This window comes from Amycolatopsis sp. NPDC003676 (assembly GCF_053587275.1).
In genome coordinates this window covers 1-114,138 of record NZ_JBSFNS010000007.1, presented here as the reverse complement: position 1 = coordinate 114,138, position 114,138 = coordinate 1, and the positions used below count along the sequence as shown (strand labels likewise).

Sequence of the window (114,138 nt, the reverse complement as noted above, 5' to 3'; positions counted from 1 at the left end):
CCCTGTCCGGCAGTCGCGTAGGCACCACCACCGTGCTGGTGATCAGCGGCCTCCTGCCGCAGCACGAATACGGTGCACACGCGCACGTGAACTCCTGCGGCGCCACCGGTGACGCCGCGGGCGGACACTTCCAGCACGTGCCGGACCCGGTGAAGCCTTCGGTGGATCCGGCCTACGCCAACCCGCGCAACGAGATCTGGCTCGACTTCACCACCGACCGCTCAGGCATCGGTCATGCAACCTCCATTGTGGACTGGAAATTCGGTGGACGACGGGCGAAGTCCGTGGTGATCCACGAAACCCACACCCACACCAACCCCGGGCACGCCGGAACCGCGGGTGGACGGCTGGCCTGCCTGGACGTCGGCTTCTGAATCCGGAGCGGCGTCAGAATCCCCAGGACTTCTCGGGCACGATCCGGATCCGAACCGAGTAGTCGGCGTCGAAGGCAGCCGGATCGGCGAAGCCGATACCCGCGTAATGCCGCTGGTACTTCGCCAGGTAGCCGGGCGCTTCAGAGGCCTTGGCCTCGTCGATGTGCGCACGCCCGTTGACGACGATGATGCTCCCGCCGTGGTCGTCGCTGTTCAGGTGGAAACTCACCTCCGGATTAGCGGCGAGATGCCGGAGTTTGGCCGTACCAGGCCGGCTGAAGACCACGATGTCTTCGCCGTCCAGGACAAACCAGACTGGCCTTGGCGCGGGGCGGCCGCTCGGAGTCACGGTGGTGAGCCATGCGACGGATTCGCCCGCGCGTTCAATGAGTTTCGGGTCGTGGGTGTAGGCCATGGTCGGATACCTCCTCGGTAGGTTTCCCAGGTAACCACGAGCCACCGACAGTTCCGTGCCAGCAGCCCGCACCGAGGACGTCTCGAGCCGTTTCCAGCCACTGCCCCTGAAACCAATTTTTCTTGCTGCAAAAGGGAAATCCCCCGATCCGAGATCAATCTTGATTCCCCGGATCGGGGGACTTCTCGCAAGTTCAGCGCGACGCGACGACCCGCGCGTACCGCGCCCCCGCCACGAGCAGGATCACACCAGCGCCGAGGAACGCGCCCACGCGCGCCAACCCGTCCAGCGCGGAAAGGTCGAACAACACGAGCTTGGCCACCGCAGCGGCCACCAGCACCAACCCGGTGATCCGCAGCGCGACCACCTCGATCCCGCGCAGGAGAAGGACGAACGCCACAACCGTCCAGGAAACCGTGACGAGCGTGTGCCCGACCAGGAATCCGACGCGCCCAGGGGCCACGAGCATGGACGCGGAGAGCACCAGCCCAGCAGCGCCGTAGAGCGCGAACCATCCCGCGGGCAGCCAAGGCGCAAGGCTGGCCGATTTTACCACGTTGAGCCGAATTGCCGCCCACGGCAACGCGATCGCGGCAGCGAGGAGAAGCACGGCCGAGACCAATGCGGCGAAAAGAAGATCCCGCGGGTGCCAATGCGGGACGATCAGCAGCGCCGGCGTCAGCTCCGTCCCGAGCACAGACAGCGCGCCGATCACCGCGAAGACGAGAGAACCGCCTAGCGCGAACCGATTTCGAGTGAACTTCGCCGCGAACGCGAGCACGATCGATTCGCCAAGCAGGACGGCTCCGCCATCGAACTGCGTGACAGTCGCTTGCATCGCGGCTACCAGACCAGCGATTCCAGCGACAGTACCGGAATTCCCCCGCACGATGGGCCAGGTCGCAAGGAGCACGACCGCCGTTCCGCCCGCCAGAAGCACCGATTCCGGCCTGTGCAGCAGCAGCGCGGCGACGAGGACAGGCAGCGGAGCAACAGCGAGCACGGACAGTGAGTAAGGCTCGTTGTCGTTACGCCGCAATGTGATCAGCGCCGTCGCCGCACTGACGACACCGGCGGCGATCACTGCCCACACCGGCAAAGTGCGCAGCCCGATACCGATCAGCGCCGTTGTCAAGGGCGGAATGGCCGCAGTAAACGAAAGGGGCGACCATGACCGTCGAAGCTGGACAGGGACGGTCGCGATCTGGATCATGAGAAGGAACGTCACGAGTTCATAGGTGAAGCCCCAGGTGATCAGGGGCGCACACACTCCGCACCCTCCCACCACGGCAATCGCCAGGAGAGAGGAATCCCATTTGACCGCAAGCAAAAGCCCGCCCACCGCGATCGCCAAGCCGACCGCGAGCCCGGCGGGAACCGGCAGGAAATCGTACAAGGAGGTGGCAGCGACAGTGTCGAGATAGAGCGTCGCGATCCCAGTGGCGACAAGGGCGAACGCACCGGTGCGCGCGTTCGGCTTGCGGTGCAGCCAAGCACCCGCGCCGACCAGGATCCCGCCGAACGCAGCACCGACCGCCACCCGCGGCAACGGGGCGAGCCAGCCGCGCTGAATGGCCAGGATCAGCAGCAGGACGACCCCAAGCAGTGTCACCGCACCGCCGATCCATGCCAGCAGTCGCGAACCGGCACCTTCGCGGCCGAGTCGCTCACGGAGCGTCGGAGATGGGGTGTAGCGGTGGTAGCCGAAAGGCGGCTGAGCGAAAAGCGTCTGGCCGTACGGCGTCTGCTGGGCGCTTGCCTGCGGGTGTTCTTGGGCTGACTGCCCGGCTGCGAGATCGTCCGGGGCCTGCCGTTCGGTGCCGGGTTGCGGTGCTGCCGGGTAGGGCGCGCCGGCCGTGGATTGGGCGGAATACGAAGCTGCGTAAGGGTTGTGCGGATAGTAGCCCGGGTGGGGGTGGTACGGCACACCGTGCGCGGCCGAGTAGGCCGGGTACAGGTACGGACCGCCCTGCGCAGCTGGGTGGCCCGGGGCGGGCGAGTGGCCTGGAGCAGCCGGGTAGCCCTGCGCGGCAGGGTGACCAGGTGCAGGAGGCTGGGCTGGCCCGGCGGAGCGGCTTGGCCCGGCGGCCTGGCGCTGTTCGGCGGGGCGGTCTGACTGGGCCGGCGCGCCTGGCTCGGCAGCCTGATCGAGCGCGGCCTCCTGGCCCTGCCCGGCCGCCTGGCCCTGTCCGGCGGGGCGGCCCTGCTCGGCAGCCTGGCCCTGTGCGGCAGTGCGGCCTGACTCGGACGGGTCGCCCGGCGCGGCAGCCTGACCCGGCGCGGCAACCTCGCCCTGCCCGGCGGGGCGGCCCTGCTCGGCAGCCTGGCCATGTGCGGCAGTGCGGCCTGACTCGGACGGGTCGCCCTGCGCAGCGGCCTCACCCGGCGCAGCGGAAGCGCCTGCCGCGGCGGCAGAGCCCTCCGCGGCGTAGGCAGAGCTGACCGGCTGCGTGACGCCGGGCGGGTAGGCCGACTGCGCCGACTCCCCGGTCGACGCGGCTGGCTCGGCGTGGCCGGATGGCTGGCCCGGCGTCGGCTGGGGGGCCGCTGCGGCGCCCGGAGCGGGTGCCTCGGCGGGCTGATCGGTGGCCGGCTCGGGCTGGAGGTGCACTGTGCGGAGTTCGGCGCCTACGTGGGTCAGGCGGCGGCCGAGGTCGTCCAGTTCGCCGGCCAGGCGGTGGAGCGTTTCAGCTTCCATGGTCATACCGGACAGCGTGGTCGAAACGGCGCGATGATCGGATCCGTAGCACTACTCAAACGCTGGACACGAGATGGTCTCGTCACCATGGAGCTGCCCGGATGCGTGTGCCGTACGTCACCGGCGACAATGGAAGCGTGACTGCCACGTTGAGCGCGCCCACGTTGAAGATCGGCCCCTACCAGGTCGATCCTCCCGTCGTGCTCGCTCCGATGGCCGGGATCACCAACGTGGCGTTCCGGCAGCTCTGCCAGGAGTACGGCGCGGGCATCTACGTGTGCGAGATGATCACCGCCCGCGCGGTCGTCGAGCGGCACCCCGGCACGATGCACATGATGACCTTCGGCGAGCACGAAAAGCCGAGGTCCATGCAGCTCTACGGGGTCGACCCGAAGACGATGGCCGAGGCGGTCCGGATCATCGTCGGCGAAGGCCTCGCCGACCACGTGGACAGCAACTTCGGGTGCCCTGTCGCGAAGGTTACGCGGAAGGGCGGCGGCGCGGCGCTGCCGTTCAAGCGGCGGCTGTTCGCGGACATCGTGCGCGAGTCGGCGAAGGCGGCGGCTGAGGGCGGCGTTCCGTTCACCGTGAAGTTCCGTGTCGGCATCGACGACGACCACCAGACGTTCCTCGACGCCGGACGCATCGCCGAAGCCGAGGGCGCGGCTGCCGTCAGCTTGCACGCGCGCACGGCCGCGCAGCGCTACTCCGGCCAGGCCGACTGGACCAAGATCGCTGCTCTCAAGGAGGCCGTCACCAGCATTCCGGTGCTGGGCAACGGCGACATCTTCTCCGCCGACGACGCCCTGCGCATGGTCAGCGAAACCGGCTGCGACGGCGTCGTCGTCGGACGCGGCTGTCTGGGCCGGCCATGGCTGTTCGGCGAGCTGGAAGCCGCGTTCGCCGGGCGGCCGCTGCCGACTCCGCCGAACCTCGGCGAGGTCGCGAAGGTGCTCCGCCGCCATACCGAACTGCTCATCGAGCACGACGGCCACGACAAGGCGATGCGCGACATCCGCAAGCACATGGCCTGGTACCTGATGGGCTTCCCGGTCGGCTCCGAACTTCGCCGCGGTTTCGCCATGGTGACGAGCATGAACCAGCTCGACGACCTGATCGCCCAACTGGACCACGACGCCCCGTTCCCGTCCGCCGCCACCGGGCCGCGCGGGCGGCAAGGCTCCCCGGGCAAGGTCACGCTGCCGCACGGCTGGCTCGACGACCCCGACGACGACTGCGTCCCCGAAGCCGAAGACATGCACTCCGGCGGCTGACGCTCGTCGGGTACCGGTCCCGTCGGCGCGCGACCAATGATTGTGCCGTCAGCCTGGCGCAGTTGCCGATTTAGGCTAGAGCGTCAGCGGCGACGATGGTTCCGTTGGGATAGGGGTTCCTTCGGGCCTGGTGACCAGGCCGTCCGTTTGCACCGGGACCAAGGCGGTGCGTTTGACGTGGCTGCTGGCGTACGGCGTCGCGGCCACGAGCCGATCGAGACCGCGAAGCTCTCCGGATCCTGATGAGCACACGAGCCGGCGCGGTCAGCGCGCGCACGGCCGCGATCTACCGCCTCAAGGGCCTGATCGTTTCCGCTCCAGACGAGCCGCGGGCAGAGCGGGGCGACCACACCAGCGACTCCCAGATCGACTACTGCGCGAAGTTGCGTGACCGGCCCGCCCACGCAGCGCGGGTGAGCACTTCCGCTGGCGAGGGCAGGTCCCGTCCAGCCGCAGTCGGCGAGCAGCAAACCGCTCCGGCGAAAGGGGGATCCTGCCGCGAAGGCGAGCGCGTCCAAGCAGATCCGAGCCTGGGGCGCGAAAGCAAGCACTCGTCCGCCGAGCGGGGACGTTCGATCATTCGCCCAGTCCGATGCGTTCCCGCTCGGACAGCACGATCTCGAACAGCCTGCGGACCACGACGCGACATTGCAACACCTACCCGCATTTTCAGACGCGACACACTAGCTCGGAATAGACATGATTCGATACGCTGCGGCCGAGGTGTTCGCCATCTCGCCAACCACGGTGCCCACATAATTCGAGCACTGGTTGTCGGAGAAGAGTTCGAGCACTTTGCTGTCACCGTACCCGCGCGCCGCGGACCGCGCGGTCGTGATTCCGAGATACGCCACTGAACGACAGCCGCTGCCAGTCGGGACACTCACCTTTTCCCCAGCGAACCCGGTGGCGGAAAACAAGCAGTACCCGTCTTGCTGGCAGTGCGCGCTGACGTCGGCGAGAGCCGGAGATCCAGCCGATATGCTCACAAGAAAGATCCCGGAAAGCATGGTGGCGACGGACGCCGACTTGAGCAGCATGAAATTTCTCCAATGCTAGAACGTGCGGACACGAAGAGTCTTGCCGGTTGGCTTTGGCGAGCATTGAGTCAACAGGCGTCGCGCGGGTGAATAATTTCAGCGCGGCCACCGTGAGGAATTCTCCGCATGTCACGGGCACATTAGTTCGACTCCGCCGCGAAGACCTGGTGCAAGCGTGCCATGCTGAGACCGGTGTTCGCAATCGAACTGTTTACTCGGAAGGACGGCTGAGTACACGTGCACACGAAAACGGCCGGTCCCCATCTGTTCGGAACCGGCCGTTTTGTCGCGGTCACCCGGAGAGGGCACCGCGGAGGCAGGGCTACTTCACCGGAAGGTCACGGCGGACTGAAGCGAGCAGTCCGACCGCGGGAAGCATGTTTCCGGCGATGCGGCGCTCCTCGGCTTCGCGCATGGTGTTCAGGGCACCGGGGACTCGAGTGGCCGGCTCGGTCCAGACACCGCCGCGGCCATCGACGAGGCGCCACAGGATGCTCGTGTCCACCACGGTCAAGTCGGAACCGACGCGGCTCAGCGCTTCCAGCATCGCGGAGCCGCGCTGGAGGCGGTGGTGACCGCTGACCCAGGCGTCGAGCAGGTTGTCGGCCGGGACGTCAGCCTCCATCAAGCCGGTGGCGACCAGCATCGCGCGATTGTCGTAGATGAAGTGCGCGGCGGCGGTGTCCACCCGCTCCCAGGCGAATTCCTCGATGATGATCCGGCCGCCCGGAGCCAGCAATGTGCCCGCGTGGGCCAGCAGGGCGTCGAGGTTCTCGGCGTGGTGCAGGGATCGGGTGAACAACACGACGTCGTATTCACCGGAGACGTCGCTGAGGTCCGAATGGAGGACGTTCACTCCGAGTTCTTTCGCCGCGGCAGCGGCATCGGCATCGCGGTCGACACCGGTGACCTCGTAGCCCAGGTCAGCCAAGGCTGCGGCCAAGGCGCCGCGGCCGCAACCTGCCTCAAGGATCCGTGCCGGAGCCGGCGGCAGCAGTGGCTTCAGATGAGTGAGCGTGTGGGGCACCGCGACAGTGGACAAATTCATTTGTCCAACTTTACAATGCGCCGGTCAGGTTCGGAAGATCGGCACGCAGGTGTTTCGACGGTGATTTGACAGAATTCGGAAGACACTGGCGTCGCCGTGGAAATTCAGGCATTCCGTGGCCTGAATTCATTTCGAATGCCGCTCCCGCGGCTCAGCCGAGCTCAGGAACTGTCGTGCACTGGGCAGATCCAGTGCGCCCTGTGCCCATTCCGCGAGGACGGCAAGATCCGCTTCAACCATTGTGCCCGCCCGCGCGGCCGGAAGCGCTCCCGCATACACGAGGCCCGACGAGCCGTCCACGGTCACCACCTGGCCACTCAACGCGGTCAGCGTGCCGGATCCGCAGCCGACCACGCACGGCACGCCCAGTTCCCGGCAGACCACGGCCGCGTGCGACGTGCTGCCGCCGGATTCGGTGATCACCGCGCGCGCGAGGGACATGGCTGCGACATCGTCCGGCGCCGTCGTCCGGCGCGCCAGCACGACACTGACGCCGTCCTGGGATTTCCGTTGTGCGGCATCGGGATCGGAGACGACCACACCGACGCCGACGCCAGGACCAGCCGGTTTGCCCCGGGCCAGCACTTTCCCGTCAGTCGCCGAATCCGCACTGATGACCGGCCGCAGCAGCGCGTCGAGCTGCTCCGGCCGCACTCGCTCCAGCGCTTCGGCCCGGCTGATCATCCCCTCCCGCGCCATCGCCACCGCATGGCGGACCACCGCCTCCGGAGAACGTTTGGCCACCCGCGACTGCAGCAACCACAACGTGCCCGATTCGACGGTGAACTCGATATCCTGCACATCGCGGGAGTCCCGCTCCAGGACCCCGGCCCAGGCACGGAGTTCCTGGTACACCTCGGGCAGTTCGTCGCGCAGCTCACTGAGCGGGCGGGCGTCGACCCGGCCCGCCACGAGATCCTCCCCCTGTCCGCCGCGCAGCCACTCGCCGTAGAGGCCGGCATCGCCCGCGACCGGATCGCGGCTGAACACGACGCCGGTTCCCGAACGGCCGTCCCGGTTGCCGAACACCATCGCCTGCACGGTCACCGCGGTGCCGCCGTTGTCGCCAAGTCCGTGGTGGGCACGGTAGGCGACCGCACGTGGCGACATCCACGACTCCAGCACGGAGGTGATCGCGAGCCGCAGTTGCGCCCACGGGTCGGCCGGCGGTCGTTCGCCGACGACTTCCGCGAACTGTCCGGAGAATCTGCGCCGGGTGTCCGCGGCGTGCCGGCCGAGGGCCCGTTCCGCGTCCGCGGTCAAGCCGACATTGAGGACGGTGTCCATCATCCCGGGCATGCTGACCGCCGCCCCGGATCGCACCGAGACCAGCAACGGACGCGGTCCGCGGCCGAACGTCCGCCCCGTCGCCCGTTCCAGCCCGCGCACAAATTCCGGCAGCCCTTCCCAGACTCCCGCCGGCACCCGCCGCGAGTCCTGGTAGTACCGCCGGCAGACCTCGGTGGTGACCACGAATGCCGGTGGCGTCGGCACGCCGAGGGCGACGAACCGGTCGATGCCTGCGGCCTTGGCGCCGAGCACGTCGCGGTCGCCGCCGGCGGACCCGTTCAGCGACCGGAGGCCGTTCACTCCGCTCGTCCCGCGAGCGCCTCGTCCGCGCGGGCCAGTCCGGTCAGCCCGAGCAGTTCTTCGTGCAGTTCGAACCAGATCGTGTGGTAACTGTCGACCAGCGGGCTGGTCAGCCAAGCCCGCTCGTTGCCTCGTACCTTGGCCAGCGCATGGGCGAGCCGATGCGGATAGGGCGCCAGCCGGGGCGCGAGACCGACGATCGCCGCCAGGTCAACGCGGGCGGCCTCGTGCAGGCCGGCCAGCCTTTCGATGACCTGTGCGTCATAGTCCGCGTCACCGTGGTCGTTGACCGTGGTGTCGTCGATCAGCTGCCAGTCGGTGAAAATCCGCTTGACGACGGCATTGTGCTCGACGAAACGGCCGTAGGCCGCGACGATGCCCGAGCGGTCCACTCGCTCCCGCTCCACGGCGAGCTGCCGGTCCAGCCGGTCGCGTCCAGCCGGGGTCAGGCGGAACCGTCCTTGTTCTTCGACGCACCACTCGCCCGCCGTCATGCTCCGCAAAATCTGCCGCAGCGCTTCGCCGCGGACGCCAGTCGCCGCGGCTATGTCCCGCTCCGCCGGACGGCCTTTGAGCTGCAGCACCCGCAGCACTCCCGTTTCCTCTGACATCGGCGTTCTCCACAGTCGTGCGGTCGGCGGCGGTCCACTCGTCGCCCGCGAACCCGCCGGCGACGAGTGGACCGCACAACAGCCAAAGCCATCACGAACACGGTGCGGGAAAACGCCACGCGCCCGTGCGACTTATCGGCAACAAATTAGTTTTCAGTAAGGGCAGCTCATGTTTTACTCCTTAATAGTTGGGAGATGCCGGCTCAATGACTCCCCGCCGACAAAGAAAAGGCTAACAGGATCCGATAATCGCGGCAAGGTTTCGCGTCATTCGGGAACGGCTGATTTTGCCGATGCCGGTTTTGACGACATCTTCCTTGGCCACTGGGCAAACCCGGCTCACCTTGAGGCCGAGCCGGTTCGCGACGTGGTCGACGACGCGCCAGTTCTCCACATCCGAAGAATTCCCGGAACGGGGATGGAAAAAGACCGCCAGCCCATTTCCGGAACTGTCGGCTCCAGCGACCGTGAAGGATGGTTCGACAAAGTCGAGCTCCTCGACGGCGGCCTCGATCTCATGTCCGTAGCAGGCGGTGCCCGCGATTTCGATGACGTCGTCGGCCCGCCCGGTCACCGTGAGCGCTCCGGCCGAGACGAAGCCAAGGTCGCCGGTCTTGAACCAGCCGTCCTCGGTGAACGACTGACGGTTTTGTCTTTCGTTGCCGCGGTACCCCGGCGTCACCGGCGAGCCGGCGACTTGCACCCACCCCACCTCGCCGGTCTTTCTCAGCCTGCCGACATCGTCGACCACGCGCACGGAAACCCCTGGATGCGGTGTGCCGACGCTGACGAACCGATCGTCGTCGCCGCTTTCCCCGGCGGAAAACACGCAGTCGACCACGCCCGAAGACGTCTCCGACATGCCCCATCCAGGATGCATCGCGGTGGACGGCAGGCCGAAGGGCGCGAGCAGGTCGAGAAAACGCCGCGCCACCTTCGGCTTCACCGCCTCGCCGCCGTTCATGAGGTAGTCCAGCCCGCTGAGGTCCCAGTTCCGTCCCGCGATCCGTTCCGGCTGAGCGGCGACCAGGCCGAAGGCGTAGTTGGGCGCCCAGGTCGTATCGCAGCGGTGCTCGCTGATCAGGTCCAGCCAGCGCAGCGGATCCTCGAGCACCCAGGAAGTCCTGGCGTGCACCTGGTGACACCCGAGCAGGACGTCCCTGGCGTGGAACATGATCAGGCCTCCCACGTGGTCGAGAGGCATCCAGTTGAAAGTCCGGTTGCGGTGGGACAGGTTCCGCGCGATGGCGGTCGCCCAAGACCTGCTCAGGATATTGCGCTGGGTCAGCATGACCGCCTTGGGCAGTCCGGTACTGCCGGAGGTGAGCAGCAACGCGGCCAGGTCCTCGGGACCCGCGGCGTGGAAGTCGCGCGCCGGAGCACCGGCACGGAGCCGAGCCGCCCCGCCGAGCCACCGCGGCGCCCCGGGATCCGCCGCGGAGACCAGCCACGGTTCGCCGCCGATCACGCGGATTCCGTCCCGCATCGCCGCCGCGGGAGACGAGCCGCCCGCAGGCGCGTCCGCGGCCAGCGGAACCGGGACGAATCCGCCGAGCTGACAGGCCCAGAACACCGCAAGCAGGTCGGGCTCGTCCCTGAGCTGGACGAGCACCCGGTCTCCCGCCGCGACGCCCTCGTCCCGCATTCCGCGCAAAATCCGCGCGGCGTCGAGCAACAAGTCCGCATAGGACAGAACACGATGCGGAACCGCGCCGTGCCGGAAAACGATTTCGCCCGCGTCGGCCCTCCGCGCGGCCCGGATGAGCGTCTCCGCCAGGTTCCGCGCCGGCAGGTCCGGAAGCGGATCGCCGTGCAGCACGGCGAGGTCGCCGGCCATCAGTTCACGATCCCGAGCGCGAGCGGGAACCGCGGCGTGCCCCCGAGCAGGAAGGCACCCGCGGACTGCACGATCTGGTCCTGTGCCATGACGTGCTGGCACATCGTCTCCAGGTCCCGCAGCCAGCGATCCATCGGCGACGACCGGTAGATCGATCCGGTGGCCAGCAGGTCGTAGAGCTTTCGCACGACCGTGCGGGCCTGCCGCATCGCGGCCAGCCTGGTCAGCATCGTCTCGACTCGCTCGTCGGGAGTGAACTCGTCCAGCGTCGCGCCCGCTTCCATCCGCTCCCAGCGGTACGCGAGGCTCCGGTACACCCCGCGCCGGACGGCGGCGAGGTCCATCTCGCACTCGGCGATGGCGCACTGGACGCGATAGTCGTCCGCCCAGCGCTCACCGGTCATCCGGTTCTCTTTGCCGCGCACGACATCCCGTGCGTAATCCAGCGCGGCCCTGGCCACGCCCAGCGCCACCGCGGGCATCTTCCGCATGAGCGCGTCCGGCGCGGCCAGCGGTCCGGTCCGGGTCGGCTCGCCGAGGCTGAAGGTGTGTTCCTCCGGCACGAACACATCGCTGATGGTGTAGTCGACGCTGCCGCTGCCGGCCAGTCCGGTGGCGTGCCAGTTGTCGATCAGCTCGACCTCGCCGGGGCGCACCATCATGACGCGCCAGTACGGTTTTCCGCTCGCGGAACGCTCCAGCTCGCCGTCGGCGTGCACGAAAGCGCCCGCGGAGACCCAGTCGGCGTGCGCGATCCCGCTCGCGAAGGACCACCGGCCGCTGACCCGGTACCCGCCCGGCACCCGGTCCGCCCGGCCCATCGGCGGCAACATGCCCGCGGCGATCACGTCCAGTGCCGGGAACATCTCCCGGACCGCCGCGTCCGACAGCGCGTACAGCCCCGCGTCCATGCCGATCATCGCGCACCAGCCGGCGGACGTGTCCCCGGACGAAAGCACCTCGATCACTTCGACCTGCTGAGCGGACGTCAATCCGGGACCACCGAATTCCTTCGGGAAGCCCATCCGGAACACGCCGGTGCCCCGCAGGAGTTCCACCACCTCCGCCGGCAGTCGCCGGTGTTCTTCGATCTCCGCCGAATACGCGCGCAACCGCGGCACCACCGCCTTGGCCGCGGCGAAAATCTCTTGTGGAGTGTTCGGCACTTCGACCGTTGTCATTCGCCTGGACCTTTCCGTTCGCCTGCCGTGACCGGCTCGGCCCGGTTGAGCACCTCGACCGCCCCGGTGTTGCCGTCCACCCGGACCCGGTCACCGGTGCGCAGCGTCGTGGTCCCGTCTCCCGTGCCGACGACGCAGGGAACGCCGACCTCGCGAGCGACCACCGCGGCGTGGCTGAGCAGCCCGCCGACATCCACGACCAAGGCGCCGGACAGGAACAGCACCGATGCCCAGCTCGGGTCCGTGGAGCGGCAGACCAGCACCTCGCCCTTCCGGACCTCGGCGAACGCGGCACTGTCCAGGACGCGGACCGTGCCTTCGGCGACGCCCCCGCTGGCTCCGATCCCGCGCACCGAGTCGCGTCCGGCCTCGGGCCGCCGCACCGCGACCGCCTCGACCGGTGCCGGGTTTCCGCGCCAGCACGCCGGAAGCACCGCGGCCTGGAACGCCTCTCGCTGTGCACGCCGCTCATCGACGATGTCGGCGGCTCCACGCGACGGCAGCTCGGCCAGTTCGTCCGCGGTGAAGTAGAAAACGTCCTCGGGGTCCGCCAGCATCCCGGCGTCCGCGAGGTGCGAACCCATCCGGCGGGCCGCGCCGCGCGCGACGTCCAGTGCCTGGAGAAAGGCCGCCTTGGCAACGCCGCGCAGCGGTATCCGGGACGCTGCCAGCGCGAGCACGAACCGCGCCGGAGCGCGCCGCAGCGGCGGCAGCGAGGCGATCAGTGCTCGTTCGGCTTCCCGCCGCTCCTCGGCACGCCGCACGGCGGCCGCCGCCGGGTCCGCGTGCTCGTCGAGGGTCGCGTACTGCTCGGCCAGCTGGCGAACCGGAGCCGGGTCCTCCCGCCACGTCCGGCTGGACACCTCGCCCTCGTCGGGACCGTGGTAGCCGTGGCAGGCCAGGAACTCCGGCATCGTGATCTGGTCTCGCCCCAGCTTCCACAGGTCGTGGATCAGCTCCGTCTCGGCGTGGTCGCCCTGTCCGCCCACAACGGCGTTGGCCTGTTCCGCGGTCAGCTCCGCCCGGTCGATCAATGCGTTCAGCCGGTCGTAGACGGGCTGCACGCCGACAAACAGGCCGGCGGCCTGAACCCGGAGCATCTCTGTGAAAACGGCCCGCGCGTCGAGCAGCGAGGCCTGGGCAGCCGCCAGGTCGAGCGTGTCCAGCCGCCGCGTCCAGTGCTGCCACCAGCCCTTGACCGGCGCGGCACGGCTGAGCACATCGTTGCGGATCGTGGCTTGGGCGTAGGGCATCTTCACCGCGACCGCCGGCCAGCGGCGCCGGGTGCTGCGTGCCGGAATGCTCGCGGGCAGCTCGCCGAGGAACTGGCGGGCGATCGCGTCCGGCGCGCTGCCGGGCAGGCTCGCGCCCATCTGGCAAAAGAAGTTCACGTTCAGCGCGCCACGCCCGTAGAACACCGAAATGAGCCGGTCTTCGACGCGATCGGGCACGCGGACCTCGGCGCGGGGCAACGCGCCTACGCGCGCATAGCAGTCGCGGATGCCGACCTCCACTCCCGGCGCGCACAACGACCAGCTCAGCGGAGTGACGACACCGGGGAACGCTTCGCCGACGTTGGTCGTGCTCCAGAACGTGTCCGGATCGGAGTGGGAGTGCAGCGGACCTTGCGGCGGATCAAAAGGGGCCATCCGGGCACCAACTCCTAGTCGAGAATTCCGAGCACCAGCGGGTTCTGCGGGACGCCGCCGAGCAGAAACGCGCCGGCGGACTGGATAATCTGGTCCTGTGCCATGAAGTGCTGGCACATCGTTTCCGTGTCCCGCAGCCAGCGGTCCATCGGCGACGACCGGTAGATCGATCCGGTGGCCAGCAGGTCGTAGAGCTTTCGCACGATCGCCCGGCAGCTGCGGAAGGCGTTCGCCCTCGCCAGCATCGTGTCGATCCGTTCCCCGCTGTCCAGGTCGGCCTGGGCCGCCCCGTCCGCCAGGCGGGCCCAACGGTGGTCGAGGCTGCGGTAGACGGCCCGCCGCGCGGCCGCGAACTCCATTTCGCACTCGCCGATCGCGACCTGGACGCGGTAGTCGTCCGCCCATGGCTTCCCGGTCGCCCGGTTCACCGCGCTGGAGACCCGTTCCCGAACATGGTCGAGGGCGGCCCGAGCCGCGCCGAGCGGCACCCCTGGCATTTTGCGCATCTGCAGGTCGGGGGTCGAAAGCGGCCCGGTCCGCACGCGCGGTTCCCGGAAACTGAACGAGTGCGCGGCGGGCACGAAGACGTCGTGCGCGGTGTAGTCCATGCTGCCGGTGCCGGCCAGGCCGGTGGTCCGCCAGTTGTCGATCAGCGTCACTTCATGGGGCCGCACCAGCATGACGCGCCAGTCCGGCCCGCCGGCGGCGGTGCCGTCGCGCTCGCCGTTCGTGTACGTGTGCGCCCCGGCGAACACCCAGTCGGCGTGGGCGATCCCGCTGCCGAATCCCCAGCGGCCGCTCAGCCGGTAGCCGCCGGGGACGCGGTCCGCGCGACCGGCCGGGGCCAGCATGCCCGCGGTGCTCATGTCCAAGACCGGGAACATCTCGCGGACCGCGGACTCGGACAGGTAGTTGGCGAAAAGACCGCTGTCCATGCCGACCATGGCGCACCACCCGGCCGAAGTGTCCCCATAGGACAGTTCTTCCAGCACCCTCGTCTGCTCGGCCGCGGTCAGCTCCGGCCCGCCGAACTCCGCGGTGAAACCCATCCGGAAAACACCCGTGCCCCGCACCAGTTCCACGACGTCCGGGGGAAGCCGCCGGTCCTGCTCGATCCTCGCCGAACGCTCCCGCAGGTCCGGCACGATCGCCCGGACCGCGGCCAGGATGCCTTCCGCCGTGTGCGGCACGGGTTCCGCGGTGTTCACTGTGGTCATGGCAGGCCGTCCCGGTTATTCGGTGATGCCCACGGCGAACGGGAACCGCGGCGTGCCGCCCAGCAGGTAAGCCCCCGCCGACTGCACGATCACGTCCTGGGCCATCACGTGCTGGCACATCGTGTTCAGGTCCCGCAGCCAGCGATCCATCGGCGACGGCTTGTAGATCGACGTGGTGGCCAGCAGGTCGTACAGCCTGCGGACGATGTCCAGCGCACCCCGGAACGCCTTGAGCGCCAGCAGCACCGTCTCGACCCGTTCCTCCGGGGTGAGATCGGCGTACGCGACGCCCGACTCGAGCCGGTCCCACTTGTGTTCGATGCTGCCGTACACCCCGTGCCGCATGGTGAGGAAGTCCGCCTCGCACGAGCCGAGTTCGAACTGGACGCGATAGTCGTCCGCCCACCGCTGGCCGGTCATCCGGTTCACCTTGGCGGCGGCCAGTTCTCGCACATAGTCCAGCGCGGCTCGCGCGGCGCCCAGCGGCACTCCCGGCATCTTGCGCATCAGCGCGTCCGGCGCGGACAGCGGGCCGCCGCGGCTCAACGGCTTGCCGAAGCTGAACGTGTGGTCCTCCGGCACGAACACATCGTCGATCTCGTAGTCGACGCTGCCGCTGCCCGCCAAGCCCGTCGCGTGCCAGGTGTCGATCACCTTGACGTTTTCGGGCCGGACGAGCATCACCCGCCAGTTCGGGTTTCCGTGCTCATTGCGGTCCTGCTCCCCTTCGGTGTAAGTGAAAGCGCCCGCGGAAACCCAGTCCGCGTGCGTGACGCCGCTGCCGAGATTCCAGTGCCCGCTGAGCCGGTAACCCCCGGGAACCCGCTCGGCACGGCCGTTCGGATTGATCAGGCCCCCGGTGATCATGTCCGGCGAGGGAAACATTTCGCGGACCGCGGCCGGCGAAAGATAAGCGGAGTACAGCCCGCTGTCCATTCCGATCATGCCGCACCAGCCCGCGGCGGTGTCCCCATAGGACAGTGCCTCGATGACCCTGGTCTGCTCGGCGGAAGTGAGGCCGGCGCCGCCGAACTCACTTCCGAACCCCATCCGGAACACGCCCGCGCCGCGCATCAACTCCACGACATCCGCGGGCAGCCGCCGGTTCTGCTCGATCTCCACCGAACGGTCCCGCAATTCGGGGGCTATCGCCCGCACCGCGGCGAGGATCTCCTCGGCGGTGTTCGGCACCGCGCCGTTCGGCACGGCGGTATTCGGTTGCGGGGATTCGAGAATGGTCATCGATCGCGTCCTTGGTCTCGGTTGTGCGAATCAGGGGTTGAACGGAGAGCCCTCCCCGCGCTGCCAGCGCAGGGTGGTGGCGTTGTCGACCTGGACGACTCGCCGCACCGCGAAATGAATGGTCCGTCTCGCGCCGGGCCTCGACCGGTCGTGCCAATCGACGTGGCTTTCCCCGGTGATATGCAGCGTATTTCCCCGATGCCAATCCAGGAAGAGCAATCCGCACCGGGAATCGAGTTCCAGATTGCCCAGCGTCATGTAGAACGAGTTGCCCCGGTAGTCCGGCCAGCTGAGCCGCCGGCTCCCGTCGACCGTGACGAAACCGGGTCGCCCGCCCCGGTGGCTGAGGTCGGCCCCGTGTCCCGCGGCCTGGCTCGCGACGAAGAAGGTGTCCGCCGAGGCGATCCAATCCTGTTGCCGCGCGGTGAGTTCCGCCCCGGTGACCGCACGAGCGAGGGCGGGTTCCGCGTCGGCGGCGAATTCGCGTTTCTGGATGTACTTGGGACAGTTGCGCAATACCTGCTCGGTGCGCATCACCAAACCGGCTCCATCGCGGTGGACCCGGCCGTTCGCCCGCACCCGCCGGCACCGGGACTGGTCGAGGGCGAGCATCCCGCAGTCTCGCGGCTCCTCGAACGCCGCGCGCAACGGGTCGCCGTCCGCGGGGAGGCCGGAGATCCGGATCGTCCGCTCGTCGGCCGGCGTCGCGAATCCCTTGGCACCGGACACAATCGTGGCCCAGACCAGGTCGTCGGCCACCGCGCCCAGCACGATCATCCGCCGGTCGGCGATGACCTCGGCGGGCCCGTCCCCGATCTCCGGGCCGAACATCGGCGAGCCGCGCCCGGGCCCGCCCTCGCCGACCCGCCTCTGCACTGCCTGCTCGCCCGCGTGCGCGCGGCCGGCGGCCAGCTCATTCATCGAGCAGATCCGGTTGCTCGTGAACGATTTCGTCCCACATCGGCTGGAAGCTGAACCAGGCGAGCTGCGGGTCGCCGAACCCGTCGCGGGCGAGCCGGGCCTGCCGCTCGGTCATCGTCTTCACCGGGCCCGCCGCGTTGGCGAGCAGTTGCACCTGGGCACAGCTGTCGTAGGTGAAGAACCAGTGCATCGCCTCCTCCAGCGAGCCGCCGACGGTGATCAGCCCGTGGTGGCGCAACAACATCGCCCGCTTGCCCGCGATCCGGTCGGCGATGTCCCGGCCCTGCTCCACGCTGATCGCCGGCCCGTCGTAATCGTCGTAGAGCACCTGATTGTCGTGGAAGGCGGCGGCTTCCTGGTCGATCGGCTCCAGCAGCCTGCCCAGCGCGCCGAGTGCGCGGCTGTGCGCGGTGTGGCCGTGCGCGATCCCGTCGGCGCCGGGGCACCGCTGGTGGATCTGCGCGTGGATGGCGAACGCACTCGGGTTGACCCGGTGCTTGCCCGCGACGACGACGCCCTTGGCATCCACACAGATCAGGTCAGCCACCGTGACCCGCTTGAACGAAACGCCGAACGGGTTCACCCAGAACAGATCCGGGTCTTCCGGGTCGCGCACCGAGATGTGCCCGGAGATCCCTTCGCCGAAGCCGTGCTTGCCGAACAGCCGGATCGCCGCGGCCAGCCGTTGCTTGCGGTAGCGGCGCTCGTCGTCGGCCGAGCCGAACACCGGCGGAGCGGGGATGGGCAGGCCGGTCTTGGTGTCGGCGAGGTGCGCCGACAGAGCCGCGTATTGCTCAAGCACAGTTTCCTTCTCTCCGCCGGGACTGCTCGGCGAGAACATCGGTGACGATGTCGTGGCAGCGGTCGACCAGTGACGGGACTCCGAAAGTGAAGAAGAACGTCCCGCCCGCGAGGTCGCCGATCGCGTAGATGCCGGGGTTGGCGAGGCTGGTCCCGACCAGCCTGCTGGTAGCGGTGTCGACGCACAGACCGCCGTCGGGATGCGGGATGGCAAGGCGTTCCTCGAACAGCGAGTTGATCAGCCGGCGCGCGCCCGTCCCGATGCGGTGCGCCGGTGCGTTGACGCCGTTGACTACGTGGCGGACCCCGAATTCGGCGCTGTCGGTGGTGATGGCGAACCCGCCCGCCGCCGGTGCGGCGACGTTCCGGACCCCGCCGGACACCGTGAGCTGACCGGCGTCGATCAGCCGCAGGAGGGTCTTCGCGCTGCGCGGCGGCATCGGGCAGCACAGGCTCATCATCGTCCGGAAATGCGGCCCGAGCACATGCTGCCGGACGCCTTCGGGCAGCAACGGCCACAGGTCCGGACCACACACGTGCACTGCCTGCTGCAGCACCCGCAGCCCGACCCGGCGGCAGCCGACATCGGCCAACTGCCGGCGCAGCCGCACCGCCGGCAGCTCCTCGCGGATCCCCGAAATCTCCTGCCAGACCTCGTCGAGGTCGGCACCCGCCTCGGCCAGCTCGATCCGGAGCAACTCGATCGCCGCGGACAGCTCGAGCCGCTGATGCCGCCCGGCCAGCTCGTGCAGCTTCGCGGGCACGAAGTGCTTTAACTCGTAGGAGATCGGTTTCTGCCGCACGGCGGGCAGCACTCCGCGGCGGGACAGCAGGGTGAGCCGCCCTCGGTGCCCGCGCGCCTCGAGCGCGGCCAAGACGTCCACCGCGGTCAAGCCGGTTCCGATGACGCCGACGCTGTCGTCCGGGTCGATCGCGGACAGGCTCGACGAGACCGGATACGGCTCGCCGACGAAGTTCTCTTTGCCCGCCAATCCGTACGTGTCCCTCGGCTTGCCGCCGCCGACCGCGAGCACCGCGTGATCGCACCGGACGTGCGGGCCTTTCCTGGTCCGCAGGACGACTTGGCCGCCATGACAACGCGCGCCCACCACCGCGTCGCGGACGACGGCCACCCGCCACCCCCGTGCCCGGAGCCGTGCGATCCCGTCGCGCGCGGTGGCCTCGAGATACTCGCCGTACACCGTGCGCGGCGCGAACTCGGCGGTATGGCCCCCTGCCGCCATCCACCGCGCGTAGTGGCCCGGATCCCGGTGCCGCACCGACATGTCCTCGGCCGGCGAATTGACCCGGATCACCTCGGCGTCGCGCTGGTACGCCCGCCCTCGCCACAGTTGCGGCGAAGGGTCGAACACAGTCAGTTCGCCAGCGGGGTGAGCGGACTGCGCGAGCGCGTCGACGATGCACACTGAGGACGCGCCCGCGCCGACAATCGCGATCTTCACCGTCCACCCCCTCCTGCCGCCGCTGCGCGGCCGGCCCGGTCAGCTGTGCTGTTCACACGCCTTCTTGATCTCGGCCAGCGTCGACTCCATCGAGTGCTGCAGGTGGTTCCTGCGGTTCCGCACGTTGTCCAGTCGCTCGTTCTCGGCGACCTCCTCGAGCAACATGCGGTAGAAGGGACCGACCAGTTTCATCGTGTGGCTCTGCGTCAGCACGCAGCCGGAGCCGTCCTCCCGGATGGTGAAGGTCCAGGTCTGGTCTCCCGGCTGCGAGCCGCCGACCCACTGGGTGTCCGGCCCGGGCCGGCCGGCGCAGAAAGCAAGGACGGTGAACCCGAACTCGCGGGCCGGCGTGGCCGCGATGACCTCGCACTCACTGGTCCATTCCGCCTCGTCCTCGCGATTGAAACCGTGGAAACGGGAGCCGGGCCGCCCGGGCGGGCCGCTCAGCCACTCGCCGCCGCGGCATTCCGGGGACCACTCTCCCATTCTGGTGATATCGCTTACCATTTCGTAAACCCGCTCGGCAGAGCAGTCGATGGCGACCGAGGCGGTCAGCTCCCAGGACGCCGCGAAGGCGTCAGTCAGCTCGTCTGTCATGCTCATGATGATTTCCTTTGTGCTCGAAACTACGACGTCACAGCATTTCGAACGCGACTCCGGGACGGCCCGAAAACCGCGGCGCGACCTCCATCGAAAATTTTCGCAGCATCGCTTCGACCTCGTCCGGCGTCGTGCCGAGGTGATCGAGATAGACGCGGTGGGCAAGCAAGGATTGGACACCGCTTTCGAACCATTCGCCGGTGTCGACGGCGTGGGTGTTGTCCGGCGAGCCGAGCAGCGCCAGGTAACGCACGCCCGCCCACGGCTCCTCGGCCAGATCACGGAACACCCAGCCGTTCGCCGCGTCCCGGACCGCGTCGATTCCGGCCTGCCCCACCGCGCGATGGTCGGACATGTTGAGCATGCCGTTGCCGCTGAATTCCCGATGGCTGCCGATCACGACCAATTCGGGCCGGTGCGCCCGGATCGCCCGCGCGATGTCCCGGCGGAGCCCGAGTCCGTATTCGATCATTCCGTCGGGATAATCCAAGAATTCCACGACGGAAACACCGACGACCGCGGCCGCGGCGATCTGCTCCTCGACCCGGATTTTCCCGGCCTGTTCCGGCGGCAAACCGCCCAGTCCCGCTTCGCCGCGACTGGCGATCAGATACACCACTTCTTTGCCCTGCGCGGTCCAGCGGGCAATCGGGGCGGCACCCGGATATTCGACATCATCGGGGTGCGCGACCACCACCAACGCGGAATTCCAATCCTCGGGAAACTCGATGAGATCCACTCGCATTTTGTAACACATTCCCCTCGCGCTCGACCAGGTGTGCAGATAAATGCGCACCGGTTCACTTCTTCGGCATTCGGCGAACTGTCAGGCCGCCGCCGCGCGCACCGCCACCGACCACAACGCCACGGCTTCGTCGATCTGTTCGGCCGTCACCACGAGGGCGGGGATCATCCGGACCACGTTGCCGTAGGCGCCACAGGTCAGCAGCAGCAACCCGAGATCGGCCGCGGCGCGCTGAACCCGTTGCGCGGCACCAGGATCGGGTGCTCCGTCCGGTCCGCAAAACTCGTTGCCGACCATCAGGCCGAGCCCGCGCACGTCGGCGAGACCCGGGGTGCCCTCAGCCACCTCCCGCAATCCGGCCAGCAGCCGCTGGCCCTGCTCCGCGGCGTTGCGCACCAGGCCTTCGTCCCGGATGACGTCCAGGGTCGCCAGCGCGGCGGCGCACGACACGGCATTGCCGCCGTAGGTGCCCCCTTGGGAACCCGGCCAGGCACGGGCCATGAGCGCGGCGGGCGCCGCGATGGCGGACAACGGAAATCCGCTGGCCAGTCCTTTCGCGGTGATCAGGATGTCCGGCACGCTCCGGGAGCCATGCTGGTGCGCCCAGAACTCGCCGGTCCGGCCGAACCCGCTCTGCACCTCGTCGACGACCAGCAGCATGCCGTGCCGGTCGGCTCGCTCGCGCAGCCCGTCGAGGAATCCCGGCGGAGCGGGCACGTAGCCGCCCTCTCCGAGTACCGGCTCGACGAAAATGGCTGCAGTCTCTTCGGGAGCGCTCGTGGTCGCGAGCACGTGGTCCACGCCCGCCAGCGCGTGGTCGACCGCCTGGTCCTCGGACATCCCGAGCCGGAAGGCATACGGGAACGGCGCGACGGCGACGCCGGACATCAACGGACCGATGCCGGCCCGAAATCGCGTGCCGGCCGTCGTCAGCGCGGCGGCCCCCATAGTCCGTCCGTGGAACGAGCCGTCGAAGACGATGACGTTCTGGCGGGAGGTCGCATGCCGCGCCAGCCGCAGTGCCGCCTCGACCGCTTCGCTGCCGGAACTGACGTAGAACAAGGTGTCCAGTCCCGCGGGCAGCACCTCGCCGAGCCGCTCGGTCAAGGTCAGCAACGGCTCGTGGAGAACCGTCGTGTATTGCCCGTGCACCAGTGTCGCCGCCTGCCGTTGGGTGGCCTCCACCACTCGCGGGTGGCAGTGCCCGGTGCTGGTCACCCCGACTCCCGCGGTGAAGTCGAGGTAGCGGCGACCGGCGGCGTCGAAGAGGTGCACACCCGCGCCGCGTACCGCGACGACGGGCGTGGCTTGCTTCAGGATCGGGGACAGCTGCGACATGAATCTCCTCGGGAAGTGCTGCGGTCAACGGGGTCGGCTCGGGGCGAGCGCGGATTCGAGGAAACCGGCGCGCTCGGCCCAGGACAGCGCGGCCGCCCACCACTGCAGGGTCGGCTCCGCGAAACGCACCCCTGCCCGAGCCAGCGTCGATGTCGTGTACGAGGAATCGACGACGACGTTGCGGTCCGGCAACTGGGACCAGGCTGCTGCCTGCCGGGCGGCGTTCGGGTGCCACTCCTCGACGCGGCCGATCGCTTCGGCGAAGGCGTCGTCGTCGACGAGCGTCACCGGGTAACCGCAGTCGCTGAGCCAGCCGACGAGTTCGTCGTGAGGCAGTTCGTGCGGGGTTTCGACGTGGTAGGTGCCGGGGGCGGTGTGCGGATGCAGGGCCAGTACGGAAATACCGGCCGCGACGGTGTCCGCGTGGGAAAAGGCGAACCTCGTCCTCGGTCGGCGCGGCGCGGCGCGAGCCAGGAGGTAGCCCCTGATCACCTGATAGACGCGGTTGTCGGAAACGTTGTGCTGGAACGCTCCCGTGCGGCTGTGCGCGGCGATGTGCCCGCTGCGGTGGACGAATGCCTGACCGCCCGCCGCCCACGCCCGGATGATCTTCTCGGCGTCGAACTTCGACCGCTCGTAGGAATTGTGGAACCGCTGCCCGATGTTCAGATCGGTCTCGCTGAAACCCCGGGCCGGCCCGTCGAGATATCCCGCGACCGACAGCGTGGAGACGTGGTGGAAACGCACTCCTTCGGTTTCGGTGTCCAGCCAGTCGAGCAGCCGGCGCACGGCCGCGGTGTTCGTCCTCGCCAGCTCCGCCGGAGCGGCGACGAGCCGTACGTCGGCGGCGGCGTGCATCACGATCCGAACGTCGCGCACCGCGGCGCGCCCGGCGGCGGACAGGCCCAGCCCTTCCTGGGTGATGTCGCCGGCGACGACGTCGACGCCGCGGTCGCGAGGGGCCAGCCTCCGTGCCGCATCGCCGTCGTCGCCGCCTCGGACGAGACAGGTGACCCGCGCGCCGCGTGCGGTGAGTTCGGTGAGCAGGTGACTGCCGAGGTAACCGGTGGCGCCAGTGAGCAGTACCCGCGCGGGCTCGTTGACGACCCGGCAGACCGAAGGGGCCCGATCCGGCCCCGGGTACATCACCTGGCCGGACGGCGACGGCACCGCCGTCACCGCCGGGCCCGCACCGGCATCCGCCGCAGCGGCCACCGCGTGCCCGAACGCGGCCATGATGTGTTCAGCACCGCGCCGGGACAACGCCGGAACGGCATAGACGAGATCCGCGACCAGCCTGCCCTCCACGATCCGGGCGGTGAGGTGCAGGCGGTGCGGAGGATCGCCGCTCGGGCACCGCGCGACACCGGGCGACTCGGCGGCGACGGTCCAGCGCAGCGACGGCTCGTCCGGAAGCCGGAAGGCGCCGAGGAAGTTGAAGCCGATCTTCGGGCGGGTGCCGCCGACGTCCATCGGCAGCGGCGGGGTGTCCCGCACCTGCCGTTCCACCTGGTCCACCCGCTCCCCAAGGCGTTCCGCGCAGACATCGGCTCGATCCAGTTCGACCCGCTTCACCGCGGTGAACCAGCCGACGGTGTCCAGGTGCTCGACGGACTCGACGTCCCGGCCGTGTGTCTCCACCTCCACGGTCAGGCTGGACCGGCGGAACCAGTCGGACGCCGCACCCGTGAAAACCGCGAGCAGCGCCGCCTCCAGTCGCTGAGCGCTGCCGAAGCGCGCGGTGAGAGCAGCGGTGGCTGATTCGTCCAGCGCCCAGCTCAACGCGGCCGGGGTGGTGCCGGTGTTCCGGCTGCCGGTCTCCGGTTGCGCGGGCGCGTTTCCGTGCGGCGCGCGAGTCGCGGCCCAGCGGTAGAAATCGCCGGTGGGCGGCAAATCCGCCCGCTCGCCGGCCAGCGCGGCCCGGTAGGCGACCGCGAGATCGTCGAGCAGGATCCGCCAGGACACGCTATCGATCGCGAGATGGTGAACGATGACGGCCAGCCGGTCGTGCACCCCTGCTTCGCCGCGGAACAAATGGACCCGCACGAGGCGCCCGGCGGCGGGCAGCATGCTCCGCTGCACCTGGGTGCAGACCCCTTCCACGAAAACGGCGACCTGGTCCGATTCCGTCGGGAGCTGGGAAAACGTCACGACATCGAGGTCGGCCACCGCGCGCGCACGTGCCGCGGGGCCATCCGGACCGACGGGCCGGCGCAGCGCGGAATGGCGCTCCAGCACCGCGCCGACGGCCTCGCCGAGCGCCGCGCCCTCGACCCGCCGGCCACAACGCAGCAGCACCGCCTGGTTCCACAGCTGCGGTTCTTCGACACCTTGCTGGTAGAACCAGCGCTGCGCCGGGGCCAGCACTCGCCGGTCCGGCCCTGCCCGCCGCGGTCCGGCGTCGTTCTGGACCGGGGCCGCCGCGCCGGCGAGCGATCGTGGCGTCGGATTGAGGTAGAAATCCTCGAAGGTGACCCGGTATCCCCGCCGGCGCAAGAACGCGATCGTGCGCATCGCGAGGATCGAGTCGCCGCCGAGCGCGAGCACGTCGGCGTCGGCGGCGAACTCGGGCAGCCCCAGCGCACCCGCCCAGAGACCGGCGATGGCGTCGGCGAGCAGCGAGTCAGCCGGATCTCCGGCCCGGGTCAGCGCGGCACGTTCCGCGATGACCTCGTCGAGCACCGCGAGGACGCGGGAACGGTCCAGCTTTCCGCTCGGTCCCGCGGGAAAGCTCGGCAGCGCCACGATCGGCATCGGCACCGCGTAGCCGGGGAGCTTTTCGCGCAGGTGCGCGTGGAGTGCGTCCGGCACTTTCGCGTCCGCTCCGGCCAGCCGCACCGCGGCGAGCAACTGGTTGCCCGCGGGCGACGGCCGGGCGAGGACCACCGAGCCGGTGACGTCCGGCCATTCGTCGATGGCCCGCTCGACCTCGGCCGGATCGACCCGGAAGCCGCGGATCTTCACCTGCCGGTCGGCTCGCCCCAGGAAAACGAGCGCACCGTCGCGGCGCCGCCGGCAAATGTCGCCGGTGCGGTACATCCGTTCGCCGCCGTGCCGCACGAAGGACCGCGCGGTCTCGTCGGGCCGGCCGAAGTAGCCAGTGCTGACGCCGGGACCGCCGATCAGCAGCTGACCGGCTTGGCCGTCGGCAACCTCGCACCCGTCCTCGTCGACCAGTTTCACGACCCCTTGGCCGAGAGCCGTGCCGATGGGCACCGTCGATTCGTCGGCAGGCAGTTCCGCAGCGGAGGTCGCGACGAAACAGGTCGCGCCGATCGTCGTCTCCGTCGGTCCGTAGTGATTGACGACCCGCTCGGCGACTGCCGTGTCGAACAACTCAGCGGCGAACGACCGGGACAGCGCCTCGCCGCCCAGCAGCACGGTGCTCAGCGTCAAGGCCCCGGCGGGCCGCCCCTCCAGCAAGATTTTCAAGTGCGTGGGGGTGGTCTTCAGCATCGTCACTCCGGCTCCGCGCACGGACAGCCAGAACGCCTCCGGATCGCGCGTTCGCGAATCCGGCACGATGTGCGCGCGTCCGCCAGTGACCAGCGCGAGCAGCCACGAGGTGTGGCCGAGATCGGCCGCCAAGGTGGTCAAATGCGCCACGCACGGCGGCTCGGCGGCAGTCAGCCCGAGCCGGTCCCGCAGCGCGTGTGCGTAATGCACGACGTTGGCATGGCTGACGGCGACTGCCTTGGGCGCGCCAGCCGAGCCCGAGGTGAACGAAAGGTAGGCCAGGTCGGTGCTCACCGGAAGCTCGACCGTCGCCGGGTCCGTTGGCGCCATTCCGGCGAGCAGGTCGACGTCCACGACCTCGGCGGGCCAGCCGTCCGGAGCCGGCACGGCTGGTCCGCTGGTCACCACGCAATCGGCCGAGATCGCGGTCATTCTGCGGCGCAGTTCGGTTTCGCTCCACTCGTCGCTCGCGACCACCGCCGCGGCTCCCGAGCACAACACGCCGTACAACAGCAGGCAAAGACGCGCGTCTCGCGGCCCGAGCAGGACTACGCGTCGCCCCCGCCCGGCGCCTCGTTCATTCAGCCGTGCCGCGACGTGCGCCGCTAACCGCGCGAGAGTCCGGTAATCGTAGGAACGGGTGTCGTCGCTGAGCGCGATCCGGTCGGGATGGGCCGCCGCCCGCATGCCGAGCAGCTCAGGAATCGAAGCGGGGTATGTGTTCACGAGGTCGGGGTTCTCACTCGGCCCGGAGGGCCGGATGCGCTGAGCGGAGCCGTCGCACGTCCTCGAGCGGACCTCCGATGGCGCTGATCTTCGCCGCGTTTTCCAGCAATGCCAGTTCGTCCGCGCTGAGTCGCTCGTACGGCACCTTCATGATTCCCCATTCGTCCCAGGGAAAACACTCGATCCCGTTCAACGCGGCCAGATCGCGCACCACGGTCGGCCCGATCACCGGCAGACCGCGGCGGCGCAATCCGCTCACGATGAACGTTTCGGGATCGCGCGTTCCGGCGCAGCAGTCCAGCCAGGCCTGCCCGGCCACCACGAACCGGTCGCGCGGCACGTCGACGGGATCGAAGTCGATCCGGTAATCGTGCATCGCCGAGCCGCCGACCTGCGCATCGGCCAGCCGCCAGCCGTGCTCGGCGGTCCAGTACTCGACCACCCAGTGGTCGTCGAACAACCGAGGCGCGCCGAAAATCCAGTTGTAGTTTCCGAACCCGCCCCGGACGCGAGCGGGCACGCCCCGGTGCCGCAGCATCGAAACCAGCAGCACGCAGAAATCCCGGCAGGTCGCGCCGAAGCGATCCTCCGGCGGCCGTTCGGCGAAACCGCCGAGCAGCGCGAGAATTTCCCTGACCTCGCGCGTCTCCCCTTCCGCATAACGCTGGTCCGACAGCATGACGCCGAAGCGCCACAACGCGCCGTCGCGATGCATCGCGACGTTCTGGATCAGCGTGATCAGCTCCGCCACGTCGTCGGGGATGTCCGCGTACCACCCGGCAAGGTCGCCCGGATCGGTGATTTCCGTTTGCTGCCGGTAAAAATCCAGCTCGTTCCCGAATGCCATGTTCGTCAGACCTTTCCGTCCGCGGACGCCTCAGCGCGGATCATGCTGGGGTGCCGCGGTTTCCGGCTCCAGCTCGTAGAAACTCTCGCCGTCGAGATAGTTGATCGTGCCCGCGTCCCGCAGCACGGTTTCCTCGGAATCGTGTTCCAGCAACACCAGCAACGGCAGCAGATCGGTGGTGGTGCGCACGATCCGCTCGCCCGGCTTGACGAAAACGAGCACCTCGCGGAAGCTCTCCAGCTCCCGGATCCGGTCCAGGTGCCGGTAACCGCGCAACGTCCCCTCGACCGGGGAGGCCATCGGCACGATCGCGAAATGGCGGCCGGCCGGGTAATCGCCGCCGGTGCGCTGATGGAACCGGCGCGGGTTCAGGTAAGCGTCCACCGTCAGGTCGATCTGGGACTCGCCGAGCACCTCCCTGGCGAAAGACGGAACCCGTCCGCCGCACAGCCGCGCGCCCACCTCGACCAGAGCCGGGCCGTCCTCGGTCATCTTGATGTCAAGGTGCGCCGGGCCGTGCCGGATGTCCAGCGCGTCCAGCACCCGGCCCGCGTAGTCGGCGAGCCGGTCCTGCACCTCGCCGCGGCGGCGCATCAGGTGCACCTGGTTGGCGAAGTCGATGATGCCGTTCACCGAAATCCGCGCGGTGCGCCAGATGTCGGTGACGTGCCGCTTGCCGTCGCGGCTGACGGTGTTGACCGAGTATTCGGTGCCGCGAAGGTATTCCTGCGCGACGACGCCGGCGTTGCGCTCGGAGTAGAGATTGACCGCGCCCACGACCTTGTCGAAGGCGGCGGCCGATTCCTCCGGCGTGTCACAGAAGTGCAGCCCGTCCCCGCCGGTGGACCGCAGCGGCTTGATGACGATCCGGCCGCCGATCGAGCGGTGCCAGGCGAAGACTTCTTCTGCCGACTCCGGGCGGAGTTGCCGCATCGTGGTCAGTCCCGCGCGCCGGACCGCTTCGATCATGGCGTACTTGTCCCGGCGGGCCTCGCTCAGCTCGACGCCGTTCGTCAGCAATCCCAGACCGGCACTGAGCCGGTCGGCGAGTTCGATACCCGGTTCTTCGCCGGCCACGACGGCGATCGGCTCGTGCGCCCGGCACTTCGCCAGGGTGGCGGCCAGGTCGCCGTCATGGACGATGTCGTCCACATAGTCCGCGCGGTCCACCGGCCGGCTCTGGAACAGCGCCGGAACCACCGGGCTGCTCTGCACCCTGACCAGATCGACGCCCGCGCCGCGGAACTCGTCCGCCAGCGCCTTCGTCGTACCGTACGCGTCGACCACGACGACCCGGCGTGCTGATGACATCGTTCGATCCTCATTTCTCTGCTTCGGCGGGAACCGGTTCCCCGGCCGGTGCGGCGGGTTGCTCGGACTCCGGGCGATTCGCCTTGATCAGCCCGCGCAACGGGCGCGAGGCGAGCAACCCGACGAGGACGCCGACGCCGCCGATCACCACGAAGCTGACTTGGTGCGAGCTGTGGTCGTACACCAGCCCCGCCAGCGGCGGCCCCAAAGCGTTGCCCGCCATCACCGCTGTCCCGAAAAGACTCATGACCATGGCCCGCGAGCCGGAAGGGGCCAGCGCGCCCGCGACCTGAGCGAGCGCCGAGAACGCCGGGGAGATGAGCGAAGCCACGGGGATGAACGCGACGAGCAGCCAGCGCCAGTCGGCCCAGATGCCAATGGGGAGCATGAAAAGCCCGACGGCGACGACCACGGGAGCCGGCGCCCAGCCGCGCTTGCGGCCCCCGTAGGCCAGACCGCCGAGGAGCGAACTGGCCGCGCACACCGCCATCACCGCGCCTGCCCACGCAGTCTGCCCGGCCGACTTCAGCGTTGCCAGCAGGGCGACGTCGCTGCCCGAGGTCATCACGCCCACGGCGGCCACGCAAGCGAACACCAGGATCAGCTTGGCGCTCAGGATCGACCGGGCTCCCCCGCCCGCGGTGGCGGACGTCGAATGTTCCGCGGGGAGCTTGCGGCCCGCCAGCAGGGCACCGGACAGCACGAACGCCGCGCCCACGACCACAATCGCGGCCGTGTTGCTCACCTGGGTGGCGATCACCACGGCCGCCGCCGGCGCGAGCAGCACCGAGAAGGCGGTCAGCATCGAGCTGAGGGCGAACGCGGTGTGGCTGCGGTCCTCCGGAACGAGAGCGCTGACTGCCAGCCGCGTGATGGTGCCGCCGGACACTACGAACATCCCCGCACCGAACGCGGCCACCGCGAGCACCGGGAACGGCATGGCCACGAGGCACCCCCAGAACGCCCCGTGGACCATGGTCGCCGCGATGAAGATCGGCCGCAGGCCCCGCCGATCCATGAGCCTGCCCTGCAACGGCGAGCCGATCGCCATGCCCGCCATCCACAGCGCGACGACGAGACCGGCGGCGCCGAAGTTACCGTTCCGCACCTCGGTAGCGGAATAGAGAGTGAGCACCACGGGCGCCGCGGTGCTCGGGAGATTCAGCAGCAGACCCAGCATCAGGAACGCGGCGAAGCGGGGAATCGACAGCACCCGGCGATAGGCGTTGAGGTCGATCATGAAGATCCTCCGAGATCGCGAAACTGGGCTGATAAAAGAACTGTCGATCAAACAGCGGGCGATTCCCGCGCACTTGCCGGCGCGCCATCCGGACGAGAACGGATGGCGACGTCATGATTATCGGCTTCGCGCGCGCCTGTCCACTTTTTGCCAAGCAGAAAAGCTTTTCCGCCGAAACCGGCGCCAAGCCATTTCCCGTGGTGCCGGTTTCGGCGGTGTTCGACTGCCCGATTCAGTCAGTCGAACACCGCGCGGAATTTCCGGGTTCCCTATTTGGCCTTTTCCTCGACCGCCATGGCCACCTGACGCTCGAGCCGTTCCGCGAAAACCTGCCAGACCGCCGCGCATTCACGCGCGACCCGAACCACCGTCTCACGTTGGTGCGAGGGCACCCTGCGCACCATTTCGTCCCATTGGCCGTCGTCGACCGCGACACAGCCGATGTAGCGCAGCAACGACCGGCCGGCATCGGTGAGCCGCAAAGACGGATCCCGAGCGAGCAGCGCGACGAATTCGGCCGACGAGGCGTCCCGGGGCCCGCCCCGGCGGGCTCCCCGGCCGCCCTTGCGCCGAGCCCGTTGCTCCTCGATCGGGCTCACCCCCGGCGGATATTCCGCCGGGGCACGGCGGGCCTCGACGGCCGGCCCGCAGGCCGTGTCCGGTTGCTGCTGACGGGGGGTCAGCGGGTCCTCGCCGCGAGCGAGCCTTGCCCGCACGTCTCGCGCGGTCGACGGCGATATGCGGGCCTCTTTCGCGATGTCGCGCAAGGAAGCCCTCGGGTTCGCACTGATCACCGCGGCAGCTCGTCTGCGTGCCTCGGCGCCGTCCAGCGGACGCAGCCTGCCATCCCGGCCGACCCGGGCGTTCGACTGCCCGATCCGGACAGTCGAACACGCCCGGATCGTCGCGACCGTGCTCGGCGACAGGCCGGTGACCGCCGAGACGCGCCGATCCGACCAGGCCGGATGAGAGGCGATGATCCGGGCGGCGGCGACCTTGCGGTCGGCCGCCGACAGCGGCAGGCCGTGCGCGTGGTTGAGCTCGACGGCCAGCGCGAAGGCATCCAGGTCGTCGCCGCTGAAAAACACCGCGTCGATGGTGCCGTCGCCGCGCAGGACGGCCGCCTTGAGCCGGTGCATCCCGTCGATGACCCGCATGGTCGCCCGGTGGACGACGATCGGGGGCAACGCGCCCTCCGTCTCGGCGAGCAGCTTCACGTGCTCGGCCTGCACGCCGCCCGTACGGGGCGAATCCCCGCTCACCAGCCGGTCGATCAGCACCTTTTCCGGTGCGGTGGACAAACCAGGTCTTCCGATCAGCAGTCCATGCACGTCGCGTCTCCTCCCTCAGCCGCGGCGGAGCCCGACAGCCGCCGACCCCGGCTCGACGCCGGAAAGAAGCCGATCGGCGTCCGCACTCCCCGCCCAGATCCCACCGCAGCTTCGCCGACCGCGCAGACGTTTCGCAGACGTCAGGATGTCTGCGCAGGTCAGCGGCTATTTCAGGGGATCGCGACGGTCGCTGGGCGCTCGAAGACGGTGAACCCGTGCCGCTCGTACAGCCGGTGCACCGGGTTGCCGTCCGTAACGACCAGGCCCAGGACGCTGGCTCCCGCCAGCGCCGCGCGAGCCAGCGTCCGCCGAAGCAGGAGCGTTCCCGTGCTCGGATACGAGGGGTGCCGGAACAGGTCCGTGATCAGCAGGCCGCCCCAAGGAGCTTCGCCGGGGAGGTCGTTGACCAGAAGGCCCGCGACCACCGCGCCGCCATCGCAGATCAGCCCGCTCAACGGGGACAGCGGCCCGAACGACGTCCCGGCCACCAGCCCTTCGAGACGGTCGAGCACCACGTCCGGATCCGCGTACTCCGCCCGGTAGTCGGCATGACCGGGCGGGTAGGCCGCGCGCCAGGCGGACACCAGGTCGGCGGCGGGCCGGTCAGCGGATTCGAGCCGCAGCGGCCAGTCCGGTTCCCGGCTCGCCCATTCGCCGGGCGGGCGCAGCTCCGAGAGGTCACAGGTCATCCGCTGAGTCGCCCGGGTGAGCCGGGCTCCGCGTGCCACCAGTTCGTCGGCGAGCACGCGCGGACCGGTCGCCAGCCAGCCCGACATTTCGCGTAACGCGACATCGGCGGCGCCTTCCTCGAGTACTTCGATTCGGTCCGCCCAAGGTTGCCCTTGAAACTCTCGCCGAAGATAAGAAAAAACCGGAACACCGTCAGCATCGATGCAAAACTCGCGCACCCCGACTCCCTACCTTGATGCCCAGGCCGCAGGTTAACATGCACCGGATGACAGGGACCAGCATCAGTCCGGACGCCGAAGAACGGGCGATTGTCGATTCGCTGTTGACAAAAATGGGACTGGGCGCGCTTGGCGCCGTCACCGGAACATACGCCGGGCGGCATCGGAATTGGGCGGGCGCCACCGAATCGGGTGCCGAGGTGTTCATCAAGCGAATTGAGCCCGATTCGCCGGGCGCCGCCGGCAGGCTCGGCCGGTTGATCTCGCTGGAATCCGCGTCCTGGAATCCCGTGCCGAGGCCGCGCTGCTGGGGATGGGACCGGGAATCCGGTTTTCTGGTGTACCAGCTGATCACGCCCGCGCGCGACGGCAGGAAACTCGCCGACGACGGCGAATTCGAGCAGACCGCCGCGGCGGCTCTCGGCCGGTTGGTCGCCGGGCTGCACGACGCGGAACCTCCTTCGTGGCTTGACACCTCCGTTCCCCAGCTGCCCCCGCTGCGCGATCTCGAAGCCCTCCCGCTGGAGTCCTTCCGCGTCGCGTGCGCCGCCGAGCTCGAGCTGTGGCGGTTGGCCCAGCAGGACGAGGCCCTTGTCGCGGCGATCCGGCGATTGCGCGACACGGCTGGAGTGCCGCTCGCGCCCACGCACTGCGACTTGCGCCTCGACCAATTCATTTTCAGCGACGACGACATCCTCCTCGCCGACTGGGACGAGCTGCGGCTGGCCGATCCCGCGCGAGACATCGGCGCCTTCGCCGGGGAATGGCTGTACCGGAGCACCCTGCGGATCACCGAGGACGGCGGCGTGCACGACCATCGGGAAATCGTGGCCAGGGGCACTGCCGAGTTCGCCGCGGTGCGTCCCCTGATCACCGCGTTCTGGCAGGCCTACCTGAGCCACCGCCGGCATCGCGAGGACGCCGAACTCGCCCGGCGTTCGGCCGCGTTCGCCGGCTGGCACCAGTTCGACCGCGTCGTCGCGGCCGCCCACGGGCAAACCAAGCTCGCGCCGGTCGAGCGCGCCGCGGCCGGCATCGGCCGGACCGTGCTGCTCAATCCGGAGCGGTTCGCCACGACACTGGGACTGACGACGTGACCACCCTCTTCCCGACCACTGGATCCTCGCCCGAGGCGTTGCTCGATGCCTTGGGAGACATCGAGGTCGACGTTCAGCGCAACCGGGCGGTCGTCGCCGGCCAAGCGATGCGGGCGGCGAACCGGGCCGAGTTGCGGGCGAAACTCGCGGCGGCGCTGTACGACCGCTTCCACGTGGGCAAGATCGTGAGCACGCCGGAACCTCCCGGCCTCCGGAGCCGGCTGATCGCGGCGGTTCCCCATGAGTTCACCGCTGTTCGCGGGCGCGTGCTCTCCCGGGATTCCGGGAGCGAAACGATCGTCGAAATCGAGGGAGTCCGGGTGCGCGTAACGGAATCCCAGATCGCCTCCCGCACCGAGGGAGAATACGTCTCGATCAACCTGGGTTGCGTCCGCCCGAATCTGGCGCCCGACTTTGTGCTCGTCGACGGTTCGGCGGGGCACGGCCTGACCCCGGCCGGCCACACCTTGCGCGTCTACGCACATCTCCTCGACCCGGAAACCGCGCCCGCCGCGTGGCGGGCGATCCTGGTTTTCCTCGAAGAAAAGCGTGTTCCTTTTCGCGCGAAAATCAGCCTGCGCGTTCCGCGGCGCGACGCGCTGGTGCTGTATCTGGGGCCCGAGGCATGGCCGTCCGCCTCGGACATCGCCGATTCGCTGGCGCGGCAGCCCGGGCTCGGCCACGCCGTCTCCGCGTACGCTCACCAGCTCTCCCCAGGCGTCGCGGCAGCCTGGGATCCGGCGGATCCTCGTCCCGGCTACCAGGGCCTCAGTTTCGGAGAACACCGTTCGCACGCTCTCGCGGACGCCTTGCTGAGCCCGGGGACTCCAGCCGACCAGCTCGCCGCCGCCCTCGCGGCGGGCAACGTCGACCCGACGAGGATTTACCGAAACATTACTTCCCCTGCCGTGTGATCCATTTCACACAAGTTGCTCGCTTGCCATTCCGGCCAACCACCTACAGGCTGTGCAATCGCGACAAGGAACACGCGCTCAGAAAGGTTGTTTGATGCACGCCGAAGAACTGTTCGAGGCTTACGCCGAATTCACCACGCCGACCGAGCTTTCCGCTCCCACCGCCGGCTCGCAGACGGTGTCGCGCAACACCGCGACACCTGGTTTCCTCTACCAGTCCGCCGAGGCCGGGCCGGAGACGGGGAACTAATCAGGCTCAACTGGGGGAGGACGAGGTGGCGACTTTTCGGGAAGTCTTCGCGAACTCCGAATTCCGTGCCATCTTCTGCGGCTTCGGGTTCTCCACGGCAGGCGACTTTCTCGCCAGGGGCTCGGTGACGATCGGCGTCTACGTGTCGAGTCAGTCGACCGGGCTCATGGCCGTCACCTACGCCTTGACCTTCCTTCCGGACCTGGTCGGCGGGGCATTGCTTTCCGGCCTCGCCGACCGGTTCAAGCGCAAGACCGTCATGATCGCGGCCGATCTGCTCCGTGCCGCGCTGGTCGCCGTGATGGCCTCCAGCGGGCTGCCGCTCGCGGTGCTGTGGCTGCTGTTCATCGCGGTCCGCTTGCTGGATTCGCCGTTTCGCAGCGCGCAGACCGCGACCCTTTCGGTCGTCCTCAGCGGTGACCGCTACGTGGTCGGCACCTCGGCCAACACCATGCTGGCCAACCTCGCGGTCGGCGCCGGTTTCGCGGGAGCCGGCGCGGTCGCGCAGCAACTCGGCATGAGCACCGCGCTCTACATCAACGCCGGCACCTTCGTCTGTTCGGCGCTGCTGATCTGGCGTGGCGTCCGGTCTCGTCCCGTGGCCGAAACCAGTGCGGCGCGCGCCGGCGGCTGGTGGACCTCGCTGGCCGCGAGTTCGCAGCTGATCCGTGCCGACCGCCGGCTGCGAGTGCTGATGTGCTTCGCGGTCGTTCCCGGCATCTGCATGGTCGCGACCACGCTCGCCGCGCCTTACGCGATCGAGTCGGGCAACGGTGAAGCCGTCGCCGGAGCCTTGATGGGGGTCGGCTCAGCCGGAATGGTCGTCGGCGTGTGGGCGGTGGCCAGGTGGGTGCGCCCGGAGACCCGGATGAAGCTGCTGGGCGTGCTGGCGGTCGCGTCGGCGGTGCCGTTCATTCTGTGCGCCTGGCATCCGGGGCTGGCGGCCGACACGCTGATCTGGTTCGTCAACGGCGCCGCGACCTGCTTCTGGGTTCCCGTGACCACTGGCGTGGTGACCGCCTCCCCCGAGGCCATGCGGGGCCAGATGAACGGGCTGATTTTCGCGCTGCTTCGCGTCGTCCAGGGAGTCGCCGTGCTGGTGTACGGCCTCCTGTCCGAGGTCTTCTCGGCTTCCTCGGTGATCGCCGCGGCCGGTCTGCTGGGCGTGGTCGTGTCCTGCCTGATCGGGCTCGCGTGGCGGCGGGTCGGCGAGCAACCTCGATCAGTCGCGGCGAAGGTCGGCACATGACCGGCGAAGCCCGGCCGAATCGGGCAGCTCGGTTCCCGCCAAGCAGTCGTCGACGAGATCGCAGTACTTTTTCGCGACGGCCGGATTTCCCGCGGCCTGGTGAGACAGTGCGAGGGTCTGCAGCGCGCGGGCCTGATCGAGCTGGGCGCCGAACTTCCGAGCCGCGGCGAGCGCCGACTCCGCGCAGCTGATCGCGCAGTCGACGTCCCCATTGTCGAGTTCGGCACGCGCCAAAACGATTTCCGCTTGCATGCCCAGTATCCGCAGACCTGAGGTTTCGCAGAGTTCTTTCGCCTTCCGCGCCTGAGACACGGCCGACGCGGCGTCACCGGTCAGCCTGCTGACTTCAGCATGTCCGGCGAACGCGGCGATCTCTCCGCGGCGGTACCCGATTTCCTGGGAAACCCCCAGCGCCGCACGGTAGTGCCGGCGCGCCTCGGCCAGCTCGTCCTGAACGCAGTACACCGCGGCCAGCGCGGTCAACGCGTCCGCTTCGTCCTCCCGCGTCGCGCTGCTGCGGGCGATCCGCAATGCCAGCCGGGCGTTCTGCGCGGCGGACGTCGTGTCGCCGGCCTCCCGGTACGCGCGCGAGAGATGGCCGAGCACGTCCGCTTCGAAGTGCCTGACCGAGCCGCGCCGAAGCAGTTCCAGAGACTTGGTGAATTGGACGACGGCCTCGCGACAATGCCCGCGCAGCAACAAAACCTCGCCGAGCATGCCGCGCACGTCCCCCTCGGTGGCTTGTTCACCGGAAAGATCGCAGAGCGAGAGAGTCCTGCGGGCGGCGGCTTCGGCGTCGTCCAGGTTCCCCCGCAGCAACTCGGCATAGCAGAGTCCGAGCCAGCCGAACCGCTGCAAGGGCACGTTGGTGGTTTTCTCCGCCAGTGCGAGGCCGGCGCGCACCCGAGCGGCGCCGTCGTCGACTTTCCCCACCTCCCGGTCCAAGGCTCCGAGCGAGATGAGCGTATGAGCCTGCCCTTCGACGTGCCGCGCGTCCTGATAGGCGACGCGCGCCTCCGTGAAGTGCCGCAGGGAGGCTTGGTTGTCGCCATGCCGAAAGCTCAGCGATCCCATGGAGCAGTGGGTGGCGGCGATGGCGGGGAGATTCTCGCGGGCCACCGCCGCACGAAGCGCGGCAGCACAAGCGCTCTGTCCTTCTTCGCGATAACGGCCGCTGGTCACCAAGTACGGCCGCAACGTCTCGACCAGCAGCCAGGACAACCAGGCCAGTCCACCGTCGGCGGCGTCGACGACGGCCGCGAGCACGTTCAGGCATTCGGCGTCCATCCAGGCCATGGCTTCGGCTTGGTTCGCGAAGAGATCAGGCGGGGTCCGCGCGAGGCTTTCCGGTCGGGGAAGCCGCACATAAGTGGGGTACAGCAACGATCCCGCTGCCTCAGTGTGGTGCAAGTAGAACGTAAGAAGTCTTTCCTGAGCCGCCGTCAGCGTGACCTCGTCGTCGGCCTCCGCGCATTGCTCCGCCGCGAACGCGCGCAGCAGGTCATGCAGCTGGTATCTGGAACCGCCGGTCCGCACGAGCAAGTTCGCCACGGTCAGTCGTTCGAGCATCGTCCGGACCTCGGAACCGGGCAGCCCGGTCAAGGCGGCGATGGCATCGGCCGAGAAGTTCGGCGCCACGACAAGTCCCAGGAACCGGAACACTCTCGCGGTGGCGTCGTCCAGCGTCACGTAGGAAAGCTGAAACGCGTTGCGGACCGCGGCTTCCTCGTCGCCGACGATCCTGAGCGAAGCCAGGCGGTTCCCTTGCCGCAGCTCCGCGACGTAGTCGGCCAGCGGAGAGTCCGGCAGGCCGGCCGCATTGGCGGCCGCGATCCGGATCGCCAGCGGCAGGAAGCCGCACAGCTCGACGAGCTCCCCCGCCGCCGAAGGTTCCGCCGCCACCCGGTCCTGGCCCACGATCAGGGCCAGCAGGGAGCGTGCGCACTCGCTGGTGAGCACGCCCACGTGGAACAACACCGCACCCTGCAAAGCGACGAGGCCCCGCAGCTCGTTCCGGCTGGTGATCAGCACGCCACAGCCGGGAGCGTTCGGCAGCAAAGGGCGCACCTGTGCCGGATCGGCCGCGTTGTCCAGAACGATGAGGACTTTCCGGCCGCGCAGCAAAGTGCGGTACAGCGCGACTAGTTCTTCCTGGTCTGAGGGAAGGGTCGTCATCGCCGGATTCAGCGCGGCCACGAACCGGGCCAGCACCTCGGTGGGGGTCAATGTCGGGGCCGCCGCGTGCCCGCGCAGGTCGACGTAGATCTGGCCGTCCGGGTAGTGGCTGCTCTTGCCCTGCGCGATCCTGACCGCGAGCGAGGTCTTGCCGACGCCCGGCAGCCCGGTGAGCACGAGCACCGGGCTGCTCGCGCTCGACCCGGCCAGCACGTTCTCGATCTTGTTCACCAGCTGGTCCCGGCCGACGAAGTCCGGTACCGCCGTGGGCAGCTGATGCGGCACCAGCTCGCGGGCGGGCGAGCCCGCCGGCACCGGCACGGCGGGGGCCGGATCGCCCGCCAGGATCTGCTCGTAGGTCTTCTGCAATTCCGCGGTGGGATCGACGCCGAGCTCGTGGGCCAGCGCTCGCCTGATCCGGCTGTAAACCGCGAACGCTTCGGCCTGCTGGCCCGAACGGTAAAGCGCGAGCATGAGCTGGCCGTGCAGCCGTTCCCGAAGCGGGGCGGCATCGGCGGCGGTTCGCAATTCCTGGACCAGTTCACGATGCTTGCCGAGCTGCAGTTCGGCGTGAAACAGGCTTTCCATCGCCGTAAGGCGTTCCTGCTCCAGACGAGGAGCATGGATGGTGCGCAAGAGATCGGACGGGATGTCCGCGAGCGCCGCGCCGCGCCAACACGAGAGACACTCCCGTAAAGCACGGGCCGCTTCGCCTAATTCTTCCGTCCGCCGCGCATAGTCGTGGAGCTCCCGGAATCGTTCGAGATCCAATTCTCCCGGCCGGACGGAAATCTGGTAGCCGCTGGACAGCGTCGTAATTCGTTCGGCGTCGCCGATGACCCGGCGCAATCGCTGCACATAGGTCTGCAGCGTCGCGCGCGCACCGCGCGGCGGAGCTTGCTCCCACAGCTGATCCACGAGGTCGTCCGCACTGACCAGGCTGTTGGCGGACATCAGCAGCATGGCCAGCAGGACCCGCTGCTTCGGCGCGTTGACCGGCACGGCCTCGCCCGCGACGACCACTTCGAGCGGGCCAAGAATGCGAAACTTCAGCTCTGCCATCGTCGTCCACCTCCCCGTGCCAACGCTCGGCGGGCCAATTGTAGTCGGCGGCTATCACCCGCCGCGGCCAAATCGAGGTTTCCCGGGGGCCGATGTGCTGACGCTGGGCGCCGGTGAACTAACCGCCGCATTCCAAGGCCGGGAGATTCCGGCCGGGCCGAACCTCGGCGAAGTCCCGCGCGTGCTGCGTCGCCGGAAAGACCAGCTTCACCGGTCCCTGCGCAGCAGCGGTTCGAAAGCCAGGAACCCCTCACGTCGCAGCACAGCCGCGAACTCGGCATCGGCAAATCCCTCGCGTACCGCCCGATCTACGCAATTCTCGCCGACGCGGCCATCCCCACCACCACGAGACGCCCACTGCACAGACCCAGTCCGAGCAAGAGCTTCGCCATTCCCCGCCGCAGCCGTCGACGGATCGCCGGGGCCGTGGTCGCGGTGTCCGCTGTCGCCGCAGTCTGCGTGATCGTCGCGGAGTACTTCGTCCTCAACTGCACAATCGCGCCGTTGGTGCGGCCGAGCGCGCCGATATCACCGGCTGACCCGCATAGATAGCAATTGTCCCCAGGTTATCCACAACCCACTGTGGACAACCTAGGGACAACTTGGATTCACGGCCTCAGGCGTTGATCTCCTGCGGCGCACCGCCGACGGTGATCTTGCGCGGCTGAGCCTTCTCGGAGACCGGAATGCGCAGCGTCAGCACGCCGTCGACGTAGTCCGCGGCGATGCGCGTGGTGTCGAGCGTGTCGCCGAGGAACAGCTGGCGCGAGAACTTGCCGCGCGGCCGCTCGGACACCTGGACCTGCGCGTCCTCGACCGCGACCGGGGTGCGCTCGGCGCGGACGGTGAGCACGTTGCGCTCGACGCTCACGTCGATGGAATCGCGGGCGATCCCCGGGAGGTCGAACTGGATGACGTACTCGTCGCCGGCGCGGTAGGCGTCCATCGGGACGGAGCGCGGCGCGGTGCCCTGGCCACCGAAGAACTGCTGCGTCAGGCGGTCGAACTGGGCGAGCGGGTCGGTGCGGATCAGCATGTCGAATCCCCTTTCGGACAACTGCGGCCAGCTGCTGCGGCGCTGACCAAGCCTTGCGAAGTTGCCAACGCACGACTCAACTTATTTGTTCCCTGGTAGCTCAGATCACAGTGACAGCGAGAGACCGCCCGAAACTGTCGGTGCCGGTCCGTAGAGTGCGTCTCGTGATCGACCAGCTGACGATCCCGACCGACGCGGGATCCTTCGACGCAATCGCCGCCGGCCCCGAAGACGGCCGCCCGGTACTGCTGCTGCACGGCTTTCCCCAGGCCGCCGTGGAGTGGGAGCACCAGGTGGCGACGCTCGGCGTGCTCGGGTACCGCGCGATCGCGCCGGACCAGCGCGGTTATTCGCCTGGCGTGCGGCCCGAGCGCCCGGCCGAATACGGCATCGCGACGCTGGTGTCCGACGTCGTGGCGATGGCCGACACGCTCGGCTGGAGCACGTTCGACCTGGTCGGCCACGACTGGGGCGGCGCGGTCGCGTGGTGGACGGCCGACGAGCACCCCGACCGGCTGCGCAGCCTCACCGTGGTGTCCACGCCGCACCCCGGAGCACTCGCCGAAGCGCTGCGGACGGACGAGGACCAGCACCTGCGGTCGGCCTATATGACGGAGTGGCGGCAGACGCCCGCCACCGAGCGGCGCATGCTGGCCGACAACGCCCAGGCGCTGCGCGACATCTTCGACCGGCGCATCCCGCCGAGCAAGATCGACGAGTACGTGCAGCGGCTGTCCGAGCCAGGCGCGCTCACCGCCGCGCTGAACTGGTACCGAGCCGGTCGGCCAGGCGGGAAAATCGGCAAGATTTCGGTGCCCGCGATGTACGTGTGGTCCACAGAGGACGTCGCCTTCGGTTCCGTCGCCGCGCTCGACACGGCGAATTGGTGCACCGGGCCGTACCGGTTCGAGATGCTCGAGGAGGTGTCGCACTGGGTAGCGGAGGAAGCGCCCGAGGCCTTGACCTCGTTGATCGTCGAGCATCTCGGCAGCCGGTGAGACCCGGGCTCGCCCGCGCCGTCGTTCGGCCGGGTGTCCGGCGGGCTGAAGATTCGAGCGTTGCGTGAAGACCCGACACTCGAATCGGGCGAAACGGCCACCCGGCTCGCGGTATCGGCCGCCAGGTGGGTGGTGTTCAGTATCCGGAGTGGACACCAGCACTGAAGCCGAAACCGAACGCGTCGTCTTCGTGACCGAGGACGGCGTGCCCACCGGGGAGACCGGGCCGAAGCTCGCCAGCCATCACGCCGAGACGCGACTGCACCTCGCGTTCTCCTGCTACGTCCTGCGCCGTTCGGACAACGCCCTGCTGATCACCCAGCGCGCTCCGCACAAGAAGGTGTGGCCGGGGGTGTGGACCAACAGCGTGTGCGGTCATCCCGCGCCCGCCGAAGCGCTGGAGACCGCCGTGCGCCGGCGGGCCGCGTACGAACTCGGGCTGCCCGCACTCGACGACCTCGAGTGCGTGCTGCCCACGTACCGCTACCGCACGCCGCCCTTCCAGGGGATCGTGGAGAACGAGTTCTGCCCGGTATTCGCCGCGTGGACGGACGTCGATCCGCGGCCGAATCCCGAAGAAGTGGGCGGCTGGCGATGGATTTCCTGGGCCGATTACACACAGTGGATCACAGATCCGACGACTGACGCGAGCTACTGGGCCCGTGATCAATTCGCGCAGCTCAAGGACAAAAAGCCCTTCTCCGCGCTCTGAGGCGAAGAACTCCGCTGCGTGACAACAGCGGAAGTCCGTCGTCCACTTGAGCGAAATTCACCTTCGTACGTACCGATCACTCAAGCCACCGCTCCTTTACGACGAAAACGATGGAGTGGCGGAGGTCAGAGTGGCGACGGACGACGAGCTCGGAACGGGGGATACCGCACCAGACTTGTTGACGTTGCACGAGTCCATCGCGGACCTGTTCGCGACGCGCGGCGACTGGCGGCGGGCCTACCGGCACCTGCGCTCGGCACTCGACATCGCGCGAGCGGGCAGCCTGCGCGACCCGCTCACCTCGAGCTACAACCGCCGGTACCTCGACCAGCGGCTGCCCGAACTGCCGGCCGCGGTGGCCGTTGCCCTGGTCGACCTGGACCGGTTCAAGTCCGTGAACGACACGTACGGTCACCTTCTCGGCGACCGAGTCCTCTGCCGGGTCGCCGATCTCCTGCAGGAGGGGCTGCCGGCCGATGCGTTCTGCGCACGGTACGGCGGCGAGGAATTCGCTCTCGTCCTGCCGGGAATCGATCACCGGGGAGCCGTCCGGGTCGCCGACGCCGCGCGCCTGCGGGTCGCCCGTCATCCCTGGTCAGAACTGCAGCCGGGCCTGCGGGTTACGATCAGCGTCGGCCTCGCGCACGGCACCGGATCCGGGCCGCGCCAGCTCCACCGGGCCGACAATCTCCTTTACGCCGCGAAGCGCGCCGGCCGCAACAAGGTCGCTTTCCATGACCGCGAGACCGCGCAGGTAATTACGCACTCTGAGTAACACGCGTCTGCGATTACTCCATTCACCGAACCCGAACTTCACCTGTTCGTCCGCTTCAGTGCGCCTTAGGGCGACGCATGGTGAAGAAATTCGCGGGAGGGTGTCGTCACGAACGGCGGGTATCCGTACGATAACGAAAAGCTCCCCCGGTACGACGAGTCCTGGGAGACCCGGCGAAGCCGCCGGGTGTTCAAAGGTAAGCCGCCCCAGCCTGGCGCCTGACGTGCGAGAGGAGACCGAGTGCCCGACGAGCGCAACACCCCCGGCACCGGTCGCCATTCCGACACCACGGCACGCCCGCGCGGCGGACGCCGCCGTTCGATGGACACTCACGGCGGCATCAGCGTGTCCGACGTGGTCGCGCGGCACACCGGGGAGCGCCCCGCCTTCGCCGACGATCCCGGCACGCAGCTTTCGGAGCCGGTGAGCCGGCTCGCGGAACCGGGCACTCGCCGAGCCGAGCCAGGCCGCCGTCGGGCGGATGCCGAGCCCGGGCGACGGCGGGCTGAGCCGGACGCTGGTTATGTGGGAGCGAACGGCCTCGCCGGGCTGCCCGCCGAACCGGGCCGCCGGCGGGCAAACGGGCACGCCAACGGGGTTGGTAGTCGGCACGCTGGAGACGCGTCGGATCTGAACGGCGATCGGGCCAACGGGCAGGTCAACGGGGTCGGCGGTCGGCACGGCGGGTCGGCAGAAGACGACGCTGCACCACGGGGCGCGCGCGTCAGCGGAGCGGGCGAACTGGCCGGAGGCAACACCGGCACGTCTGGCAGACGGGCCAACGGGCGCGGTCGTCGCCACAGCGAGCCCGCGGAAGACGATCTCGCCCCCAGTGGCGCTCCGACGAACGGCCACGTCAACGGGGTTGGCCGACACGGCGAGCCCACGGCAGACGACGCTGCGGGCGGGCGGGCGAACGGCCACGTCAATGGAGCCGACAGTCGGCACGGCGGGCCTGCGGCAAACGACGCCGCGCTAGCTGGTGGATCGGCGAACGGGCACGCCAACGGCATCGGCAGTCGGCACAGTCGAGAGGATGCTGGCGGTTCCGAGTTCAGGAACGGGCCCGTAGAAGACCGCCCCACGCTGGGGAGCCCCGCGAACGGGCCGGTCAACGGTGGTGGCAATCGGCGCGGCGGGGCTTCGGGCGATGACGATGGGCTTTCCGGCGGCCGTCGGGCGAATGGGGAGCGTCGTGGTGGCGTTTCGGACGTCGACGGCGGGAATGCTGCACGGGTGGGCGGACGGGCGCTTCTCGGCGGTCCGGTGCCTGATGGCAATCGCCACGGTGTTCCGGATGCTCCCGAGACGCCGGGGAACGGTGGCGGCGCTCGACGTCGGGAAACTGGGGCTTATCGGGCTGAGCCTGGTGAAACAGGCGGACCTGGCGGTCGTCGCCGGGACGTGAGCCAGCAGTCCCCGGGGGCTGGCGAAGCAGGTGCCGGGGAACGTCCCGCCGAGGCTGGACCTGGCGAGGTAGCTGGGCGGACGGGGGAACCGCGGCGTCGGCGGGCGGCCGGGGCCGCGGATGACGAACTGGCCGGAAGTGCCGAGCAGGATTTGGGTTCTCCGGTAGCGGGGACGCGGCGTCGGCGGGCGGATGGGCTTCCGCCGCGGCCTCGGCAGGGTGGTGGGGTCCCGGCTTCGCCGGATCCGCCGGGGCCTCGGCGGCCGCACGGTGCGGAGAACACTTCTGGGCAGCGGATGCCCGGTCCGGACTCTGGTGGGCATCGGCTCCCGGGTCCGGAATTCGACGGGCCGCGGGCGGCAGGGCCGGGGGTCGGCGGTTCCGGCACGCCACGGATGCCTGGCGGACCCGCGGAGCAACGGACAGCTGACTCGGCGGCGCTGCCCGACGAGCATCGGATGGCCAGCCCCGACTCCGTGGGGCAACGGACGCCCGGGCAAAACTCTGGCGGGCACCGGGTGCCTGGCCCGGAAGCGGGCGGGCAGCGCATGCCCGGCCCGGCGCGGCGGCGGGCAGTGGGTCCGGACCCCGCTGGGCAATCGATGGGTGGTCCCGCATCGGCAGCGATTCCCGGCGCGCCCGATCCCGACGTACAGCGAACGCCCCCGCGGCGACGAGCGCCCGGTTCCGAATCCGCTGGGCAACCGACGAGTGGCCCCGAATCCGCAGCTATGCCTGGCGGGCCCGACGAGCAGCGAATGCCGGGTCCCGCACGGCGACGGGGCACCGGGCCTGAGCCTGCCGGGCAGCCAATGGGCCCTGAGTCGGCGGCGATGCCCATGCCCGACGGACAACGCGCGGCCGGACAGGACTCCGGCGGGCACCGAGTGCCTGGGCCGAACGCGCCCGGGCGACGGGCAGCCGGTCCTGGGCGGCGGCCCATGGGGCCTGGCGGCATCGATGGAGTTCCCGCAGAAGCGGGGGACGAACTCGAGCGGACTCAGCTCAGCCCAGCGCTCGAGCCGGATCGAGTGCGGGGCAAGCCGGGGCGGCCGGCTCCGGGGCCGCGTTCTCGGGGGCCAGTTCCCGATGCCGCTGCGGGGCTTGAGCGGACTCAGCTCAGCCCGGTGCTCGACGGTTCTGAGCCGGACAGCGCCAGTCCGCAGAGCGGGCCCCAACGACCGAGGCGTGGGCCGGGTGCGGCTCAGGAGCTTGGCCCGGTGCTCGACGGCAAGGCAGCCGACCGGACGCAGTTCACGCCGGTCAAGGGGCTCAGCCTCGGCCAAGAGCCGGAACGCTCCGAGCGGACTCAGCTCAGCCCGGCGGTCAAACCCGGCGTTGATCCAGAGCGCACCCAGCTCAGCCCAGCGGTCAAAGCCGACGTCGATCCGGAGCGCACCCAGCTCAGCCCGGCCGTCAAAGCCGACGCTGAGCGCACCCAGCTCAGCCCGGCAGTAGAGGGGCCGAACGGCAAGCGGCCTCGGCGTACTCCGGTGAAGCCGGCCGCGGCGGCGCGGGCTGAGATGGATCCGCTCACCATGACCGACGAGATGGAGGCGATCGACGAGGCGACGCAATACCGTCGCAAGATCGATCACAGTCTCGCCCGGTTCTCGGCCGCGCACGACGACGCGGCGGCTGAAGAGGCGAAGCGCCGGGAACGGCGGGAGCGGCTCACTACCCGGTCGATGGCGTTGTTCGAGCAGACCCGGACCGCGTTGCAGCGGGTCGTTCTTCTGGACAAAGAAGACGAAGAAGAAAAACCCGCCGAACAATCCGAGCAGACTCGGCTGCAGGAGAAAAAGCAGCGGCATATCGCGCGCAATATCCGGATCGGGCGGATCGCGTTGATCGTGGTCGCCGTGCTTATTTTCATCGGCACGGGGGTCGCTTGGGGCGCGGTCACTTGGTTCGACGCCAAGTTCACCGAAGTTTCCGCGCTGGACGAGAACTCTTCGGACATTCAGAACGCCGACGCGCAGGCCAACGACGAGAACTTCCTCATGGTCGGCTCCGATTCCCGGGACGGGGCCTCGTCCGAGGAAAACGTCGGGGACGCGTCGAATATCCCTGGCGCGCGGTCGGACACGGTGATGGTGGCGCACGTTCCCGCGGACCGGAAGCGGGTCGTCGTCGTCTCGTTCCCCCGGGACCTCGAAATCGACCGACCGGATTGCAACCGGTGGGATCCGGCCAAATCGCAGACTACCGACGAGGTCGTGCGCGAGCAGAAGATCGCCAAGCTCAACACGGCGTACGCGGTCGGTGGCCCGCAGTGCATGACGAAAGTGATCCAGAAGATCACCGGCCTGCGGATCAACCACTTCATCGGCATCGACTTCAACGGGTTCAAGGAAATGGTCGACGCGGTGCACGGGGTGACCGTGCACAACGAGAAACCGATCGACGACACCACGCTCGGCAAGGTGCTCGCCGAAACCGGCGACGTGACCATTTCCGGCGACCAGGCGCTGAGCTACGTGCGCGCCCGGCACGTCATCGGCGACCCTACCTCCGACTACGGCCGGATCAAGCGGCAGCAGGCGTTCATCGGCGCGCTGCTCAAGAAGGTCATGTCCTCGGATGTCGTGCTGGACCCGGGAAAACTGTCCGGTTTCATCACCGCGTTCGCGCACGCGACATTCGGCGACAACCTCGGCGTGCAGCAGATGATGACGCTCGCGCAGTCGATGCGCGGACTGAACCCGGCCAACATCAACTTCATGACCGTGCCCACCGTCGGCCTGCCGAACAAGCGCGGCAACGAAGTGCTGATCCAGGAAAAGACGAAGAGCCTCTTCGACGCGTTGCGCGACAACACGCCGCTTCCGGGCAACCAGCCCGCCGGAACCGCGGCCAGCGCGCCGCCCGCGAACGCGGATTCGCGCAAGAGCACCAACACCGGTTGATCATTCGGATTCGTTAGGCGGGGTTCACATGCGGTTCACCCAGCGATGCGGTATTCGGACAGTCCACGTCGTAGGGTGTGCTCATGCGTGAGGCCTACCATGTGGAACTCGATCAGCTCGCCGAAAACCTGGCCGCGATGTCGGTCCAGGTAGCCGACGCCATGGAGCGGGCCACCAAAGCACTGCTGGAGGTCGACCTCGGCCTCGCCGAGCAGGTGATCAGCGACGACGCGAAGGTCGACGACGCGCGCGCCGAATGCGAGGAGCAGGCGTACGCGCTGCTCGCGCTGCAGGCCCCGGTCGCGACCGATCTGCGCACCGTGCTCGCCGCCATCCACGCGGCGGAAAGCCTGGAGCGCATGGGAGATCTCGCCCTGCACGTCGCCAAGGCCGCCCGCCGCCGCCACCCCGACCCGGTGCTGCCGGAAGCGGTCAAGCCGTACTTCGCCGAGATGGGCCAGGCCGCGGTCAAGCTCGCCCGGCAGGTCGAGGCGGTCATCAAGACCAAGGACGTCTCCGCCGCCAAGGACCTCGAGGCCGAGGACGACCAGGTCGACGACCTGCACCGGCACCTGTTCACCGTGCTGATGGACCGCGAATGGCCGCACGGCGTCGCGTCCGCCGTTGACGTCACGCTGCTCGGCCGCTTCTACGAGCGCTACGCCGACCACGCGGTGTCCGTCGCCAAGCGGATGATTTTCGTGGTCACCGGCCGGATGCCGGGCTACGGCACCGACGACGAAGACCTGACCATCTGAGACACCACAACGAAAGCCGCCACCTGAGGGTGGCGGTTTTTTCATGCCCAGAAATAAGAACAGCCGCCCCGGCAAGGAAAACCAGGGCGGCCGTCCACAGTGGAATCAGCCGAAACGGCCCGAGATGTAGTCCTCGGTGGCCTTCTCGTCCGGGTTGGAGAAGATCTTCTCCGTGTCGTTCAGCTCGATCAGGCGGCCGGGCTGGCCGACGCCGGCCAGGTTGAAGAACGCGGTCTGGTCCGAAACCCGCGCCGCCTGCTGCATGTTGTGCGTCACGATGACGATCGTGTAGTCCTTCTTCAGCTCGCCGATCAGGTCCTCGATCGCGAGCGTCGAGATCGGGTCCAGCGCCGAACACGGCTCGTCCATCAGCAGCACGTCCGGCTGCACCGCGATCGCCCGCGCGATGCAAAGCCGCTGCTGCTGCCCGCCGGAGAGGCCGCCGCCCGGCTTGTTCAACCGGTCCTTGACCTCGTTCCACAGGTTCGCGCCGCGCAGCGCCCGCTCGGCGATCTCGTCGAGCTGCTTGCGGTTCTTGGTGCCGCCAAGGCGAAGCCCGGCCACCACATTGTCCTTAATGGACATCGTGGGGAACGGGTTCGGCCGCTGGAACACCATGCCGATGGTGCGGCGCACCTGCACCGGGTCCACCGCCGAGGCGTAGATGTCCTCGCCGTCGAGCAGCACCTGGCCGTCGACCCGCGCGCCGGGAATGACCTCGTGCATGCGGTTCAGCGTGCGCAGCACCGTCGACTTGCCACAACCCGACGGCCCGATGAACGCGGTCACGTTCCGCGGCGGGACGTTCAGCGTGACGCTGTCCACGGCGTGGAACTTGCCGTAGTAGATGTCCAGGTCTTTGACGTCGATTCGCTTGGCCATGACTCACTTCTTCTTCGGGGCGACGATGCGGGAAAGGACCGTGGCGAGCAGGTTGATCACGGCGATGATGAGCACCAGGGTGAGCGCGGCTCCCCAGATCCGGTCGAAGCCGACGCTGCCGGGGTCCATCGAGTTGGTGGCGCGTTCGTTGTTCATCACCAACGGCAGCGACGCCTGCTCCCCGCTGAAGATGTTCCAGTTGACGTACGACGTGTAGCCGACGAGCACCAGCAGCGGCGCGGTTTCGCCCATCACGCGGGCGAGCGCCATCATGATGCCGCCGAGGATGCCGGACAGCGCCGTCGGAAGCACGATCTTCATGATCGTCTTCCACTTCGGCACGCCCAGCGCGTACGAAGCTTCGCGCAGGTCGTCCGGCACGATCCGCAGCATTTCCTCCGCCGAGCGGACGACCACCGGAATCATCAGCAGCACCAACGCGAGCGACACCGCGAACCCGCTGCGCGGCAGGCCGAGCGTGGTGACCCACAGCGCGTAAATGAACAGCGCGGCCACAATGGACGGAACACCGGACAGGATGTCCACCATGAACGTGGTCGCCTTGGCCAGCTTGCCGCGGCCGTACTCGACGAGGTAAATCGCGACCAGCAGGCCGATCGGCACCGAGATGACCGCGCACACCAGGCCCTGCAACAGGGTGCCGATGATCGCGTGCAGCACGCCGCCGCCGACCTCGTCGCCGAGCACCGAACCGAAGTCCTGGCCCCACCAGTTGCTGTACGGGATCCGCTTGATCCCGTTGGCGATCACCGTGTACAGCACCCACACCAGCGGGACCACGGCGATCAGGAAGGACAGCCACACGAGCACCGTGGCGACGCCGTTTTTGACCTTGCGGGCCGCGCTCACCTGCTGGAAAGCCGGTGTCGTCGCGGGCCGTTCGAGGGTGGTCGACATGGTCACCCCACCTTCTTTCCGACGATCGAGCGGGCGGCGAAGTTGACCAGGAACGTCAGCACGAACAGCACCAGACCGGCCGCGATGTAGGCGCCGGCCGAGGTCGGGTTGTTGAACTCGCTGTAGTTCTGGGCGATCTTCGAGGCGAACGTCGCGCCACCGTCGAAGAGGCTCCAGTCGAAGTTGCGGCCCTGCGGGATCAGCAGAATCACTGCCAGCGCAATGGTTTCACCGAGTGCGCGGCCGAGGCCCAGCATCGACGCGCCGACGAAGCCCGCCTTGCCGAACGGCAGCACCGTGGTGCGAATGACCTCCCAGCGCGTGGCTCCGAGCGCGAGCGCGCCCTCGACCTGCGCCGTCGGCGTGCGCTCGAAAACCTCGCGGGTAAGCGAAGTGATGATCGGAAGAATCATCACCGCGAGCACGATCCCGGCGGTGAAAATGGTGCCGCGCACATTCGGCGCGATGTTGCCCGGCGCGAAAATCGGAACCCACGAGAAGGTGCTGTTGACCCATTCGGAAAACGGCTCGATCGCGGGCGCGAACACGAGAATGCCCCACAGGCCGAAAATGATCGACGGCACCGCGGCGAGCAGATCCACGACGTAGGCGAACGGCCGGGCCAGCTTCGCGGGCGCGTACTGGGTGAGGAACAGCGCGATGCCCAGCGAGATCGGCATCGCGATGATCAGCGCCACCAGCGAGGTCGCCACGGTGACCTCGGCGAGGTCGGCGATCCCGAACGCCATGTTGGCCGGGTCGTTCGTCGACCACCCGTGGTTGAACAGGAAGTTGACCTTGTCCGCCTTCAGCGCCGGAATCGCCTGCACGACCAGGAAAATCCCGATCAGGGCGATCAGGGCGACGACGAAGATCCCGGCCCCGGTGGTCAAGTTCTGGAAGATGCGGTCACCGGCTCGCACCTTCGTCGGCTTCTTCCGCGCGGGCGGCGCTTCCGGCGCCGGCGCGGGTGGCTTGTCCGAAATCGGATCCTCCGGGAACGCTCGGGCGGACGACGAACGCCCACCGGGGTCGCCGGTGGGCGTTCGCGTCGAGGATTGGTCGCTCATCGACAGTCTCTGTCAGCCTTCGTACCAGTTAGGCGGTTCAGGAAATTTCCTTGACGGCCTTCAGCACCTTGTCCTGCAGGCTCTGCGGGATCGGCACGTAGCCCTTGGCCGACAGCGGCTGCTGGCCGTCGGTGGCGGCCACCGACAGGAACGCCTTGACGGCCTTCGCGACGTCCGGGTTCGAGTACTTCGAGCACACGATCTCGTACGTGGTCAGCAGCAGCGGGTAGGCGCCCGGCACGTTGCTGGAGTAGATGCCGTTGAGGTCCATCGCCAGGTCGTTGGTGCCCGGGTGGGCGAACTTGGCGGCGTCCAGCGACTTGGCCACGTTCTCGGCGTTCAGCTCGACGCCGCCGGAGCCGCTGTCGATCTTGGCCGGGGTGACGCCGTCCTTGGCGAACGCGCTCTCCACGTAGGTGATCGAGCCGTCGGCACCCTTGACGGTGCTCGCGACACCGTTCGAGCCCTGCGCGCCGTTGCCAACGCCGCCGGCGAACTTCTTGCCCGCGCCCTGGGTCCAGACGTCCTTCGCGGCCGCGCCGAGGTACTTCTGGAAGTTGTCGGTGGTGCCCGACTCCTCGGAGCGGGAGACGACCTGGATCGGCTTGTCCGGCAGGTTCAGGCTCTCGTTGCCCTTGACCGCCTTGATGGCCGGGTCGTTCCAGTTCTTGATGCCGCCGTTGAAGATCTTGGCGATGACCTGCGGGGTCAGCGTCAGCTTGTCCACGCCGGACAGGTGGTAGCCGACCGCGATCGGGCCGACGACCAGCGGGATGTTCAGCGCGGGCGAGGCGCAGCGCTTGGTGGCGGCCTCGAGGTCGGCGTCCTTGATCGGCGAGTCCGAACCGCCGAAGTCGACCTGGTTGGCGTTGAACTGCTTGACGCCGGCGCCGGAACCGGTGCCGTTGTAGTTCACCTTCTGGCCGGAGCACTTCTTGCCGTAGGCCTGGTTGAACACCTCGATGGCGTTCTTCTGGGCCGTCGACCCCTCGGCGGAAAGCGGGCTCTTGCCACCGCAGTCGACCTGGGCGGTTCCGGTGGCGGCGGGAGCGGCGGAGTTCGAGCCCGCGTTGTTCGACGCCGAAGGGTCGGAGCCACAAGCGGCGAGCACGAGCGCGGCGCTCGCCACGATGCCGACGGCACCCAGGGGCCGCATGATCTTCACTGCATTTCCTCCACTCGGAGATGTGCCTTTTTGAATCCGGTCGGGATTGGCGGCGGGTGAGCCGCACCGGAACCGGACACTAGGCAGCCTCGGTGGACGGTCGTCCTTGGTTGCATGAACGGAAGGTGAACAAGTCACCGTTTGTGAGCAGGACTACTACCCCGAATGGGTGCCGTGGCCTGGTCGTGACCTGCTAGTACGCAGAAAGTAACACGGGTCACCGCAAGCGTCGACCGTGATCACTCACCGTACTGGACGTCGGTCTCGAAACGCTGGAACCCCAGCTTGTTGTACACAGCCAAGGCCGCGGCGTTGTCGCCCTCGACGTAGAGGATCACCCTCGGTAGCCCCCGGGAGCGCAGGTAGCGGAGCCCGGCCAAGGTCAGCGCCTTGCCGAGGCCGCTACCCTGAGTAGCGGGATCGACGCCGACCACGTAGACCTCCCCGACCGGGTCTCCGTCGAACCGGCCGGGAACCGGGTCGTGGACTTTCGTCCAGTGGAAGCCGACGACGTCGCCGCTCTCGTTCTCCGCGAGGAAGAAGCCGGCCGGGTCGAACCAGGCCTGCCGTTCCTCGGCGCGCACCTCGGCAACGGTCAGCGCGCCTTGCTCCGGATGCCAGTCGAACGCGCGCGCGTTGACCGCGACCATCGCGTCCTCGTCCTGTCCCGGCACGAAGGTGCGCAGCCGGAAACCGTTGTGCAGCACCGGTTCCGGCCAGTCCGCATCGGCGACATCGACGTGCAGGACCAGCATTTCGCGCTGCCGGCCGAGGCCGAGTTTCGCCGCGATCGCTGCCGCACCAGGGTGATCGCCGTGCGCCCACACGCGGAATCCCGCGTCGGCACGTTCGACCACTGCCTGCGCGAGGGCGGTACCGACGCCACGACGCCGGAAATCCGGGTGCACAAACAGCTCCGCGACCTGATGGCCGTGGGAATCGCCTTCGGTATCAAGGTGGACGTACCCGGCGGCCGCGCCGTCGAGGCGGGCAAGAAGATGCAACCCGCCCTCGAAGTCGCGCGGCAACGGCCCGGTCGCGTCGACCTCCGGACGTCCGTCAGTCGCTTTGGCCGCGAGCAGCACCTCGCGCACCGCGTCGTCGGGTTCGGTCGTCCAGTCGCCAAGGTCGGAAGCCACGAACCGACCTTACCGGCGAAAGTCAGCGGGAGGTCAGCTCCGAAGCGTCGACTGGAACGGCGACCACCGGCTTCGCGCCCTTCGCCGGCCGCTCGAACTTGTAGCCGACGTTTCGCACAGTGCCGATCATCTGCTCGTGTTCCGGGCCGAGCTTCGCGCGAAGCCGCCGTACGTGGACGTCAACCGTGCGCGTGCCGCCGAAGAAGTCGTAACCCCACACTTCCTGCAGCAGCTGCGCGCGGGTGAACACCCGGCCAGCGTGCTGGGCGAGGTACTTAAGGAGCTCGAACTCCTTGTACGTCAGCTCAAGCGTGCGACGGCGCAGCTTCGCCGTGTACGTCGCTTCGTCAATGACAAGGTCGCCTACGCGCAGCTCGGCGTCCGCCTGCAGGCCGATGCCGTCGCGAGTGGTGGCGAGCCGCAGCCGCGCGTCCACTTCAGCGGGACCCGCGGTGGGCAGAAGGATGTCGTCAGTGCGCCATTCGGCGTTGACCGCGACCAGACCGCCTTCGCCGACGACCGCGATGACCGGCGTGCCCGATTCGTCCTCCGCGCCTTTGAGCAGGCGGCACAGGCTCTTCGCGGACGCGAGGTCGCTGCGCGCGTCGAGCAGGATGACGTCCCGGTGGCCCGCGTCGAGCAGGGCCGTCACTTCCGGCTCGCGTACGCGTACGGTGTGCGGCAGCAGGTCCAGCGCGGGTAGTACGGAGGTAGCGTCGAGTTCCCCCGTCAGCACCAGCAGGTCCAAGCTCATGATCCGCACCGCCTTCAGATTCGTCGCCTCAAACGTGGCGTCGGTCGGTGCTAAGTGAGAATAGCGGGTGAACACCCCGGCACCTAGCTCGTGCTGGATCGATCACACCTGGTCTAACGCGCCGGGCGTGACCCGCACCACGACGAAATCCACCCGAACAGGAGAACCGAGGCGATGGCGAGCAGGCCCGTGACCCGGGACGACCGACCGGCCAGCAACCCCGGAAACGGCCGCCGCGGCAGGCGCGTGCGGCGGTGGCTCATCGTGCTGGGAGTGCTGGTGCTCCTGCTGGTCGGTGCGGATTTCGGAGCGGCGGCCTTCGCCGAGCACACGATCTCGCAGAAAGCCCGCGCACAGCTCGGGCTGAGCGACGATCCGTCGGTCACCATCCACGGCTTCCCGTTCACCGTGCAGGCACTCTCCGGTGACTACAGTCACATCACGGTTTCCGCGGACGGCGTCCCGGTCGGCAGCGAACTTCGCGACCTGCGGGTGAGCGCCGAACTCGAGGACGTCATCGCGCCGCTGTCGGACCTCACGTCCGGCAACACCAAGGCGGTGAAGATCGGCAAGCTCACCGGCGCGGTGACGATCAAGGCGGCCGACCTCGCGCGCGTCTCGCCGCTGAACAAGATCCAGAACCTGAAGATCGAGCAGTCGACCCAGGCGTATGTGAAGTACGGCGACACCGAACAGGGCAAGCAGCCGGACCCGACGCCGACCAACGCCGACGGCGAACCGGCCGACGGCACCAGCGCCGGGCTGCGGATCTCCGGCGACGTCCAGGTGGCCGGGCAGAAGGTCGAGATCTTCTGCTTCGCGCTGATCCAGCTCAAGGAGAAGTCGATCTCGATCGTGCCTTACCGGCTGCAGTTCGGGAATGACCAGAGCACCACGATCGTTCCGGACGCTGTGCAGAAAGCTCTGTTGCCGAACTTCCGGGCGACCATCAACACGGCCAGGCTGCCGATGTCGGTCACGCCGACCGCGGTCCGCGTGGACAGCGGTTCGGTGACGCTCAAGGGCGAAGCGCACGACGTGAACTTCTCCGACCTGTCCACCAACCACGGAGGCTGATCCCGGTGACCGGAGTGTGGGTGCTGCTGGCGACGCTGGTCGTGGCGACGGCCGCGGGCCTGGTCCTGCGCGCCCGCAACGGCCGGATCCGCGCGGCCAAGCCGGCCGCCGCGACCCGCACTCTCCCCGCTCCGGTCGCCGAGGCCCTTGATCCGGAATCCGCCGTCACCCTGGTGCAGATCTCCACCACGTTCTGCACCCCGTGCCGGCACACGCGGGCGATTCTCTCGTCGCTCGCGGAGAAGACCGACGGCCTGCACCACGTCGACCTGGACGTCACCGAACGTCCCGAGGTCGCGCAGGCATTGTCGGTGCTCAGCACGCCGACCACGCTGGCGCTGGACCCGGAAGGCCGGGAACTGCTGCGCGTGGGCGGCGTGCCCAAGGGCCCGGAGCTGCTCGAGGCGCTCCGCCCGCACCTCGCCACGGCACCTCGCTGACCCTCTCGCCGCGCTGACCCTCTCGCCGCGCTGACCCTCTCGCCGCGCTGACCCTCTCGCCGCCCGGCCCCGTTAAAGCGCCCCAATGTGGCATTGGGTGCTCCATCCATGCCCCCGCCGCCACCCTCAACGGAGGCGCTGCGCGCCGCTGGCTCCCTCAACGCACCCAATGCGGCGTTCGGTGCGCCCCACGCACCCAATGCGGCGTTCGGTGCGCCCCACGCACCCAATGGGGCGTTCGGTGCGCCCCACGCACCCAATGCCACATTGGGGCAGTGCTCAGCCGGGCATCCATGGGGTTGATTCTCAGGATCCGGACCTCGTCCCAAGGAATGAACATGGTTCCGGGAGCGAGCGAGCCTGGGTACCCTCCCCCCTGTGGACGAGCTGCCCATCACCCTCCTGACGCAGCGCCGCGCGGTCGATTTCTGCCGCGTGCGCAGCAGCTTGTGTCTGCCTTTTTCCGGCCGGCGCTGAAGCACGTCTCGCGCCGTTCCGCAGCTCCATCCGTCTTCGCCGCGTGCTGCCCGCACGCCCTTCCCCTCGCACTGAGCAGGAGGAACCCATGTCCGCCGGACCGGCCGTAGACCCGCGAGGTCCCAGGTTCGCCGCGATCGTGACCACGGTGGTGCTCGCCGTCGTGCTCGTCACGCAGTGGTGGCCGTTGCTCGCACTGCAGACCGTGGTCTTCGCGATCGGTGCGTTCGTCGGGCTCAAGCCCGCGCCGTACTCGGTGCTGTACCGGCTCGCGGTCGCGCCGCGGCTCGGGCCGCCGACCGAACGCGAGGACGCCGCTCCGCTGCGGTTCGCGCAGGCGGTCGGGTTCGTGTTCGCGCTCGTCGGCACGATCGGCTTCGCGACCGGCCTGACGCCGCTCGGCGTCGTCGCGACCGCGTTCGCGCTCTTCGCCGCGTTCCTCAACGCGGCGTTCAACTATTGCCTCGGGTGCCAGGTGTACCTGCTGATCAAGCGTTTCAGCCCCGCGCGGGCGTCCTCGTAAAACCCAACCCAGAAAGAGAGCCAGCTTCCATGAGCCGAGAAGACGTCCTGGTCACCACCCAGTGGGCCGAGGAAAACCTGGACACCCCGGGCGTGGTGTTCGCCGAGGTCGACGAGGACACGACCGCCTACGACAACGGGCACATCCGCGGCGCGGTGAAGCTCGACTGGCGCAACGACCTCCAGGACGGCGTCCGCCGCGACTTCGTCAACAAGGAGGGCTTCGAGAAGCTCCTGTCGGAGAAGGGCATCTCGAACGACGACCGCGTGATCCTCTACGGCGGCAACAACAACTGGTTCGCCGCCTACGCGTACTGGTACTTCAAGCTCTACGGCCACGAGAACGTGCAGCTGCTCGACGGCGGCCGCAAGAAGTGGGAGCTCGACGGCCGCGAGCTGAACTCCGACGAGGTCAAGCGCGAGGCCACGACCTACAAGGCCAAGGACCAGGACCTGTCGCTGCGCGCGTTCCGGGACGAGGTCGTCCAGTCGATCGGCGCGAAGAACTACATCGACGTGCGCTCGCCGGACGAGTTCTCCGGCAAGCTGCTCGCCCCGGCGCACCTGCCGCAGGAGCAGTCGCAGGTGCCGGGCCACATCCCTGGCGCGCTGAACGTGCCGTGGGCGAAGGTCGCCAACGAGGACGGCACCTTCAAGTCCGAGCAGGAGATCAAGGACCTCTACGCCGAGGCCGGCTACGACGAGGGCAAGGCGACCATCGCGTACTGCCGCATCGGCGAGCGTTCCTCGATCGCCTGGTTCGCCCTGCACGAGCTGCTCGGCCAGGCGGACGTGAAGAACTACGACGGTTCGTGGACGGAATACGGTTCGCTGGTCGGCGTTCCGGTCGAGTTGGGAGCTAAGTAATGGCAGACGGCTGCAGCGCACCTGTGCAGGAAGCGACCCCGGCGGACTTCGACACAGGAGGCCAGGTCGTGCTGGCCGGCAAGGTCACCGGCGCCGAGGGTCCGGTCGGCGGCGCGTTCGTCCGGCTGCTCGACGGCGGCGGCGACTTCGCGGGCGAGGTCGTTTCCTCGGCCGACGGCGACTTCCGCTTCTACGCGGCCGCCGGTTCCTGGACGGTGCGCGCGCTGCACCGCACGGGCAACGGCGAAGCCAACGTCACCGCGGAGGGACCGGGCCTGCACCAGCTGGCTATCTCGGTTGCCTGATAACGCTTTTCCGCAGAAGGGCCCCTCGGTTTCCGAGGGGCCCTTCTCGCGTCCCCGGAACACTTGACCTCAAGCCGGCTTGAGGACCCAAGCTCGCGAGGGTGTCCCAAACGAAAACCGTTGTGCGGAACCCACTCCTGGCCATCGCTGTGTTCCTCGGCAGCTTCATGGCGTTGCTCGATGCGAGCGTGGTGAGCGTCGCGCTGCCGACGATTCAACACGAGCTGAGCGCTGCATTCACTGACCTGCAATGGATTGTCGACGGATACACCGTCGCGCTCGCCGCCGTGATCCTCACCGGCGGCACGCTCGGCGACCGCTACGGCCGCAAGCGGATCTACCTCGGCGGGCTCGCCGTGTTCACGCTCGCTTCGCTGGCGTGCGGCCTCGCTCCGACGCTCGGGCTGCTGATCGCCGCGCGCATAGTGCAGGGCGTCGCGGCCGCCGCGGTCATCCCCGGCGGCATCGCGCTCCTGGCGCACGCGTACCCGGAGCCGCGCGAACGGGCGCGGATGCTCGGGGCATGGGGCGCGGTGGCCGGAGGTGCGCTGGTCATCGGCCCGCTCATCGGCGGACCGATCACCGACGCGTTCGGCTGGCCCGCGATCTTCCTTCTCAACCTGCCGATCGGCGTCTTCGCGGTGCTCGCGGGCCGTCGAGGGCTCGGCGAGTCGTCCGATCCGGCGCACGGTGCGCTCGACCTGCCCGGCCAGGTGCTCGGCGCGTTGTGGATCGGATCGTTTACCTACGCCGTGATCGCGTCCGACGCCGTGGTCGCGGTGCTCGGCGCGCTCGGGCTGGCCGCGTTCATCGTGGTGGAACTGCGCGCCTCGCATCCGATGCTGCCGATCCGGCTGTTCGGCAAGCTCCGCTTCGCCACCTCGATCTTCACGTCGTTCGTCATCGGCTTCGCGTGCTACCCGCTGCCGGTGTTGATCGCCGTCTACCTGCAGCAGGCTTGGGGCAGCACCGCCTCGACGACAGGCGTGCAGATGCTGCCGTACGTAGTGGCCAACGCCGTTCTCGCGTTCTTCTCCGGACGGCTCGCCGCCCGCTTCACCGCGGAACGGGTGCTGCCAATCGGCCTGGCCATCACCGCGGCGGGCAGTCTCGCCTTCCTGCTGGTCGACACCACGAGCCCGTATTGGCTGCTCAGCGTCCCGCTCGCGCTGTCCGGCATCGGGCTGGGCCTGAGCATCACCCCGACCAACGTCGTCGGTCTCGCCGGGCTTCCGGTGCAGCGCACGGGCACCGCAGCCGGGACGGTGAACGCCGCGCGGCAGGTGGGAATGGCACTCGGCGTCGCCGCGCTCGGAGCCCTTCTCGATCACGGCAGCACGCTCACGACCGGGCTGCAGACCGCGATGGCGGTGGCCGGAGCGGCGCTTCTGGCGGTGACCGTCCTCACCGCGACGACCCTGCGCAAGGCCGGATGAGCCGGGGCGGACTATTGTCCTCGCTGTGGAGACCTTGTTTACGACCCTGTTGATCATCGCGGGCATCGCCACCGTGCTGTTCGCGGTCTTTGTCGTCTACCGGCTGTACGCCGACCAGCGCTGACCAGCATGACGAGTGGCGACGAGGCCATCGCGGCAGCCGAGGAGCGGGCCGCCAGCACGCGCGACCGCAACCTGCCGTTGTGGGACGACTTGGCGATCCCGAACGACACGGCGAACCTGCGCGAGGGCCCGAACCTGAACGACGCGTGCCTCGCACTGCTGCCGCTCGTCGGCGTCTGGCGCGGCGAGGGCGAGATCGACTACCCGACGATCGACGGGCCGATCAAGTTCGCCCAGCAGCTGACCGTCGCCCACGACGGCCGCCCGTTCCTGTACCACGAGGCGCGCTCGTGGCTGCTGAACGAGGACGGCAGCGTGCTGCGGCCCGCCGCCCGCGAAACCGGGTTCTGGCGGCCGCAGGAGGACGACACCCTGGAACTGCTGCTCACGCACAGCTCCGGCATCGTCGAGCTGTACTACGGGAAACCGCGCAGCCAGACGTCCTGGGAACTCGGCACCGACGCGGTCATCCGCACCGCGACGGCCAAGGAGGTCACCGGCGCGCAGCGGCTGTACGGCCTGGTGAACGGCGACCTCGGGTACGTCGAGGAACGCGCGATGGTCGGCCAGGAAATGCAGCCGCACGCCTCCGCGCTGCTGCGCCGCGTGGTGGGCTGAGGCTCCGGGAGACGCCGTGCGCTGGCGGCGGTACGGCGAACACGCCGCCCTGCTCGACTGCGCCTCGCTCGCGGAAATGAGCGCGGCCCGGGCGACGCTCACCGAAGCCGCGCTCGACGGCGTCGAGGAGATCGTCCCCGGGGCTCGCACCCTGCTGGTGGTCGCTTCCACGGATGCCCTGGAAGCTGCGCGTTCCTTGCTGGCTTCGGCCGATCTGGACCATCCGCCCGCTGGGGATGCCCGCGAAGTCGTTTTGGACGTGCGCTACTCCGGCGAAGATCTCTCACTGGTCGCTGAGAACGCTGGGCTCAGCGTCGACGAGGTCGTCGCCCTCCACACCAGCGCGGTCTACACGGTCGCGTTCACTGGTTTCGCGCCCGGTTTCGGTTATCTCGCCGGGCTTCCCGCTCAGTTGCAGCAGCCACGGCTGGCCTCTCCGCGCACTCGGGTCCCCGCTGGCGCGGTGGCCATCGCCGACGAGTACACCGGCGTCTACCCACGGGAATCTCCTGGCGGCTGGCGCTTGATCGGCCACACCGAGGCGACGCTCTTCGATCCTGCTGCCGAACAACCGGCGTTGTTCACGCCTGGTCTCCGCGTCCGGTTCCGGAGCGTCTGATGCGCGCGTTGGAGATCGTCTCGACCGGATCGCTGGCTTTGGTGCAAGACCTCGGACGGCCTGGCTACGCACATCTGGGCGTCCCACCGTCGGGTGCTCTTGACGTCGCCGCGCTACGGCTCGGCAACCGGCTGGTCGGCAATGCCGAGGACGCCGCCGGAATCGAAACCGTGCTGGGCGGACTGACCGTCCGGGCTGCGGTTTCGTGCACCGCCGCGGTGACCGGACCGCCGGTCGCGGTGTCCGTGGCCGGCCGGGAAACCGGCTCGCACACGCCGATTCCGTTGCGGCCAGGCCAAAAACTGACGATCGGCCGCCCGTCCTCCGGCCTGCGCTGCTACCTGACGGTGTCCGGCGGCATCGCCGTGCCACCGGTGCTGGGGAGCCGGTCGACTGATGTCCTGTCCGGACTCGGCCCCTCGCCGTTAGAAGCTGGCACGAGAGTCCCCCTCGGTCCGGTCACCGGTATTCCGTCCGGTGCCGACGTGGTCGCCGCCGCGCCCGTGCCGGGGCAGCTGACAGTGCCCGTCCTGCTCGGCCCGCGCGACGACTGGTTCGCCGAGCCCGCGACCGCGCTCAACGCACAGTGGACGGTGACGGCGGAATCCAACCGAGTGGGGGTCCGCCTTGACGGGCCGCCATTACGTCGAGTGTCCACTTCGGAGTTACCGAGCGAAGGCGTGCTGACCGGCGCGATCCAGGTCCCGCCGAACGGATTGCCGCTGGTGTTCCTGGCCGATCACCCGACCACGGGCGGTTATCCGGTAGTCGCGGTCGTGAGACGGGAGTCACTCGGAGCACTCGCTCAAGCACGCCCCGGAACCTTGGTGCGGTTCCAAGCGTCCTTCTGAGCGTGGAACGGGTAACGATCACCGGCGGCGCGGGTTTCCTGGAGCTGAACACCGGAGGACGGGCGGAGCTGCCGCAGTCGCTGCGCATCGCGCTCGCGACCGGTCAGGTACGCCTGCCGCTGGCGGAAACCCTGCGCGAACTGCTGGCGCTGCTCGTCGACGGCCAGTACCGGGTCAGCGGCCCGCAACGCTTCGAGGGCCCCGACCTGGTCCCGGCGAGCGACTGGCCGGACGACGACGATGCCCGCGTCGCGTACTACCGCACGGCGATCCGCTCCGGACACCGCCCAGTGGCGGTGGTTTTGTCCGGTACGCGGCCGTTGCTGGTGGACGGGCACCACAAGATCAGCGCCTATCGGGCGGAGGGGGTCACGCCGTCGGTGGTGCTGATTTCGGAGGTCGTGGGTGACTGAGAAGTTCGTCGGCGGCCTGAACACGGTCGTGCGGGTCGGCAATACGGTTCGGCGCCCGCGTGGGCCGTGGAGCGACCGGGTCGCCGAGTTGCTGCGTCATCTCGAACACGCCGGATTCCGGCAGGCACCGCGGTTCATCGGCGTCGAAGGCAACACCGATGTGCTGGAGTTCCTGCCCGGCGATGTCAGCAACTACCCGCTGACCGCGGCCGCCCGCAGCACCACCGCACTGATTTCCGCCGCGAAGCTGCTGCGCGCGTACCACGACGCGACTGCCGACCTCGTGCTGCCGGGCGGCTGGATGCTGCCTGACCGAGAACCGGCCGAGGTCATCTGCCACAGCGACTTCGCGCCGTACAACTGCGTGCTGCGCGGCGAAGAAGTCGTCGGCCTGATCGACTTCGACACCGCGCATCCCGGCCCGCGCTCGCACGACCTCGGCTATGCCGTCTACCGGTTCGCGCCACTCACCGATCCGGCCAACGAAGACGGTTTCGGGACGATCGAAGAGCAGGCCGCTCGCGCGAAACTGTTCTGCGACAGCTACGGATTCACCGACCGCGCAGCAGTGATCGACTCGGCCGCCGACCGGCTCCGCGACCTAGTGCACCTCATGCGCACCCAAGCCGCGTCCGGCCACGAGGGCTTCGCGAGCCACCTCGCGGACGGCCACGACCAGCTCTACCTGCGCGACATCGCCCATATCGAAGCGAACGCCGCTCAGTACTCGCTCTCGTAAGCCGCCACCAGCTCCCCGTGCAGCGCCGTCGAATCCGGCAGCTCCGTGCCGTTCAGCGTGTGCACCCGAGTCACCTTCCGCACCGACGACGTAAGAAAAACGCCGTCCCCGCGCAGCAGGTCCTCCACCGTCAACGGCTCCACCTTCACCGACCAACCGGCCTTCTCCGCGCCGCGGAACAACGCGTACTGCGTCGTTCCTGGCAGGATGCCAACAGTGGCCGGCGGGGTGTAGAGCGTCCGTTCCTTCGCCAGGACGACCGTCGACGTCGGTCCTTCGAGGACCGAATCGTCGGTAGCGGTGAAGATCACATCTTGGGCTCCGCGACGGGACGCCTCGCGCAGGGCGGCCATGTTCATCGCGTAGGAAACCGTTTTCGCGCCGAGCAAAAGCCACGGGGCGCGCTCGGCGAGTTCGGGGCCGAAACCGCGCTCCAGGGTCACCACCGAGACGCCTTCGGTGCGCGCCCGCAGCACCTTCTCCTCGACCTCCAGGCCCATCGCGAACGCCGTCGGCTTCCCCTCGGGATCACCGTCGACACCCCGCGTGTACACGAGTTTCAGTGCGATTTCCGGCCCGCCCTCCCACGCGTCGACGACCGCCTGCGCGGCTCGGGCGAAGCCGTCCAGGTCCGGCGCGGGCAGGTCCAGCATCGCCGCGGAACGGGCGAGCCGGTCGAGGTGCGGACGCATTTCCCGCGGCTTTTTCACTGCCACGAGGATCGTTTCGAACACCCCGTCTCCGCGCAGCAGGCCGAGGTCGTCCACCCGGAGGTGGGCGGCTTCGGGGTCGGCCAGTGAACCGTCGAGGAAGGCGAGAACGCGCATCCCCTCAAGGTACTCACTTACCCTTAGGGCTATGCCGTACAGCTCGCCGCTGCTCGAAATCCCCCGCGCGGTCGCCGCGCCCGAGGGCCATCCGGAAGCCGGAGTTCCGTGGCACTGGGGCGATCCGTTCGCCGAGCAGCGCACCGCCGCCCGAGGAGTGGTCGTGATCGACCGCTCGCACCGAGAAATCCTCGCTGTCACCGGCGAGGAACGCTTGTCCTGGCTGCATTTGGTGATCTCGCAGCACGTCACCGAACTCGCCGGAAACACTGGCACCGAAGCGCTCGTCCTCGACAGCCAAGGCCACGTCGACACCCATTTCGTGCTCGCGCACACCGGCGACACGGTGTACCTCGACAGCGACCCCGGCCCGCTCGTCACGAGCGCGTTGCCCAAGGGCGGCAAGCAAACCCTGCGCGAGTACCTCGAAGCGATGAAATTCTGGTCCAAGGTCGAGATTCGCGACGCGACGGAAGAACTGGCCGTTCTCACGGTGCTCGGCCCGGAGACCGACAGCGTGCTCGGCGTGGAACTCGGTGCCGAGCCGTACTCGGTGGCCGCGCTGCCCGAAGGCGGTTTCGCCCGGCGGATGCCGTGGCCGACGCGGGCGGGCGCGGATCTCGTGGTGCCGCGCGCTCAACTCACACAATGGTGGCAACGACTCACCGACGCCGGCGCGCGTCCCGCGGGCTCGTGGACCTTCGACGCGCTGCGCGTGGAATCGCGGCATCCGCGGCTCGGCGTCGACACCGACGAGCGGACGATCCCGCACGAGGTCGGCTGGATCGGCTCGGCCGCGCACGTCGCGAAGGGCTGCTACCGCGGCCAGGAGACCGTCTCGAAGGTGCACAACGTCGGCCGCCCGCCGCGGTATCTCGCGCTGCTGCACCTCGACGGTTCGCCGGAGATCACGCCGGAGACCGGAGACCCGGTGAAGCTCGGCGAGCGGGTGGTCGGCCGGATCGGCACGGTCGCGCAGCACCACGAACTCGGGCCGATCGCGCTGGCGCTGGTCAAGCGCTCGGTGCCGGGCGGGGCGGAACTGCTGGCCGGCGACGAGGACCGAGTGGTCCAGGCCACTGTCGATCCGGACTCGGTGCCGGGCGAGCACGCGGCGCCCGGACGGGAAGCGGCGCAGAGACTGCGGGGCTGAAGTGAACTCGACGGTAGCGTCGTCGCCGAATGTGGAGCAGGATGTGCCCGTGATCGAAGTGCGTCCCGGAGGGCGACGACGGATCGACCGCGTCCTCGGCCCGGGATACCTCACCGGTTTAGGCGACTTGCCGCTCCCGGTGCTGCGCGAGCGGCGCGACGAGGCCGCGCAGGAAGAGACAGACCTGTCCTACCTGCGCCGGCTCCTGCACGCCCGCATCGACATCGTGCGCGCCGAACAGGAGCGCCGCTCGTCCGGCGGGGAAGCCAGCATCGTCGACCGGCTCGCGTCGATCCTCGCCGACAACGCGCTCGGCCCGGCCGCCGGTTCGGGGCGCCACCAGCAGCTCGAACCGTCCCGCGCGGGCGAGCACCGCAGGCACGCTGAGGCGTTGATCGGCGACACCGGGCTCACCGACGTCGGCTCGCTCACCGACGACAAGCTCGCCGCCGCGCTGGACACGTACGCGGCCGAGGAATCGTCCGTGTCCTCCTTCCGCCGCCAGGTCCAAGGCGTGATGGACACGCTCAACGCCGAGATCGCCGCGCGCTACAGCAGCGGAGCGGCCACTGTGGACCAGCTGCTGGACAGCGAACTGGGGCGCGTCGAGGAATGACCGGCCAGCCGATCCTCGTGGAGGTCGTCCGGAACGGGTTCGTCGAGAGCGTCCATCACGGATGTCTCGTCGTGACCGCGCCGGACGGCTCCGTCCAGTTCTCCGCGGGCGACGTGACCAGCCCGTTCTTCCCCCGGTCGGCGAACAAGCCGCTGCAAGGCGTCGGGATGCTCCGCGCCGGGCTCGGCTACGACGGCGCGGACCTGGCGCTGGGCTGCGCCTCGCATTCCGGCGAAACCGGACATCTCGAGCGCGTCGCGGCGATGCTGTCCGCGGCCGGGCTCGATCCGTCGGCACTGGCCTGCCCGGCCGAGCTGCCGATCGGCGAGGACGCCCGGCGCGCGGCCGACGAGCCGCGGAAGATCACGATGAACTGCTCCGGCAAGCACGCCGCGATGCTCGCCACCTGCGTCGCGAACGGCTGGAAGACCGACGGCTACCAGCTGCCGGACCATCCGCTGCAGGTCCAGCTCGCGAAGACGGTCGAGGAGCTGACCGGCGAAGCCGTCGCCGCGGTCGGGGTCGACGGCTGCAGCGCCCCGCTGTTCGCGTTCTCGCCGACCGGCCTCGCGAGGTCGTTCGGACGGCTAGCGCAGGCCAGCGAGGGCACTGACGAACGCCGGGTAGCCGACGCGATGCGGGCGCATCCGTGGCTGGTCGCGGGCACCGGCCGCGAAGACACTCGGCTGATGCAGGCCGTGCCGGGGCTGCTGTCGAAGAGTGGCGCGGAGGGCGTCCTGGCGTTCACGCTCGGCGACGGCACCGCGTGCGCGATCAAGGTCGCGGACGGCAACAAGCGGGCCTTGGCGCCGCTGGCCATGGCCGTGCTCGCGCGCCTGGGCATCGAGACGCCGGAAGAGCTGGCCGACCTGGCTCACCCGCCCGTGTACGGCGGCGGCGAACGCCAGGGCGAGCTGCGGGTCAGTTGGAGTGCTCCTTAGCCGCGAGGTCGCCCCAGAACTCGCGCAGCTGCGAAAACAGCTCGGCCAGTTCCTCGACGTTCCCGGTGCGCAGCGCGTCGAGGATGTCGTGGACCTCCTCCGCGGTGGAGTCGGCGTCCAGCAGCGAATCGGCGAACAGCTGTACGAGACCGCCGTAGTCCAGTTCGACCACCGAGTCCGGGTCGAAGCTCTCCAGCCACTGACGGGTCTGCGAGAGCACCCGCCCGGGACCGGAGTCGCCGAAGGTCGTCTCGATCAGCTCGCCCGCGTCGGACGCCCGCCGCAGCGCCTCGGACATCGGCGTTCGCCAGGACGCTTCCCGCGTCGGGTCGGCCGGGCCGCTGCCGAGCACGAGCTTGCGCTCGTCCGGGTCGACCAGCGAGAACCAGGGCAGCGGGACGGTCCAGGTGGTGGTGAGGGTGTGCGCGGCGGTGGCGGTGAGGTCGGTCATCGCGGCTTTGGTCTGGGCGCGGGCGCGATCCGCGGTGACGCCGCAGGAGTCGAGGACCGCGATCCGCAACGCCGGCTCGGCGTCGGCGAGGAAGGTGCTCAACGCGGCGGCCGAGCGGGCGCGCAGTTCGAGCGGGCACGCGAACGGGCCTTCGGCCGGGTGGCCGGCGGGGACGTCGGCCGGATCGAGCACGAGCACGTCGTTGACGAGGCTCGGCGAGGGCCGTCCGTCGCGCAGCTGCGCGGGCAGCAACCGCACCGGCGCGGCCGCCTGTGACTTGAGCCACATCCACTGTTCGCGTTCGCCGATCCCGACCCGGCTGAGCCCGCCCGCGAAAACGGCCTGGACCAGCTGTTGCGCGGGAGGATCGCCCAGCGCGCGCAGAGGTTCGTACACCCGCAGATAGGCCACGAAGGGTCGGAGCACCCGAGCATCGTGGCACGCCGACCAGGGCCGATCGGCATCGACGTGCCGGTAACCGGCGTCCGGCGGACACTGTCGCGACGAGCACACCGTGCCACGTCGCATCCAACCCCCGGGACACGGTACGGTGTCAGCAGGAAAGAACTGTCGAGACGATGCGGGGCCGCCGATTCCCCCGGCCGCCCCGCCCCTGTGCGAGGGGGTCGAGCCATGGGGCGCGGCCGGGCTAAGGCCAAGCAGACGAAGGTGGCGCGCGAGCTCAAATACAGCTCCCACGAAACCGACTTCGATGCTTTGCAGCGCGAGCTGTCGAGTAGTTCCTCGGACAACCACGAGGACGACAAGCGGTACGAGGACCCGTACGACGACGGGTACGACGAGTACCGCCGTTGACGCAGGCACACGACACGCGAGGGCGGAATCGGACCGAGGTCCGAGACGCCCTCGTGCGTTGTGTGCTGCCCGTTTTCTCCGGCTCTGCCGGTGAGGTGACGAAGGAGTTGGACGGGTGAGCGACATCGCACGAGTAGGTGTGGTCGGAGCCGGGCTGATGGGCTCCGGCATCGCCGAGGTGCACGCCAGGTCCGGGTTGGACGTGCTGGTCACCGAGGTGAACCAGCCCGCCCTCGACGCGGGCAAGGCGCGCATCGAGAAGTCGCTGCAACGCGGCGTCCGCAACGGCAAGCTGGCCGCCGAGGACGCCGAAGCGGCGCTCGGGCGGCTGCGCTTCACCACGGACATCGCCGAGTTCGCCGACCGCGATCTCGTCGTCGAGGCCATCCTGGAACAGGAACAGGCCAAGGTCGACGTGTTCCGGGCACTGGACAAGATCGTCGAGCGCGAGGACGCGGTGTTCGCGTCCAACACGTCGTCGATCCCGATCATGAAGCTCGGCATGGCCACCGGCCGTCCGCAGCAGGTCGTCGGCATCCACTTCTTCAACCCGGTGCCGGTGCTGCCGCTGGTCGAACTGGTCCCGTCGCTGCTGACCAGCGAGGAGACCGCCCGCCGGGCCGAGGAGCACGCCACCGGCGCGCTGGGCAAGACGGTGATCCGGTCGCAGGACCGGGCCGGGTTCATCGTGAACTCGCTGCTCGTGCCGTATCTGCTGTCGGCGATCCGGATGATCGAATCGGGCTTCGCCTCGGCCGAGGACATCGACCGCGGCATGGAGCTGGGCACGGCGCATCCGATGGGTCCGCTGCGGCTGTCCGACCTGATCGGCCTCGACACCATCAAGGCGATCGCGGACTCGATGTACGCCGAGTTCAAGGAGCCGCTGTACTCGTCGCCGCCGCTGCTGCTGCGCATGGTCGACGCCGGGCTGCTCGGCAAGAAGACCGGCCGCGGGTTCTACTCCTACTCCTGACTTTAGTTGCGGGCCTGATCAACTTCTCCCCGCTGTGCGCGGCGGGGCGGGTCGCTTGACTGTGCGGCATGACTTCGACGTTCGTCTTCGCCGCCGGTGCCAACGGCGTGTCCGCCGCCCCGCCGGAACTCGTGCTGCGCGGGTACCGCGGGGTGGGGGTGCCGCAGCCGGAGCAGCAGTTCCGGCTGTCGTACCAGGCTCCGCAGGATCTCGGCGCGTTCGCCACGGAACCCTCGGCGCTGGCCGGCGTGACGGTGGCTGACCAGGTCGCGTCCACTGTGGACGTCGTCCGCCGGGCTGCCGCGCTGGGGCCGGTCGTGCTGGTCGGGTCGAGCATCGGCGGCGCGCTGGTCACCCTCGTCGCCGAAGAGGTCCCGGAGCTGGTGTCGGCGCTGGTCTACGACGCCGCGTTCTGCTGTGTCGAACTGCCGACGCCGGAGGAATACCTGGCGACGCCCGAAGCCGCGTCGTCGCAGGTCGGGGCAATGCTCGGGTTCATCGCGGCCGACCCGGCGGTGATCGGCGCGATGCGGTTCAACTGGCGTTCTTCGTCGGCGGAGGCGTTGACGGCGGCGAAGGCGGCGCTCTGCGCGGACGCCACCGACGGCGAGTTCTACGCCCTGCTCAACGCGATGGCCCCGGACGACATCATCGGCCGCAGCGCGACCGACTCGCGCGGCACGGCGGAGCGGTGGGGGCGCGTCCCGCGGTTCTACATCCGGCATCTCCAAGACCGTCTGGTGCCGCTCGCCCTGCAGGACCGGATGATCGCCGAGGCCGACGCGCGCACGCCCGGCACGCGGTTCGAGGTGCACGACATCGACACGTCGCACTTCCCGAACGCGGCCGGGATGGCCCAGTTCGTCGAGGTGCTGGACAAGGTCGGCCAGTCGGTCAGCTGAACGCCGCTCGTCGTGCGGCCCGGCGCAGCACGGTCAGGATCGCCGGGCCCAGCACGAGGATCGCGACCAGGTTCGTGAGCGCGCGGCCGGTGTCCCAGCCCAAAGTGGACGTCAGCACGGTGAAGACCAGGAACCGGTGCAGGTTCTCGCCGAGCGGGCCGCCCGGGACGAAGTCCAGCGCGGTGTGGCCCGCCAGGAACGGCCACGTGAACAGGCTCATCGCGAGGCCGTAGAAGTAGGCGGCGACCACTCCGTAGGCCGCCAGCATCGCGATCTCCCACCGGCCCTTCGCCCGGCGCGGCAGCAGCCCGGCACCAAGGCCGACCAGCGAAGACGCCAGCATCTGGAACGGCAGCCACGGCCCCACGCCGCCGGTGAGCAGCGCGGACGCGAACAGCGACGTCGAGCCGAGGACGAACCCGAAGCCCGGTCCGAAGACCCGCCCGGCCAGCACGAGCAGGAAGAACACCAGCTCGATCCCGCCGGTGCCCGCGCCGAGCGGACGCAGCGCGGCGTTCACCGCGGACAGCACGCCGAGCAGCGCGAGCGCCTTCGCGTCGAGTCCGCCGCTGGACAGTTCGGCCAGCACGATCAGGATCAGCACCGGCAGCGTCACGAGGAAAACGAACGGCGCGTCGGTCACGTGCGCTGAGGTGCCGACGGTGCCGCGGGCGAGCAGCGGCCAGCAGAACATCGCCAGTCCGACCACGACGGCGGCCGTCAGCACCAACGCCGTGCGGTGCCGGATGCGGACGGCTGGGCCCAGGAAATCGGTCACGCCAGCGCCTTCGCCACCGCGTCCACGGTCAGCCACGGCTCCGGCGCGAGGATCTTCGCGACCTGCGGGGCGAAGGCGGGCGAGGCTACGACGACGTCCGCGGTCGGCCCGTCCGCGACCACCTCGCCCTCGGCCAGGACCACGACGCGATGTGCGGCGGAGGCGACGAACTCGACGTCGTGGGTGGCCAGCAGCACCGCGTGTCCCTCGGCGGCCAGGTCGGCGAGGATGGTCGCGAAGTGCCGTTTCGCCGGGTAGTCCAGGCCGCGGGTCGGTTCGTCGAGCAGCACGACCGGCGGGGCGGCGGCTAGTTGCACAGCGAGGACCAAGGCGAGTCGCTGGCCTTCGGACAGGTCGCGCGGGTTGGTGTCGTCTTGGATACCCGGTACGAGACGGTCGAGCAGCTTCCGTGCGGTGCCTGGCGTGACGTCCGATTCGACGTCGGCCTGTCGGCATTCCGCGCCGACTGAGTCGAGATACAACAGGTCAGACGGGGTCTGCGGAACCAGGCCGACGCGGGTGCGGGCAGCGCGCGAGCGGAGCGTCTTCGGGTCCGCGCCTTCGACGTCGACCGTCCCGTCGGATCGGGGTCCGCTGCCCTGCAACGCCCACAGCAGCGAGGACTTGCCCGAGCCGTTCCGGCCCATCAGCGCGACGACCTCGCCTTGATTCAGCCGCAGGTCAACGCCGCGAACCGCGTTCACGCCGCCGTACCGGACCCGCACACCCCGCGCGGTGAGGACCGCTTCGCCAGAGCGTTGTGCCGCTTCAGCGGGGCGACGTTCGGCGAGGCGTTCCCGCAGCGGGCGGGCGAGCCGACGAGCATCGCGAACCGAGAGTGGCAGCGGCGACCAGCCCGCGAGTCGACCCAACTCGACGATCGGCGGCGCGACGTCGGTCTCGGCGAACACCTCCGCAGGTGGGCCGGAGACCACGGTGCCGTCGCCGGGCAGGTAGAGCAGGCGGTCGGCGTACTGCGCGACGCGTTCCATCCGGTGTTCGGCGACGACGACCGTGGTGCCCAAGTCGTGCACCAGCCGGGTGATCGCGGCCAGCACCTCCTCGGCCGCGGTCGGGTCGAGCGCCGACGTCGGTTCGTCCAGCACCAGCACGCTCGGATGCGCCGTGAGTACCGCGCCGATCGCGACGCGTTGCTGCTGACCGCCAGAGAGTGTCCGAAGTGGACGGTCGCGGAGTTCGGCGATGCCCAGCAGGTCAAGGGTTTCCTCGACGCGCTTGCGCATCACGTCCGGCGCGATGGCGAACTGTTCCATCGCGTAAGCCAGCTCTTCTTCGACGGTGTCGGTGACGAATCCGGCCAGCGGGTCCTGCCCGACTACGCCGACCACTGATGCCAGTTCGCGCGGCGGATGCGTCGCGGTGTCGAGCCCGGCGACCTTGACGCGGCCGCTCAGCGTGCCGCCGGTGAAATGCGGGACGAGACCGTTGATCGCCCCGAGCAATGTCGACTTACCGACACCGGTGCGGCCGGCGACGAGGCAGAGTTCGCCTTCCTCGATGGTCAGGTCGACATCCCGGAGCACCGGCCGGTCCGCCCCGTCGTATGTGACGCTGACGTGCGAAAACTCGATCATCGGGCGACCTCCGACACCAGCGCCGGACGCGGCGCGAACCAAGCGGGCAGCACGCTGATCAGCACCGCGACAGTCGGCAGCAGCGGCAGCTCCGGCCAGGTCAGCGGGCTGGCCGGGGTGGTGAGCGAAACCGGGTCGGCGATCAGCACGAGCACAGCGGTCGCGACACCGCACAGCGAGACCAGCGTCTCCGGCAGCCGCCACGGATCGGGCCGATAGGTCGTGCGGCGGATCTGCCGTCCGCCCAGCACGAAACCGGCGGCGGCCAGCACCAGACCGGCGATGAGCATCGGCACGCCGAGCCACGACGCAGACCCGTCGAGCACGCCGTAAACCCCCACCGCGACCCCGACCATCCCTGCCAGCACGCAGGTCGCGATCAGCATCCGGACCCGCTGCGAGAGATACGCGCGCCGTCCGTAACCGCGAGAATCCATGGCCGCCGCGAGCTGCAGCGACCGATCCATGGCGTCGGCGAGCACCGGCACGAAAATCCCCTTCACGAACCGCAGGCCACGTGTCTTCCCGGAACGCAGCCGGCGCGCGCGACGCACCCGCTGCACGCTTTCGACCAGCTGCGGCGCCACGGACAACGCGACCGTGACCGCCGTACCGACCTCATACAGCGCTCCAGGCACGGCTTTGAGCAGGCGTTTTGGGTTCGCCAGCGCGTTCGCGGCCCCGACGCAGAGCACGATCGTCGCCAGCCGGAGCCCGTCGTACAGCCCGCCGAGCAGCTCCTCGGCCGAAGTGGGGCCGAGGAGCTGAATGCCCGCGGCGACGCTCGGCAGCGGGATGGTCGGCAGCGTGAAGAGGATGTGCCCACCGTCCTCGCCGCCGATCAGGATCCGGAACAGCACGCGCGAGGCCAGGATCACCGCGGCGATCCAGGCGTACATCCGGAACGCCAGCGCCCACGGCGCGTCGCCGCGACGGAGCACCACGACGAACCCGGCCACCGCGATCACCAAAGCGAGCAGAACCGGGTTCGTGGTCCGGCTCGCGGCGACGGCGAGCGCGAGCGCCCACACCCACCACGCGCCGGGATGGAGCGCTCGCGGACTACTTCCCGCCACGTTTGCGGCGAAGGAAGGGCGACTTCTCGTCAAGGTCGCGACGCGTCATGACGAACGCCCCGACCAGCGCGATCACCACCACGATCCCGACCCCGATGACCAGGCCCCACGGGAAACCGCTGTCCGAAGTGGACGCCGGGGCTTGGGCAGGCGCGTTGGCCTTGCGCACCGGCTCGGTGCGCGGCGGCGGATACTCGGTGTAGGACTTGCCGATCGCGAAGGACCAGCCTTCGAACGCCCCGGCGGGCGGCTTCCAGCTCTGCGCGCCGACCTGCGCCGACTCCCACTTGCCGCCGTTGGTGGCGGTCCAGAAGCTCCACGACGCCTTCTCCGGCGGCATCCCGGTGCAGGTCTGGTCGGCGGGTTTGCCCTCGATCTTGCACATCACGGCCAGGCCGTATTTGCCCGCTCCGGTGAGCTCGAAGCCCGCGTTTTGCAGGGCGGTGACGCCGTTCTCCTGTTTGCCGGGCGCGCACCGGATGAGAGTTTCACCGCCCAGCCCCTGGAAGTCGACGATTACCGTGACGCCGTTGTCGTCCTGGCAGTAGCCGTCGGCGCCCTTGCCGGGCGTGGTCGCGGAGGCGGAGGACGCCCCGCCTAAACCGGTAGCGACGAGAAGAGCGCAGCCGGCGAGGACTCGCCCCCAGTGCCGCGCGTGCACGAACCGCATGTCAGATGTACCTCGCATCGATCGGACCACGACGGGCGATCCGGCTCGCGGTCCCTCGCGGGGCCGCTCACGGTTGCGGGCCAGCGCCGGATTCTCACCGGCTTCCCCCGTTCGTGGCGAAGAACTTGTCGACGTTAACGCACCGCAGGCCGCGCTGGAAGCGACCGCGGCCACACCTACACTTCCGGGCGTGGGACAGGACCAGTTGCGCGTCGGCCTCGTAGGAACCGGACCGTGGGCCACCACGGTGCACGCCCCCGGGCTCGCGGATCATCCAGGGACCGTGCTCAGTGCTGTGTGGAGCCGCCGGCCGGAAGCCGCCGCCGCGCTCGCGCAGGCCTACGACGCCGTGCCCACCAGCGATCTGGACGAACTGTTCGAGCAGGTGGACGCGCTCGCGTTCGCGGTGCCGCCGACCGTGCAGGCCGAACTGGCCACCAAGGCAGCGGAGGCGGGCAAACACCTGATCCTGGAGAAACCGATCGCCCCCGATCTCGCCTCGGCGCAGCGTCTCGCCGACGCCGTGACGTCGGCTGGCGTCGCGTCGCTGGTGATGCTGACGCTGCGGTTCGCTCAGCAGACGCGCGACTGGCTGGAGGGCGTCACCGCTGCTGGCGGTTGGCGCGGCGGCAGCGTGCGGTGGCTATCCGGCGCGTTGCTCGCCGGGAAGTACGCGACCTCGGCCTGGCGGCAGGATCCGGCTGCCGGCGCGCTCGCCGACATCGGCCCGCACGCGTTCGACCTGCTCGACGCCGCCCTCGGCCCGATCACGGACGTCCTTGCCGCACACCGCGGTCCCGAAGACCTGTGGCAACTGCTGCTTGAACACGAAAGCGGCATCACGAGCACCGCGACGCTCAGCCTGCGCCTGCCGGTGCAGCCGACGGTGGTCGAGTACTCGGTCTTCGGCGAGCACGGCTTCCGCACGCTTGGCCGCACCGGAACGGCGAACGACGCGTACACCGCGCTGCTGGACGATTTCGCCGCGATGGTGTCGTGCGGAACGACCACACATCCCTGCGACGTCCGGCGGGGCGTGCACCTGGCTCGGATCGTGGACCAGGCGCGCGCCGCCCTTCGCTGAGGCCGTTAATTCGCTTGCCCGGTCTGAGACGATGAACGGGAAGTTCGTTTCGGACGAAGGAATGCCTATGTGCTCCGCCACGGCCCACTCCGGCCGCGTGGCCTGAGCTGTTCGGCCTGCGCGCCGGTTGTGGGGTTCGCCCTGCCCGGTTCTTGTGCTGCATTCTTTCTTTACCGAAAGGCTTCCACCAGAGATGTCCGCCCTTCAGGCATATGTTCGCGCGACCGCACCGATCGGCCGCGACACCGAGCGAATCGGCCCGTTCCTGGCGACTTTCGCCCAGGACAGCTCTCATCCGATGGCGAACTACGCCATCCCCGATGACAGCGCCGCACCCACGCCCGCCGAGATCGCTCACTTGATTTCCGCTTACCAGCAACGAAATCTCCTGCCGCGGCTGGAGTTCTTCACCGACGCCGCTCCCGACGTCGAGAAATCCCTTGTCACCGCAGGGTTCACGCTGGAACGACGCGTGCCGGTGATGACCTGCACCGCCGAGGACCGCGTCGACTGTGGTGCACCGGACCACATTCAGCTGCGAGAACCGTTGTCCGACAACGAATTCCGCCGCCTGCGGTCCGTGCAGAACGTCGCCTTCGGAGAGTCTCCGGAGGTGTCGGATGCTGATGTCGAACGCAACCGCGACTACCTGACCGTTCTAGCCGAACACGGCGAAACCATTGTGGGCGGCGGAGTCGCGTTGGACATCGTGTCCGGCGCAACGGAAATCGTCGGCATCGCGGTAGCGGCTGAACACCGCGGCCAAGGCATCGCGGCGGCAATCACCGCGCACCTAACCCGCCTCGCCCACGAACGCGGCGCGCGGACGGCTTTCCTTACACCAGGCGATGTCGGCATCGGCACGGTCTACCGCCGCGCCGGGTACCAGGTCGCCGGTGAGTGCGTGCACCTGTCGCTGAGCTAGTCGTCGTACCTGCCGCCGCGACCACGCTTCACATCGCTGCGGCGCTTCTTCGCCGCCAAACGGCGTTCCTTCGAGCCCCGCGAAGGCTTGGTCGGACGCCGTTTGGCCGGCGGCGGCGCGGAAGCCTTCGTCAGCACGTCGGCCAACCGCTCCCGGGCCGCGTCGCGGTTCATCAGCTGGGAGCGGTATTCGCTGGCCGCGATGGTCAGCACGCCGTCGACCAGACGGGTGCCCAACCGAGCCGTGATGCGTTCCTTCAGCGCGGGCGGGATCACGGCGGAGCTCGCGACGTCGAACGACAGCTCGACACGCGAGTCCGTCGTGTTCACGCCCTGTCCGCCCGGCCCCGAAGACCGGGAGAACCGCTCTCGCAGTTCGGCGCCCGGGATCACGAACCGGGCGCCGACGCGTACGTCCTCCGCCATGTCTTCAGTGTCTCAAGACGGGGCAAGCGGCTTTCAGAACCGCGGGTGGTCGCCGGACAGCACCGCGCGCGGACCGTCCGGGTCTTCGGCGGGCTGGACGTCGCCGAGAATCCACGCGGGCACGTGCCGTGCGGTGAGCACCGCCAGCGCCCGGTCGACGTCCTCGGCGGACACGATCGCGACCATGCCGACGCCCATGTTGAACGTCTTCTCCAGCTCCGCGCGCTCGACCTTGCCGCGCTGCCCGATCAGCGCGAACACCGGAGCCGGCGTCCACGTGCCGCGTTCGAGCTTGGCGACGAGGCCGCGCGGCATCACGCGGGCGAGGTTGGCTTCGAGGCCGCCGCCGGTGATGTGCGCGAACGTGCGCACCTCGGTCTCGGCGACCAGCGCGAGGCAGTCCTTCGCGTAAATCTTGGTCGGCTCGAGCAGTTCCTCGCCCAGCGTGCGGCCGAACTCCTCGACGTGACCGTCCAGCGGCATCCGCGCGATGTCCAGCAGCACGTGCCGGGCCAGCGAGTAGCCGTTGGAGTGCAGCCCGGACGAACCCATCGCGAGCACGACGTCGCCGGGGCGCACCTTCTCCGGCGACAGCAGCGCGGACGCCTCGACCGCGCCGACGCCGGTGGCCGACAGGTCGTAGTCGTGCTCGCCCATCAGGCCCGGGTGCTCGGCCGTCTCGCCGCCGAGCAGCGCGCAGCCAGCCTGGACGCAGCCCTCGGCGATGCCGCCGACCAGCGCCGCGATCTTCTCCGGCACGACCTTGCCGACCGCGATGTAGTCCTGCAGGAACAGCGGCTCGGCCCCGGTGACAACGAGGTCGTCGACCACCATCGCGACCAGGTCGATGCCGACCGTGTCGTGCTTGTCGAGCGCCTGCGCGACCGCGATCTTGGTGCCGACGCCGTCCGTGGAGGAGGCGAGGATCGGCTCTTTCCACTTGTCGAGCTTGAGGGAGAAAAGCCCGGCGAAGCCGCCGACCCCGCCGCGCACCTCGGGCCTCGTGGCCCGCTCGGCGTGTGGCTTGAGCAGCTCGACGGCCTGGTCACCGGCGTCGATGCTGACCCCGGCGGCTGCGTACGTGGCGCTCGTGGACTCGCTCACGGAAGCGGACTCCCTACTGGACATGCTTGGTTCACGGACGCCGGACGGCGTCTTCGGCACCGTACCCGGCGGCGCTGACCGGAGTCGCCGCGCCACCTGCGGCGTCCATGCTTTCGAGCAGGTGCTTGCCGATGAGCGCGTCCTCGGGCAGCGGAATCGGGTACTCGCCGGAGAAGCAGGCCGTGCACAGCCGCGACTTCGGCTGCTCCGACGCCGCGACCAGGCCGTCCAGCGAAATGTAGCCGAGCGAATCGGCTCCGATCGAACGGCGGATGCCGTCGAGATCGACGCCGTTGGCGACGAGTTCGGCCCGCGAGGCGAAGTCGATGCCATAGAAGCACGGCCACCGCACCGGCGGCGACGCGATCCGCACGTGCACCTCGAGCGCGCCTGCCTCGCGCAGCATCCGCACGAGCGCGCGCTGGGTGTTGCCACGGACGATCGAGTCGTCCACCACGACCAGGCGCTTGCCGCGGATGACGTCGCGCAGCGGGTTCAGCTTCAGCCGGATCCCGAGCTGCCGGATGGTCTGCGACGGCTGGATGAAGGTGCGCCCGACGTAGGCGTTCTTGACCAGACCGGTGCCGTACGGCAGGCCGGAGCCCTGCGCGTACCCGATCGCGGCCGGGGTGCCGGACTCCGGCACGGGCATCACGAGGTCGGCGTCGACCGGGTGCTCGACGGCCAGCTTCCGGCCGATCTCGACGCGCGTGGCGTGCACGCTGCGGCCGGCGATCGACGTGTCCGGACGGGCGAGGTAGACGTACTCGAAGACGCAGCCCTTGGGCTCCGGGTTCGCGAACCGCGACGAACGCAGCCCCTCGGCGTCGATGGCGATCAGCTCGCCCGGCTCGACCTCGCGCACGAACGACGCGCCGCAGATGTCGAGCGCGGCGGTCTCGCTCGCCACGACCCAGCCGCGCTCCAGCCGGCCGAGCACCAGCGGGTGCACGCCGTGCGGGTCGCGCGCCGCGTACAGGGTGTTCTCGTCGGCGAAGACCAGGCAGAACGCGCCCTTGAGCGTCGGCAGCAGCTCGAGCGCGGCGGCCTCGATGCCCTTGTCGGCGGCGTTCGCGGCGAGCAGCCCGCAGACGAGGTCGGAGTCGCTGGAGGACCCGGTGAGCCCGGCGTGCGGCTTCAGCCCCGCGGCGACGGTGCGGTCGCGCAGCTCGGCGGTGTTGACCAGGTTGCCGTTGTGCGCGAAGGACAGGCCGCTGCCGGTGTCCGTGGTGCGGAAGATCGGCTGGGCGTTCTCCCAGATCGTGGCTCCGGTCGTGGAGTACCGGCAGTGCCCGACGGCGATGTGCCCCTGCAGCGACTGCAGGACCTGCTCGTCGAAGACCTGGCTGACGAGCCCGAGGTCCTTGAAGACGACGATCTGCGAGCCGTCCGAGACGGAGATGCCCGCTGCCTCCTGCCCGCGGTGCTGCAGGGCGTAGAGGCCGTAGTAGGTGAGCTTGGCGACTTCTTCCCCGGGAGCCCAGACGCCGAAGACGCCGCACTCCTCACGGGGTTCCGGATCGGGTTGATCTTGATCTTCGGGTCGAGCAGGACTGGCGGAGGGGTCGGAAACCACCGAGGAGCTCCCAGGAAGACGCGGGCGGGCCAGGTCCAAGTGTAAGGGGTGGATCGGGCGGGGACGGGGGTTGCGGCGTGGTTCTGACCACTACGGGGGAGTGAGTTGTGGAGCGGTGATCTGGTTTTGGAGCGGGGGTCTCGTTGGGTTGGGTCTTTTCGCGTTCGGCTCGTCGCCTGGCGGCGACGTTGCCGTTCTTCTCCTGGGCAGGCACCCCGAAGCCGATTGTGATGACGGTCTGAGGGTGATTGTCAAGGCGGGAAAGATGCCTTGACAACCACCCTCAGACCGCATTTTGGCTTCGTATCGGGGTGCAGGGCGGGGGTGGCTGCATGGCTGAGTTGAGGAGGCGGGATGCGGTTTTGGGCCGCGCGGCTGGGGCGAGTGGGCACGTTGGGGGTCGCGGGTGGGGCTGGCCGCCCGCAGGTGGCGTCGGGGGTGCGGGATGCGGTTTAGGGCGCGCGGCCGGGTGCATGGTCCCGTTGGGTTCGCGGGTGGGGGCTAGCGCCCCAATGTGGCGTTGGGTGCGTCTGACGCACCCAATGCCACATTGGGGCGCATCGGCGGCGGAGGTGAGCGGGCGGGGTTGCGCGGGTCGTGAGGGGAACCCTGAGGGAATCAGAGTTCCTGAGGGTGGCCCTCACGGCAGCAGCTCAGGCACGCGCGACGGCGGGGGGCAGAAATGAACCAGGCCCCGCACGAAGTGGATTGGGCCACTTCGTGCGGGGCCTGAAATCTGGGAGGCACCGGTGGGGACAAAGCGCGGGGAGAAGGGGGCGAATCAGCGAGCGGCTAGCCACTTCGAGCGGCCGCCTCGGCCTGGGACCCAGCAGCCGGTTGCGGAGGCTGCGACGGGGGCCGGTGGGCGCTCGGGGAGGGCCAGCACTTCGCCCAGTACCTGGCTTGCTTCGCCGCGCGAGCGCCAGAGCGTGGTCGCGGGGGCGAAGATGTTCTGCTCGCCGCCAGGCAGGCGCGTGGCCTCGACGTCGTCCTCGGCATTGAGCCGGACGACGTCCACCACGTTGTCGTGGACTCGCACTCCGACCACGGCCTGCACTTCGCCGCTGCCGTCCGTCGGGTGGACGAACTGGTAGCCGCGGTCAATCAGTTCTTGCAGGCCTTGCTCGATGTCGAAGCTGGGTCCGACGACGTTGGTCTCAGCCGAGGACATCGTCGAATTCGCCGTCCTTCGCGCCGGCGAGGAAGGCCGCCATTTCCGCGCGCGTGTAGACGAGCGCGGGGCCCTCCGGGAAACGCGAGTTCCGCATCGCGATCTCGCCCGAGACCAGCGGGGCTACTTCAACACAGTTGCCTACCGCGCCGCTGTAGCTCGCCTTGCGCCACTGGGCGCCGGTCAGACGGTCGGCCGGAATACCGTTCTCGAACCGCTCAGCCATGATGCCACCTTCCGGGAAGGACGATGAAAAGCTCAGGAATCTGCATGTGCATCTGCCCGCGACTTCGACGCTAGCACGCGCGCATGCAGCGGTAAATGCACGTGCAGAATTTTCTGCAAATTTCTCACTGCGTGACGACACGGTTCAGTAGAAGTTCCCAGACGGGTGATTCGAGCACTACCTGAACGGGCTAATTATCACCTTGGGTAACGATATTGGCGGTCTGATAACGCACCGCGTTCGTGACTCGCCGCCGCTGGGTGCAGCGGGTGAATGAAGAACACTGACCGTGATGGCTAACGGGGCGAGAAGAAGGCGTCGGACCGGGTCAGTGGAAACAGTCTCCGGACTTATGCACGCTCGGTGATGAGAATGCGGGTGGGCGTTCGCTATTCGGTTACCGCTCGCCCGGATGGTGGGGCGGGATTCGTCGCCAGGAGAATTTCACCGGAGCCGAGCGCCTCGGTGCGGTGAAGAGAGAACAGCGCTTAGATCTCGGCCTTGCGCTTGGCGATGCGGGCCCGGCTGCGCTCGGGGGTCTCCGCGTCGACGGCCAGCAGGTCCAGCGCTCGGCCGTACTTCTCGATCTCGTCGCGCTTGTCCAGGTAGTGCGCGCCGGTCAGGTACTCGACGTAGACGATGTTCGGCAGTTCCGCCTCGGCGAAGCGCAGCAGCGAGAACGCGTGCTCGGCCGACAGACCGCTGCGGCAGTACGGCAGGATCTGCACCGACACGTGCGGCAGCGTGGTGACCTCGAGCAGGTATTCCAGCTGCTGCCGGAACACCTTGGGGCCGCCGATCGGCCGGTACAGCACCGATTCGTCGAGCACCGCCCAGATCCGCGGCGCGTCGGGGCGGGCCAGCATCTTCTGCCGCCGCATGCGCAGGGCTACCAGCTGGTCCACGCGTTCGTCGGCCATTTCCGGGCGGCCGTGGCTGAAGATCGCTCGCGCGTACGGCTCGATCTGCAGCAGGCCGGACACGAACAGCGGCTCCCAGATCTGGATCCGGGACGCCGCCTCCTCAAGACCGACGAGGTCGGTGAACCATCCGGGCACCGTCTCGCCGAACTTGCGCCACCAGCCCGCTTCGTTCGACTGCTTGACCATGTCGAGGAACGCTTTGCGCTCTTCGTCGTCGGAGACGCCGTACATGGTGAGCAGGTCGGCGACGTCGCGTTCCTTGAAGCCGACTCGGCCGAGTTCCAGCCGGGAGATCTTGGATTCCGAACCGCGGATGTTGTAACCGGCCTGCTGGCGCGTGATCCCGGCTTCCTCGCGCAACCGGCGAAGCTGCGAACCGAGGATCATCCGGCGCGCTGTCGGGCCGAGGCTCTGCTCGCCGGCGGACACGCCTACCGCGTTCATGACCAGGGCCCTTCCATTGCCGCTCGTACGAAATCCGACTACCCAAAGTACACGCATGGCACTGCCCGGACAGCGTGGCACAGGCCCGCGTTCAGGGGATTCTACGGAGTGTGTGCCTCAGAAGACACACCCGCGGGAACAATTCCGGCGGAAAATCAGATCCGCACGACCGGAAGCCAGTGCGAAAGGTCCGCGCGGCTGCCCGAGGCGGATACGCGTGCGGCGCTCAGCGCGTCGTCCCAGTCCAGGAGGCCGGTGGCCAGTTCGAGCCACGTCCGCGGGTCGGTCTCGATCACGTTCGGCGGCGTGCCGCGGGTGTGGCGCGGGCCCTCGACGCACTGCACCGCGGCGTACGGCGGGACCCGGACCTCGACTGTGTGCCCGGGTGCGTCCTGGGCGAGGGTCCGCAGCGTCGCGCGCACCGCGGCGGCCAGGTCGGGGCGCGCCGGATCCGGTCCGTCGCCGCGCAACCAGTCCGAAACGGCCAGCACCGCCGCTCGTAACTGAGCGGGATCGACCGAACGCGAAGAGGCCATGCGACAACAGTAGAGTGACGGCGAACGGAGTTTCAGGCACCCGGCACCGAGGGACGGCGATGGCGCAGCGGGACGAGGCAGATCGGATGGTTTCCCGGACCCCGGCGGGCAAACGCGCGCGCCGGAACGCGTATCCGCGCCGCGGGCCGCAAGGAAAACCCGAGATCACTCCCGAGATGCGGGCCAACGCGCGGACCAACCCGAACAGCTGGCTGTATGTCATCGACGAGGCCTTCGACGCTCGCGGTCCGGTGCCGTCGTGGGCGGTCGTCGGCGCGTACCCGGTGAACGGAACGGGAGAGGTCGTCGAAGACTTCCACCCCAACGACCGGTACCGGCCCTCGCCGAAGGCGCTCGGTTTTCCCGAGCCGCGCAACGAACTCGAGCGGCTGCTGCAGATGGTCCGCACCGAGCACCGGCCCGCCGAAGACCTGCCGCGCGTCATCCTCGATTCGACGCTGCTCGTCTACGCCCTGTCCCCGGTGCAGCGCACGGTGATCGGCTTCCACAACGCCGACGGCCGGGTCATGGTCCCGGCGTACACGTCGAAGTCGCTGGTGCCGCGCGAATGGCCGCACGCCCGCGCGGTGCTCGGCCGCGACATCGTCGGGCTGCTCGCCGGACATCCGCTCGCGGTCAACCCGCACGACCTGATCACCGCGGTCGTGCCGGCCGAGCACCTGATGAAGGCGCTGGCCGAAGAACGGCGCTGACCTGGGCAGACCACTCTGCCGAGTGATCATGATTCGCCGAAGTCCCCGCATCCGGGCATCGTGACGCAGTAGGAGTACACGCGTCCGGTGAGGAGCCCTGGGTGAAGCGTCATCTGCTGCTGCGCTGGAGCGCGGTTCTCTTCGCCGGGATCACCGGCACGTCCCTGTGCGAAACGGCGGAGGCCGCGCCGAGCTACGCCGGGGCCGCGGACAACTACGCCGGTTCGCAAATCGCGAAGCACGAAGGTGTGCTGGGAGCGCCGAACATCTCCTACACGACGGCGGATCAGTACCTCGGGCACGACGTCAGCGGCCACCAAGGCCCGGTCGACTGGCCGGCCGCCGCCGGAGCTGGCGCGAAGTTCGTGTACGTGAAAGCGACCGAGGGCACCGGGTTCGTCAGCGGGCAGTTCGCCCAGCAGTACAACGGTTCCTACCAAGTGGGGATGGTCCGCGGTGCCTACCACTTCGCACGGCCGGACGTGTCCGACGGCGCGGCGCAGGCCAACTACTTCCTCGCACACGGCGGCGGCTGGTCGGCCGATGGCAAGACGCTTCCGGGCGCACTCGACATGGAATACAACCCCTACGGCGAAACGTGTTACGGCAAGGACGCGAACGGGATGGTCGCGTGGGTTCGCGCGTTCTCCGACACCTATCGCGCCCGCACCGGACGGCTGCCGACGATCTATACGTCGACCAGCTGGTGGAAACGCTGCACCGGAAACAACCCTTCTTTCGGAGGGAATCCGCTCTGGATCGCGCGCTACAACTCCTTCATCGGCGAACTCCCGGCGGGCTGGGGACAGCACGCCATCTGGCAGTTCTCGAACAGCGGGACCCTGCCAGGCGACCAGAACTGGCTCAATGGAGCCCAAACAGCCCTGCGCAATCTGGCATTCGGGTGAACATTCGTGACGTTGTCACGAATTAGTCATCACCGCCCGATGAAAATCACCCACTCGCCCATTCATCTTCACGGAACTTGATGACAAACGACGATTCGTCCTCAAGAATCTCCCCCGTGGCGGCTACCTGCACATAGCCGCCCTCCGCGAGGGTATCTGTGAAGGGATCGACGATGTCCACTTCCCGAAGAGGGCGGCGCACCGCGCTGCTGTCCGCTCTGACCGTCCCGGTTGTCGCGCTCCTGCTCGGCGCTTCAACGGAGGCGACGGCCGCCCCGGCCGAATCCCCGCTTTCGGCGCGGGAGATCAACGCCGTCAACGCCGACATCCAGGCGAACAACCACACCATGGGTTCGCAGATCCGGCGCGTCGAGGGGGATCAGTCCACCCCCGAGACGAAAACCGCCGCGCAGCAACCGCAACCGGGCGCCGCGCTGCCGAACCAGGTGGCGGCCGCCGTCGCCGGCATCGACGTGTCCGGTTACCAGGGCAATGTCGACTGGGGCAACTGGTGGGGCCAGGGCAAGCGGTTCGTGTGGACCAAGGCCACTGAGAGCACGACTTACACGAACCCCTACTTCGCCCAGCAGTACAACGGTTCCTACAACCAGGGATTCATCCGGGGCGCCTACCACTTCGCCACGCCGAACACCTCCAGCGGCGCGACGCAGGCGAACTACTTCGTCTCGCACGGCGGCGGCTGGTCGCGCGACGGCAAGACGCTGCCCGGCGTGCTCGACATCGAGTACAACCCTTACGGCGCGACCTGTTACGGCCTGAGCAAGGCGTCGATGACCGCGTGGATCAAGGACTTCCACGACACCTATCACGCCAGGACGGGCCGCTGGCCGGTGATCTACACGTCGACGAACTGGTGGAACCAGTGCGCCGGCGGCGATTTCTCCAGCACCGCGCCGCTGTGGATCGCGCGGTACGCGTCCTCGGCCGGAACGCTTCCGTACAACTGGGGCTACTACACCGTGTGGCAGTACACCTCGAGCCCGCTGGACCAGGACACGTTCAACGGCGCCTACGACCGGCTGCAGGCACTCGCCAACGGCTGATCTGAGGGCGCGCACGGACGCGGCTCCCGGTTCACCCCGCCTCCTGCCAGGCGGGGCGGCCGGGAGCCGCTTTTGTGCGAGCTTTACCCGCCTTGCACAATGCAGACCTGGGGCGGAGACGGAACCGCCTGAGCCGGCGGGGCGTCAGACCGCGGCGCGAGTCGGTGCAGCAGGAAGGCGGAACCGGAGATGACTTACCCACCGCAGCCCGGACAGGGCGGGGATCCTTACGGCCAGGGCTGGCAGCAGCCCGGCTCGGGCGGGGTGCCGCAGCAGCCGGGGTGGGACCCCAACCAGGCTCACCAGCAGCCGGGCTGGGACCCGAACGCCCAGCACCAGCAGCAGCCCGCCTGGGATCCGAACGCCCAGCAGCAGCCGCAGCAAGGCTGGGACCCGAACGCTCAGCAGCAGTACCCGGGGTACCAGCAGCAGCCGTACCCCGGCACCCAGCAGTTCCCGCAGCAGGGCTGGGACCAGCAGCAATACCCGGGCGGACCGGGCGGCGAGCCGCCGAAGAACAACAAGACCGGGCTGTGGATCGGCATCGCCGTCGCGGTCGTCGTGGTGGTCGCGCTGGGCATCACCGGGTTCGTCGCGCCGGGGTTCTTCCTGAGCAAGGACGACAAGGGCAGCTCGCAGGCGCAGCCGCCGGCCCCCGCTCCGTCCCCGTCCCAGTCCTCGGAGGCTCCGCTGCCGAGCGACTCGTCGTCGCCGTCGACGGATTCGAGCGAGGACCCCGGCTCCAGCGGAGCGTCGGGCGAGGCGAAGCAGGTCATCGACAACTTCCTCGCCAAGCTCAACGCCAAGGACGCCGCCGGCGCCACCGCGCTGGCCTGCCAGGGCACCGAGAGCATGTCGAAGCGCAGCATCGACGAGACCACCAGCGGCGACCCGCAGCTCACGCTGGGCAAGGTCACCGCGGGCAGCGCCACGACGAGCGCCCGGATCACCGGCACGCTGTCGGGCAAGGACGCCAGCGGCACGATGGTGATCATGAACCGCGGCGGCGGTTACTGCGTGGGGCTGTACCTGATCCTGGCGTTCTGACCCGGTGCGCTCGCCGCTGCTGTGGACGTTGATCGCGTCCGTGGCACTGCTGTGCGGGGTCGGTGGCTGGTTGCTTACCGACCCCGCGACGAGCCGCAGTGAAGCGCTCAAGACCGCCGGTCTCGCCGGTGGCGCGGTCGCAGCGTTGTACGCGTTGTGGCTCAACGACCGCCGTCGCCGCGTCGAGGAGGCGCGGCAGGTGATCGAGCAGCAGCGGCACGACGTCGACCGCGAGCGGATCTCCGACGAGCGGTTCGCGAAGTCGGTGGAATTGCTGGGGCACGAGGCCGATCAGGTGCGCGTGGGGGCGTTGCACGCGCTGGCCGGGCTGGCGCGCACGCGGCCGGAGTATCGGCAGACTGTGCTGGACGTGCTGTGTTCTTATCTGCGGCGGCCGTTCATTCATGGCCGCTATGAGGGTGTCGACGTTACGCCTGAAGAAGAACGTGAGCTGCAGGTGCGGCTTACCGCGCAACGGCTGATCCGGGACCTGCTGCCACTGTCCGATGTGGACGGACCAGGTCCGGACCTCGATCTGACCGGCGCAGTACTCGAGTATTTCGACCTATCCCACCGCCGGATCGGCGGATTGCTGCTGCGGCACGCTTCACTGTACAGCAGCACGAACTTGAGCGGCTGCGTCTTCACCGGCCAGGCTTACTTCACCGCCGCGGGCACCGGACCCGGTCGTCTCGTGGGCGTTTTCCGTTGCCGCAACACAACTTTCCAGGACCGGGCTTGGTTCTCCGGCACCGAGTTCTCGGAGCGGACCAACTTCTCCGACACCACGTTCGCCGGGCGGACCACCTTCAAGGGTGCGACTTTCGCGAAGGAAGTCCTGTTCGACGGGGCGACTTTCGCGGATTCCGACGAGCTCCAGTTGCCGGACGGCTGGAAGCTGGAACCTCGGAATGGCGGATATGTCGCGGTGCCGATCTGAGTAGCATCAAAAAACCGTGGACGTCTACGAAGCGGTGCGCTCCCGGCGGTCGGTCCGCGGCTTTCTCGGCAAGCTGGTACCCGACGAAGTCCTGACCCGAGTCCTCACCGCGGCCTTGCGCGCGCCCTCCGGCGGAAATCTGCAGCCGTGGCGGGTGTACGTCCTGACCGGCGCGAAGCTGGCCGAGCTGAAATACCTGGTCCGAGAGCGGATCACGGACGGCGACACCGGTGATCCGCCGCAGGTGCTGCCCTATCCGGAAACGCTGCCCGAGCAGTACGCGCGGCGGATCGAGGAGCTGGGCGCGCTGCGCTACGGAGCGGTCGGCATCGCGCGGGAGGACTACGCGGGCCGGGAACGGGTTCGCGTCCGGAACTGGGACTTATTCGGCGCTCCGGTCGGCCTGTTCTGCTTTCTGAACGAGCAGATGCTGCCCCCGCAATGGCTGGACGCGGGGATGTTTTTGCAGACCGTGATGGTGCTGCTGCGCGCCGAGGGGCTCGACAGTTGCGCGCAAATCGCGTGGGGCCGGTACCACCGGAGCGTCACGGAAATCGCGGAGCCGCCTGCCGGTTATGTCCTCGGATGCGGCATGTCGATCGGGTACGCCGATCCGGACGAGCCTCGGCCCGCGATCCCTCGGGCACCGCTGGCGGAGGTGGTCACGTTCCGGTCGTGAGTGCCGGTGCCGGTCAGCACCGGCACTCACGAGGCCTCAGTCGAACAGGGCCGGAAGGGTCTTTTCCCAGGTCTCGCGCAGTTCTTCGAGGCTGAACTCCGTGACGCCCTGGATCTCCAGCGTGCCGGAATCCGGGTCGACGACGCCGGTCTTGCGCCACGGCAGGCCGCGCGCGGTGCACATCTCGGTGAACCGCAGCTCCTCCGTGCGCGGGACCGCCACGAGCACACGGCCGGACGACTCGGAGAACAGCTGCACGAACGGGTCCTGGTCGCGGTCGAGGAACACCCGGGCCCCGCACTGTCCAATGAGGACAGTTTCGGTGAGGGCCTGGGCCAGACCGCCGTCGGCGAGGTCGTGCGCGGCGGAGATCATGCCGTCGCGCGAACCGGCCACCAGGACGTCGGCCAGCAGCTTCTCGCGGGCCAGGTCGACGCGGGGCGGAACGCCGCCGAGGTGGCCGTGCAGCTCGCGGGCCCAGGCCGAACCGTCCAGCTCGTCGTGGGTGTCGCCGAGCAGCAGCAGCGTCTCGCCGGCCTCCGCGCCGATGCCGGTCGGGATGCGGCGGGTGACGTCGTCGATCACGCCGAGCACCGCGATCACCGGGGTCGGCAGGATCGCCGTGTCGCCGGTCTGGTTGAAGAAGCTGACGTTGCCGCCGGTGACCGGGATGCCCAGCTCGACGCACGCGTCGGCGAGACCGTGCACGGCCTGCTCGAACTGCCACATCACGCCCGGGTCGGTCGGGGCGCCGAAGTTGAGGCAGTCGGACACCGCGACCGGGGTCGCGCCGCCGGTGGCGACGTTCCGGTAGGCCTCGGCCAGCGCGAGCTGCGCGCCGCGGTACGGGTCGAGGTAGACGAACTTCGCGTTGCAGTCGGTGGCCACCGAGACGCCGCGGTTGCTCTCCTCGTCGATCCGGATCATCCCCGAGTCGGACGGCTGGGACAGCACCGAATTGCCGCGCACGTAGCGGTCGTACTGCGCGGTCACCCATTCCTTCGACGCCTGGTTCGGCGACGCGATGAGCTTCAGGAAGTCCGCGCGCAGTTCCTCCGGCGTCGACGGACGCGGCAGCTTCGCGGAGGTGTCGGCGATCAGGCCGTCCTGGAACGCGGGGCGCTCGATCGGGCGGTCGTAGACCGGACCCTGGTGCGCGACGGTGTGCGCGGGCACGTCGACCACGATCTCGTCGTTCCAGGTGATCACGAGGTGCTCGCCGTCGGTGACCTCGCCGATGTCGGTGGCGATGACGTCCCACTTGGCGCAGACCGCCATGAACGCGTCGACGTTCTCCGGCGAGACGACCGCGCACATGCGCTCCTGCGACTCGCTGGACAGCACCTCGGCGGGCGTCATTCCGGTGGCGCGCAACGGAACCCGGTCGAGGTAGATGTGCATGCCGCCGTCACCGGCCGCGGCCAGCTCGGACGTCGCGCAGGACAGCCCAGCGCCGCCGAGGTCCTGGATGCCGACGACCAGCTTCTCCCGGAACAGGTCGAGACAGCACTCGATGAGCACCTTCTCGGTGAACGGGTCGCCGACCTGCACGCTGGGCAACTTGCGCCGGCCCGCCGCGGATTCGTCGCCGGAGAAGGTGTCGCTGGCGAGCACGGACACGCCGCCGATGCCGTCGAGGCCGGTGCGCGCGCCGAACAGGATGATCTTGTTGCCTGAGCCGGAAGCGAACGCCAAGTGCAGGTCCTCGGTGCGCATCGCGCCCACGCACAGCGCGTTGACCAGCGGGTTGCCCGCGTAGGAGGGGTCGAAGACCAGCTCGCCGCCGATGTTCGGCAGGCCGAGGCAGTTGCCGTAGCCGCCGACGCCCGCGACCACGCCGGGCAGCACGCGCTTGGTGTCCGGCGCGTCGGCCGGGCCGAAGCGCAGCGCGTCCTGCACCGCGAGCGGCCGCGCGCCCATCGCCATGATGTCGCGGACGATGCCGCCGACGCCGGTGGCCGCGCCCTGGTACGGCTCCACATAGGACGGATGGTTGTGGCTTTCCACCTTGAAGGTGACCGCCCAGCCGTCGCCGATGTCGACGACGCCCGCGTTCTCGCCGATGCCGGCCAGCATCTTGGCCTTCATCTCGTCGGTGGCGGTCTCGCCGAAGTAGCGCAGGTGCTTCTTCGAGGACTTGTAGGAGCAGTGCTCGCTCCACATCACCGAGTACATCGCGAGCTCGGCGTCGGTGGGCCGGCGGCCGAGGATTTCCCGGATCCGCGCGTACTCGTCTTCGGCGAGGCCGAGTTCGACGTACGGCTGGCTCGTTTCCGGGGTCGCCGCGGCCACTGCGGTGGTGTCAACTGTGCTGGTCACGGTGTCCGTGTCAGGGTTCGCCACGACCTCAAGACTACGTGTCGGCCGGGTCACACCCGCAGCCGCCCAGGCTGGTCGCGCGGGGATAAATCAGTCGCGCTGGACAGTCCCGGCGGCTTAGCGTCAGTGATCGTGCTTTCCGCCACGTACCGCTTTCCCGCCATCCGACTCCCGCAACGTCCGACGCCGGTCCGGTACCTGCTGGCGGTCCTGCGCGCGCGGCCGTGGCTCGTCCTCGGCGCGGCGGTGACCGGGGCGGGCTGGTCGCTGCCGAGCGCCTTGCTGCCGCTGGTGATCGGCCGCGGCGTCGGCGCGATCGCGGACGGCGACACCTCCGCGCTGTGGCGCTGGGCGCTGGTCGCGGGTGTGCTCGGCGTGGTGCAGGCGCTGCTCGGCACCGGGCTGCACTTCGCGGCGTACGGCATGTGGATCCACGGCGCGGGCACCACGCAACGCCTGGTCACCGACCACACGACCCGGCTCGGCGCGACCCTGCGCGAGTCGGCCAGCACCGGCAACGTCGTCGCGGTCACCTCGTCGGACATGAACTGGATCGGCAACGCGTTCGAGGTCATCGGCCGCACGATCGGGTCGATCGTGGCGTTCGTGGTCATCGGGATCGCGATGCTCAGCACGTCGCCGCTGCTGGGCACGGTCGCGCTCGTCGGCGTCCCGCTCGCGGTGCTCGGCATCGGCCCGCTGCTCGCGCCGCTGCAGAAGCGCAAGACCACGCAGCGGGAGAATCTGAGCGAGGTGAACGCGCTCGGCGCGGACATTGTGTCCGGGCTGCGGATCCTGCGCGGCGTCGGCGGCGAACGGCGGTTCCTGCGCCGGTTCCACGACGCCAGCCAGCTGGTGCGCCGCTCCGGCGTCGAGGTCGGGCGCAGCGAATCGTGGCTCGCCGCGGCGGAAGTGCTGCTGCCCGGACTGGTCACGGTGGCGATCACCTGGCTGGGGGCCCGGCTCGCGCTCGACGGCACGATCGGCGTCGGCGAACTGGTCGCTTTCTACGGCGTTTCGGCGTTCCTGGTGGTGCCGGTGAGCACGGCGACCGAGCAGGTCAGCGCGCTCAGCTCGGGCCTGGTCGCGGCGCGCAAGGTGTGCGGTCTGCTCGCCCTGCGGCCGAAGCTGGCCGACCCGGCGTCGCCGCAGCCGCTGCCGGACGGGCCGCTGGAACTGGTGGACACCACCAGCGGCATCCGCGTCGCGCCGGGCAAGCTGACGGTGGTCGACCTCGGTGCCGAAGCGGAAGCGATCGCCGAGCGAATGGCCCGGTTCGCGGATCCGGGCGAGGACGAGAAGGTGCTGGTCGGCGGCGTGCCCGCGGATCGCGTCGCGCTCGCCGAGCTGCGGACCCGAGTGGTGTACGCGCACAACCAGGACATCTGGTTCTCCGGGGTGCTGCGCGAACAGCTGGAGCCGGCGCGCCCGGGCAGCGTCGACATCTTCGCGGCGCTGCACGCGGCGGACGCCGAGGACATCGTCGAAGCGCTGCCGCGCGGGGTCGACGAGCTGATCGGCGAACGCGGGCGGGAGGTGTCCGGCGGCCAGCGACAGCGGCTGAGCCTGGCCCGTGCGCTGGCGACCGACGCCGACGTACTGCTGCTGGACGAGCCGACCTCGGCCGTCGACGCGCACACCGAGGCCCGGATCACCCAGCGCGCCAAGGAATTGCGGAACGGAAGGACGACGGTGGTGTTCAGCCAGAGTCCATTGTGGAGGAACGTGGCCGACGAGGTCGTGCACGGAAAGGCAGTGGCGGTATGACGACGCGGCTCCCGCTCGCGTCGAGGCGCGAAGTCCGGCAATGGGTGCGGCGTACGGCCGCCGAGCACCGGCGCGAGTTCTCCTTGATGCTCGGCCTGTTCTTCCTCGCCACGCTGATCGGGCTGGCCGGGCCGCAGCTGCTCGGCCTGCTGGTGGACGGCGTGGTCGAGCATGGCGCGACGCTGCGGGTCGACCTGCTGGCCGCGGCGTTCGTGGTGGTGCTCGTGCTGCAGGCGTGGGCGAAGAAGGCGGCCCGGCTGCGCGGACGCGTCTTCGGCGAACGCGTGCTGGCGGAGAACCGCGAACGGTTCGTCAAGAACGCGCTCGACCTGCCGCTGGGCACCGTCGAGGCGGCCGGGACCGGCGACCTGCTCAGCCGCGCGACCAGCGACATCAGCAGGTTGGACCACGCGGTGCGCTTCGCCGCGCCGGAAATCCTGATCGCCACCGCCACCGTGCTGCTGACGACCATCGCGATGATCGTGACGTCGCCGCTGCTCGCGCTCACCCTGCTCGTGGCACTGCCGCTGCTGGTCCCGGTGAACATCTGGTACCAGCGGGTGATTCCGAAGGCGTTCGCGTGGATGCTCGACCGGTGGGGCGACCTGCAGTCGGTCACCCACGAGACGGTGGAGGGCGCGCGGACCGCGGAGGCGCTGAGCCTCACCGAGCGGCGGCTGAGCACCGGACATCGCGCGCTCGACCAGGCGGTGCTCGGCGAGCGGCGGATGCGGGCGTATCAGCTGCGCTGGCTGCCGTCGCTGGAGTTCAGCTACGTGCTGCCGATCGCGGCGCTGCTGCTGCTCGGGCTGTTCGCGTACCAGCAGGGCTGGGCCGGACTCGGCACGATCACCACGATGCTGGCGTACGCGCAGGCGATGACCACGCCGCTCAACGAGGCGCTGTTCTGGCTGGAAGACCTGCAGGTCGCGCTGGCCGCCGCGCGCCGGATCCTCGGCGTGCACCCGACCGAAACGGCCGCGAAGGTCACCGACGTGCCGCGCGGGCGCGACATCGAGGTGCGCGACGTCCGGTTCGGCTACACCGCGGATCGCGAGGTGCTGCACGGCATCAGCCTGAGCGTGCCGCGCGGCGAACGGCTGGCGATCGTCGGTCCGTCGGGTGCGGGAAAGTCGACGTTGGGCAGGCTGCTGGCCGGGATCTCGGCGCCGACAGCGGGTTCGATCCAGGTCGGCGGTACCGAGGTGTCGACGCTCGCGGACGACGTGCTGCGCGGCGAGGTTCTGCTGCTGACGCAGGAGCACCACACGTTTTCCGGGACGCTGCGGGAAAACCTGGCGCTGCCCGCCCGGCGCGACGGCGGGGACTGGACCGACGAGGAACTGATGGCCTCGCTCGCGTCCGCCGGTGCGGCGGAATGGGCGGCCGGACTGCCGGACGGCCTGGACACCAAACTCGGCTCCGGCGCGTACTCGGTCCCGGCCGGTCTAGCGCAGCAGTTGGCGCTGGCCCGGGTCGTCCTGGCTGACCCGCACACGCTGGTCCTGGACGAGGCGACGTCGCTGCTGGACACCGGTTCGGCCCGGGAATTGGAACGGTCGCTGAACGCGGTGCTCGAAGGCCGAACGGTGATCGCGATCGCGCACCGGCTGCACACGGCCGCCGCGGCCGACCGGGTCGCGGTCGTCGAGGGCGGGCAGATCACCGAGCTGGGTCCGCATCAGGAACTGATCGCGGCGGGCGGACCGTATTCGCGGCTAGTCGAGGCAGCGAGCTGAAGCGCGATTCCCGGACGACAAATCCGGCGCGGTGAAAGCTGCCGCGTAACTTTGGAAGAATCAGATTTCCCCAAATACACTGCCCGCATCGGAAGGGGGAGCGGGTAGTGACTGACAAAATGGGCGGCCGGCGGGCCCTCCTCGTAAGCTCGGCATTTCTGGCAGCCGTGGTGATCGCGGCGATCGTGGTACCGCTTGCGCTCAACAGCGGCAAGGTGTCCGGCCACGCGATCGCGGTGTCCCAGTCAGGTCCGTGGCAGCTGGGATCGGACCGGATCGCGCCGTACGACATCGGCATCGATTCCTGGGTCGTTGGCGACGATCTGGTTCTGGTGAACGACACCTATGCGGTCGCGTACGCACGGAGCGACGGCAAGGAACGCTGGCGGGTCCCCTCCCCGTCCGGCCATTTCTGCGGGGCGAGCACCTCTGTCGTCGACAACCGCATCGCCGTCGGCTATGGGGATCTCTGCTCGAGCGCGGCCGTGCTGGATGTCAACGCGGGAAAGCTGCTGTGGCAGCGGGCGATGCCCATCACCTCGTCGGGAAGCCCATCGGAGGCGAAACTCGACGAGCACGCAGTGCTGGCGATCGTCGGCGGTTCGGTCGTGGTCGTGCACTACCAGCAGTTGCTCGGGCTGGACGCGGCCACCGGTGCCGTCCGCTGGTCCGAGGTCACGCCACCGACCGACGAGAAGGTGTACTCGAACTGCATCCCGTCGGACGGGATGCCGCGGAGCGCGGACTTCGTGCTGCTGTCCCACTGCAGCGCCAAGGACGCCGGCGACGACTTGTACGCCGCCGTTGCCGTCGATCCCGCGACCGGAAAAATCAAGCAGCACAACGAGTTCGTGAAGAGCAAGTCCTACCTCACGATGGCGTGGGTGAGCGCGTCGCCGCTGGTCGCCTACCTCAGCGATACCTCGAAAGGGTTGTACGAAACTCTCGACGACTCGCTCGAACCGGTCTCCAGCATCGAGGCCGGAGACGCGGTGAACGGCTTCATGGGCGACGACGGATTCGGCTACAGCCTGAGCGGGGTCTCCAACGGCACGTCACATCGACGTTCGCGAGCACTCGTCACGGGCACCACGATGATCGCGCTGACAAGCCCGCAGAAGCCCAACCGCCTCGCCGCGTTCGACCTCCGCACCGGCGCCAAACGCTGGGAAGTCCCGGCGCCCGGCGGCGGCATTGTCGCGGCACCGCTCGCGGTGGAGGGCGGGCAGGTGATCGCCGTGGTCTCCGCTGGCGAGGACAATCCTGATCAGCACATCGTCAAGTTCGCACTGGACACCGGAGCTGTGACACCTGTGCGCACGGTCTCGCTCCCGGGTTCCGGCAATCGCCGCTTGGCACCGTGGTTCTGCCGCTTGTTCTGGGCAGACGGGGCCGTTTTCGGAGTCCGCGGGATCTACACCGCGCAGTCCACGGCGTTGGTATTCCGGCTCGGCTGATTCTTCTGCCTCGGCTGATTCTTCTGCCTCGGCTTCGCCGAGGCGTGCGGGATCGCCTTTAAGCCGACGTCTGGGGGAGCAGCGCACTCGGCCCCGGGGGGCCGAGCACGCTGCTCCCCCAGACGTCGGCGCGATCCCGCGTTGTGGTTCCGATTGGTTAAAGAGGCCGGGCCGCGAGTGGGCGGAATGTCTGGCTGGGAGTCGGCGTTGGCTCCAGGCGGATCCTGATCTTTCTAGCCTGGGGGTGACGCCGGATGGCGGTCATGACGGTGGACGAACGAGAGAAATTCCTCGCCGAGAAGCGGGTGGGCGTGCTGTCGATCGGCCGGGAAGGCGCGGCCCCGCTCGCGGTGCCGGTTTGGTACGACTACGAGCCCGGCGGCGAATTGCTGATCTGGATGGACCGCGGGTCGGCGAAGGACCGGGCGATCGAGGCCTCGGGGAAGCTGAGCCTCACGGTGCAGCAGGAAACCCAGCCGTACAAGTACGTCACGGTGTCCGGTCCGGTCGTGGACCGGTCCTCGGCGCCGACCGAGGAGCAGGCGCTCGCGATCGCTTCGCGGTACGCGCCTGAGGCCGAGGCGCGGCAGTTCGTCGAGGGCTCGCTCAAGGAGACCTCGGTGCTGGTGCGGGTGCGCACCGAACGCTGGCTCTCCAGCGACCACAGCAAGTAAAAGCCGTGAGGGGAACCCTGAGGGAATCAGATTCCCTCAGGGTTCCCCTCACGTACCTTTGGCTCAGGCTTTCACGAGCGCGTCGACCGCGCTGTAGAACATGCCGAGACCGTCGTCGGACGGGCCGGTGAGCGCGTCGATCGCGTGCTCCGGGTGCGGCATGAGACCGACCACGCGGCCGTTCTCGCTGGTGACGCCCGCGATGTCGTTGCGGGAGCCGTTCGGGTTGCCGCCGACGTAGCGGAACGCCACCCGGCCCTCCGCCTCCAGCATGTCCACAGTGGACTGGTCGGCGACGTAGCAGCCGTCGTTGTTCTTGAGCGGAATCAGGATTTCCGCGCCCGCCTCGTAGCGCGAGGTCCACGCGGTGGCGTTGTTGTCCACGCGCAGCCACTGGTCGCGGCACACGAAGTGCAGGCCGACGTTGCGGATCATCGCGCCGGGCAGCAGGCCGGCCTCGCACAGGATCTGGAAGCCGTTGCAGATGCCGAGCACCGGCATGCCCTTGTGCGCGGCGTCGATGACCGAGGTCATCACCGGCGCGTAGCGGGCGATCACGCCGGCGCGCAGGTAGTCGCCGTAGGAGAAGCCGCCCGGGACGACGACCGCGTCGACGCCCTTCAGGTCGTCGTCGGCGTGCCAGAGCGAAACGGCCTCGGCGTCGGCGTAGCGGACCGCGCGGGCGGCGTCGCCGTCGTCGAGCGTGCCGGGGAAGGTGATGACGCCGATGCGGGCGCTCACGCCTCGACCCGCCGGATCGTCCACTGCTCGATCACCGGGTTGGCGAGGAAGCCCTCGGCCATCTTGGCCAGCGTCTCGTCATCGACGTCGTCGTCGACCTCGAGTTCGAAGTGCCGCCCCTGGCGCACGTCGGCGACCCCGGAGAAGCCCAGCCGCGGCAGCGCGCGCGCCACCGCCTGGCCCTGCGGGTCGAGGATCTCGGGTTTGGGCATGACGTCGACAACGACTCGAGCCACGGCTGGCTGCTCCTTATTTCTGCAGGTCGCGGGTGCGGTTGAAGCGTACTTCACTAGCCTGACCGGCAGACAGACCGGTATCGAGGGGGAGACATGAACCACCCGCCGCAAGGCCCGTACCCGCAGCAGGGTCCTTATCCGCCGCGCGGGCCGCAGCCTGGCCAGTATCAGCAGCCGTATCCGCCGCAGGGCCAGCCTTTCGGGCAATACCCTCAGCCGCCGAAGAAGAAGTCGAAGGCCGGGTTGTGGATCTCGCTCGGCGCGGCGGTCGTGGTGCTCGGCGGCGCGGTCGCGTTCACCGGCTGGGTGACCCCCGGCTTCTTCAAGGAGAAGCTGGACACGACGTCGCACGGGACGCCGGAGCAGGTGGCCCAGTCGGTCGCGAACTCGATCACCGAACAGACCGGGCTGGACCAGCTGTGGTGCAAGATCCGCTCGAAGCGGTCCTACCCCGCCGACGACTTCTTCCGGAGCGCGAAGGGCGAGGCCAAGATCAGCAACCCGGTGCATCCGACCGGCCCGCAGGAGCGTGCGGCCACGATCACCGCGGGCAACCTCGCCTACGGCATCGCGATCATCCCGGACGGCAACGGCTGGTGCGTGCGCGACGCCAAGTCCGACGGCGAACCGGCCCCGCTGGCCAGCCTGTCGACCGACCCGAAGCCGCGTCCCCAGGTGAAGGACGGCACGGACGCCGCGATGAAGTTCATCGACGCGGTCAACGCGCGCGACATCCCGGCGGCGCTGTCGGTGATGTGCCGGGACGCGCCGGACACCACCCGCGACGGCACCCAGCAGTGGATTTACGGCGAAACGAAGCTGACTGTGCGCAAAACGGACGTGCTGAAGACCGCGGGCCGGACCATCGTGCACGTCGACGCCAAGGTCGACGGCACCGCCAAGGAGGGCCGGGTGGAGACCGACGACCAGGCGGTGGACGGCGCGTGCGTCACCTCCTTCGACCCCACTTCTGACTGATCGGTTTTCCGGGGACTTGCGCGTAGCGTGACCTGCGCCATGATGTGTCGTTGACAGGGTGTCAACACCACCGGGAGGCAGCGTGCCAGAGCAGGACTCCTTCGACTACGTGATCGTCGGCGCGGGCAGCGCGGGCTGCGTGCTGGCGAACCGGCTGAGCGAGGACCCGTCCGCACGGGTGCTCCTGCTCGAGGCGGGCGGCGAGGACACCGCGGACGAGGTCCGGATCCCGGCGGCGTTCGCGTCGCTGTTCAAGACGAAGTGGGACTGGAACTACGAGACCGTCGAGCAGAAGCACACCGGCAAGAAGGAGTACTGGCCGCGCGGCCGGATGCTCGGCGGGTGCTCGTCGATCAACGCGATGATCTACATCCGCGGCAACCGCGCCGACTACGACGGCTGGCGCGATGCGCACGGAGCCACCGGCTGGGGCTGGGACGACGTGCTGCCCTACTTCAAGCGCGCCGAAGGCAACCAGCGCCTCGGCGGTCCGCTGCACGGCACGGACGGCCCGCTGAACGTCGAGGACCGGCGGTTCACGCACGAGCTGTCGCACGCGTGGGTGGACAGCGCCGTTTCGTGGGGGCTCAAGCACACCGATGACTTCAACGGCGAATCGCAGGAAGGGGCCGGGCTCTACCAGGTCACCTGCAAGCGCGGCCGCCGCTGGTCCACGGCGGACGCTTACCTGCGGCCCGCGTTGTCGCGGCCGAATCTCACGGTCCGGACGAACGCACAGGTCACGCGCGTGGTCTTCGAGGGCACCCGCGCGGTTGGCGTGTCCTATTCGGACAAAGGCGTGCCGACGACCGTCCGCGCGGACGCCGAGGTCCTGCTGTCCGGCGGCGCGATCAACTCGCCGCAACTGCTGATGCTTTCCGGCGTCGGGCCGGCCGAGCATCTGCGGGAACTGGGCATCGACGTGGTCGCCGCGCTGCCCGGCGTCGGCGACAATCTGCACGACCACCCGGCCGTCGGCGTGATCTGGTCGACGAAGGGCACCACCGACATCGCGGACTCCGCGACCCCGGCCGGGCTGGTGCGCTACCAGCTGACCAAACGCGGCCCGCTCGCGTCGAACATCGGCGAGGCGGGCGCGTTCTACTCGACCCGCGACGGCCTCGACGCGCCGGACATGCAGATCCACGTGGCCCCGACGTTGTTCTACGACAACGGAATGCGCGAACCGACCTGCCCTGGCTTCACGTCCGCGGCGACGCTGGTCGACGTCGCGAGCCGCGGCCGGCTCCGGCTGAAGTCGGCGAATCCGTTGTGGAAGCCGGAAATCGACCCGGCTTACTACGCGGAGTCGATCGACCTGGAGTCGATCAAGTCGGCGCTGCGGTCGCTGATCGAGATCGGCCGGTCGGGTCCGTTGGCGAAATTCCTGGACCGGCCGTTCCTTCCGGCGACGCACGAACTGTCGGATGAGGCGCTGACCGAGCATGTCCGGGAGAACACGCAAACGCTGTATCACCCCGTCGGCACGTGCGCGATGGGCAGCGGCGAGCACGCGGTGGTGGATCCGGATCTGAAGGTGCGCGGGGTTTCGGGGCTGCGGGTGGTGGACGCTTCGGTGATGCCGGTGGTGCCGCGCGGGAACACCAACGCGCCGACGATCATGGTGGCGGAGAAGGCGGCGGACCTGATCCGGGCTCGATGACCGATCTGTCGAACTGGCGGGATCTCCTTGCCGCCTGGGCGATTCCGGACACCGTGCACCCTCCGGAATCGCCGTGGGTCCTTCCGCGGGAGGTGTTTCTCCGGCGGGCCGACCGGCGGATCGCCGCGCCGATCGGGGCGACACACCGGTTGGCCGCCGAGGCATTGCAGGAGCCGGGCACGGTGCTCGACGTCGGCGCGGCGGCCGGGGCGGCGAGTCTGCCCCTGGTCGGCCGGTCGAACGTCACCGCGGTGACGGCGCTGGACACCGACGACGAGTTGCTCGCGGCGTTCGCCGAGCGGGCGGCGGGCATCGAGCATCGGCTGCTGTCCGGCAGGTGGCCTGAGCTCGCCGCGGACGCTGGGGTGGCGGATGTCGTCGTGTGCGGGAACGTGGTTTATAACGTCCCCGACCTGGCCCCGTTCGCTGCGGCGCTCACTGCGGCGGCGCGGCGACGGGTCGTGGTCGAGACCGCCGCGCGGCATCCGTTGACCGAGCTTAACCCGTTGTGGCAACGGTTTCACGGCATCGAGCGACCAACCGGGCCGACCGCCGAGGACTGTGTCGCGGCGCTCGCGGAAGTGGGGATCGAACCGGAAGTCGTGGCGTGGCAACGGCCGCCGGAGCCGGAGTACGCGGAGTTCTCGACGACGGTGGACGTCGTCCGGCGGCGGTTGTGCTTGCCTGCCGACGCGGCCGGGGAGGTCGAGCGAGCCTTGCTGGGCCTGGGCGTGGACCCGGAAATGCCACCAGATCTCGGGTCTTCCGGCCGGGATCTGGTGACGCTGGTTTGGCCCGGGTCCGCTTAACGGACGCGTTCGAGGGCTGGCACCCGGGCGGGCTGCAGCGTGAACAGGTGCCCGGCAAGGAAAACCAAGGCGAGAATGAGATAGGAGTCGCCGACGAGGTGCTGCCACGGGGTCCACGCGAGTTCTTTCATTCCGCTGGACGGCACAAGCGTGTGCGGCGCGGCGATGAACACCGCGACTCCCGCGATCAACGCGACGGCGGCTTGAGGTGTGCGAACCCGGGCGGCGAGGATGAGCACTGCGGGCACGATCCAAACCCAGTGGTGCGACCAGGAAATCGGCGACAGGACAAGCACGGCCGCCGCGTTGACGACGAAGGCGAGCGGTCCGTCGACGCGGCGCATGATGAGCACGGCGGCGACCAGGACGAACGCGGACAACGTCAGCCACAGCAGGTCGTGCGCGGGCGGCAGCAGAGCGAGGCGATTGAGTGCGCCTTCGATGGTCTGGTTGGTCGCGTAGGGAGAACCGCTGAAGCCGTCGGCGTTGGTGAGACCGCCGCCGAAGAAGTACTCCGCGGACGCGCGTGGGGCGACCAGGAAACCGAGGAGGGTGGCCGCGGCACCGGTGAAAAGGGCGTTTCGGGCGGCGCGGAAATCCTTGGTAAGCAAGAAGAACAGGAGGAAACCGGCGGGCGTGACCTTGATCGCGGCGGCCAAGCCGACCAGCACGCCGCGCGGCCAGCGAGGATTGGGTGCGAGGCAGTCGACAGCGACCAAGGCCATCAGGACGAGATTGATCTGTCCAAAAGAGAGCGTCGAGCGCACCGGTTCGAAGGCGAGCGCCGCGACGGTCAGCGCGGACGCGGTCGCTGCCGAGGTGCGGCGGCTCCAGCCCTGCCGCAGACGGCGGACCACGGCGTACAGGACAGCCCAAAGCGACGCGGCGGAGACGACGTCGAGCAGAACGGACGCGACGGACAACTTCGGGAACGCCAAGGCAGAGAAGAGAAACGCGGCGAACGGCGGGTAGATGAAGGGCAGCATGGACCCGGCCGTGGTGGTGGGCAGCGCACCGTAGAGGTCGCCGCCGTGGAGGACGGCGTCCGCGCCGAAACGGTAGACCTGCAGGTCAACCGGACTGACGCTGCTGATGAAGGCCGCTACCCCTGCGACGAGCGCGATCGCGCCGAGAGCGAGCAGCAAGGCGGAGATCCGCCCAGCTTTTCCGTGCCACCACATACGCCGGCCATTGTAACCACGCGGTCTGACGATCTTGACCCGGAATCGAACCTGGCGGCTATCGCGAGCGTTCTTCCCGGTAGGCGTGCAGAATTTCGCGCGCCTCGTCCGCGGAACGGCGGATGCTGTCCGCGACGACGTCGACAAACCGTGCGATGCCCTCCAACCGGACAGCCGCCTGCGTGTCCGGACCCAGCACCTCGACACCGCGCCGCGCGGTTTCCGCGAGACGGAGGTTGGCGCGGACGGTGGCCATGATCGATTCGTAGAACACGTCGTCGTCGACCAGGTAGCGCTCGCGGCGGCCCTCGTCGCGTTCCCGGCGGACCAAGCCCTGGTGTTCGAGGAACGCGATCGCCTTCGACACCGACGCGGGGCTGACCCGCAGGCGCCGGACGAGTTCGGCGGCGGTGAGCCCGCCGGAATCGGTGGTGTAGAGCGCGACCAGCAGCCGAGCGGTCATCTTCGGAAGCCCGGCGTCGGCGAAGACGGCGGCGAACGACTCCTCGTACTCGCGCACCGCCTCGGTGTCGCGTCCGCCCTCCGGCGGGACCGGTCGAGCGCGACGGACGGCCGACTGCCTGCTGCGGTGGGCGCGGTGCTCGGTGGCGTGCTGGGCGAGGTCGGCACGGTAGCCGGCCGGGCCGCCGTTGCGCAGTACCTCGCGCGTGACCGTCGAGGTGGGCCGGTCGAGCCCGCGCGCGATCTCCGCGTACGCGAGACCGTCGGCGAGCCCGCGCGCGATCTGGTGCCGTTCCTGCTGGGTGAGTCTGCCGCCGGGCATCGCGATCTCCTTCGTTCCTGGCCGGACGATAGCGTTGACGTTACCCCCATTGCAACACTCCCGTTGCGTTGACCTTAGTGCTCGTTGCAACGATGCACTGCCGTTCACCTGCATATATTCACTGAAAACGCAATAAGCGTGTTGATAGAATCTGGAAACGCAACGTAGCGTTTCTCGGATCAGAAACAACTGGGGGAAGGAACCCGAGCGTGCCCGCCACCGAGAACTACCAAACCGCCGAACTGCTCCTGCGCCGCCCCGCCCGCCCCGGCGAGCTGGTCGTCGGCGACCGTGTCCGTCCACAGTGGATCGACGGCGGCGCGCGGTTCTGGTACGCCGTGAACCACGGCGACAGCAAGCAGTTCTTCCTCGTCGACCCGGCCGCGGGCACCCGCACCCCGGACTTCGACCCGACAACGCTGCCTGCCGTGCCGCCTCCGGGCGCCCCGCTGGACGTGCCCTCGCCGGACGGCAAGGTCGCGGCGTCCCAGCGCGGCGCGGACCTCTGGGCGGTGTCCGGTGCCCGGGAATGGCCGCTGACCAGCGACGGCGCGCCCGGCTACCAGTACGGCACCAACCCGGAAAGCCTCGGCAACAGCACCCTGCTGCGGAAGTTCGGGCTGCCGCACCTGCCGCCCGCCGTGGCGTGGTCACCGGATTCGACGAAGGTGCTGACCCACCAGACGGACGAGCGCGAGGTTCGCGAGACGCATCTGCTCGAAGCCCGGCCCGCGGACGGCAGCGCGCCGGCGCTGCACACCCAGCGCTACCCGTACACCGGCGACGAGCACATGGCGCTGGCCGAACTGGTGGTGCTGGACGTCGCCACCGGCACGGTAGTCCGCGCGCAGGCTGAACCGCTGCTCGCGCCGATGATGTCGCCGGTGATGGCCAAGTGGGCGTGGTGGGCGGCGGACAGCTCGGCGGTGTACTTCCTCAGCCAGCCGCGCGATCGGCACACCCTCAGCCTGCACCGGATGGACCCGGTGACCGGCGAGGTCACCACGGTGCTCAGCGAAACGGGGCCGACCCGCGTCGAGCCCAACCAGTGGCTGTACGAGCCGCCAATCGTGCGCGTGCTGGAGAACGAGGTGCTGTGGTACTCGCAGCGCGACGACTGGGGCCACTTGTACCGCTACGACCTACACACCGGCGAGCTGCTGAACCAGGTCACGTCCGGGGATTGGGCGGTGCGGCAGATCCTGCACGTCGACGGGGAGACGGTGTACTTCGTCGCGTCCGGGCTGGTCGCGGAGGATCCGTACCGGCGCACGGTGTGCCGGATCGGCTTGGACGGCACCGGATTCGCCAAAGTGACCGACGATGCGCTGGACCACGTCGTCACGATGCCGGACAGCATGGCGTACTTCGTCGACTCGGCGTCCACTGTGGACACCCCGCCGGTGGCGACGGTCCGCGACTGGACCGGCCGCGTACTGGCCGAGCTGGAGCGGGCGGACATCACGAAGCTCGCCGCGACCGGCTGGACGCCGCCGGAACCGTTCTGCGTCAAGGCGGCCGACGGGGTTACCGACATCTACGGCGTACTGTACCGGCCGCACGGCTTCGACCCGGCGAAGAAGTACCCGGTCGTGGACAACATCTACCCCGGCCCGCAGGTCACCCGGACCTCGCCGTCCTTCGACCCGGGCGGCATGGGCCTGGACGCGGAACCCCTTGCCGCGCTTGGCTTTGTGGTGCTCGCCGTGGACGGACACGGTACGCCGGGCCGGAACAAGTCGTTCCACGACGCGTCTTACGGCAAGCTCGCCGACGCGGGCAGCCTGGACGACCACCTCGCGGCCATGCGGCAGCTCGCCGAGACGCGACCGTGGATGGATCTGGACCGCGTGGGCGCGTTCGGGCATTCCGGCGGCGGATTCGCGACTGTGCGGGCGATGTTGGACTACCCCGAAGTCTACCGGGTCGGCGTCGCGTTGTCCGGTTCGCACGACGCGCAGCACTTCAGCCTGGACTTCGTGGAGGCCTACGACGGCGCGGACAATCCGCAGGCGTGGGCGGCATCGTCCAATGTGGAGATCGCGGATCGGTTGGCGGGCAAGCTGTTGCTCGTGCACGGCGAGATGGACGACCGCGTGCATCCGGACAACACGCTCCGGCTGGCGGATCGGCTGATCGCGGCGAACAAGGACTTCGAGCTGCTCATCGTTCCCGGCGCCGAGCACGTGTTCATCGACTGCCTGTCCTACGTTCGCGCCCGCGGCTGGGATTTCCTGGTGCGCGAGCTGATGGGCGAGCAGCCGCCGGCGTACCGGCCCGCCCCGATCGTGCTCGACCCGGAGCTGCTCAGCGAGCTGTTCGCCTGACAGTTTGTCGACATTGCCCGTTTTTGTCGGACCCCGTCGCTACGGTTCCTGTCATGAGCACTTCCCTCTACTACGACGCGAGCCGGGCGACCGCGCTCACGCCGACCGAGACAGCAGCTATCGAACGCATCGTCACCGCCCGCCAGTCGTCTTTCCCTTACCCAGACGAGGAATCCCTCTACCTGTACGAGGAAGGCGGCAGCGAGCCGGACGAGATTGTGGCCGGGTCCACCAAAATCCCGTTCGATCCTGACCGGATGATGGCGGTGCTCGAACATGTGCTGGGCTCGGTGACCGAGTTGCGGCGCGCTCTTCCCGACGCGGAATGGCGCGTGCACCTCGACGATTTCGATCTGCCGTGGGATGAGAGCGAGGGTACTTCCTCCCCTCGTGACGCGGGCGGCCAGGCGCTGTCTCAGGCCTGGCCGACCCGCCGCAGCGCCTCGCGGGTGAGGTCCTTAAGCGTCGGATAACCGTCGACAGCCATGATCAAGTCAGCTTCAGCGAGCAAGGTACGCAGCACATGGACAACGCCGTCCTCACCAGCCAACGACAAGCCCCACGCATACGGGCGGCCGACGCCCACCGCGGTCGCGCCCAAAGCCAGCGCCTTCACCACGTCGGCTCCGGAGCGCACGCCGGAGTCGAACAGGACCGGCGTGCCGTTCGCGGCGTCGACCACTTCGGCCAGGCAGTCCAGCGCCGGGAGACCGCCGTTGGCCTGCCGCCCGCCGTGGTTCGAGCAGTAGATCCCGTCGACGCCGCCGTCGATGGCACGACGGGCGTCGTCGGGATGCTGAATGCCTTTCACCAGCAAGGGAAGCTTCGTCAGCGACCGCAGCCAGGGCAGGTCTTCCCAGGTGAGCGGGTTGCCGAAAAGCTGCGCCCACAGTCCGACGGCGGCCGCCGGGTCATCCTCCGGAGCCTTGCCGAGCCGCTTCCGGAACACCGGGTCGGTGAAGTAGTTGGCCAGGCAATGCCCGCGCAGCTGCGGGAAGTTCGCGGTCGACAGGTCGCGCGGACGCCATCCGGTGACCCAGGTGTCGAGCGTGACGACGATGCCGCGAAAACCCGCCGCCTCGGCGCGTTGCACGAGCGAGGCGGCGAGGTCGCGGTCGGTCGGCGTGTAGAGCTGGAAGAAGCCCGGGGTGTCGCCCAGTTCCGGGACGAGCGTTTCCATCGGGTCGACGCTCAGGGTCGAAGCGACCATCGGCACGCCCGTTCGCGCGCTGGCACGCGCGGTCGCGAGATCGCCGTGGCCGTCCTGCGCGCACAGGCCGATCACCCCGACCGGCGCCAGGAACAGCGGCGACGGCAGCTTCATCCCGAACAGGTCCACCGACAGGTCGCGTTCGTTCGCGCCGACGAACATCCGCGGGACGAGTCCCCAGCGCTCGAATGCCTCGACATTCCCGCGCTGGGTCCGCTCGTCGCCCGCCCCACCGGCCACATAGGACAGTACGGACGGCGGAAGCGCTTGTGCCGCACGCGCTTCCAGTTCCGCGTACGCCATCGGCAGGTCCGGGACGCGGCCGGAGAGCCCGGCGAAGTAGATCTCGTGCTGGAAATCGCCGAAGCCGGGCAACAGTTCTCCTCAGCGCTTGCCGTGCAGGACGGTGACCAGCTTGGCGACCAGCGCGTCCGTGGATTCCTTGCGGGAGAAGGACGTGAGCGTGAGCGGCGCGGTGAACCGCTGCCGGGCCACTGCCTTCGGACGGGCGAACTCGCGCAGCCCCTCCGGGCCGTGGATCCGGCCGAACCCGGAATCGCCGACGCCGCCGAAGGGCAGCGACGCGATGCCGGCGAACGACAGCGGCGCGTTCACCGAGGTCATGCCCGCGCGCAGCCGCGACGCCAGCTCGGCGCCGCGTGCCCGCGAGAACACCGTCGAGCCGAGGCCGTACTTGGTCGCGTTGGCCTTTTCGATCGCTTCGTCCATGTCGCGGACCCTGGCGATAGTGACGGTCGGGCCGAACGTCTCCTCGCGCACCGCCTCGGAGTCCTCCGGGACGTCGACCAGCACGGTCGGCTGCACGTAACGGTCGCCGACGCTCTCCACGCCGCCGACCAGCGCTTTCCCGCCGCGCTTCAGAGCGTCCTCGATGTGGCTGCGGATCACCGAGAGCTGCGAGGGCATGGTGATCGGGCCGTACTGCGCGTCCTCGTCCGAACCCGCGCGCACGTTCTTCGCCTTCTCGACGACCCGCGCCACGAACTCGTCGGCAACGCGTTCGTGCACGTAGACCCGCTCGACGCCGATGCAGGTCTGGCCGGAGTTGGAGAACGCGCCCCAGACGGTGGCATCAGCCGCCGCTTCGAGGTCCGCGTCCGTGTCGACCAGCAGCGCGTCCTTGCCGCCCGCCTCGATCACGACCGGGGTGAGCGTGTTCGCGGCGGCGGCCATGATCTTCTTGCCGGTGGCCGCGGAGCCGGTGAACGCGATCTTGTCCACGCCGGAGCCGACCAGCGCGGCCCCGGTCTCGCCGAAGCCGGTGATCAGCTGCAGCACCGGCTGCTCGGGCACGATCTCGGCGAACGCGTCGACCAGCCATTTCCCGACGCCGGGGGTGTACTCGCTGGGCTTGAAAACGACGGCGTTGCCCGCGGCCAGCGCGTAGGCGATGGAGCCGAGCGGCGTGAACACCGGGTAGTTCCAGGGCCCGATCACGCCGACGACGCCGAGCGGGAGGTACTCCACGGTCGCGGCCTGGTTGGCCATCAGCAGGCCGGACGAGCGGCGGTGCTTGCCGAGCACCTTGCGGGCGTTCTTCGCCGCCCACGCGATGTGCTCGATCGCCAGCACGCTCTCGAGCTGGGCGTCCGCGACCGGCTTGCCGGTTTCGTCCCGCACGACCTGGCACAGCTGCGGCAGCCGCCGGGTGAGCACGCCCTTCCAACGCTGCAGCCGCTCCGCGCGACCGGCGAAGCCGAGGCCGTCCCACCAGCGCGCGGCCGCCCTCGCCCGCTCGACGGCGGCGCTGACCTGCTCGGCCGTGTGCACCGGGTAGGTCCCGACGACCTCGTCGGTGGCCGGGCTGAGCGAATCGAACGTCTCGCCGACGGGCGTCGGCTTCGGCTGGACCGCGGTCATCGGCGTTCTCCCCGTCTCGGTGAACCCCCAGGCTACGAGGTTGCTGACACTCTGCCAACAGTTGCCCGGGCTTCCCGCCAGCATGTCATCCGAGGGCAGGCGCGGAAAGTCCTCCGACCGGGAGTCCTCGCTGGCCGCCCTCGTGGCCAGGCCCGCGGCGTAGGGTTGAACCGACCGATCTTGGTAAGGAGAAAACCTGATGCGGATCGTCCATTTCGGACATTCCTGCGTACTGCTCGAGACCGCCGCGGAGCGGATTCTGCTCGACCCGGGCACGTTCTCCACCGGCTTCGAGGCCGAGCGCGAACTGTCCGCGGTGCTGATCACCCACCAGCACTTCGACCACCTCGACGTCGAGCGACTGCCCGGCCTGCTCAAGGCGAACCCGGACGCGAAGCTGATCGTCGACCCCGGTTCGGCCGAGGCGATCGAGAAGCTGCACCTGGAGTTCGAGGTCGCGCGCCCCGGCGACGCGTTCGAGTTCGGCGGCACCTCGGTGTCGGTCGTCGGCGGCGAGCACGCGGTGATCCACGCCGACATCCCGGTGATCCCGAACATCGGCTACCTCGTCGACCACGGCGCGTTCTACCACCCGGGCGACTCGTTCTTCGTGCCCGAGCAGAAGGTCGACGTGCTCGGCCTGCCCACCGGAGCGCCATGGCTGAAGGCCGGCGAAGCGGTGGACTTCCTGCGCGCGGTCGCCCCGCGCCGCTCGGTGCCGATCCACGAGGCCGTGCTGGCCAACCCGGCGATGCACTACGGGCTGTTCCAGAACCTCGCCCCGGAGGGCACCGAGGTGCAGGTGCTGGAACGAGGCGTCGCGACGGAGGTCTAGGTCTACGCGGGCGCGGTGTGGCGCAGGGAGCCGTAGGTGCTCCCGAAGGCCCGGTTTTCGAGGGCGACGTCCACCGCGTCCAGCAACGCCTGCCGCAAGCCGGGGCGACTGAGGTCGGCGGCGTCAATGCCAAGCCGCACCAACCCGCCTCGGCGCGCGGCCCGGGCGGAGGCCAGTACGAGCGCGAAGCAGCGGACAGTCTCCGTACGGTGCGACTGACTCGTGAAGTCCTGCACCCGCGCGCGCCGGATCTCGCCGGTCACCAGGTCCCGGACGGCGTTCTGGTCGGCACAGAGCGCGAAGCCGTGCTCCCGCAACGCCTGCACCGTGCCAGGCGACGCGAGCCACCGCGGCGGCGCGAAGCCGTCGACAGTCACGCCAGTCGCGTCGAGAGCCGCCTTCGCAGCGATGAGCCTCAACCGCGCTTCGTGCGCAGGCAGCACGGCGAACTCGGCCTTGCGCCCCAGGTGCACGGCACGATGCGTCGGCGGGATGCGGTGGTCGTAGCCGTTGAGCAGCACCGAGTCGCCTGCCGCCGCGCGCGTGCGGACCCAGGCCGTAACGGGCCCGTCCTCCGTACGCGCGACGTGCAGAATCGACAGCGGGACGTGCCGACGTTCGAGTTCGGCCGCCAGATGCGCACAACGGTGCAGCGTGCGCGTGGTGACCCCGGACAGCGAGACCAGCAGGCGAGCATCCACGCCACCATTGCGCCGGAGCCGTGTGGCGACCGCCTGACCACACCGTGAACTACGAGTGAGACTTACGCGGCGGACAGTCACCGCCCGGTATGCGTGCTGTTTATGCAGCAGTCTTGCGGCAGTGCCAAATGAGCATCGAGGGTACGTCCTTCGCTGCCGCAGCCAGCGCTTCCGGGATCAGCCCGTTGAGCGACCACGGCCAGAGATCCCACGGCCCACCACCCGGAACCTGCCGCGGCTCGGTATGCGCGGGCGTCGGCTCCTGACAACTCACCGGCGCGAAACCCGCGGCGAGAAACGCGCGCAGATAGTCACCGACGCGATGGTGATACGTGCGCACCCTCGCTGGCGCACCGTCGGCCGCGCGTACGGACGGAATCGACCCACGCTGGACCTGCTCGGGATGCACGTCGGACAGGAGGAGGTGCCCACCCGGAGCGAGAACCCGCGCGAACTCGGCGATCACCGGCGTTAGGTCCGGCACATGCGACAACGCGAGGCCACAAAGCACCAGATCCTGCGAACCGTCGTCGACCGGGAGTTCGTGCAGGTCAGCGACGAGCGTCGAGTCAGCCTTGGCGTGGCTGAGCATCTCGGCGGACCCATCGACGGCGACGACGTGGTGACCACGTTCGACCAGGAGCCGGGTGAGACGCCCAGTGCCGCAAGCAGCGTCGAGCGCGCGACCGGGCGGGATGGTGTCGAGGATCTTGGTGAGATGGGGTTCGTCGGCGAAGGCAGCGTTCTCGCCGGAGTCATACGCGGCGGCCCACCGAGCGTAACCATCTCGCGGGGCGAGCTGAGTTACCTCGACACCTTCATCCAGGTCTCCGTCGGCTAGGAGCGCGCGGATTTCCGCGAGGCGCGCTTCAACGAACTCGCGATCGTGCTCGCCGGTGAACGCGCGGAGCAACGCGGCTCCTTCGATGCCGATGAGGTAGGCGAGGGGATGCTCGTAGCTCACCCTTGTGGACGCTAACCGGGCAAATGCCGCAGGGCCACCGATTTTCGCGCTCGCCTGCCCTGCCATGGCCCGGACTGTCGCTGTTCCCCTGGGGAAGGCCCACCGTGGCGACCGGGGCCGCTTTCACGACTGGGCTCAGCAACTCACGGATTGCCCGGTTTGGCTGCCTCCACGAGCCGCCGCACCGCGACCGCGACGCGCCCGCGCAGGTCGGGATCGATGAGGGCCCCGTTCTCGACTGCCTGGCGAGGAATGGGAATCCGCGCACAAGCGTCGTCGACGATGCGGGTGCCCGCGTAGGTGAGCGTCTTGCGGAGGGACTCGTGCGCGTCCGCACCGCCGGTCGGCGCGGCGACCGAAGACGCGTTGATCCACGCGACAGGCTTCCCGTACATCTCACCGCCGCCGATAGTCCAGTCGAGCAGATTCTTGAACGACCCCGGCAGGCCGCCGGCGTACTCCGGGGTGCAGAACAGGACGCCATCCGCCGCCCCGACCGCCTCCCGCAACGCCGCGACTTCGTCCGGCAACGGATCCCGATCGAGATCAGGATTGAAGTGCGGCAGCCCGTCGAGCCCACCGTACACAGTGGACGGAGCAAACCCAGCCGCGGTCGCGATGACAGCCGCATTGACCGAACCGGCCCGCAGACTGCCGCTGATGAGCAGAATCACGAAGCCCAGTGTGCCAGCGCGGACGGTTCGGCGGGGTTGCCTTTTTCGGCAGGTGCCGAACGTTCACCCACTGCGACCGCGCGAACGCAATCGCCGCACGACAAGCTCCGGCGGCGGGTGCCTCAGGCCGAGCCCGCTTCGGGGCGCGCCAAACTGCGCAGAGGCTTGGCGGTGGATGGGCACGAAGGATCGGATTCCAGCCGAGCGCAGGTCCTGAAACAGCCGGATCCAGACCGCGACCAGACCCGCGCCGGAGCAGCCGCACAGCATGCCAAGACCACGGTCGTCCCGGGCCAGAACAGTCACGCAGCCCACCAAAACCACGGCCACCCCGCGCCGGAACTGGCGCACATGCCAAGACCACGGTCGCCCCGTGCCAGAGCGACCTCGCAGTCCACCAAAACCACGGCGATCCCGCGCCGGAGCAGCTGCGCAGCATGCCAAGTCCAGGGTCGTCCTGCGGCAGAGCAACCCCGCAGCCCACCAAAACCACGGCGATCCTGCGCCGGAACTGGCACGCAGCCCGCCGAGGCGACGATCACCCGCGAGCCGCCAGGTGCATCAACCTCACTCCCACACCACCCCTCCCCGTTGCCCCTGTGCCAATCCAGCCGCCGCGGCGGCAGCGCGGGTTCCTGGGTCCAGTGGGTTCGGGCCGATCGCCGCGATCGATGTCTCGTCCGGTTCCAGAACCGCCACCTTGGCGCCTGCCTCGCGGAGGTCTGCCAGCACCTGTTCGAGCGGACGTTCCGTCGGGAAGGGCTCCGCCGCACCCATCGGAACCACCACTGTCACCTGAGCAGAACCTGTTGCGTAGTCGGCATTCGCGGAGGAACGGACGCCGCCGTCGACATAGCGCTTGCCGTTGATCGGCACCACCGGCCAGATGCCGGGCACCGCACAGCTTGCCTCTACCGCGACGACCAACGGGACGCCGGACGCGCGGTCGAACACCATCGGCTCACCGGTTTCCGCTTCCACCGCAACGATTTTCACCGCACGCTCGGGCCAATCGTGGGACGGCAGGCGGGATTCGATCACCGCGCGTCGTCGCGGTTCCGGGACGGTTTCCGCGGCCAGGGCGAGCTTTCCCATCTCCCGGCGGATTTCCGCCGCGGTGCTGCCGTCGGCCAGCACCGCGGCGAAATCCTCGCCGAACTTTTCCGGGTCGAACTCGGCCGCGATCTCCGCCGCTTGCAAGGACGGGTCGGTCTGCCGCGCGTACAGCTGCGGCAACGGCAATCCGCTGCCCAGCTGCGCCGCCACGGCCGCGCCCGCCGACGTGCCGATCAGCACGTCGGCTCCGGTGACGTCCTGGCCCGCTTCCGCTAGCCCGGCCAGCAATCCGGTCGTCCACGCGATCCCGGCGACGCCACCGCCGCCCAACACCAAAGCTCGGCTCATGCCGCTCCTTTCACCGGTACCCACTCTGCCCTACGGCACCGACAATTTCCGGAGCGCCGACTCAAGCAGGGCGTCCGTCTCGGGAATCGGCAAGGCCAGCTCCAGCAACGTTTCCGCCACCTCGCGGTACTTCGCCACCCGCGCGGGACTCGAACTGCTCGCGCTCTCCCGCAGCAACCGCTCGTGGACGATCGACGGCAGGTCCGCGAAATCGAAAATCGTGAACCCCCTGCCCAGATCGGGGTGCCGGTCCGCCGGGACCACTCGCACCTCGGCCTTGCCTTCCGCCAACCGCTCGCGCAGGTACCGCAGCTGCTCCGCCATCGCGTCCGCGCCGCCGATCCTCTTGTGCAGCGCCGTTTCCCCCAGCACCAGCACACACCGCGCGCCCGAATCGAGCACCGCTCGCCGCGACAGCCTCTCGGCTACCCGCGCCTCCACTTCGTCCGCGACAGCGCCCGAAGCACTCGACAGCAACGCTCGCGCGTACCCGCTCGTCTGCAACAACGGCGGCACCACCTCCGGCTCCCAGCCGAACACCGCGTCCGCCGTGCGCTCCCACTCCAGGTACGGCTCTTCTCCGCCGCCGTCTATCCAGTCCTGCTCTCGCGCTCCTCGCGCCATCTCCACTATTCGCCTGCGGTCCGGCCCGATCACCCTGCAGTGCGCCAGTACCGCTCCGATGTCCTCCGGCTTCGGCAGCCGCAGTCCTCTTTCCCAATTCGTCACGAAACCAGGCGTCATCCCCAGCAACCGGGCCAACTCTCTTACGCCCAGTCTTCTTCTCTCCCGCGCCGCGCGTAACTCCAGGCCCAATGCCCTCGCGCGCGGTGTTGCGTACGGTGTGGTCATGGTTGCAGTGTGTCAGGGGGTGCCGACAGTTTTCGGGGTTCTCTCCCCCCTGGCCCTTCGCTCTTTCCCCTGTCCTACAGCCACTCCTCCAGCGACAACCCCGTCATCCTCTCGTACGCCTCCACGTACCTTCCCCTCGTCGCCTCCACCACTTCACCCGGCAACGGCGGCGGCTGCACGTTCGACGCCCTGTCCCAGCCCGACTCCGGCCCCGTCAGCCAATTGCGCACGTACTGCTTGTCGAACGACGGCTGCACCCTTCCCGGCTCGTACCCCTCCGCCGGCCAGTACCGCGACGAATCCGGCGTCAGCACTTCGTCCGCCAGCACCAGCGCGCCCGTCTCGTCCACGCCGAACTCGAACTTCGTGTCCGCCAGCAGGATTCCGCGCTTCGCCGCCACTTCCGCGCCACGGCGGTACACCGCGAGCGTCGCCTCGCGTAGCTCCTCCGCGCGCTTCGCACCGATAGTCGCGACCACTGCGTCGAACGAAACGTTCTCGTCGTGCTCGCCGAACGCCGCCTTCGTCGCGGGCGTGAAGATCGGTGACGGCAGCTTCGAAGCCTCCACGAGACCCTCAGGCAGCTCTACGCCGCACACTGCGCCCGTACGCTGGTAGTCCGAGTAGCCGGAGCCCGTTAGGTACCCGCGCGCGACAGCTTCGACCGGGAGCATGTCGAGACGGCGTACAAGCAGCGCGCGTCCGCGTACCTCGGCAGGGATGCGCGGGTCGTCGTACGCGACAAGGTGGTTCGGGACCAGGTCCGACAGCTGCTCGAACCAGAACACGCTCATCGCCGTGAGCACGCGGCCCTTGTCGGGGATAGGCGTGTCCAGGATGAAGTCGTAGGCGGAGATGCGGTCCGAGGTGACCAGCAGCAGGTGGTCGTCTCCCACCGCGTACAGGTCCCGGACTTTTCCAGCGGCGATCTTCGGGTAATCGGCGAGCGTCGTCACTGCTGCACCCTAACCCGACGGCCGTCACTACGAGGATGATGCAGGTCATGGCCTACCGCTGGATCTCGTTCACTTCCGACTACGGGCTGCACGACGGCTTCGTGGCCGCCTGCCACGGGGTCATCGCCGGCATCGCGCCCGACGTACGCGTTCTCGACGTGACTCACCTCGTACCACCGCAGCAGGTGCGCTCAGGCGCGGCAGTGCTCGCGCAGACCGTGCCGTCGCTGCCTAAGGCCGTGCACCTCGCTGTCGTCGACCCAGGCGTCGGTACAGAGCGTCGCGGCATCGTGGTGGTCGCGACGCACGGCATCTTGGTCGGCCCGGACAACGGTCTGCTGCTGCCCGCCGCAGAGGCGCTAGGCGGCGTGTACGCGGCGTACGTCATCGACGTGCGCACGCCGACGTCCGCGACCTTTCACGGCCGAGACATCTTCGCCCCAGTTGCCGCGAAGCTCGCTCTCGGCGCGCACCCTGGTTCCTTCGGGCCCGCTATCCGCGACCTGGTCCGACTGCCGGAACCGATGGTCGCCGCGTTCCCGGGCAAGCTGGTCTCGGACGTGCTGACCGTCGACCACTTCGGCAACGTCCAGCTCGCCGCCACCCCCGCTGACCTCGATCTAACCGGGTTGACCGGTGAGGTGACGGTGCACAGCGAGCACGTCGCGGTGTCCGCCGCGATCGGCCGGACCTTCGCCGACGTACCCCGCGGCGCGAACCTCGTCTACGCCGACTCGGCGGGCAAGCTGGCCGTCGCGGTCAACGGCGGCTCGGCGGCCTCGGTGCTGCGGATCGGGCCGGCCGAGGAATGCACCATCACCGCGTCGCCGACCGCCAGCTGACCGGGCCGGGTCACCGCCGCCTTCATGCCGAAGAGGACGCCGCCGTCGGGATCGCGGTGGTACGCGGCGAGCGAGCGAATCGGCTCTGGGCCGGAGCGCTTGCCGGTTTCCTGGTCGACCATCGGCACCGCGCACCGGACGCACAGCTTCGCGTAGGCGAACTCGGCCCCGCCGGCTTCCATCCGCCGGACCGAGTCCTCGGCGTGCGGTTCCACCCAGCCGCGGATCACGAGGTTCGGCCGGAAGCGGTCCATCGGCACGGGTTCGGCGCCGCGTTCGGCGATCCGTTCGTTCAGGTGGTCCAAAGAGGACTCGGAGATCACGAGGATCGCGTGCCCGTCGGCGAACCTCGCGGTGCCGGGAGTTTCGCCGCTCGTCACTCGGTCGTGTTCGGGTGTGACGCCGAGGAGCACGGACGGCTGGCCGACGACAGTGGAGAACCACTCGGCGGCGTCGGTGCCCTGGTGGACGCCCTCGCCGGTCCAGTTGAAGGTGGCGGCGGGGTGTCGTTGGCCGTCCTTTTGGACCTCAATGGTCAGGTCTTCGATCCCCGGCGCGGACAGGGCGAGGCGGGTGCCGTCGTCCAGGACGCGGGGTCGGATGGCGGCCATGATCGGGTAGCGGCGCTGGCTGCGGAAGGTGCCGTCAGGGGCGGTGACGATGAATTCGCGGTCGTGCGCGAGACCGGCGAGGGTGACGTCGGCGGACTGGACTGTCGTGCCGGCGCAGCCTTTGACCGGGTAATACGTGAGCTGCGAGATCGTCCCCATGAGGTTCACGGTACCTGTTCGTCCGAAGGGGAGTGGGCGTCGCAGCCATCCGCGAGACGGGTTGTGCGACTCCGCTCTGGCGAAGGGTACGGCGCACCGGGCGGCCGATCGGCGCGCGGACTCCCTCGGACTCACCGGCCCGGATCACCGCGTGAGTCACGTCGTCCGAACACTCCGTTGGCCCGTA

The 114,138-nt window shown here is 69.0% G+C and carries 107 protein-coding genes and 1 riboswitch (1 of these 108 only partly in view); of the genes, 48 read left to right on the top strand and 59 right to left on the bottom strand.

Annotation, left to right across the window (positions count from 1 at the left end; all coding sequences use genetic code 11):
• A protein-coding gene (locus ACWDNU_RS06570) for a superoxide dismutase (protein ID WP_370933325.1) crosses the window boundary here: on the top strand, positions 1 to 374 show its 3' portion. The gene continues 214 nt to the left of window position 1, outside the view; the window shows 374 of its 588 coding nt (coding positions 215-588); the start codon falls outside the window, past its left edge; its stop codon occupies positions 372 to 374.
• A gap of 13 nt (positions 375 to 387) precedes the next feature.
• Here ACWDNU_RS06570 and ACWDNU_RS06565 read toward each other — a convergent pair whose 3' ends face one another.
• Positions 388 to 789 (bottom strand): TIGR03667 family PPOX class F420-dependent oxidoreductase, encoded by a 402-nt coding sequence (locus ACWDNU_RS06565; RefSeq protein WP_449668036.1) that lies wholly within the window; start codon positions 787 to 789, stop codon positions 388 to 390.
• Positions 790 to 982: 193 nt separating this feature from the next.
• Entirely contained in the window at positions 983 to 3,493 is a 2,511-nt protein-coding gene (locus ACWDNU_RS06560) for a DUF2339 domain-containing protein (protein ID WP_449668035.1), read from the bottom strand.
• Between the two features lie 95 nt (positions 3,494 to 3,588).
• Here ACWDNU_RS06560 and dusB point away from each other — a divergent pair, with 95 nt between their 5' ends.
• Positions 3,589 to 4,761: a tRNA dihydrouridine synthase DusB gene (gene dusB / locus ACWDNU_RS06555; protein ID WP_449668034.1), complete on the top strand. Its 1,173-nt coding sequence runs from the start codon at positions 3,589 to 3,591 to the stop codon at positions 4,759 to 4,761.
• A 683-nt stretch (positions 4,762 to 5,444) separates the two neighbouring features.
• Here dusB and ACWDNU_RS06550 read toward each other — a convergent pair.
• From ACWDNU_RS06550 to ACWDNU_RS06450, 21 genes are all read right to left on the bottom strand, one after another.
• Positions 5,445 to 5,801 carry a hypothetical protein gene (locus tag ACWDNU_RS06550; protein ID WP_449668033.1) on the bottom strand — a complete coding sequence of 119 codons (357 nt, stop codon included), beginning with the start codon at positions 5,799 to 5,801 and terminating at the stop codon, positions 5,445 to 5,447.
• Between the two features lie 322 nt (positions 5,802 to 6,123).
• Positions 6,124 to 6,849 (bottom strand): class I SAM-dependent methyltransferase, encoded by a 726-nt coding sequence (locus tag ACWDNU_RS06545; protein WP_449668032.1) that lies wholly within the window; start codon positions 6,847 to 6,849, stop codon positions 6,124 to 6,126.
• Positions 6,850 to 6,975: 126 nt separating this feature from the next.
• Positions 6,976 to 8,439 carry a pyruvate, phosphate dikinase gene (locus tag ACWDNU_RS06540; protein ID WP_449668031.1) on the bottom strand — a complete coding sequence of 488 codons (1,464 nt, stop codon included), beginning with the start codon at positions 8,437 to 8,439 and terminating at the stop codon, positions 6,976 to 6,978.
• Positions 8,436 to 9,050, bottom strand: coding sequence for a hypothetical protein (locus tag ACWDNU_RS06535; RefSeq protein ID WP_370933313.1), 615 nt, complete (start codon positions 9,048 to 9,050; stop codon positions 8,436 to 8,438). Before ACWDNU_RS06535 ends, ACWDNU_RS06540 begins: the two co-directional genes overlap by 4 nt.
• A 232-nt stretch (positions 9,051 to 9,282) precedes the next feature.
• Positions 9,283 to 10,887, bottom strand: a complete 1,605-nt coding sequence (locus tag ACWDNU_RS06530) for an AMP-binding protein (protein ID WP_449668030.1) — start codon at positions 10,885 to 10,887, stop codon at positions 9,283 to 9,285.
• The gene (locus ACWDNU_RS06525; protein WP_449668029.1) at positions 10,887 to 12,068 is read right to left on the bottom strand and encodes an acyl-CoA dehydrogenase family protein; all 1,182 of its coding nucleotides are present in this window, start codon (positions 12,066 to 12,068) and stop codon (positions 10,887 to 10,889) included. The genes ACWDNU_RS06530 and ACWDNU_RS06525 overlap by 1 nt, the downstream gene beginning before the upstream one ends.
• Positions 12,065 to 13,717 (bottom strand): PEP-utilizing enzyme, encoded by a 1,653-nt coding sequence (locus ACWDNU_RS06520; protein WP_449668028.1) that lies wholly within the window; start codon positions 13,715 to 13,717, stop codon positions 12,065 to 12,067. The genes ACWDNU_RS06525 and ACWDNU_RS06520 overlap by 4 nt, the downstream gene beginning before the upstream one ends.
• A gap of 14 nt (positions 13,718 to 13,731) precedes the next feature.
• The gene (locus ACWDNU_RS06515; RefSeq protein WP_449668027.1) at positions 13,732 to 14,934 is read right to left on the bottom strand and encodes an acyl-CoA dehydrogenase family protein; all 1,203 of its coding nucleotides are present in this window, start codon (positions 14,932 to 14,934) and stop codon (positions 13,732 to 13,734) included.
• A gap of 15 nt (positions 14,935 to 14,949) precedes the next feature.
• Positions 14,950 to 16,176 (bottom strand): acyl-CoA dehydrogenase family protein, encoded by a 1,227-nt coding sequence (locus ACWDNU_RS06510; protein WP_370933304.1) that lies wholly within the window; start codon positions 16,174 to 16,176, stop codon positions 14,950 to 14,952.
• Between the two features lie 30 nt (positions 16,177 to 16,206).
• Complete coding sequence (locus tag ACWDNU_RS06505; protein WP_449668026.1) at positions 16,207 to 17,097, bottom strand: pyridoxamine 5'-phosphate oxidase family protein; 891 nt, start codon at positions 17,095 to 17,097, stop codon at positions 16,207 to 16,209.
• On the bottom strand, positions 17,090 to 17,899 hold the full coding sequence (locus ACWDNU_RS06500) for a class II aldolase/adducin family protein (RefSeq protein ID WP_449668025.1): 810 nt from the start codon (positions 17,897 to 17,899) through the stop codon (positions 17,090 to 17,092). Before ACWDNU_RS06500 ends, ACWDNU_RS06505 begins: the two co-directional genes overlap by 8 nt.
• Complete coding sequence (locus tag ACWDNU_RS06495) at positions 17,892 to 19,361, bottom strand: FAD/NAD(P)-binding protein (protein ID WP_449668024.1); 1,470 nt, start codon at positions 19,359 to 19,361, stop codon at positions 17,892 to 17,894. Before ACWDNU_RS06495 ends, ACWDNU_RS06500 begins: the two co-directional genes overlap by 8 nt.
• A 39-nt stretch (positions 19,362 to 19,400) precedes the next feature.
• Positions 19,401 to 19,964, bottom strand: coding sequence for an SRPBCC family protein (locus ACWDNU_RS06490; protein WP_449668023.1), 564 nt, complete (start codon positions 19,962 to 19,964; stop codon positions 19,401 to 19,403).
• A 31-nt stretch (positions 19,965 to 19,995) separates the two neighbouring features.
• Positions 19,996 to 20,700, bottom strand: a complete 705-nt coding sequence (locus ACWDNU_RS06485) for a PIG-L deacetylase family protein (protein ID WP_449668022.1) — start codon at positions 20,698 to 20,700, stop codon at positions 19,996 to 19,998.
• Between the two features lie 87 nt (positions 20,701 to 20,787).
• Positions 20,788 to 22,044, bottom strand: coding sequence for an aspartate aminotransferase family protein (locus ACWDNU_RS06480; protein WP_449668021.1), 1,257 nt, complete (start codon positions 22,042 to 22,044; stop codon positions 20,788 to 20,790).
• A 24-nt stretch (positions 22,045 to 22,068) separates the two neighbouring features.
• Entirely contained in the window at positions 22,069 to 26,226 is a 4,158-nt protein-coding gene (locus tag ACWDNU_RS06475) for an AMP-binding protein (protein ID WP_449668020.1), read from the bottom strand.
• 13 nt (positions 26,227 to 26,239) lie between these two features.
• Complete coding sequence (locus tag ACWDNU_RS06470) at positions 26,240 to 27,073, bottom strand: transglutaminase domain-containing protein (protein ID WP_449668019.1); 834 nt, start codon at positions 27,071 to 27,073, stop codon at positions 26,240 to 26,242.
• 30 nt (positions 27,074 to 27,103) lie between these two features.
• Complete coding sequence (locus ACWDNU_RS06465; protein ID WP_449668018.1) at positions 27,104 to 28,384, bottom strand: ATP-grasp domain-containing protein; 1,281 nt, start codon at positions 28,382 to 28,384, stop codon at positions 27,104 to 27,106.
• Between the two features lie 10 nt (positions 28,385 to 28,394).
• Positions 28,395 to 29,624, bottom strand: a complete 1,230-nt coding sequence (locus tag ACWDNU_RS06460) for an MFS transporter (protein ID WP_449668017.1) — start codon at positions 29,622 to 29,624, stop codon at positions 28,395 to 28,397.
• Positions 29,625 to 29,893: 269 nt separating this feature from the next.
• The gene (locus ACWDNU_RS06455) at positions 29,894 to 30,955 is read right to left on the bottom strand and encodes a ParB/RepB/Spo0J family partition protein (protein WP_370933285.1); all 1,062 of its coding nucleotides are present in this window, start codon (positions 30,953 to 30,955) and stop codon (positions 29,894 to 29,896) included.
• A gap of 170 nt (positions 30,956 to 31,125) precedes the next feature.
• The gene (locus ACWDNU_RS06450) at positions 31,126 to 31,731 is read right to left on the bottom strand and encodes an N-acetyltransferase family protein (protein ID WP_449668016.1); all 606 of its coding nucleotides are present in this window, start codon (positions 31,729 to 31,731) and stop codon (positions 31,126 to 31,128) included.
• A 179-nt stretch (positions 31,732 to 31,910) separates the two neighbouring features.
• On the opposite strand from ACWDNU_RS06450, the gene lxmK reads away from it, so the two are divergent.
• The 4 genes from lxmK to ACWDNU_RS06430 all read left to right on the top strand — a co-directional run bounded on the left by lxmK (position 31,911) and on the right by ACWDNU_RS06430 (position 35,373).
• Positions 31,911 to 32,960 (top strand): class V lanthionine synthetase subunit LxmK, encoded by a 1,050-nt coding sequence (gene lxmK / locus ACWDNU_RS06445; protein ID WP_449668015.1) that lies wholly within the window; start codon positions 31,911 to 31,913, stop codon positions 32,958 to 32,960.
• Complete coding sequence (locus ACWDNU_RS06440; RefSeq protein WP_449668014.1) at positions 32,957 to 33,874, top strand: T3SS effector HopA1 family protein; 918 nt, start codon at positions 32,957 to 32,959, stop codon at positions 33,872 to 33,874. Before lxmK ends, ACWDNU_RS06440 begins: the two co-directional genes overlap by 4 nt.
• A 94-nt stretch (positions 33,875 to 33,968) precedes the next feature.
• Positions 33,969 to 34,124: a hypothetical protein gene (locus ACWDNU_RS06435; RefSeq protein ID WP_370933278.1), complete on the top strand. Its 156-nt coding sequence runs from the start codon at positions 33,969 to 33,971 to the stop codon at positions 34,122 to 34,124.
• A 25-nt stretch (positions 34,125 to 34,149) separates the two neighbouring features.
• Positions 34,150 to 35,373: an MFS transporter gene (locus ACWDNU_RS06430; protein ID WP_449668013.1), complete on the top strand. Its 1,224-nt coding sequence runs from the start codon at positions 34,150 to 34,152 to the stop codon at positions 35,371 to 35,373.
• Here ACWDNU_RS06430 and ACWDNU_RS06425 read toward each other — a convergent pair.
• Complete coding sequence (locus tag ACWDNU_RS06425; protein ID WP_449668012.1) at positions 35,347 to 38,610, bottom strand: BTAD domain-containing putative transcriptional regulator; 3,264 nt, start codon at positions 38,608 to 38,610, stop codon at positions 35,347 to 35,349. The genes ACWDNU_RS06430 and ACWDNU_RS06425 overlap by 27 nt on opposite strands.
• Before the next feature lie 616 nt (positions 38,611 to 39,226).
• Entirely contained in the window at positions 39,227 to 39,646 is a 420-nt protein-coding gene (locus tag ACWDNU_RS06420) for an Hsp20/alpha crystallin family protein (protein WP_370933272.1), read from the bottom strand.
• 164 nt (positions 39,647 to 39,810) lie between these two features.
• Here ACWDNU_RS06420 and ACWDNU_RS06415 point away from each other — a divergent pair, with 164 nt between their 5' ends.
• The 6 genes from ACWDNU_RS06415 to phoU all read left to right on the top strand — a co-directional run bounded on the left by ACWDNU_RS06415 (position 39,811) and on the right by phoU (position 47,206).
• The gene (locus tag ACWDNU_RS06415; RefSeq protein WP_449668011.1) at positions 39,811 to 40,644 is read left to right on the top strand and encodes an alpha/beta fold hydrolase; all 834 of its coding nucleotides are present in this window, start codon (positions 39,811 to 39,813) and stop codon (positions 40,642 to 40,644) included.
• A gap of 148 nt (positions 40,645 to 40,792) precedes the next feature.
• On the top strand, positions 40,793 to 41,356 hold the full coding sequence (idi, locus tag ACWDNU_RS06410) for an isopentenyl-diphosphate Delta-isomerase (protein WP_449668010.1): 564 nt from the start codon (positions 40,793 to 40,795) through the stop codon (positions 41,354 to 41,356).
• Positions 41,357 to 41,471: 115 nt separating this feature from the next.
• Positions 41,472 to 42,131 (top strand): GGDEF domain-containing protein, encoded by a 660-nt coding sequence (locus ACWDNU_RS06405; RefSeq protein ID WP_354745934.1) that lies wholly within the window; start codon positions 41,472 to 41,474, stop codon positions 42,129 to 42,131.
• 1,150 nt (positions 42,132 to 43,281) lie between these two features.
• On the top strand, positions 43,282 to 43,539 hold the full coding sequence (locus tag ACWDNU_RS06400; protein ID WP_449668009.1) for a hypothetical protein: 258 nt from the start codon (positions 43,282 to 43,284) through the stop codon (positions 43,537 to 43,539).
• 1,523 nt (positions 43,540 to 45,062) lie between these two features.
• A complete protein-coding gene (locus tag ACWDNU_RS06395) occupies positions 45,063 to 46,448 on the top strand; it encodes an LCP family protein (RefSeq protein WP_370940626.1) in 1,386 nt (461 codons plus the stop codon).
• A gap of 83 nt (positions 46,449 to 46,531) precedes the next feature.
• Positions 46,532 to 47,206 (top strand): phosphate signaling complex protein PhoU, encoded by a 675-nt coding sequence (gene phoU / locus ACWDNU_RS06390; RefSeq protein ID WP_344266135.1) that lies wholly within the window; start codon positions 46,532 to 46,534, stop codon positions 47,204 to 47,206.
• 105 nt (positions 47,207 to 47,311) lie between these two features.
• Here the strand turns inward: phoU and pstB are convergent, their stop codons facing one another.
• The 6 genes from pstB to ACWDNU_RS06360 form a co-directional block, all read right to left on the bottom strand.
• Complete coding sequence (pstB, locus tag ACWDNU_RS06385; protein ID WP_370933266.1) at positions 47,312 to 48,088, bottom strand: phosphate ABC transporter ATP-binding protein PstB; 777 nt, start codon at positions 48,086 to 48,088, stop codon at positions 47,312 to 47,314.
• Between the two features lie 3 nt (positions 48,089 to 48,091).
• A complete protein-coding gene (gene pstA / locus ACWDNU_RS06380; RefSeq protein WP_370933265.1) occupies positions 48,092 to 49,006 on the bottom strand; it encodes a phosphate ABC transporter permease PstA in 915 nt (304 codons plus the stop codon).
• Between the two features lie 2 nt (positions 49,007 to 49,008).
• Positions 49,009 to 49,929, bottom strand: a complete 921-nt coding sequence (pstC, locus tag ACWDNU_RS06375; RefSeq protein ID WP_449668070.1) for a phosphate ABC transporter permease subunit PstC — start codon at positions 49,927 to 49,929, stop codon at positions 49,009 to 49,011.
• A gap of 184 nt (positions 49,930 to 50,113) precedes the next feature.
• Positions 50,114 to 51,241, bottom strand: a complete 1,128-nt coding sequence (gene pstS, locus ACWDNU_RS06370) for a phosphate ABC transporter substrate-binding protein PstS (RefSeq protein WP_370933263.1) — start codon at positions 51,239 to 51,241, stop codon at positions 50,114 to 50,116.
• A 239-nt stretch (positions 51,242 to 51,480) separates the two neighbouring features.
• Positions 51,481 to 52,380, bottom strand: a complete 900-nt coding sequence (mshD, locus tag ACWDNU_RS06365; RefSeq protein WP_449668008.1) for a mycothiol synthase — start codon at positions 52,378 to 52,380, stop codon at positions 51,481 to 51,483.
• Between the two features lie 22 nt (positions 52,381 to 52,402).
• Entirely contained in the window at positions 52,403 to 53,134 is a 732-nt protein-coding gene (locus ACWDNU_RS06360; RefSeq protein WP_449668007.1) for a winged helix-turn-helix transcriptional regulator, read from the bottom strand.
• Positions 53,135 to 53,308: 174 nt separating this feature from the next.
• On the opposite strand from ACWDNU_RS06360, the gene ACWDNU_RS06355 reads away from it, so the two are divergent.
• From ACWDNU_RS06355 to ACWDNU_RS06305, 11 genes are all read left to right on the top strand, one after another.
• The gene (locus ACWDNU_RS06355) at positions 53,309 to 54,211 is read left to right on the top strand and encodes an LmeA family phospholipid-binding protein (protein ID WP_370933259.1); all 903 of its coding nucleotides are present in this window, start codon (positions 53,309 to 53,311) and stop codon (positions 54,209 to 54,211) included.
• 5 nt (positions 54,212 to 54,216) lie between these two features.
• On the top strand, positions 54,217 to 54,651 hold the full coding sequence (locus tag ACWDNU_RS06350; RefSeq protein WP_370933258.1) for a TlpA family protein disulfide reductase: 435 nt from the start codon (positions 54,217 to 54,219) through the stop codon (positions 54,649 to 54,651).
• A 565-nt stretch (positions 54,652 to 55,216) separates the two neighbouring features.
• The gene (locus ACWDNU_RS06345; protein WP_449668006.1) at positions 55,217 to 55,651 is read left to right on the top strand and encodes a DUF4395 domain-containing protein; all 435 of its coding nucleotides are present in this window, start codon (positions 55,217 to 55,219) and stop codon (positions 55,649 to 55,651) included.
• A gap of 29 nt (positions 55,652 to 55,680) precedes the next feature.
• Positions 55,681 to 56,517: a sulfurtransferase gene (locus ACWDNU_RS06340; protein WP_370933254.1), complete on the top strand. Its 837-nt coding sequence runs from the start codon at positions 55,681 to 55,683 to the stop codon at positions 56,515 to 56,517.
• Positions 56,517 to 56,822, top strand: coding sequence for a DUF1416 domain-containing protein (locus ACWDNU_RS06335; protein ID WP_449668005.1), 306 nt, complete (start codon positions 56,517 to 56,519; stop codon positions 56,820 to 56,822). Before ACWDNU_RS06340 ends, ACWDNU_RS06335 begins: the two co-directional genes overlap by 1 nt.
• Positions 56,823 to 56,944: 122 nt before the next feature.
• Entirely contained in the window at positions 56,945 to 58,258 is a 1,314-nt protein-coding gene (locus ACWDNU_RS06330; RefSeq protein ID WP_449668004.1) for an MFS transporter, read from the top strand.
• A gap of 129 nt (positions 58,259 to 58,387) precedes the next feature.
• The gene (locus tag ACWDNU_RS06325) at positions 58,388 to 58,999 is read left to right on the top strand and encodes an FABP family protein (protein ID WP_344266171.1); all 612 of its coding nucleotides are present in this window, start codon (positions 58,388 to 58,390) and stop codon (positions 58,997 to 58,999) included.
• 16 nt (positions 59,000 to 59,015) lie between these two features.
• Entirely contained in the window at positions 59,016 to 59,618 is a 603-nt protein-coding gene (locus ACWDNU_RS06320) for a 5-oxoprolinase subunit B family protein (protein ID WP_449668003.1), read from the top strand.
• Positions 59,618 to 60,469 (top strand): 5-oxoprolinase subunit C family protein, encoded by an 852-nt coding sequence (locus ACWDNU_RS06315; protein ID WP_449668002.1) that lies wholly within the window; start codon positions 59,618 to 59,620, stop codon positions 60,467 to 60,469. The genes ACWDNU_RS06320 and ACWDNU_RS06315 overlap by 1 nt, the downstream gene beginning before the upstream one ends.
• A 2-nt stretch (positions 60,470 to 60,471) precedes the next feature.
• Positions 60,472 to 60,882, top strand: coding sequence for a hypothetical protein (locus ACWDNU_RS06310; protein ID WP_449668001.1), 411 nt, complete (start codon positions 60,472 to 60,474; stop codon positions 60,880 to 60,882).
• On the top strand, positions 60,875 to 61,621 hold the full coding sequence (locus ACWDNU_RS06305; RefSeq protein WP_449668000.1) for an aminoglycoside phosphotransferase family protein: 747 nt from the start codon (positions 60,875 to 60,877) through the stop codon (positions 61,619 to 61,621). The genes ACWDNU_RS06310 and ACWDNU_RS06305 overlap by 8 nt, the downstream gene beginning before the upstream one ends.
• On the opposite strand, the gene ACWDNU_RS06300 is transcribed toward ACWDNU_RS06305, so the two are convergent.
• On the bottom strand, positions 61,603 to 62,448 hold the full coding sequence (locus tag ACWDNU_RS06300; RefSeq protein ID WP_449667999.1) for an aminodeoxychorismate lyase: 846 nt from the start codon (positions 62,446 to 62,448) through the stop codon (positions 61,603 to 61,605). The genes ACWDNU_RS06305 and ACWDNU_RS06300 overlap by 19 nt on opposite strands.
• Before the next feature lie 31 nt (positions 62,449 to 62,479).
• Here ACWDNU_RS06300 and ygfZ point away from each other — a divergent pair, with 31 nt between their 5' ends.
• Genes ygfZ through ACWDNU_RS06285 form a run of 3 tightly spaced genes read left to right on the top strand, consistent with a single transcriptional unit; the run spans position 62,480 to position 65,158 of the window.
• A complete protein-coding gene (ygfZ, locus tag ACWDNU_RS06295; protein WP_370933239.1) occupies positions 62,480 to 63,601 on the top strand; it encodes a CAF17-like 4Fe-4S cluster assembly/insertion protein YgfZ in 1,122 nt (373 codons plus the stop codon).
• Positions 63,602 to 63,650: 49 nt separating this feature from the next.
• Positions 63,651 to 64,217, top strand: coding sequence for an RsiG family protein (locus ACWDNU_RS06290; protein WP_370933237.1), 567 nt, complete (start codon positions 63,651 to 63,653; stop codon positions 64,215 to 64,217).
• Entirely contained in the window at positions 64,214 to 65,158 is a 945-nt protein-coding gene (locus tag ACWDNU_RS06285) for an asparaginase (RefSeq protein ID WP_449667998.1), read from the top strand. Before ACWDNU_RS06290 ends, ACWDNU_RS06285 begins: the two co-directional genes overlap by 4 nt.
• Here the strand turns inward: ACWDNU_RS06285 and ACWDNU_RS06280 are convergent.
• Entirely contained in the window at positions 65,139 to 66,035 is an 897-nt protein-coding gene (locus ACWDNU_RS06280; RefSeq protein ID WP_370933233.1) for a hypothetical protein, read from the bottom strand. The genes ACWDNU_RS06285 and ACWDNU_RS06280 overlap by 20 nt on opposite strands.
• A 207-nt stretch (positions 66,036 to 66,242) precedes the next feature.
• Between ACWDNU_RS06280 and ACWDNU_RS06275 the strand changes: the two genes are divergently transcribed.
• From ACWDNU_RS06275 to ACWDNU_RS06265, 3 genes are all read left to right on the top strand, one after another.
• A complete protein-coding gene (locus tag ACWDNU_RS06275; protein WP_037716129.1) occupies positions 66,243 to 66,425 on the top strand; it encodes a DUF3073 domain-containing protein in 183 nt (60 codons plus the stop codon).
• Positions 66,426 to 66,540: 115 nt separating this feature from the next.
• A complete protein-coding gene (locus ACWDNU_RS06270; RefSeq protein ID WP_078870267.1) occupies positions 66,541 to 67,401 on the top strand; it encodes a 3-hydroxybutyryl-CoA dehydrogenase in 861 nt (286 codons plus the stop codon).
• 68 nt (positions 67,402 to 67,469) lie between these two features.
• The gene (locus ACWDNU_RS06265) at positions 67,470 to 68,303 is read left to right on the top strand and encodes an alpha/beta fold hydrolase (RefSeq protein ID WP_449667997.1); all 834 of its coding nucleotides are present in this window, start codon (positions 67,470 to 67,472) and stop codon (positions 68,301 to 68,303) included.
• Here ACWDNU_RS06265 and ACWDNU_RS06260 read toward each other — a convergent pair.
• From ACWDNU_RS06260 to ACWDNU_RS06245, 4 genes are read right to left on the bottom strand one after another with little or no spacing between them, the layout of a single operon-like run.
• Positions 68,296 to 69,081: an ECF transporter S component gene (locus ACWDNU_RS06260; protein WP_449667996.1), complete on the bottom strand. Its 786-nt coding sequence runs from the start codon at positions 69,079 to 69,081 to the stop codon at positions 68,296 to 68,298. The genes ACWDNU_RS06265 and ACWDNU_RS06260 overlap by 8 nt on opposite strands.
• Positions 69,078 to 70,676 (bottom strand): ABC transporter ATP-binding protein, encoded by a 1,599-nt coding sequence (locus ACWDNU_RS06255; protein ID WP_449667995.1) that lies wholly within the window; start codon positions 70,674 to 70,676, stop codon positions 69,078 to 69,080. Before ACWDNU_RS06255 ends, ACWDNU_RS06260 begins: the two co-directional genes overlap by 4 nt.
• The gene (locus ACWDNU_RS06250) at positions 70,673 to 71,752 is read right to left on the bottom strand and encodes a CbiQ family ECF transporter T component (protein ID WP_449667994.1); all 1,080 of its coding nucleotides are present in this window, start codon (positions 71,750 to 71,752) and stop codon (positions 70,673 to 70,675) included. Before ACWDNU_RS06250 ends, ACWDNU_RS06255 begins: the two co-directional genes overlap by 4 nt.
• On the bottom strand, positions 71,739 to 72,422 hold the full coding sequence (locus ACWDNU_RS06245; protein ID WP_449667993.1) for a hypothetical protein: 684 nt from the start codon (positions 72,420 to 72,422) through the stop codon (positions 71,739 to 71,741). The genes ACWDNU_RS06250 and ACWDNU_RS06245 overlap by 14 nt, the downstream gene beginning before the upstream one ends.
• 13 nt (positions 72,423 to 72,435) lie before the next feature.
• Positions 72,436 to 72,584: riboswitch (cobalamin riboswitch) on the bottom strand.
• Between the two features lie 28 nt (positions 72,585 to 72,612).
• On the opposite strand from ACWDNU_RS06245, the gene ACWDNU_RS06240 reads away from it, so the two are divergent.
• Entirely contained in the window at positions 72,613 to 73,506 is an 894-nt protein-coding gene (locus tag ACWDNU_RS06240; RefSeq protein WP_370933223.1) for a Gfo/Idh/MocA family protein, read from the top strand.
• Positions 73,507 to 73,699: 193 nt separating this feature from the next.
• Positions 73,700 to 74,431 carry a GNAT family N-acetyltransferase gene (locus ACWDNU_RS06235; RefSeq protein WP_449667992.1) on the top strand — a complete coding sequence of 244 codons (732 nt, stop codon included), beginning with the start codon at positions 73,700 to 73,702 and terminating at the stop codon, positions 74,429 to 74,431.
• Here ACWDNU_RS06235 and arfB read toward each other — a convergent pair.
• The 7 genes from arfB to ACWDNU_RS06200 all read right to left on the bottom strand — a co-directional run bounded on the left by arfB (position 74,428) and on the right by ACWDNU_RS06200 (position 80,836).
• Positions 74,428 to 74,856 (bottom strand): alternative ribosome rescue aminoacyl-tRNA hydrolase ArfB, encoded by a 429-nt coding sequence (gene arfB, locus ACWDNU_RS06230; RefSeq protein ID WP_370933219.1) that lies wholly within the window; start codon positions 74,854 to 74,856, stop codon positions 74,428 to 74,430. The genes ACWDNU_RS06235 and arfB overlap by 4 nt on opposite strands.
• A 33-nt stretch (positions 74,857 to 74,889) precedes the next feature.
• A complete protein-coding gene (purM, locus tag ACWDNU_RS06225; protein WP_378303826.1) occupies positions 74,890 to 75,960 on the bottom strand; it encodes a phosphoribosylformylglycinamidine cyclo-ligase in 1,071 nt (356 codons plus the stop codon).
• Between the two features lie 31 nt (positions 75,961 to 75,991).
• On the bottom strand, positions 75,992 to 77,536 hold the full coding sequence (gene purF, locus ACWDNU_RS06220; protein ID WP_370933217.1) for an amidophosphoribosyltransferase: 1,545 nt from the start codon (positions 77,534 to 77,536) through the stop codon (positions 75,992 to 75,994).
• 781 nt (positions 77,537 to 78,317) lie between these two features.
• Complete coding sequence (locus ACWDNU_RS06215; RefSeq protein ID WP_449667991.1) at positions 78,318 to 78,707, bottom strand: hypothetical protein; 390 nt, start codon at positions 78,705 to 78,707, stop codon at positions 78,318 to 78,320.
• On the bottom strand, positions 78,694 to 78,933 hold the full coding sequence (locus ACWDNU_RS06210) for a DUF397 domain-containing protein (RefSeq protein WP_009084772.1): 240 nt from the start codon (positions 78,931 to 78,933) through the stop codon (positions 78,694 to 78,696). The genes ACWDNU_RS06215 and ACWDNU_RS06210 overlap by 14 nt, the downstream gene beginning before the upstream one ends.
• Positions 78,934 to 79,421: 488 nt before the next feature.
• Positions 79,422 to 80,300: a helix-turn-helix domain-containing protein gene (locus ACWDNU_RS06205; protein WP_354745996.1), complete on the bottom strand. Its 879-nt coding sequence runs from the start codon at positions 80,298 to 80,300 to the stop codon at positions 79,422 to 79,424.
• A 155-nt stretch (positions 80,301 to 80,455) separates the two neighbouring features.
• Positions 80,456 to 80,836: a sterol carrier family protein gene (locus ACWDNU_RS06200; RefSeq protein WP_370933213.1), complete on the bottom strand. Its 381-nt coding sequence runs from the start codon at positions 80,834 to 80,836 to the stop codon at positions 80,456 to 80,458.
• 59 nt (positions 80,837 to 80,895) lie between these two features.
• Here ACWDNU_RS06200 and ACWDNU_RS06195 point away from each other — a divergent pair, with 59 nt between their 5' ends.
• A complete protein-coding gene (locus ACWDNU_RS06195; protein ID WP_037808668.1) occupies positions 80,896 to 81,549 on the top strand; it encodes a type VII secretion system-associated protein in 654 nt (217 codons plus the stop codon).
• Positions 81,550 to 81,665: 116 nt separating this feature from the next.
• The gene (locus tag ACWDNU_RS06190) at positions 81,666 to 82,457 is read left to right on the top strand and encodes a lysozyme (protein WP_370940625.1); all 792 of its coding nucleotides are present in this window, start codon (positions 81,666 to 81,668) and stop codon (positions 82,455 to 82,457) included.
• Positions 82,458 to 82,503: 46 nt separating this feature from the next.
• Here ACWDNU_RS06190 and ACWDNU_RS06185 read toward each other — a convergent pair whose 3' ends face one another.
• Positions 82,504 to 82,638 (bottom strand): hypothetical protein, encoded by a 135-nt coding sequence (locus ACWDNU_RS06185; RefSeq protein WP_255443103.1) that lies wholly within the window; start codon positions 82,636 to 82,638, stop codon positions 82,504 to 82,506.
• On the opposite strand from ACWDNU_RS06185, the gene ACWDNU_RS06180 reads away from it, so the two are divergent.
• The 4 genes from ACWDNU_RS06180 to ACWDNU_RS06165 all read left to right on the top strand — a co-directional run bounded on the left by ACWDNU_RS06180 (position 82,631) and on the right by ACWDNU_RS06165 (position 86,187).
• On the top strand, positions 82,631 to 83,521 hold the full coding sequence (locus ACWDNU_RS06180) for a lysozyme (protein ID WP_370933211.1): 891 nt from the start codon (positions 82,631 to 82,633) through the stop codon (positions 83,519 to 83,521). The two genes, ACWDNU_RS06185 and ACWDNU_RS06180, sit on opposite strands and share 8 nt — an antisense overlap.
• Before the next feature lie 189 nt (positions 83,522 to 83,710).
• Positions 83,711 to 84,568 (top strand): hypothetical protein, encoded by an 858-nt coding sequence (locus ACWDNU_RS06175; protein WP_370933210.1) that lies wholly within the window; start codon positions 83,711 to 83,713, stop codon positions 84,566 to 84,568.
• A 4-nt stretch (positions 84,569 to 84,572) separates the two neighbouring features.
• Positions 84,573 to 85,508 (top strand): pentapeptide repeat-containing protein, encoded by a 936-nt coding sequence (locus ACWDNU_RS06170; RefSeq protein WP_449667989.1) that lies wholly within the window; start codon positions 84,573 to 84,575, stop codon positions 85,506 to 85,508.
• Positions 85,509 to 85,524: 16 nt separating this feature from the next.
• Entirely contained in the window at positions 85,525 to 86,187 is a 663-nt protein-coding gene (locus tag ACWDNU_RS06165; protein ID WP_449667987.1) for a nitroreductase, read from the top strand.
• Between the two features lie 36 nt (positions 86,188 to 86,223).
• Here the strand turns inward: ACWDNU_RS06165 and purL are convergent, their stop codons facing one another.
• On the bottom strand, positions 86,224 to 88,530 hold the full coding sequence (purL, locus tag ACWDNU_RS06160; protein ID WP_370933205.1) for a phosphoribosylformylglycinamidine synthase subunit PurL: 2,307 nt from the start codon (positions 88,528 to 88,530) through the stop codon (positions 86,224 to 86,226).
• Positions 88,531 to 88,638: 108 nt separating this feature from the next.
• On the opposite strand from purL, the gene ACWDNU_RS06155 reads away from it, so the two are divergent.
• From ACWDNU_RS06155 to ACWDNU_RS06140, 4 genes are all read left to right on the top strand, one after another.
• On the top strand, positions 88,639 to 90,273 hold the full coding sequence (locus ACWDNU_RS06155) for an ABC transporter ATP-binding protein (RefSeq protein WP_449667985.1): 1,635 nt from the start codon (positions 88,639 to 88,641) through the stop codon (positions 90,271 to 90,273).
• Positions 90,270 to 92,012, top strand: coding sequence for an ABC transporter ATP-binding protein (locus ACWDNU_RS06150; protein WP_370933202.1), 1,743 nt, complete (start codon positions 90,270 to 90,272; stop codon positions 92,010 to 92,012). Before ACWDNU_RS06155 ends, ACWDNU_RS06150 begins: the two co-directional genes overlap by 4 nt.
• A 107-nt stretch (positions 92,013 to 92,119) precedes the next feature.
• Entirely contained in the window at positions 92,120 to 93,469 is a 1,350-nt protein-coding gene (locus tag ACWDNU_RS06145; protein WP_449667984.1) for an outer membrane protein assembly factor BamB family protein, read from the top strand.
• Positions 93,470 to 93,723: 254 nt separating this feature from the next.
• Positions 93,724 to 94,143 (top strand): pyridoxamine 5'-phosphate oxidase family protein, encoded by a 420-nt coding sequence (locus ACWDNU_RS06140; RefSeq protein ID WP_449667983.1) that lies wholly within the window; start codon positions 93,724 to 93,726, stop codon positions 94,141 to 94,143.
• A 63-nt stretch (positions 94,144 to 94,206) separates the two neighbouring features.
• On the opposite strand, the gene purQ is transcribed toward ACWDNU_RS06140, so the two are convergent.
• Complete coding sequence (gene purQ, locus ACWDNU_RS06135) at positions 94,207 to 94,884, bottom strand: phosphoribosylformylglycinamidine synthase subunit PurQ (RefSeq protein ID WP_354746019.1); 678 nt, start codon at positions 94,882 to 94,884, stop codon at positions 94,207 to 94,209.
• Entirely contained in the window at positions 94,881 to 95,120 is a 240-nt protein-coding gene (purS, locus tag ACWDNU_RS06130) for a phosphoribosylformylglycinamidine synthase subunit PurS (RefSeq protein WP_037808692.1), read from the bottom strand. The genes purQ and purS overlap by 4 nt, the downstream gene beginning before the upstream one ends.
• Positions 95,121 to 95,213: 93 nt before the next feature.
• Between purS and ACWDNU_RS06125 the strand changes: the two genes are divergently transcribed.
• The 3 genes from ACWDNU_RS06125 to ACWDNU_RS06115 all read left to right on the top strand — a co-directional run bounded on the left by ACWDNU_RS06125 (position 95,214) and on the right by ACWDNU_RS06115 (position 98,570).
• Complete coding sequence (locus tag ACWDNU_RS06125) at positions 95,214 to 96,098, top strand: hypothetical protein (protein ID WP_449667981.1); 885 nt, start codon at positions 95,214 to 95,216, stop codon at positions 96,096 to 96,098.
• 82 nt (positions 96,099 to 96,180) lie between these two features.
• Positions 96,181 to 97,761, top strand: a complete 1,581-nt coding sequence (locus tag ACWDNU_RS06120; protein ID WP_449667980.1) for a GMC family oxidoreductase — start codon at positions 96,181 to 96,183, stop codon at positions 97,759 to 97,761.
• On the top strand, positions 97,758 to 98,570 hold the full coding sequence (locus ACWDNU_RS06115) for a class I SAM-dependent methyltransferase (protein ID WP_449667979.1): 813 nt from the start codon (positions 97,758 to 97,760) through the stop codon (positions 98,568 to 98,570). The genes ACWDNU_RS06120 and ACWDNU_RS06115 overlap by 4 nt, the downstream gene beginning before the upstream one ends.
• On the opposite strand, the gene ACWDNU_RS06110 is transcribed toward ACWDNU_RS06115, so the two are convergent.
• Positions 98,567 to 99,751 carry a glycosyltransferase 87 family protein gene (locus ACWDNU_RS06110; RefSeq protein WP_449667978.1) on the bottom strand — a complete coding sequence of 395 codons (1,185 nt, stop codon included), beginning with the start codon at positions 99,749 to 99,751 and terminating at the stop codon, positions 98,567 to 98,569. The two genes, ACWDNU_RS06115 and ACWDNU_RS06110, sit on opposite strands and share 4 nt — an antisense overlap.
• A gap of 58 nt (positions 99,752 to 99,809) precedes the next feature.
• Entirely contained in the window at positions 99,810 to 100,535 is a 726-nt protein-coding gene (locus ACWDNU_RS06105) for a helix-turn-helix domain-containing protein (RefSeq protein ID WP_449667977.1), read from the bottom strand.
• Between the two features lie 209 nt (positions 100,536 to 100,744).
• Here ACWDNU_RS06105 and ACWDNU_RS06100 point away from each other — a divergent pair, with 209 nt between their 5' ends.
• A complete protein-coding gene (locus ACWDNU_RS06100) occupies positions 100,745 to 102,862 on the top strand; it encodes a DPP IV N-terminal domain-containing protein (protein WP_449667976.1) in 2,118 nt (705 codons plus the stop codon).
• Between the two features lie 53 nt (positions 102,863 to 102,915).
• Positions 102,916 to 103,335 carry a hypothetical protein gene (locus tag ACWDNU_RS06095; protein ID WP_449667975.1) on the top strand — a complete coding sequence of 140 codons (420 nt, stop codon included), beginning with the start codon at positions 102,916 to 102,918 and terminating at the stop codon, positions 103,333 to 103,335.
• Here the strand turns inward: ACWDNU_RS06095 and ACWDNU_RS06090 are convergent.
• Complete coding sequence (locus tag ACWDNU_RS06090) at positions 103,278 to 104,447, bottom strand: lactate 2-monooxygenase (RefSeq protein WP_449667974.1); 1,170 nt, start codon at positions 104,445 to 104,447, stop codon at positions 103,278 to 103,280. The two genes, ACWDNU_RS06095 and ACWDNU_RS06090, sit on opposite strands and share 58 nt — an antisense overlap.
• Positions 104,448 to 104,456: 9 nt before the next feature.
• A complete protein-coding gene (locus ACWDNU_RS06085) occupies positions 104,457 to 105,953 on the bottom strand; it encodes an aldehyde dehydrogenase family protein (protein ID WP_370933189.1) in 1,497 nt (498 codons plus the stop codon).
• 199 nt (positions 105,954 to 106,152) lie between these two features.
• Here ACWDNU_RS06085 and ACWDNU_RS06080 point away from each other — a divergent pair, with 199 nt between their 5' ends.
• Positions 106,153 to 106,788: an MBL fold metallo-hydrolase gene (locus ACWDNU_RS06080; RefSeq protein ID WP_370933187.1), complete on the top strand. Its 636-nt coding sequence runs from the start codon at positions 106,153 to 106,155 to the stop codon at positions 106,786 to 106,788.
• Positions 106,789 to 106,790: 2 nt separating this feature from the next.
• Here the strand turns inward: ACWDNU_RS06080 and ACWDNU_RS06075 are convergent, their stop codons facing one another.
• From ACWDNU_RS06075 to ACWDNU_RS06050, 6 genes are all read right to left on the bottom strand, one after another.
• Entirely contained in the window at positions 106,791 to 107,489 is a 699-nt protein-coding gene (locus ACWDNU_RS06075; RefSeq protein WP_449667973.1) for a DUF2334 domain-containing protein, read from the bottom strand.
• Positions 107,490 to 107,589: 100 nt separating this feature from the next.
• A complete protein-coding gene (locus tag ACWDNU_RS06070) occupies positions 107,590 to 108,453 on the bottom strand; it encodes a class I SAM-dependent methyltransferase (RefSeq protein WP_449667972.1) in 864 nt (287 codons plus the stop codon).
• A 143-nt stretch (positions 108,454 to 108,596) separates the two neighbouring features.
• Positions 108,597 to 109,073, bottom strand: coding sequence for an NADPH-dependent FMN reductase (locus ACWDNU_RS06065; protein ID WP_449668069.1), 477 nt, complete (start codon positions 109,071 to 109,073; stop codon positions 108,597 to 108,599).
• A gap of 621 nt (positions 109,074 to 109,694) precedes the next feature.
• Positions 109,695 to 110,531: a patatin-like phospholipase family protein gene (locus ACWDNU_RS06060; RefSeq protein WP_449667971.1), complete on the bottom strand. Its 837-nt coding sequence runs from the start codon at positions 110,529 to 110,531 to the stop codon at positions 109,695 to 109,697.
• 30 nt (positions 110,532 to 110,561) lie between these two features.
• Complete coding sequence (locus ACWDNU_RS06055; RefSeq protein WP_370933178.1) at positions 110,562 to 111,383, bottom strand: helix-turn-helix domain-containing protein; 822 nt, start codon at positions 111,381 to 111,383, stop codon at positions 110,562 to 110,564.
• Positions 111,384 to 111,457: 74 nt separating this feature from the next.
• A complete protein-coding gene (locus ACWDNU_RS06050; RefSeq protein WP_449667970.1) occupies positions 111,458 to 112,339 on the bottom strand; it encodes a phosphoribosylaminoimidazolesuccinocarboxamide synthase in 882 nt (293 codons plus the stop codon).
• Positions 112,340 to 112,386: 47 nt separating this feature from the next.
• Here ACWDNU_RS06050 and ACWDNU_RS06045 point away from each other — a divergent pair, with 47 nt between their 5' ends.
• Positions 112,387 to 113,181 (top strand): SAM hydrolase/SAM-dependent halogenase family protein, encoded by a 795-nt coding sequence (locus ACWDNU_RS06045; protein WP_449667969.1) that lies wholly within the window; start codon positions 112,387 to 112,389, stop codon positions 113,179 to 113,181.
• Here the strand turns inward: ACWDNU_RS06045 and ACWDNU_RS06040 are convergent.
• Positions 113,064 to 113,951 carry an MOSC domain-containing protein gene (locus tag ACWDNU_RS06040; protein WP_449667968.1) on the bottom strand — a complete coding sequence of 296 codons (888 nt, stop codon included), beginning with the start codon at positions 113,949 to 113,951 and terminating at the stop codon, positions 113,064 to 113,066. The two genes, ACWDNU_RS06045 and ACWDNU_RS06040, sit on opposite strands and share 118 nt — an antisense overlap.
• Positions 113,952 to 114,138: the final 187 nt, after the last annotated feature.

Excerpts from the sequence above, each read along its gene's own strand:
- ACWDNU_RS06040 (WP_449667968.1), bottom strand. The coding sequence starts at position 113,951 with ATGGGGACGATCTCGCAGCTCACGTATTACCCGGTCAAAGGCTGCGCC.
- ACWDNU_RS06530 (WP_449668030.1), bottom strand. The coding sequence starts at position 10,887 with ATGGCCGGCGACCTCGCCGTGCTGCACGGCGATCCGCTTCCGGACCTG.
- phoU (WP_344266135.1), top strand. The coding sequence starts at position 46,532 with ATGCGTGAGGCCTACCATGTGGAACTCGATCAGCTCGCCGAAAACCTG.
- ACWDNU_RS06140 (WP_449667983.1), top strand. The coding sequence starts at position 93,724 with ATGGCGGTCATGACGGTGGACGAACGAGAGAAATTCCTCGCCGAGAAG.
- ACWDNU_RS06465 (WP_449668018.1), bottom strand. The coding sequence starts at position 28,384 with ATGTCATCAGCACGCCGGGTCGTCGTGGTCGACGCGTACGGTACGACG.
- ACWDNU_RS06490 (WP_449668023.1), bottom strand. The coding sequence starts at position 19,964 with ATGAGCATGACAGACGAGCTGACTGACGCCTTCGCGGCGTCCTGGGAG.
- ACWDNU_RS06400 (WP_449668009.1), top strand. The coding sequence starts at position 43,282 with ATGACGATGGGCTTTCCGGCGGCCGTCGGGCGAATGGGGAGCGTCGTG.
- ACWDNU_RS06060 (WP_449667971.1), bottom strand. The coding sequence starts at position 110,531 with ATGAGCCGAGCTTTGGTGTTGGGCGGCGGTGGCGTCGCCGGGATCGCG.
- ACWDNU_RS06300 (WP_449667999.1), bottom strand. The coding sequence starts at position 62,448 with ATGCGCGTTCTCGCCTTCCTCGACGGTTCACTGGCCGACCCCGAAGCC.
- ACWDNU_RS06550 (WP_449668033.1), bottom strand. The coding sequence starts at position 5,801 with ATGCTGCTCAAGTCGGCGTCCGTCGCCACCATGCTTTCCGGGATCTTT.
- ACWDNU_RS06395 (WP_370940626.1), top strand. The coding sequence starts at position 45,063 with ATGGATCCGCTCACCATGACCGACGAGATGGAGGCGATCGACGAGGCG.
- lxmK (WP_449668015.1), top strand. The coding sequence starts at position 31,911 with ATGACAGGGACCAGCATCAGTCCGGACGCCGAAGAACGGGCGATTGTC.
- ACWDNU_RS06510 (WP_370933304.1), bottom strand. The coding sequence starts at position 16,176 with ATGACCATTCTCGAATCCCCGCAACCGAATACCGCCGTGCCGAACGGC.
- ACWDNU_RS06450 (WP_449668016.1), bottom strand. The coding sequence starts at position 31,731 with ATGTCGGGCTGGCTGGCGACCGGTCCGCGCGTGCTCGCCGACGAACTG.
- ACWDNU_RS06255 (WP_449667995.1), bottom strand. The coding sequence starts at position 70,676 with ATGATCGAGTTTTCGCACGTCAGCGTCACATACGACGGGGCGGACCGG.
- ACWDNU_RS06110 (WP_449667978.1), bottom strand. The coding sequence starts at position 99,751 with ATGTGGTGGCACGGAAAAGCTGGGCGGATCTCCGCCTTGCTGCTCGCT.
- ACWDNU_RS06335 (WP_449668005.1), top strand. The coding sequence starts at position 56,517 with ATGGCAGACGGCTGCAGCGCACCTGTGCAGGAAGCGACCCCGGCGGAC.
- ACWDNU_RS06435 (WP_370933278.1), top strand. The coding sequence starts at position 33,969 with ATGCACGCCGAAGAACTGTTCGAGGCTTACGCCGAATTCACCACGCCG.
- ACWDNU_RS06515 (WP_449668027.1), bottom strand. The coding sequence starts at position 14,934 with ATGACCACAGTGAACACCGCGGAACCCGTGCCGCACACGGCGGAAGGC.
- ACWDNU_RS06565 (WP_449668036.1), bottom strand. The coding sequence starts at position 789 with ATGGCCTACACCCACGACCCGAAACTCATTGAACGCGCGGGCGAATCC.
- ACWDNU_RS06195 (WP_037808668.1), top strand. The coding sequence starts at position 80,896 with ATGGCGCAGCGGGACGAGGCAGATCGGATGGTTTCCCGGACCCCGGCG.
- ACWDNU_RS06345 (WP_449668006.1), top strand. The coding sequence starts at position 55,217 with ATGTCCGCCGGACCGGCCGTAGACCCGCGAGGTCCCAGGTTCGCCGCG.
- ACWDNU_RS06420 (WP_370933272.1), bottom strand. The coding sequence starts at position 39,646 with ATGCTGATCCGCACCGACCCGCTCGCCCAGTTCGACCGCCTGACGCAG.
- ACWDNU_RS06520 (WP_449668028.1), bottom strand. The coding sequence starts at position 13,717 with ATGGCCCCTTTTGATCCGCCGCAAGGTCCGCTGCACTCCCACTCCGAT.
- ACWDNU_RS06505 (WP_449668026.1), bottom strand. The coding sequence starts at position 17,097 with ATGAATGAGCTGGCCGCCGGCCGCGCGCACGCGGGCGAGCAGGCAGTG.
- ACWDNU_RS06095 (WP_449667975.1), top strand. The coding sequence starts at position 102,916 with ATGAGCACTTCCCTCTACTACGACGCGAGCCGGGCGACCGCGCTCACG.
- ACWDNU_RS06105 (WP_449667977.1), bottom strand. The coding sequence starts at position 100,535 with ATGCCCGGCGGCAGACTCACCCAGCAGGAACGGCACCAGATCGCGCGC.
- ACWDNU_RS06045 (WP_449667969.1), top strand. The coding sequence starts at position 112,387 with ATGGCCTACCGCTGGATCTCGTTCACTTCCGACTACGGGCTGCACGAC.
- ACWDNU_RS06460 (WP_449668017.1), bottom strand. The coding sequence starts at position 29,624 with ATGATCGACCTCAACGCCTATCGCCGGGTGCTGTCGATTCCCCGCTTC.
- ACWDNU_RS06115 (WP_449667979.1), top strand. The coding sequence starts at position 97,758 with ATGACCGATCTGTCGAACTGGCGGGATCTCCTTGCCGCCTGGGCGATT.
- ACWDNU_RS06055 (WP_370933178.1), bottom strand. The coding sequence starts at position 111,383 with ATGACCACACCGTACGCAACACCGCGCGCGAGGGCATTGGGCCTGGAG.
- dusB (WP_449668034.1), top strand. The coding sequence starts at position 3,589 with ATGCGTGTGCCGTACGTCACCGGCGACAATGGAAGCGTGACTGCCACG.
- pstA (WP_370933265.1), bottom strand. The coding sequence starts at position 49,006 with ATGTCGACCACCCTCGAACGGCCCGCGACGACACCGGCTTTCCAGCAG.
- ACWDNU_RS06425 (WP_449668012.1), bottom strand. The coding sequence starts at position 38,610 with ATGGCAGAGCTGAAGTTTCGCATTCTTGGCCCGCTCGAAGTGGTCGTC.
- ACWDNU_RS06245 (WP_449667993.1), bottom strand. The coding sequence starts at position 72,422 with ATGCGGTTCGTGCACGCGCGGCACTGGGGGCGAGTCCTCGCCGGCTGC.
- ACWDNU_RS06175 (WP_370933210.1), top strand. The coding sequence starts at position 83,711 with ATGACTTACCCACCGCAGCCCGGACAGGGCGGGGATCCTTACGGCCAG.
- ACWDNU_RS06235 (WP_449667992.1), top strand. The coding sequence starts at position 73,700 with ATGTCCGCCCTTCAGGCATATGTTCGCGCGACCGCACCGATCGGCCGC.
- pstB (WP_370933266.1), bottom strand. The coding sequence starts at position 48,088 with ATGGCCAAGCGAATCGACGTCAAAGACCTGGACATCTACTACGGCAAG.
- ACWDNU_RS06315 (WP_449668002.1), top strand. The coding sequence starts at position 59,618 with ATGCGCGCGTTGGAGATCGTCTCGACCGGATCGCTGGCTTTGGTGCAA.
- arfB (WP_370933219.1), bottom strand. The coding sequence starts at position 74,856 with ATGGCGGAGGACGTACGCGTCGGCGCCCGGTTCGTGATCCCGGGCGCC.
- ACWDNU_RS06150 (WP_370933202.1), top strand. The coding sequence starts at position 90,270 with ATGACGACGCGGCTCCCGCTCGCGTCGAGGCGCGAAGTCCGGCAATGG.
- ACWDNU_RS06085 (WP_370933189.1), bottom strand. The coding sequence starts at position 105,953 with ATGACCGCGGTCCAGCCGAAGCCGACGCCCGTCGGCGAGACGTTCGAT.
- ACWDNU_RS06325 (WP_344266171.1), top strand. The coding sequence starts at position 58,388 with ATGACGAGTGGCGACGAGGCCATCGCGGCAGCCGAGGAGCGGGCCGCC.
- ACWDNU_RS06265 (WP_449667997.1), top strand. The coding sequence starts at position 67,470 with ATGACTTCGACGTTCGTCTTCGCCGCCGGTGCCAACGGCGTGTCCGCC.
- ACWDNU_RS06535 (WP_370933313.1), bottom strand. The coding sequence starts at position 9,050 with ATGTCAGAGGAAACGGGAGTGCTGCGGGTGCTGCAGCTCAAAGGCCGT.
- ACWDNU_RS06285 (WP_449667998.1), top strand. The coding sequence starts at position 64,214 with ATGACCGGCCAGCCGATCCTCGTGGAGGTCGTCCGGAACGGGTTCGTC.
- ACWDNU_RS06210 (WP_009084772.1), bottom strand. The coding sequence starts at position 78,933 with ATGGCTGAGCGGTTCGAGAACGGTATTCCGGCCGACCGTCTGACCGGC.
- ACWDNU_RS06080 (WP_370933187.1), top strand. The coding sequence starts at position 106,153 with ATGCGGATCGTCCATTTCGGACATTCCTGCGTACTGCTCGAGACCGCC.
- ACWDNU_RS06275 (WP_037716129.1), top strand. The coding sequence starts at position 66,243 with ATGGGGCGCGGCCGGGCTAAGGCCAAGCAGACGAAGGTGGCGCGCGAG.
- ygfZ (WP_370933239.1), top strand. The coding sequence starts at position 62,480 with ATGCCGTACAGCTCGCCGCTGCTCGAAATCCCCCGCGCGGTCGCCGCG.
- ACWDNU_RS06560 (WP_449668035.1), bottom strand. The coding sequence starts at position 3,493 with ATGACCATGGAAGCTGAAACGCTCCACCGCCTGGCCGGCGAACTGGAC.
- ACWDNU_RS06180 (WP_370933211.1), top strand. The coding sequence starts at position 82,631 with ATGTCCACTTCCCGAAGAGGGCGGCGCACCGCGCTGCTGTCCGCTCTG.
- ACWDNU_RS06360 (WP_449668007.1), bottom strand. The coding sequence starts at position 53,134 with ATGAGCTTGGACCTGCTGGTGCTGACGGGGGAACTCGACGCTACCTCC.
- ACWDNU_RS06205 (WP_354745996.1), bottom strand. The coding sequence starts at position 80,300 with ATGAACGCGGTAGGCGTGTCCGCCGGCGAGCAGAGCCTCGGCCCGACA.
- ACWDNU_RS06200 (WP_370933213.1), bottom strand. The coding sequence starts at position 80,836 with ATGGCCTCTTCGCGTTCGGTCGATCCCGCTCAGTTACGAGCGGCGGTG.
- ACWDNU_RS06125 (WP_449667981.1), top strand. The coding sequence starts at position 95,214 with ATGAACCACCCGCCGCAAGGCCCGTACCCGCAGCAGGGTCCTTATCCG.
- ACWDNU_RS06480 (WP_449668021.1), bottom strand. The coding sequence starts at position 22,044 with ATGTCGCAGCTGTCCCCGATCCTGAAGCAAGCCACGCCCGTCGTCGCG.
- ACWDNU_RS06340 (WP_370933254.1), top strand. The coding sequence starts at position 55,681 with ATGAGCCGAGAAGACGTCCTGGTCACCACCCAGTGGGCCGAGGAAAAC.
- ACWDNU_RS06355 (WP_370933259.1), top strand. The coding sequence starts at position 53,309 with ATGGCGAGCAGGCCCGTGACCCGGGACGACCGACCGGCCAGCAACCCC.
- ACWDNU_RS06470 (WP_449668019.1), bottom strand. The coding sequence starts at position 27,073 with ATGGCATTCGGGAACGAGCTGGATTTTTACCGGCAGCAAACGGAAATC.
- ACWDNU_RS06215 (WP_449667991.1), bottom strand. The coding sequence starts at position 78,707 with ATGTCCTCGGCTGAGACCAACGTCGTCGGACCCAGCTTCGACATCGAG.
- ACWDNU_RS06545 (WP_449668032.1), bottom strand. The coding sequence starts at position 6,849 with ATGAATTTGTCCACTGTCGCGGTGCCCCACACGCTCACTCATCTGAAG.
- ACWDNU_RS06525 (WP_449668029.1), bottom strand. The coding sequence starts at position 12,068 with ATGACAACGGTCGAAGTGCCGAACACTCCACAAGAGATTTTCGCCGCG.